The following is a 113,860-nucleotide window of genomic DNA, read 5'->3' as shown; positions in this document are numbered from 1 at the left end:
GCGAGGCGTTGTTCTGGCATCTCCAGCAAACGCTGGAAAAAAGCGACCAGAAGAACCTGCATCTGGGCTTTGACTGCCGCGTGCAGTACCAGCGCGGGCAGTGCGCCATCCACCTGGATACGCCGAACAACAACCTGAACGGCAGCCTGGGCTTTATCGCCCGCGAGCTGGCCAACGTACGTGACAACGGCCTGTCGAAAGAGGAATTCGATGCGCTGCTGGCGCAGAAAAACGATCAGCTGAGCAAGCTGTTCGCCACCTACGCTCGCACCGACACCGACGTGCTGATGAGCCAGCGCCTGCGTTCGCAGCAGAGCGGGGTGGTGGATATCGCGCCGGAGCTGTATCAGAAGCTGCGCCAGGAGTTCTTGTCCAGCCTGACGCTGGATACGCTGAATCAGGCGCTGAAGCTGCAGCTGTCTCAGGAGGCGACGCTGGTGCTGTTGCAGCCGAAGGGCGAGCCGGAAATGAGCATGAAGCAGCTGCAGGAAACCTATGACGGCATCATGATGCCGGCGCCGGCGGTGGTGACGGAAGAAGCCAAACCGGCCGACACCGCGGTGGCTGTGCCGGCGACGGACGCCAGCGCGCAGTAATTCGCAGCAGGGGGCGCAGGCCCCCTAGTTGCGGTACAGCACCTTGATGATGTGGTAACCGAACTGGGTTTTGACCGGGCCGTAGGGTTTGAGCAGCGGAATGCTGAACACCGCTTTGTCGAACGCCGGGACCATCGCGCCCTTGTTGAATTCGCCCAGCGAGCCGCCGTTGCGTTTTGACGGGCAGCTCGAGTATTTGCGCGCCAGCGTGTCGAAGCTGACGCCGCGCTTCAGCTTGGCCAGCAGCTCGTTGGCCAGCTTTTCATTGTCTACCAGAATGTGCAGGGCGCACGCCGTTTTTGCCATGGTAATGCCTTTGTCGATGCGAAAATTGCGCTGATTATACCCGCTAAATCTCATCGGCGCTTTCTGCTACAATTCCCTTCCACGTTTTACAGTCGAGCAAGTCAGCACCATGCGATTAAACCCCAGCCAACAACAAGCCGTCGAATTCGTTACCGGGCCCTGCCTGGTGTTGGCCGGCGCCGGTTCCGGCAAGACGCGCGTTATCACTAACAAGATAGCTCACCTGATCCACCACTGCGGCTATCAGGCGCGGCATATCGCCGCCGTGACCTTCACCAACAAGGCCGCGCGCGAGATGAAAGAGCGCGTGTCGCAAACCCTGGGCCGCAAAGAGGCGCGAGGGCTGATGATTTCCACCTTCCATACCCTGGGGCTGGAGATCATCAAACGGGAATACGTGGCGCTGGGAATGAAGTCCAACTTCTCGCTGTTCGACGACCAGGATCAGCTGGCGCTGTTGAAAGAGCTGACCGAAAAGTGGTTGGAGAGTGACAAAACGCTGGTGGCGCAGCTGATCTCGACCATCTCCAACTGGAAAAACGACTTGATCGATCCCCAGCGTGCGGCGGAGCTGGCGCGCTCGGAGCGCGACAAGCTGTTCGCCCACTGCTACGGGCTGTACCACGCCCATATGCGGGCGTGCAATGTGCTGGACTTCGACGATCTGATCCTGTTGCCGACGCTGTTGCTGCAACGCAACGAAGAGGTGCGCGAACGCTGGCAGCAGCGCATCCGCTATCTGCTGGTGGATGAGTATCAGGATACCAACACCAGCCAGTACGAGCTGGTGAAGCTGCTGGTGGGCAACCGCGCGCGCTTTACCGTGGTGGGCGACGACGATCAGTCGATCTACTCCTGGCGCGGCGCGCGGCCGCAGAACCTGGTGCTGTTGAAGGAAGATTTCCCGGCGCTGCAGGTGATCAAACTGGAGCAAAATTATCGCTCCAGCGAGCGCATTCTGAAGGCTGCCAACATCCTGATCGCCAATAACCCGCACGTGTTTGAAAAACGGCTGTTTTCCGAACTCGGGTATGGCGAAGAGCTGAAGGTGGTGACCGCCAATAACGAGGATCACGAAGCCGAGCGCGTGGTGGGGGAGCTTATCGCCCACCACTTCGTGAAAAAGACCAATTACGGCGACTATGCGATTCTGTACCGCGGCAATCATCAGTCGCGGGTGTTTGAAAAGATGCTGATGCAGAACCGCATCCCGTACAAGATTTCCGGCGGTACGTCGTTCTTCTCTCGCCCCGAGATCAAGGATTTGCTGGCCTACCTGCGCGTGCTGACCAACCCGGAGGACGACAGCGCCTTCCTGCGTATCGTCAATACTCCCAAGCGCGAGATCGGCCCGGCGACGCTGCAGAAGCTCGGCGAGTGGGCCAACCAGCGCAACAAGAGTTTGTTCCATGCCAGCTTCGATCTGGGGCTGAGCCAGCACCTGACCGGGCGCGGGCTGGAATCGCTGCAGCGTTTCACCCACTGGCTGGGCGGCATCGCCCAGCAGGCGGAGCGTGAGCCGGTGGCGGCGGTGCGCGATCTGATCCGCGGCGTGGATTATGAGAGCTGGCTGTTTGAAACCTCGCCCAGCCCGAAGGCCGCCGAAATGCGAATGAAGAACGTCAATACGCTGTTCGGCTGGATGACGGAGATGTTGGAGGGCAACGATCTGGACGAGCCGATGACGCTGACCCAGGTCGTGACCCGCTTCACCCTGCGCGACATGATGGAGCGAGGTGAAAGCGAAGAAGAATTGGATCAGGTGCAGCTGATGACGTTGCACGCCTCCAAGGGGCTGGAGTTCCCTTACGTGTTCCTGGTGGGCATGGAAGAGGGCCTGCTGCCGCACCAGAGCAGTATCGATGAAGACAATGTCGATGAAGAGCGGCGTCTGGCCTATGTGGGGATCACTCGTGCGCAAAAAGAACTGATTTTCACCCTGTGCCGCGAGCGCCGCCAGTACGGCGAGCTGGTGCGGCCGGAGCCGAGCCGCTTCCTGCTGGAATTGCCGCAGGACGATCTGGCATGGGAAACCGAGCGTAAAGTGGTGAGCCCGCAGGAGCGGATGCAGAAGGGACAGAGCCATCTGGCCAACATCCGCGCCCAGCTGGCCAAGGCCAAAGGCGGGAATTAAAAAGAAAGGGCGCTCATCGCGCCCTTGTCATTTCAACGTTGCTCTTCCAGCCGCAGCGTCCAGTGGACGTAACTCTGCCAGTGGCTTTCCTGCTCCAGCGCTTCGGCACGCAGCGGATGCTGTTCCAGCCAGCCTGGCGGCAAGATCACCGTCAGTTCATCATCCTGATTGGCGCGTAAACGCACCGCCGGCAGCGTGTCGTCGCGGCGGCGGCTGGCGAAGATGATCGCCAGGCGCAAAATGCGGCACAGACGCTGCGCGGTGCGCGGCGGCAGGGCGTTTTGCTGGTTCAACAGCGACAGGTCGAGGGTGTTGCTCTGGTTTTGCAGCAGGGTGGCCAGCAGTTTTTTCTGCGCCGGGGTAAAGCCGGGGAGATCCAAGTGGCGAATCAGGTAGGCGGCATGTTGCGGCGCCTGCTTGAAATCGACGCTGAGGCCGAGCTCGTGGATTAGACAGGCGCTGTGCAGCAGCTCGCGACATCGCGCATCCAACTGCCACTCGTTGGCGACCTGCTGCGAGAAGTTGGCGGCGAGCTGGCTGACGCGTTCGGCCTGCTCGGTATCGATCAGGTAACGACGTTGCAGGTTGCGGATAGTGCGAATGCGGATATCCTGTTCCACCGGCAGATGCAGCATGCCGTAAACCAGGCCTTCGCGCAGCGCCCCGCCGGCCAGCATCATGCTCTCGATGCCCAGCTCCTGGAAGATGGCCAGCAGAATGGACAGGCCGCTTGGAAACACCAGCGCGCGCTCCAGCGTTAACCCTTCTATCTCCAGCTCTTCCAGCTTGCCGCACTGAATGGCGCGTTGTTTCAGCTGGCGCAATTTGGCCAGGGTGATGCGCTCATCCATGCCTTGCGCCACCATGATCTCCTGCAGCGCCTGCACGGTGCCGGAAGCGCCGACGCAAACCTGCCAACCCTGCTGGCGCAGCTGTGGCGCGATCGGCCGCACCATTTCGCGCGCGGCCTGTTCGGCGCGCTCGAAGTTTTCTTGCGCGAGGTTGCGATCGCTGAAGTAGCGTTCCAGCCAGGTGACGCAGCCCATCGACAGGCTATACAGCTGCGATGCCTGCGCGCCGGTGCCGGTGACCAGTTCGGTGCTGCCGCCGCCGATATCGACGACCAGCCGCTGATCCGGCCCGCCGGTGGTGTGTGCGACACCGTGATAAATCAGCCGCGCCTCTTCTTCACCGCTGATCACCTGTACCGGGCAGCCGAGGATGTGCTCGGCGGCCTGCAGAAACTCATCGGCGTTGGACGCCAGACGCAGCGTGGCGGTGGCGACAACGCGGATTTGCTCGCGCGGAATGTCCTGCAGGCGTTCGGAGAACAGCCGAAGACACTGCCAGCCGCGCTGCATGGCCTCATGCGACAGGTGATTGTTCTGATCCAGCCCGGCCGCCAGGCGCACTTTGCGCTTGATCCGCGCCAGAGTCTGAATGCTGCCGGCCACCTCGCGCACCACCAGCATATGGAAGCTGTTGGAGCCGAGATCGATGGCAGCATAAAGCGTGCTGGAACTGAGCATGGCGATCAGCTCGAACGTTTACGGTTGTTGCGCGGCGCGCCGCCGCGACGAGGCGCGGAGTTGCGACGTGGGCCGTTGCCGCCGCGCGGACGCGACAGGCGCTTCGGCGCCGGCAGATCGGTCAGCAGCGCATCGCTGTTGTACTTGCTCACCGGAATGCTGTGGTCGATATAGGTCTCGATCGCCGGCAGGTTGAGCGCGTACTCTTCACAAGCCAGACTGATGGAGTGACCGCTGGCGCCTGCGCGGCCGGTACGGCCGATGCGGTGCACGTAGTCTTCGCAGTCGTCAGGCAGATCGTAGTTGAAAACGTGCGTGACGGCAGGGATGTGCAGACCGCGCGCGGCGACGTCGGTGGCGACCAGGATATCGAGGTTGCCCTTGGTGAAGTCGTCGAGGATGCGCAGGCGTTTTTTCTGCGCCACGTCACCGGTCAGCAGGCCGACGCGGTGACCGTCGGCGGCCAGGTGGCCCCAGATGTCTTCGCAGCGGTGCTTGGTGTTGGCGAAGATGATGGCGCGATCCGGCCACTCTTCTTCGATCAGCGTCTGCAGCAGACGCATTTTTTCTTCGTTGGACGGGTAGAACAGCTCTTCTTTAATGCGGTGGCCGGTTTTCTGTTCCGGTTCCACTTCAACATATTCGGCGTTGTTCATCTGCTCGAAGGCCAGCTCGCGTACGCGATAGGACAGGGTGGCGGAGAACAGCATGTTCAGGCGTTGATCGGCCGCAGGCATGCGACGGAACAGCCAACGGATGTCTTTGATAAAGCCCAGATCGTACATGCGATCGGCTTCATCCAGCACGACAACCTGCATCGCGCCGAGATCGACATAGTTCTGTTTGGTGTAATCGATTAAACGGCCGGTGGTGCCAATCAGAATATCCACGCCGCTTTCCAGCACTTTCAGCTGTTTGTCGTAGCCGTCGCCGCCGTAGGCCAGGCCCAGTTTCAGGCCGGTGGTCTGGGAGAGAGCTTCCGCATCGGAGTGGATTTGCACCGCCAGTTCACGCGTAGGCGCCATGATCAAGGCGCGCGGCTGATTGGTCTGGCGATCCTGTTTCGCCGGGTGAGTCAGCAAATAGTGAAAAGTAGACGCCAAAAACGCCAGCGTCTTTCCGGTACCGGTTTGCGCCTGACCTGCAACGTCACGCCCGGAGAGCGTGAGCGGCAATGCTAACGCCTGGATGGGCGTGCAATTGTGAAACCCTTTTTTCTCAAGGGCTTCAAGGACTAACGGGTGCAGGGCGAAGTCGGAAAACTTCTGTTCGGTCAAGTGTGTTTTGCTCATAGTGTGGTAGAATATCAGCTAACTATTGCTTTACGAAAGCACATCCGTTGAAATAAACGCGGTGCAATAAAATCACCTTGAGTTGGTTAATGCTACACCAACAAGGTAGACATAATCCTGTGGAGTAGAACATGAGCGATAAAATTATTCACCTGACTGACAGCAGCTTCGAAGCCGATGTGCTGAAAGCGGAAGGGCCGATCCTGGTCGATTTCTGGGCTGAATGGTGTGGGCCGTGCAAGATGATTGCTCCGATTCTGGATGAGATTGCCGAAGAGTTCGAAGGCAAGCTGACCATCACCAAGCTGAATATCGATCAGAACCCGGCTACCGCGCCTAAGTACGGTATCCGTGGCATCCCTACGCTGTTGCTGTTCAAGAACGGTGAAGTGGCCGCGACCAAGGTGGGCGCGTTGTCCAAAGGTCAGCTCAAAGATTTCCTGAACGCGAATCTGTAATCGGGCGGGAAGCCCCATATCAGGCGGCTGGCGGTGATGTTCAATTCACCGCTAGACGCCTGCCAAGAAGCGTGTTAAGTTTAACCACACTGCATATAGAACTTGCCCGAAGTTTTAAATCTAAAGAGTTTGAATCTAAAGCTATACTCTGTGTTGAACCACTGGCGTTGAAAGTAAACTGAACTCAGCCCGTGTTTTGGCAATCAAACGGTTTTGCAAAATCATTTTTAAGGTACCTTCGATCTTCAACCGTCAATGCGTACGCCCGATGTAAGCCATTTCTTACCGCGACGGCTCTGCGCCCGGTGATCGAACGTCCAGTAGACAGGCACGCATTTCGCTGCCATACCATTCACGATACAAGTTCGAGACATACCCCGAGTTTAAGAACCCACCATTATGAATCTTACCGAATTAAAGAATACGCCGGTTTCTGAGCTGATTACTCTCGGCGAAAATATGGGGCTGGAAAACCTTGCCCGCATGCGCAAGCAGGACATTATCTTCTCCATTCTGAAGCAACATGCGAAAAGCGGAGAAGATATCTTCGGCGACGGCGTGCTCGAGATATTGCAGGATGGATTCGGTTTCCTCCGCTCTGGAGACAGTTCCTACCTCGCCGGTCCCGACGACATCTATGTATCCCCTAGCCAAATCCGCCGTTTCAACCTCCGCACAGGTGACACCATTTCCGGTAAGATTCGTCCGCCAAAAGAAGGCGAGCGCTATTTTGCCCTGTTGAAAGTCAACGAAGTCAACTACGACAAGCCGGAAAACGCCCGCAGCAAGATCCTGTTCGAGAACTTGACGCCGCTGCACGCCAATTCACGTCTGCGGATGGAGCGCGGCAACGGCTCTACCGAAGACCTGACGGCGCGCGTACTGGATCTGGCGGCGCCGATTGGCCGCGGCCAACGTGGCCTGATCGTGGCACCGCCGAAAGCCGGTAAAACCATGCTGCTGCAGAACATCGCGCAGAGCATCGCCTACAACCACCCAGACTGCGTGCTGATGGTGCTGCTGATCGACGAGCGTCCGGAAGAAGTGACCGAGATGCAGCGTCTGGTGAAAGGCGAAGTGATCGCCTCGACCTTCGACGAGCCGGCTTCGCGTCACGTGCAAGTGGCCGAAATGGTGATCGAGAAGGCCAAGCGCCTGGTTGAACACAAGAAAGACGTTATCATTCTGCTCGACTCCATCACCCGTCTGGCGCGCGCCTACAACACCGTGGTACCGGCCTCCGGCAAGGTGCTGACCGGTGGTGTGGACGCCAACGCCCTGCACCGTCCGAAGCGTTTCTTCGGTGCGGCGCGTAACGTGGAAGAGGGCGGCAGCCTGACCATCATCGCGACTGCGCTGGTTGATACCGGTTCGAAGATGGACGAAGTGATCTACGAAGAATTTAAAGGCACCGGCAACATGGAATTGCACCTGGCGCGTAAAATCGCCGAGAAACGCGTATTCCCTGCGATCGATTACAACCGTTCCGGTACCCGTAAAGAAGAGCTGCTCACCACCTCCGAAGAGCTGCAAAAAATGTGGATCCTGCGCAAAATCATTCACCCGATGGGTGAGATTGACGCGATGGAGTTCCTCATTAATAAGTTGGCGATGACCAAAACCAACGATGAATTCTTCGATATGATGAAACGCTCATAATTCGTTAAAAAATTCGCTGAACGCCACGCCTAGTCGTGGCGTTTTTCGCTTTTGGCGGATACGATAAGTAGCAGTAATGGAAAAGTAAGTTGTTTCCTCGACTTATTGAGAATTCATCTTGTTTGTCGGTCGGTTTTGCGCCGATCGGCTTTGCTGCTGTCATTTTGTCAGCCGAAGCGAAGAAAATAGGCATGAATCACCGTTGTCATAGGAAATGACCGAAAGGTGGCGGGGGCCGATGGCACAAGCTATTGCCCGTGGTAAGCTGCCTTATCTTCTACAGAGATCTGTTAACTGTGAACTTACTCACTATGAGTACTGAAATTCTATTTGTTTTCCTGTTTTCTTTGGCTTTTCTCTTTGTTGCCCGCAAGGCGGCAAAACGTATTGGTCTGGTAGATAAACCCAATTATCGCAAACGCCATCAGGGGCTGATTCCGCTGGTCGGCGGTATTTCCGTTTATGCCGGGTTGTGCTTCGCGTTTTGGATTTCCGAACAACCTATCGCGCACACCAAGCTTTATCTTACCTGCGCCGGCATTCTGGTGTTTGTGGGGGCGCTCGACGATCGTTTCGACATCAGCGTTAAAATTCGCGCCCTGGTGCAGGCGTTGGTCGGCATCGCCATGATGGTCTTCGCCGGGCTGTACCTGCGCAGCTTCGGCCATGTGCTGGGCGACTGGGAGATGCTGCTGGGGCCGTTCGGTTATCTGGTGACGCTGTTCGCGGTCTGGGCGGCGATCAACGCCTTCAACATGGTTGACGGCATCGATGGCCTGCTGGGAGGGCTGTCGTGTGTCTCCTTCGGCGCGCTGGGCCTGTTGCTGTACCTGAGCGGCCATCATGAGCTGGCGTTCTGGTGTTTCGCGATGATCGCCACCATCGTTCCCTATATTTTGCTCAACCTCGGTATCCTCGGCCGTCGCTATAAGGTGTTCATGGGGGATGCTGGCAGTACCCTGATCGGCTTTACCGCCATTTGGCTGCTGCTGCAAAGCTCGCAGGGAAAGGCACACTCGATTAACCCGGTGACCGCGCTGTGGATCATCGCTATTCCGCTGATGGACATGATAGCAATCATGTATCGTCGTTTACGCAAGGGGATGAGCCCCTTCTCTCCCGATCGTCAACATATTCACCACCTGATCATGCGCGCCGGCTTTACGCCGCGGCAGGCTTTCGTGTTGATCACCCTGGCGGCCGCATTGCTGGCGGCGGTTGGCGTGATTGGCGAACGCCTGACTTTTATCCCTGAGTGGGTTATGTTGGCATTATTCTTGCTTGCTTTCTTCCTGTATGGTTACTGCATCAAGCGCGCCTGGCGTGTTGCGCGGTACATTAAGCGTATCAAGCGCCGGTTGCGGCGTTCGGGCGATAACAAGCAAGTACCTTAACCAGAGACCAGAGGCTTTTTGGCTGTGATGAATCCAGAAACAACGTCTGACAAGCATACCCCGGCGGTGGATAACGAACTCGATATCCGCGGCCTGTGCTGTACCCTGTGGCGCGGCAAACCGTGGATTATCGGCATTGCGGTGCTGTTCGCGGCGGTCGCGCTGATCGTCTCTTATCTGGTTAAGCAAGAGTGGAGCGCCACCGCAATCACCGACAGACCTACGGTGAATGCGCTGGGCGGTTACTACTCGCAGCAGCAGTTCCTGCGTAATCTGGACGTGCGCACGCTGCCGGCGACGGCCGGCGATCAGCCGAGCATCGCGGACGAAGCATACAATGAGTTCATCATGCAGCTGGCGGCTTATGATACGCGTCGCGATTTCTGGCTGCAGAGCGATTACTACAAGCAGCGTCAGGAAGGGGATGCCCGCGCCGATGCGGCATTGCTCGACGAGCTGATCAACAACATCCTGTTCACGCCGCGCGACGACAAGAAAGTGCCGAACGACGGCGTGAAGCTGACGGCGGAAACCGCTGCGGACGCCAACCGTCTGCTGCGCCAATACGTGGCCTTCGCCAGCCACCGCGCGGCCCTGCACCTGAACGAAGAAATTCAGGGCGCCTGGGCCGCCCGCACCACCTCGATGAAGGCGCAGGTCAAGCGCCAGGAAGCGGTGGCGGAGTCGGTTTACAAGCGTGAGCTGAACACCACGCAGCAGGCGCTGAAAATTGCCGAGAGCCAGGGGATCAGCCGTACACAAACCGACACCCCGGCCGAACAACTGCCGGATTCGGATCTGTTCCTGCTGGGCCGGCCAATGCTGCAGGCGCGTCTGGAAGGCCTGCAGGCTTCCGGCCCGACCTACGATCTGGATTACGATCAGAACCGCGCGATGCTGGCGACGCTGAACGTTGGCCCGACGTTGGATGAGAAGTTCCAGACCTATCGCTATTTGCGTACGCCGGAAGAGCCGGTAAAACGCGACAGCCCACGCCGGGTCTTCTGGCTGATTCTGTGGGGCGCGATGGGCGCTTTGGTTGGCGCGGGTGTTGCCTTGGCGCGTCGGCCGCGTAGTTAAAAAAATAATATAATAATCTGATGCAGGGCGCGTGAGCGCCCCATTCGCAGGCGGGGCCTGCGATTAACCGACCAAAAGAGATTCGCTGTGAAAGTGTTGACTGTTTTCGGCACCAGGCCTGAAGCCATTAAGATGGCACCGCTGGTACATGCACTGGCCCAGGACGAGGCCTTTGACGCAAGAGTCTGCGTAACGGCACAGCATCGAGAGATGTTGGATCAGGTTTTGCGGTTGTTTGAGATCACGCCGGATTACGACCTGAACATCATGAAACCCGGCCAGGGGCTAACGGAGATCACCTGCCGCATTCTGGAAGGGTTGAAAGGGGTGCTGGAAGATTTCAAACCGGACGTGGTGCTGGTGCACGGCGATACCACCACTACGCTGGCGACCAGCCTGGCGGCGTTCTATCAACGCATCCCTGTCGGGCATGTCGAGGCCGGCCTGCGCACCGGCAATCTGTATTCTCCCTGGCCGGAAGAGGCCAACCGCAAACTGACCGGTCATTTGGCGATGTACCATTTCGCGCCAACCGAGAACTCACGCCAAAATCTGTTGCGCGAGCTGCTGCCTGACAACCGCATTTTCGTGACCGGCAATACGGTGATCGACGCGCTGTTCTGGGTGCGCGATCGCGTGATGAGCGATGCCGCATTGCGAGCTAGCCTGGCGCAGCGTTACCCGTTCCTCGACGCCGACAAGAAACTGATTCTGGTCACCGGCCATCGCCGCGAAAGCTTTGGCGGCGGCTTTGAGCGAATTTGCAGCGCGCTGGCGGAGATCGCCCGCAACCACCCGGAAGTGCAGGTGGTGTATCCGGTGCATCTCAACCCGAACGTCAGCGAACCGGTGAATCGCATTTTGAAAGGCATCGACAACGTCATGCTGATCGAACCACAGGACTATCTGCCGTTTGTCTATCTGATGACTCACGCTTACATGATCCTCACCGATTCGGGCGGCATTCAGGAAGAAGCGCCGTCGTTAGGCAAACCGGTGCTGGTAATGCGCGACACCACCGAACGCCCGGAGGCGATAGATGCGGGCACGGTGCGTTTGGTCGGCACTGACGTGGCCAAAATTGTTGAAGCAGTGACCCGGCTGTTGACGGACGAAAGCGAATATCACGCGATGAGCCGGGCGCACAACCCATACGGTGACGGGCATGCCTGTCAGCGTATCCTCGAAGCTTTAAAGAATCATCAGGTGACACTATGAGTTTTAACACTATTTCGGTTATCGGCCTGGGTTATATCGGCTTGCCAACGGCGGCGGCGTTTGCCTCCCGCAAGAAAAAAGTGGTGGGCGTAGATGTTAACCAACATGCGGTAGATACTATTAACCGTGGTGCGATCCACATCGTCGAACCGGATCTGGACAAAGTGGTCAAGGAGGCCGTCGACGGCGGTTTCCTGCAGGCAGTAACCAAACCGCTGGCGGCCGATGCGTTCCTGATCGCGGTGCCTACGCCGTTCAAAGGCGACCATGAGCCGGATCTGGCCTTTGTTGAAGCGGCGGCGAAATCGCTGGCGCCGGTGCTGAAAAAGGGCGATCTGGTGATCCTTGAGTCCACTTCGCCGGTGGGCGCCACCGAACAGATGGCGGCATGGTTGGCGCAGGCGCGCAGCGATCTGAGCTTCCCGCAGCAGGCAGGTGAAGCGGCGGACGTGAATATCGCCTACTGCCCAGAGCGCGTGTTGCCGGGGCAGGTGATGGTGGAACTGATTCAAAACGACCGCGTGATCGGCGGCATGACGCCGAAGTGTTCGGCGCGCGCCAGCGAGCTGTACAAGATTTTCCTCGAGGGGGAATGCGTGGTTACCAACTCGCGCACCGCCGAGATGTGCAAGCTGACGGAAAACAGCTTCCGCGACGTGAACATCGCCTTTGCTAACGAGCTGTCGTTGATTTGCGCCGAACAGGGGATCAATGTCTGGGAACTGATTCGCCTGGCGAATCGCCACCCGCGGGTGAATATTCTGCAGCCGGGGCCAGGCGTCGGCGGCCACTGCATCGCCGTCGATCCGTGGTTTATCGTGGCGCAGAACCCACAGCAGGCGCGCTTGATCCACACCGCGCGTCTGGTGAACGACGGTAAACCGTTGTGGGTAGTCGACCGTGTGAAAGCGGCGGTGGCCGATTGCCTGGCCGCCACCGACAAGCGTGCGTCTGAGGTGACAATCGCCTGCTTCGGCCTGGCCTTCAAGCCGAATATCGACGATCTGCGTGAAAGCCCGGCGGTAGAAGTCGCGCACCTGATCGCCGAATGGCACGTTGGCGAAACGCTGGCGGTGGAACCGAACGTAGAACAGTTGCCGAAGTCGCTGGCGGGCCATGTGACGTTGACGCCAATCGCTGAGGCGTTGCTGCAGGCCGATGTGATCGTGATGTTGGTCGATCACCAGCAGTTCAAGGCCATCCGGCCGGAAGATGTAAAACAAACATGGGTTGTTGATACCAAAGGAGTATGGCGTTGAAACGTATTTTAGTTACCGGTGGTGCCGGTTTCATTGGCTCCGCAGTCGTGCGGCACATCATCGAGGCCACCGGCGATAGCGTGGTGGTGGTGGATAAGCTGACCTATGCCGGTAACCTCGAGTCGTTGGCGGTGGTGGCTGAGAGCGAGCGCTATGCTTTCGAGCAGGTCGACATCTGCGATCGCGCCGGGCTGGATCGGGTATTTGCCCAGTATCAGCCGGACGTAGTGATGCACCTGGCGGCGGAAAGCCACGTCGATCGCTCTATTGACGGCCCAGCGGCCTTTATCGAAACCAACGTGGTCGGCACTTATACCCTGCTGGAAGCGGCGCGCCACTACTGGCAGCCGTTGGCGGCGGAGAAGAAGCTGGCTTTCCGTTTCCATCATATCTCCACCGACGAAGTGTACGGCGACCTGCACGGCACCGACGATCTGTTCACCGAAACCACGCCGTATGCGCCGAGCAGCCCGTATTCCGCCTCCAAGGCGTCAAGCGATCATCTGGTGCGTGCCTGGTTGCGTACCTACGGTTTGCCGACCCTCGTCACCAACTGTTCGAACAACTACGGTCCTTATCACTTCCCGGAGAAGCTGATTCCGTTGGTGATCCTGAATGCGGTAGCCGGCAAACCGCTGCCGGTATACGGCAACGGTGCGCAGGTGCGTGACTGGCTGTATGTCGAAGATCACGCGTGCGCGCTCTATCAGGTCGTGACCGAAGGCGTGGTCGGCGAAACTTACAATATCGGTGGTCATAACGAGCGTAAGAATATCGAAGTGGTGCAGACCATTTGCGATCTGCTGGAAGAACTGGCGCCGAACAAGCCGCAGGGCGTGGCGAATTACCGCGATCTGATCACTTACGTCAAGGATCGCCCGGGCCACGATATGCGTTACGCCATCGATGCCGGCAAAATCGATCGTGAATTGGGCTGGCGGCCGCAGGAAACGTTCGAAAGCGGCATTCGTAAGACGGTGGCCTGGTATTTGGCTAACGAAACCTGGTGGCGACGGGTGCAAGACGGCTCTTATGCCGGCGAGCGTTTGGGGTTGTCAGATTAATTTAACGCCGCGCCGCTTTGCGGCGGCGCGGCGGGTTTTGGAGTAAGTATGAAAGGTATTATTCTGGCTGGCGGTTCCGGTACGCGTCTGCATCCGATTACTCGTGGCGTGTCCAAGCAACTGCTGCCGATCTATGACAAGCCGATGATCTATTACCCGATGTCGGTGCTGATGCTGGCGGGGATCCGTGACATTTTGATCATCTCGACCCCGGAAGATCTGCCGTCCTTCGAACGTTTGTTAGGTAACGGCGAACAGTTCGGTGTCAATCTCAGCTACGCTGCGCAGCCTAAGCCGGAAGGTTTGGCGCAGGCGTTTCTGATCGGCGAGGAATTTATCAACGGTGATTCTTGCTGCCTGGTGTTGGGAGATAACATCTTCTTCGGCCAATCTTTCAGTCCGAAATTAAAAACCGTTGCGGCCCGCACCGAAGGCGCCACCGTGTTCGGTTATCAGGTAATGGATCCCGAGCGCTTTGGCGTCGTGGAGTTTGACGACAATTTCCGTGCGCTGTCGATCGAAGAAAAACCGAAGAAACCAAAATCCGATTGGGCGGTGACCGGTCTGTACTTCTACGATAGCCAGGTGGTGGAGTTTGCTAAGCAGGTGAAGCCCTCCGAGCGCGGCGAGCTTGAAATCACCAGCATCAACCAGATGTACCTGGAGCGCGGTGAACTGACCGTAGAGCTGTTGGGGCGTGGTTTCGCCTGGCTGGATACCGGCACGCACGACAGTCTGTTGGAAGCCAGCAGCTTCGTACAGACGGTCGAGAAACGCCAAGGCTTTAAAATCGCCTGTCTGGAAGAGATCGCCTGGCGTAATGGCTGGCTGGATGACAAGGGGCTGAAACGCGCCGCTACCGCATTGTCCAAAACGGGCTACGGCAAGTATTTGTTGGATCTGCTGCATGTGCGTCCACGCCACTATTGAGCCTTTGGCGTGGGAAAGCGAGTTTTTCGCGCTAGACAGCGCGAAACTCAGCTTCTCTTCCCCGGCCCCGGCGCTTGCCGAGGTCGACTTTGCGGCTTACGCCCTGGTGCAGGCCAAAATCCCCGCGCAGCAATTGGCATTGGTGGATGGCCTGGCTGGATTGGGATTCCGTTTGGTTGAAGGCGAGGTCGATCTGGTCTTGGCCCTCGAGGATGGACGAGCGGATGAATCCGGTGACGGCACTGGGACTTCTCGCCTGGCGACTGAGGCCGATATTCCGGCATTGCGCGCTGCTGCGGCTCAAGCGTTCACCGTCAGCCGCTTTCGCGCGCCTTGGTATCAACCTGATGACAGCGGCCGATTTTATGCTTTGTGGATCGAAAAGGCCGTTTTAGGCACTTTCGATCATCAGTGCCTGTTGGCACTGGACGAACAGGGGCGGCCAGAGGGCTTTGTCAGCCTGCGTAATCTGGGCGACCAGGAAATGCGTATCGGGCTGCTGGCGGCTTTCCCCGGCGCATCTGGCCGGGGCATTGGCACTCGGCTGATGGCGGCGGCGATCGCCGAAAGTCGGCGCCAGGGGATGCAGCGCCTGCGGGTGGCGACCCAGATAAGCAATATCGCCGCATTACGACTCTATCAACGACAGGGTGCCGTGATTGAAAGCACCGCGTACTGGTTATACAGAGGTAGACATGATTCCATTTAACGCTCCACCGGTTGTTGGCACTGAACTGGAATATATGCAGGCTGCCATGGGCAGCGGCAAGTTGTGCGGCGACGGCGGCTTTACCCGTCGCTGCCAGCAGTGGATGGAACAGCGTTTCGGCAGCGCGAAAGTATTGCTGACGCCTTCCTGCACCGCGTCGTTGGAAATGGCCGCCATTCTGCTGGATATTCAGCCGGGTGACGAAGTTATCATGCCGAGCTTTACCTTCGTGTCCACCGCCAACGCCTTTGTGCTGCGCGGCGCCAAAGTGGTGTTCGTCGACCTGCGTCCGGACACCATGAACATCGACGAAACCAAAATCGAAGCGGCGATCACCGATAAAACCCGCGCGATCGTGCCGGTGCACTACGCCGGCGTCGCCTGCGAGATGGATACCATCATGGCGCTGGCGAAGAAATATAACCTGTTCGTGGTGGAAGACGCCGCGCAGGGCGTGATGTCGACCTACAAAGGCAAGGCATTGGGCACCATCGGCCATATCGGCTGCTTCAGCTTCCATGAAACCAAAAACTATACCGCCGGCGGCGAAGGCGGTGCGACGCTGGTGAACGATCCGGCTCTGGTCGATCGGGCGGAAGTCATCCGCGAGAAAGGCACCAACCGCAGCCAGTTCTTCCGTGGTCAGGTCGACAAATATACCTGGCGCGACATCGGCTCCAGCTATCTGATGTCTGACCTGCAGGCCGCCTACCTGTGGGGCCAGCTGGAAGTGGCGGAACGCATCAATCAACGCCGCCTGTCGCTGTGGCAGAAGTACCACGACAGTTTCCTGCCGCTGGCGAGATCAGGGCGCATCGAGCTGCCGAGCATTCCGACGGACTGCGTGCATAACGCGCATATGTTCTATATCAAGCTGCGCGATATCGACGATCGCACCGCATTTATCGACTATTTGAAAGAAGCCGAGATCATGGCGGTGTTCCACTATATCCCGCTGCATGATTGTCCGGCCGGCGAACGTTTTGGTCGTTTTGCCGGCGAAGACCGATACACCTCACTGGAAAGCGCGCGTCTGGTGCGCTTGCCGTTGTTCTACAATATGTCCGATGTTAATCAGCGTACGGTAATCAATACTATCCTGAGCTTCTTCGCCTGATATGTCGCTGGCAAAAGCATCGATATGGACCGCCGGCTCCACGCTGATCAAAATCGGCGTGGGGTTGTTGGTGGTGAAGCTGCTGGCGGTGGCGTTTGGCCCCAGCGGGGTGGGGCAGGCAGGTAACTTCCGCCAGTTGATTACCGTGCTGGGCGTGCTGTCCGGCGCGGGTATTTTTAACGGCATCACCAAATACGTGGCGGAGTACCACCAGGATCCGCAGCGTCTGCGTCTGGCGGTCGGCACCGCGTCGAGCATCGTGCTGGGCTTTTCGACCTTGTTGGCGCTAGTGTTTCTGTTCGCCGCCGAGCCGATCAGCATAGGGTTGTTCGGGCATGCCGATTATGTCGGCGTGGTGCGCGCCGTGGCTTTCATTCAGATGGGTATCGCCTACGCCAACCTGTTTATGGCGGTGCTGAAAGGCTATCGCGATGCGATGGGTAATGCGCTGGCGGTGATCGGCGGCAGCCTGATCGGCGTGGTGGCTTACTATCTGTGTTTCAAGCTGGGCGGCTATGAAGGCGCGCTGGCGGGGCTGGCGCTGGTACCGGCGTTGGTGGTGTTGCCGGCAGGGTTGATGTTGTGGCGGCGCAAAACGCTGCCGCTGCGCTATCTGGCACCGCGCTGGGACAAACCGGTGGCCGGCAACCTCGGCAAATTCACCATCATGGCGTTGATCACCTCGGTGACGCTGCCGGTGGCCTACGTGATGATGCGCAACCTGTTGGCCGCGCATTACGGTTGGGATGAGGTGGGGATCTGGCAGGGCGTCAGCAGCATTTCCGATGCCTATCTGCAGTTTATCACCGCCTCGTTTACCGTCTATCTGCTGCCGACGCTGTCGCGGCTGACGGATAAGGGCGCCATCTCGCGAGAGATCGTGCGCTCGCTGAAATTCGTGCTGCCGGCGGTAGCGGCGGCGAGCTTTACGGTGTGGTTGCTGCGCGATTTCGCCATTTGGCTGCTGTTCTCGGACAAATTCGTCGCCATGCGCGATCTATTTGCCTGGCAGCTGGTGGGCGATGTGTTGAAAGTCGGGGCTTATGTGTTCGGCTATCTGGTGATCGCCAAAGCGTCGCTGCGCTTTTATATCCTGACAGAAGTCAGTCAGTTTCTGCTGCTGACGCTGTTCTCGCACTGGCTGATCCCGCTGCACGGCGCGCTGGGAGCGGCTCAGGCCTATATGGCAACCTACATCGTGTATTTCGCGCTCTGTAGCTGCGTGTTTCTTATTTATCGTAGACGAGTATGACCACACTGATTCATGTTCTGGGATCCGATATCCCGCATCATAACCAGACGGTGCTGCGCTTCTTCAACGACGTGCTGGCGCCGCGTTTGCCGGCTGAGCAGACGCGGCATTTTATGGTGGCGGCCAAGGATGTGGCGGCGTTGGGGGAGTTTCCGGCCCTTAATATTGAGCCTTACGCCGACAAGAAGAGTTTGGCGGCGGCGGTGATCGCTTGTGCCCAGTCCGATCGTGATGCGCGTTTCTTCCTACATGGCCAATTTAATCCGGGGCTGTGGCTGGCGCTGCTGAGCAGCAAGATCAAGGCGCATCAGGTCAGTTGGCATATTTGGGGCGCCGATCTGTATGAAGATGCCACCAGCTGGAAATTCCGCCTGTTCTATCTGCTGCGGCGCATTGCGCAGGGGCGGGTGGGGAACGTGTTCGCCACTCGTGGCGACGTGATTCACTACCAGCAGCGCCATGCGCGGGTACCGGCCTCGCTGCTGTATTTCCCGACCCGCATGGACCCGGCGCTGACCGACGTTCACGTCGAAAAAAATCTGGCCGGGCCGATGACGATTCTGGTGGGCAACTCCGGCGATCGCAGCAATCGGCATATCGAAGCGCTGAAGGCTATTCATCAGCAGTTTGGTGCCGACGTGCGCGTGATCCTGCCGATGGGCTATCCGGCCAACAACGACGCCTACATCGAGCAGGTGCGCGCCGCCGGATTGCCGCTGTTCGGCGAGAAAAACCTGCAGCTGCTCACGCAGCAGGTGGCGTTTGAGGATTACCTCAATATTCTGCGCGCCTGCGATCTCGGCTATTTCATTTTCAATCGCCAGCAGGGGATCGGCACCCTGTGCCTGCTGATTCAGTTCGGCGTGCCTTTCGTGCTCAGCCGGCAGAACCCGTTCTGGCAGGATCTGGCGGAACAGCACCTGCCGGTGTTGTTCTATGGTGATTCGCTGGACGAAGCGGTGGTGCGCGAAGCGCAGCGCCAGCTGGCGGCGGTGGATAAACAGGCGATCGCCTTCTTCAATCCGAACTATGTCGACGGCTGGCAGCAAGCCCTGGCGTTGGCGGCGGGAGAGCACTCATGACGTTGGCGCAATTCGGCGGCCTGTTTGTCGTCTATCTGGTCAGCCTGACGTTTATTCTGACGCTGACCTACCAGGAGTTTCGGCGCGTGCGCTTTAACTTCAACGTCTTCTTCTCGCTGCTGTATTTGCTGACGTTTTATTTCGGCTTCCCGCTGACCTGCCTGCTGGTGTTTCAGTTTGACGTCGAGGTGGTGCCGGTGGAGTTCCTGCTGTACGCCCTGCTGTCGGCGACGGCGTTTTACGCCATCTATTACGTCACTTACAAGACGCGGCTGCGCAAGCGGTGCGTTCAGCCGCGCGCGGCGCTGTTCACCATGAACCGGGTAGAGACTCATATGACCTGGGTATTGCTGGCGCTGTTGGCGATCGGCACCGTAGGGATCTTCTTCATGCAGAACGGCTTCCTGCTGTTCAAGCTCAATTCCTACAGCCAGATCTTCTCCAGCGACGTTTCCGGCGTGGCGCTTAAGCGGTTCTTCTACTTCTTCATTCCAGCCATGCTGGTGGTCTATTTCCTGCGACAGGATCTGCGCGCCTGGTTCTTGTTCCTGGTGGCGACGGTGGCGTTCGGCATTCTGACCTATGTGATCGTCGGCGGCACCCGCGCCAATATCATCATCGCCTTCGCGCTGTTCCTGTTTATCGGCATCGTGCGCGGCTGGATCACGCTGTGGATGCTGGCGGCGGCGGGCATATTCGGCGTGGTCGGCATGTTCTGGCTGGCGTTGAAGCGCTACAGCCTGGATGTCAGTGGCGCGGAAGCGTTTTATACTTTCCTCTATCTGACTCGCGATACCTTCTCACCGTGGGAAAACCTGGCGCTGCTGCTGCAAAATTACGACAAGATCGACTTCCAGGGACTGGCGCCGATCGTGCGCGATTTCTATGTCTTTATCCCAACCTGGCTGTGGCCGGGCCGGCCGGACGTGGTGCTGAACTCGGCCAACTATTTCACCTGGGAAGTGCTGAACAACCACTCCGGGCTGGCGATTTCTCCGACGCTGATCGGTTCGCTGGTCGTGATGGGCGGCGCGCTGTTTATTCCGCTCGGTGCGATTCTGGTGGGCATGATCATCAAGTGGTTCGACTGGCTGTACGAGTTGGGCAAAACCGAACCGAACCGCTACAAGGCGGCTATCCTGCAAGGCTTCTGCTTCGGCGCGGTGTTCAACATGATCGTGCTGGCGCGCGAAGGGGTGGACTCCTTCGTGTCGCGCGTGGTGTTCTTCTGCATTATTTTCGGCGCCTGTCTGGTGCTGGCGAAGTTGCTGTATTGGCTGTTCGATACCGCCGGGTTGATCAAGGCCAGAGTGACGCGCGCTCGCGCGCCGGCGTCTCCGCCTCGGGCGAGCGGTCTTTTGTAAGGGTAATGAGAACGATGGAAGCAAAGATTTCGGTGCCGCAGTACGAGCTGCGCGGTTTCAGCCTGTGGGGCTTTCGCGATATGGCGCACTGCATGGACTTTTTGTTCGACGGCGGCCGGGTAAAGCAGGGCACGCTGGTAGCGATGAACGCGGAAAAGATCCTGAAGGCGGAAGAGGACCAGGCGCTGCATGCGTTGCTGGATGAGGCGGAGTACAAGTACGCCGATGGCATCAGCATGGTGCGTTCGATCCGCCGCAAATACCCGGCGGCGGAGGTTTCGCGCGTCGCGGGCGCCGATCTTTGGGAAGCCTTGATGCAGCGCGCCGGGCAGGAAGGCACGCCGGTCTTTCTGGTCGGCGGCAAGCGGGAAGTCCTGGTGGAAACCGAGCAGAAGCTGCGCAGCCAGTGGAATGTCAACCTGGTGGGCAGCCAGGACGGCTATTTCAAGCCGGAGCAGCGAGAGGCGCTGTTCGAGCGTATTCGCGCCAGCGGCGCCGCCATTGTGACGGTAGCGATGGGATCGCCGAAGCAGGAGATTCTGATGCGCGATTGCCGCAAGGTGCATCCGCAGGCGCTGTACATGGGCGTAGGCGGCACCTATGACGTGTTTACCGGGCACGTGAAGCGTGCGCCCAAGGTCTGGCAGAACCTCGGCCTGGAGTGGCTCTACCGCCTGCTCAGCCAGCCCAGCCGCATCGGCCGGCAGTTGAAGCTGTTGAAGTTTGTCGGCTACTACTACCGCGGCAAGATGTAACCCCTCATTCGGGGCGGAAAGTGTTGTCCCGCCCCGGTCTGCTATACCAATAATCTGTTTTTGCCCATTTCTCCCGCATATCTATAACCCCCGGCCCTAAACGTCGCCGCATTTATTCCATAAAGTTTTAAATTGCGGTTTGCTTATAGCGGCGAAATGCGAAACGATACCGCCCGGAAATTATCCCTGGCCGCTGCGCCTGTTGCGCCAGCGCTGAACGATGTTCTTCTCACGGTAACTTCGCTCCGACTACCCGTTGATGCCAACCCGATCGGCAGGGGATGATTTATTCTTTTAATAATGACAATAACGACCGGCAGCGGCCGGCAGGCAAACACAACCCGAGAAAAATTATTGAGGATTTATGGCACACAAAGAGAAACCGCAAGGGCTACACCGGGGCCTTGAGGCCCGGCATATCGAGCTTATCGCTCTGGGGGGCACCATCGGTGTCGGCCTGTTTATGGGGTCGGCCAGTACGCTGAAGTGGGCGGGGCCATCGGTGCTGCTGGCTTACATCATCGCCGGGCTGTTCGTGTTCTTCATTATGCGTTCGATGGGGGAAATGCTGTTCCTCGAGCCGGTCGCCGGGTCGTTCGCCGTTTACGCGCATAAATACATGAATCCCTATTTCGGCTATCTGACCGCCTGGGGCTATTGGTTTATGTGGATCGCCGTCGGCATTTCGGAGATCACCGCCATTGGGGTGTATGTGCAGTTCTGGTTCCCCGAAATACCGCAGTGGGTGCCGGCGCTGATCGCCGTGGCGATGGTGGCGCTGGCCAACCTGGCGGCGGTGCGCCTGTACGGTGAGCTGGAGTTCTGGTTCGCCATGATCAAGGTCACCACCATCATCGTGATGATTCTGGTGGGGCTGGGGGTGATCTTCTTCGGTTTCGGCAACGGCGGTGAACCCGTTGGTTTCGCTAATCTGACGGCGCACGGCGGCTTCTTCGCCGGCGGCTGGAAAGGCTTCCTGTTTGCGCTGTGCATCGTAGTGGCGTCCTATCAGGGGGTAGAGCTGGTGGGCATCACCGCCGGGGAAGCCAAGAATCCTCAGGTGACGCTGAAACGCGCGATCAACAATATCCTGTGGCGTATCCTGATCTTCTATGTCGGCGCCATCTTCGTCATCGTTACCATCTTCCCGTGGAACGGCATCGGCACCACCGGTAGCCCGTTCGTACTGACCTTCGCCAAGATTGGCATCGTCGCCGCCGCCGGCATCATCAACTTCGTGGTGTTGACCGCCGCGCTCTCCGGCTGCAACAGCGGCATGTACAGCGGCGGCCGCATGCTGTACGCCCTGGCCAAGAACCGCCAGCTGCCAGCGGCGTTGACCAAGCTTTCCGCCAGCGGCGTGCCGGTCAACTGCATCGCCGTCACCATCGGCTGCCTGTTGGTGGGATCCGCGCTGAACTACATCATCCCTAATCCGGAGCAGGTGTTCGTCTACGTCTATAGCGCCAGCGTACTGCCGGGCATGGTGCCGTGGTTCGTGGTGCTAATTAGCCAACTCTATTTCCGCCGCGCCCACAAGGAAGCGATCAAAAACCACAGCTTCAAGTCGATCATGTTCCCGTATGTGAACTATCTGACCATCGCTTTTCTGGTGTGCGTGCTGGTCGGTATGGGAATCAACCCGGATACGCGGATTTCCCTGCTGGTCGGGGCGATTTTCTTAGCCGGCGTCAGCCTGTGCTACTTCGCTTTCGGCATGCACAAGAAACATCATCCGGCTGAAAATCGGGTAGAAACGCGCCAATAAACGGTGAAAAGGGGCTACGGAGTGCGCTTTTGTGCGTGGGAGTGAGCAAAGCGTAATCAAACGCAACATTTCTGCGAAAAAGCACTAGACAGAATTGGCGTAAATCCGTAGTATCCCCTCCCGCAACGGCGCTACGCGCCCGTAGCTCAGCTGGATAGAGCGCTGCCCTCCGGAGGCAGAGGTCTCAGGTTCGAATCCTGTCGGGCGCGCCATTAAGTTTGTGCGCAGGAGCTGCGGTGGTAATATTACCGCGTGAGTAAGAAGTAGTAATGGTGGCTATAGCTCAGTTGGTAGAGCCCTGGATTGTGATTCCAGTTGTCGTGGGTTCGAGTCCCATTAGCCACCCCACTTCCTAACGAAGTGAAGATTTAGCAGTATTTTGTGACAGTGCGAAGGTGGCGGAATTGGTAGACGCGCTAGCTTCAGGTGTTAGTGTCCTTACGGACGTGAGGGTTCAAGTCCCTCTCTTCGCACCACGCAAAATATCTGATAAATATAAGATTTATATGGACAATGGTCTGATAAATCGGGTAGTATGAGCAACACAAATCGGCGAGTAGCGCAGCTTGGTAGCGCAACTGGTTTGGGACCAGTGGGTCGGAGGTTCGAATCCTCTCTCGCCGACCACTTTCAAAGAAACCGACGCAAGTCGGTTTTTTTACGTCTGTAGTTTATGAGGATGAGTACCTCCGCAGGAGGTTCGCGCCTCGCGAAGCGAGACAACGTTGCTTTAGCAACGGCCCACAGGGCGCGCATCCAAGATGCACGTAATCCTCTCTCGCCGAACGCTTTCAAAGAAACCGACGCAAGTCGGTTTTTTTACGTCTGCAGTTTATGAGGATGAGCTTATGCTCAGCATGGCGAGACGAACAATGAGCAGCCTGTGCAACCCTGTGCGGGTTTTTTGCCGGTCTGGAGTTGGCGCCTTGTTTATACCGGCAAGCCTGTTGGTTTTCAGCGACAGTATCGCCTGATGCTGTCGTCAGTTTGAGACAAATAATCAATTGATTTTAAACAACATAATCAGCTTTGGCTTAAGTCGTCGTTGCGAGGCGACATCTTCAGATCGGCCGTCGGTATGGAACGAAGGGTGCGGCACATGACGAGGAAGGCGGAGTTAAATAAAAAATAGATATATTTCAATGTATTGGATTCTATTTTTTATGGGTGGTCGCTTGAATCTAAAAGTTGGCACGGCAAGTGCAATATCTACAGCGTAGATGCTCATTCCATCTCTTATGTTCGCCTTAGGCTTCATAAACCCTGGGAATGACGCAGAGCCGATTTAGGGTGCCTATCGCCCACGAGAACGATGACTAACCCGTCATCACGCTCAGGGCAGAACGTTGAGTGAGGCACCGCCCCTGTTGTCCTAGACCTGATTGCTTCTTTATACACTTGCCCTACGGCAAGTGTTTTTTTTGCGCTTCAGCCAGCTCGCGGGCAAAAAAAAGCGCGGCATCGGGGCCGCGCTTCTCTCAACCGAACGGGGCGTTACTCGCCGCCGTTCTGTTTCAGCGTTAACATCAGCCCTTCACGCCGCATCTGCGCCGCTTCATCCGAACGATGCAGTTTCTCCAGCGTATCGGCCAACCAGGCGTAATCATAGGCGTCCGGGCGCTGCTTCAACGCTTCGCGGAAGGCGTCGGCCGCCTGCTGCCATTCGCCGTGCTTCATCAGCAACTGCCCCAGCGTGCTGTTCAACAGCGGCGTCGCGCCGTGTTGTTTCATCTGCTGGCGCAGCGCTCTCTCCAACTGCTCGGGATTGCCGGACTTCAGCCGCGGCAGCAACAGCACCAGACGCTCGTCGTATTGGCGCTTCAGGCTGTCGAGCACAATTTCCTGCGCCAGTTCATGGTCGTTGCATTCGATCAGGTGCTCCACCATCGCGATTTGCAGCGGCACTTCGTGACGCGTCTTGCGGCTCTGATCTTTCCACCAGCGCTTCAGGCCTTCGCTGCCTTCGTCCGCCATCGCCTGATTCATCAGCCCGATGTAAGCCTGTTGCTGCAGGGCCTGCAGCTGCTCTTCGCTATGCAGTTCGATTTTACGCATCGACGGCAGCACTTCCAGCAGCGACGCATAGGCGCCGGTGCGCAGATAGGCTTGTTCCGCCAGGCGCAGCACTTCCGGATGGCGCGGAGCCTGGTTCAGCAGACGATCGACGCCGTGGCGCGCGGCGTGGTTCTCGCCCTGCGCCAGCTGAATGCGAACCCGGGTGATATCCACCGGCAGCTGATCGGTGTCGGCGGCTTCGGCGGCGCGTTCCAGATACTGGTTGGTGCGGAAGTCATCGCCGCGTTGCTGCGCGGCCTCGGCGGCCAGCAGATAGTTCACCACCGGCTGTTCGGCGTGGTCGGCGTTGCGCGTCATCAGCTTTTCAACCTGCTTGTAGTCGCCTTCCGCCAGTTTGATCAGCGCGGCTTTGGTTTGCTGGCGCGCGCGGGTGCGCTTGCGGCCGATAAACCAACCGCGCGTGCGGGCGCCGGTACGGAAAATTCGGCGCAGGATCCACTCGAGCGCCAACAGCACCACGAACAGCAGCACCAGCATGATCACCAGGCCGGTGACGCTGGTTTCAATATTGTAATTATCGGTCTGGATCAGCACATAGCCTTGATGCCCGGCCAGCATCGGCCCGAGCACCACGCTGGCGATCACCACCAGAAACAGAAATAGCACGCGTAACATGGCTTAACCCTCCTGGTGAACGGCAGGGGACTGGGTCATCAGGTTGCGCACCCGGGTCTGCATCACTTTTTCCAGCAGCGGCTGGCTTTTCAGCTGATCCGGCACGTCCATCGAGATCGACTGTTGGCTCAGGTTATCCAGCTCTTCAAGGAAGGCCTTGGTCGCCGGGTCGGTGGTGTCGAAATAGGCGCGCACCCAGGTAGAGACGGTTTCCAGCGATTGCTTGTAGGTCTCGTTCTGGTGACGCGGAATGGCCTGTGCCGCCACCAGCAGGCGCGAACGGATGTTTTCGCGCAGATAGATGTCCTGGTTCGGCGCCAGCAGCGGCTCGGCGCTGGTGTCACGGCGGCGGATGGTGATGAAGTCGGCCATGAAATTGCGCCAGCTCTTGGCCAGGTTCTGCCGCCATTCGCCGATCGAGCCGGAGAGCTCGTTGCTGTTTTGATCCATCGGCGCTTCGTCGGTGTCGTTGTCCGCCAGGCGCAGGTTATCCACCTGATTGGACAGCTGATTAACCTTGAGGATGATGCCGTCGTAATCGACCTGGGTCAGGGTTGAAAGCGTACCGATGTCTTCGGTAATGGCGCGACGCACGTCGAGCAGGCTCGGATCGTTCATGTCCGCCAGGCTGGCGTCGGCGCTTTTCAGCAGCGCGGCGGCGCTGGTCACGTCCTGATCGCTCCACAGTTTGCGGCCGGCCATTTTCACCAGGAAATCGGCCTGAGCCAGCAGCCAGGTTTTGGCGTCGCTGCCGGAGATGGTCGCCACTTTTTCCTGCAGCTCGCTCAGCTGGCGCGCCAGGTTCGCCTGCTCGCGATCGGCGGCGTCCAGGGTTTTACCCTGCTGTTGCAGCAGGCCTTCCAGCGCGTTTCTTTCCTGCTGCTGGCTCTGCTTCACGCCTTCGAGCTGCTGCTGCAGCGCCTGGTTGGCGGCGATCAGCTGTTGCGCCTGCTTGTGCGTGTGGTAATAGCCGCCCGCGCCGAGGGCGATGACCAGCACGATAGCGATCGCGCCGAGCACCGGGCCGGTATTCTTGCCTTTGCGGCTGGCAGCGGCTGGCTGCTGGGAGCTCTCAACCGCGGTGGTTGGCTCTTCAACCGGGGCGGATGGGGTATTTTGTTCCGTCATAGTGGCACATCCCATAGTCAGATTATTGTAGCGCGCGGATCAGCGCGTCATTATCGGCGTTGTCAGCTACCCGAATCGTACGCCAGCCCAATTCCCGGGCGAGGGTAGCCAGGCGTTCGCTCACTACTACCAGGCGGCAACGCAGCAGCCATGAAGAACGATAGTAATCAGGAACTAAAGTATAGAGCTGTTGTAACATTTCACCGCTGGTCACCACCAGCGTATCCACACCGGCGCGCTGCCAGTGGGCGCTTTGCTCGCTGCCGTCGTAGTGCACCGGGCTGCGTTGATAACATTCATAATAGCTGACGTCGGCGCCGCGCTCGCTCAGCGTCGAGCCCAACAGTTCGCGGCCGCCGTTGCCGCGCAAAATCAGCGCGCGTTTGCCCGCCAGCTTTTGCAACGCCGGCAGCAGCAGCAGCGTTTCGCTGATTTCGCGTTCGCGCGGGTACTCCACCGGCAAACTGCTGATGCGATGCAGTGCCAGCCCGGTGGTGCGGCCGATGGCGTAATAAGCCAGGTGAGCGGGCCAGCTCAACCCGGCGCGGCCAATGACCGAATCGGCATAGTTCACCGAATGTTGCGACAGCACGAACACCAGATCGCCGGCGCTAAGCTGCTGCAACGCCTGCGGCAGCTGCGGCAGATCGCCGCCGGGGGCGAAGTCGATCAGCGGTGCATGATAGGCAACCCGGCCTAGCGCGCGCAGCCGGCTCACCAGCAGCTCTCCCGAAGGCGATGGGCGGGTTACCAGAATGGTCATGCCGGCGGATTTCCCTGATAAACTTCGCGCAGGATCTCGCGTGCGCCGCGCGCCAGCAGCTCTTCCGCCAGCTCAACGCCCATCCGTTCGGCCTCGGCGGCCGGGCCGCGGCGCTCGCCGCGCACCATCTGGCTGCCGTCCGGCGCGCCGACCAGCGCGCGCAGCCACAGGCTGTCGCCATCCAGTTCGGCATAGCTGCCGATCGGTACCTGGCAGCCGCCTTCCAGACGGGTGTTCATCGCCCGTTCGGCGCGCACGCGGGTTTCGGTGGCCGCATGGTTCAGCGGCGCCAGCAGCGCGCGGGTGACGCTGTCGTCGAGACGGCATTCGATGCCGACCGCACCCTGGCCGACCGCCGGCAGGCACTCTTCGGCGCTCAGCGGGCTGCGGATGCGTTGCTCCAGCCCCAGGCGCTTCAGGCCGGCCACCGCCAGAATAATCGCGTCGTAGTCGCCGTTGTCCAGCTTGGCCAGGCGCGTGCCGACGTTGCCGCGCAGGTCGCGCACGACAAGATCCGGGCGGCGTTCACGCAGCTGACACTGGCGGCGCAGGCTGGAAGTGCCGACCACGCTGCCCTGTGGCAGTTGATCGAGCGAGGCGAAACGATTGGAAACAAAAGCGTCACGCGGATCTTCGCGCTCGCAGATGGTGGTCAAACCGAGGCCGGCGGGGAAGTCGACCGGCACGTCTTTCATCGAGTGCACGGCGATGTCGGCACGGCCTTCCAGCAGCGCCAGTTCGAGTTCTTTAACAAACAGGCCCTTACCGCCGACTTTCGCCAACGGCGTATCCAGAATAACGTCGCCGCGCGTCACCATCGGCACCAACTCGACCTGCAGGCCGGGATGGCTGGCCATCAGACGTTGCTGCACATAATGTGCTTGCCAAAGTGCAAGCGGGCTTTGTCGGGTGGCAATTCGAATAATTTTGTCTAACATGCTTGTTACCGTTTTTATATTTCGCCATCCATCCTACCACTGAGAGCCAATACTGTCAGTGCAAGAAGCCGGAGGCGGAAAAAGGACAACGGAATCAAAGGGACGTGTGATGTGCTTTGGGGCAGTTAACACTGCGGGTAAATCGTTTAGGGAAGCGCTACAATAATTGTGAAGCGTTACCTCCTTTACGGTCAATCAGCAAGGTGTTAAATTGATCACGTTTCCAGCAATAAGTCGCCAAATATTCTTCTTACACTAACGGCGCTTATGGAATACGGGTTTTTTTCTAAACACCGGGATAATCAGGCGAGACGTCTTGTACCTCTACATCGAGACATTGAAGCAGAGACTGGATGCGATCAATCAGCTACGCGTCGATCGCGCCCTGGCGGCTATGAAGCCCGCGTTTCAACGGGTATACAGTCTGCTGCCCACCTTACTGCACCACCACCACCCGCTGATGCCGGGTTACCTGAACGGTAACGTTCCCCACGGCATTTGCCTCTACACGCCTGATGAAACTCAACAAGATTACCTGAACGATTTAGAAGACAAATGGGGCAGCCCGTTTGATAAGCCGGCCAGCGGCGAGCTGCCGATCACTGGCGTCTACTCGATGGGCAGCACCTCGTCTATCGGCCAAAGCTGCAGCTCGGATCTCGACATCTGGGTCTGCCACCAGTCCTGGCTGGACAACGAAGAACGCACCCGCCTGCAGCAAAAATGCAGCCTGCTTGAGAAGTGGGCCGCCTCGATGGGGGTGGAAGTCAGCTTCTTCCTGATCGACGAAAATCGTTTCCGCCACAATGAAAGCGGCAGCCTGGGCGGCGAAGACTGCGGCTCGACGCAGCATATTCTGTTGCTCGACGAATTCTACCGCACCGCCGTGCGCCTGGCCGGCAAACGCATCCTGTGGAACATGGTGCCGAGCGAAGAAGAAGCGCACTACGATGAATACGTGCTGTCGCTGTACGCGCAGGGCGCGCTGACGCCCAACGAGTGGCTGGATCTCGGCGGCTTGAGCTCGCTGTCGGCGGAAGAGTACTTCGGCGCCAGCCTGTGGCAGCTGTACAAGAGCATCGATTCGCCTTACAAGGCGGTGCTGAAGACCCTGCTGCTGGAAGCCTATTCCTGGGAATACCCCAATACCCAACTGCTGGCGACGGACATCAAACATCGTCTGCACCAGGGCGAGATCGTCAGCTTCGGGCTCGACGCCTACTGCATGATGCTCGAACGCGTCACCCGCTATCTGACCGACATCAATGACACTACCCGCCTCGATCTGGTCCGCCGCTGTTTCTACCTGAAAGTGTGTGAAAAGCTGTCGCTGGCCAAGGCCTGCGTCGGCTGGCGGCGCGAGATCCTCAGCCAGTTGGTCAGCGAGTGGGGCTGGAGCGAAGAGCGTCTGGCGATGCTGGACAACCGCGCCAACTGGAAAATCGAACGGGTGCGCGAAGCGCATAACGAATTGCTCGACGCGATGATGCAGAGCTACCGCAACCTGATCCGTTTCGCCCGCCGCAACAATCTCAGCGTCAGCGCCAGCCCGCAGGATATCGGCGTGCTGACCCGCAAACTGTACGCGGCGTTTGAAGCGTTGCCCGGCAAGGTGACGCTGGTGAACCCGCAGATCTCGCCGGATCTGTCGGAAAACGATTTAACCTTTATTCACGTGCCGGTTGGCCGAGCCAACCGCACCGGCTGGTACCTGTATAATCAGGCGCCGGCCATGGATTCGATCGTCAGCCATCAGCCGCTGGAATATAACCGCTACCTGAACAAGCTGGTGGCCTGGGCCTATTTCAACGGCCTGCTGACGCCGCAGACCCGCCTGCACATCAAGAGCGGCAACCTGTGCGACACCGCCAAGCTGCAGGAGCTGGTGGCCGACGTTTCTCATCACTTCCCGCTGCGCCTGCCGGCGCCGACGCCGAAAGCGCTGTACAGCCCGTGCGAAATTCGCCATCTGGCGATCATCGTCAATCTGGAAAACGATCCGACCGCCGCGTTCCGCAATCAGGTGGTGCACTTCGATTTCCGCAAGCTGGACGTGTTCAGCTTCGGCCAGCAGCAACAGTGTTTGGTGGGCAGCATCGATCTGCTGTATCGCAACTCCTGGAACGAAGTGCGTACCCTGCATTTCAGCGGCGAGCAGTCGGTGCTGGAAGCGTTGAAGACCATTCTCGGCAAGATGCACCAGGATGCCGCGCCGCCGGAGTCGGTGGAAGTGTTCTGCTACAGTCAGCACCTGCGCGGCCTGATCCGCACTCGCATCCAGCAGTTGGTGTCGGAGTGCATCGAGCTGCGCCTGTCCAGCACCCGGCTGGAACCCGGCCGCTTCAAGGCGGTGCGCGTCGCCGGGCAGACCTGGGGGCTGTTCTTCGAACGTCTGAGCGTATCGGTGCAAAAGCTGGAGAACGCGGTGGAGTTTTACGGCGCCATCTCCAACAACAAGCTGCACGGCCTGTCTATCAAGGTGGAAACCGATCAGGTGCATCTGCCGCCGGTGGTGGACGGTTTCGCCAGTGAGGGGATCATTCAGTTCTTCTTCGAAGACACCTCAGACGACAAGGGCTTCAACATCTATATTCTGGATGAGTCTAATCGGGTGGAGGTGTATCACCACTGCGAGGGCAGTAAAGAGGAGCTGGTGCGCGACGTCAGCCGCTTCTACTCCTCGTCGCACGATCGCTTCACCTACGGTTCCAGCTTCATCAACTTCAACCTGCCGCAGTTCTATCAGATCGTGCAGCTCGACGGGCGCACGCAGGTGATCCCGTTCCGCAGCAACGTGCTGTCCAGCCTGTGCGTGACGGTGGCCGACGGCGCCGCTCAGCCGCTCAAACAGCAGTTCCAACTGCATTGACGCCGCGAGGGCTCGGTGGCCGAGCCCTGCATTGCTTCAGGAAAAACGCAGTGCTTCGCCGGCCTGCGTGCTGGCTGCTTCGCTGAGCAGCTGATAAAACGGCTGCCCGCTGCGATCGCATAGCCAGACGCCGTCGCGGTAGTTGAAGTGATAGCCACCGGCCTTGGTGGCAAGCCACACCTGGTGCAGCGGCTCCTGGCGGTTGATGACGATCTTGGTGCCGTTTTCGAAGCTCAGCGTCATCACGCCGCCATTGGTTTCGTAATCGATGTCCGCATCGCCGTCAAAATCGTCCAGTGTCTCTTCAATATTCAGCATCAGCTGGTCGGCCAACTGGTGAAACTCGCTGTCGTTCATATTCAATTCCTATTGCTTTTCATGATCCACCTGCGATTATAGAGACCTTGGACGCATGAATTACAGGCATTAATGCAAATGAAAAAACAACTACGCTATGCGCTGATGGCAGTTCTGCTTACCGGCCTCGCCGGCTGTGGTCTGAAAGGCCCGCTTTACTTCCCACCTGCCGACTCCACTGGCCAAAAATCGGCCAAGCCGCCGGTGCAAACGGGCGATCAGGTGCAAAAGAACCAGCAGGAGCAGTCTGGCTCTCAGCAAAAACCGTCGATGGTCGATCAGTAACACCCGGTTTGCGGTGGCGAGCGCCGCCGCAAAATCAAGACGGATAGCGCGTCCAGATAGCGGAGTATGATATGCAGTTCTCCAAAATGCACGGTCTGGGCAACGACTTTATGGTGGTCGATGCCGTTACACAGAATGTCTATTTTTCACCTGAGCTGATCCGCCGGCTGGCCGATCGGCACCTGGGCGTCGGCTTTGACCAGATGCTGGTGGTAGAACCGCCTTACGATCCCGAGCTGGATTTTCACTACCGGATTTTCAACGCCGACGGCAGCGAAGTGGCCCAGTGCGGCAACGGCGCGCGCTGCTTCGCGCGCTTTGTACGGCTGAAAGGGCTGACCAACAAGCGCGATATCCGCGTCAGCACCCAAACCGGGCGTATGGTGCTCAGCGTCACCGACGACGATCTGGTGTGCGTCAATATGGGCGAGCCGAATTTCGATCCGCAGGCGGTGCCGTTCCGCGCCGCCAAAGCGGAAAAGACTTACATCATGCGCGCGGCGGAACATACCGTGCTGTGCGGCGTGGTGTCGATGGGCAACCCGCATTGTGTTTTGCAGGTGGATGATGTAAAAACCGCCAAGGTGGAGCTGCTCGGACCGGTGCTGGAAGGGCATGAGCGCTTCCCGGAACGGGCCAACATCGGCTTTATGCAGGTGGTCAGCCGCGATCACATCAAGCTGCGGGTTTATGAGCGCGGCGCCGGCGAAACCCAGGCCTGCGGCAGCGGCGCCTGCGCGGCGGTGGCGGTGGGGATCCAACAGGAATTGCTGTCAGAAGAGGTGCATGTAGAACTGCCGGGCGGCAGCCTGCATATTCGCTGGAAAGGGCCGGGCAACCCGCTGTTTATGACCGGTCCGGCAACCCATGTCTATGACGGATTTATTCATCTATGAAAAGCGTAGAAGAACAGAGCGTCGCCGGCCTGGCGCTGGATGACGACACCGTGATGCAGTATCTGCTGCAGAACCCGGATTTCTTTATTCGCAACGCGCGCCAGGTTGAGCAGATGCGCGTGCCTCACCCGGTACGCGGCACCGTTTCGCTGGTGGAATGGCATCTGGCCCGTCAACGCAATCACATCGAACGGCTGGAAGAAGAGATCACGCTGTTGATGGAGCAGGCCAGCGCCAATGAAGGGCTGTTCGCCAGGTTGCTGCACCTGCAGGCCGATCTGGCCACCGCCGACAGCCTGCAGGATATGCTGAACCGGCTGCAGCGCTGGGCGCGCGGCTTCGGTTTGGCCGGCGCTACGGTGCGTCTGTTTGCCGATCGCTGGAATATCGGCGCGCCTTCCGACTTTACCCATCTGGCGCTGACGCGCTCGGCGTTTGAGCCGTTCCGCATCCAGCGCCTGGGCAGTGAACAACACTACCTCGGCGGTCTGAACGGCCCCGAACTGCTGCTGCTGTTGCCGCAGGCCAAACAGATCGGCCAGATTGGCTCGGTGGCGCTGTCAATGCTGGGCGACGACGGCGAATTGGGCATGGTGATCTTCAGCAGTCGCGATACGCAACACTATCAGCAGGGCATGGGCACGGTGATGCTCAATCAACTGGCGCGCATGCTGCCGGAACTGCTGGAACGCTGGGTCGAACGCGCATGACGCCGATTGCGCCCAGCCTGCAGCAGCCGGTGGACGCTTTTCTGCGTTATCTCAAGGTAGAACGGCAACTCAGCCCGCTGACGCAGCTCAGCTATTCGCGCCAGCTGGCGGCGTTGATGCGCCTGGCGCAGGAGATCGGCGTCACCGACTGGACGGCGCTGGACGCCGCCCGGGTGCGCATGTTGGCGGCGCGCAGCAAACGCGCCGGCCTGCAGTCAGCCAGCCTGGCGCTGCGGCTCTCTTCGTTGCGCAGTTTTCTCGACTGGCTGGTCAGCCAGGGCGTGTTGCACGCCAACCCCGCCAAAGGCATCCGCACGCCGCGCAGCGGCCGCCATCTGCCGAAAAACATCGACGTCGATGAAATGAACCAGCTGCTGGAGATCGATCTCAACGATCCGCTGGCGGTGCGCGATCGCGCCATGCTGGAGGTGATGTACGGCGCCGGCCTGCGCCTCTCCGAGCTGGTGGGGCTGGACTGCCGCCATGTCGATATGGCCGCCGGCGAGGTGTGGGTGATGGGGAAAGGCAGCAAAGAGCGCAAATTGCCGATCGGACGCACCGCCGTCACCTGGCTGGAACACTGGCTGGCGATGCGCGATCTGTTCGGGCCGCAGGACGACGCCATGTTCCTGTCCAACCAGGGGCGACGCATCTCGACGCGCAACGTGCAAAAACGCTTCGCCGAATGGGGCGTGAAGCAGGGCGTCAACAGTCATATTCATCCGCACAAGCTGCGCCACTCGTTCGCCACCCACATGCTGGAGTCCAGCGGCGATCTGCGCGCGGTGCAAGAGCTGCTCGGCCACGCCAACCTGACCACCACGCAGATTTATACCCACCTCGACTTTCAACATCTGGCGAACGTGTACGATGCCGCACATCCGCGCGCCAAACGGGGGAAATCCTGATGCATTTTTATCGCCCGCTGCGCCCGCTGGCGGCGCTGACTTTCGATCTGGACGACACGCTGTATGACAATCGTCCGGTGATTAGGCAGACCGAACAACAGTCGGTGGCCTTCCTGCAGAATTATCACCCCGGCCTGAGCAGTTTCCAGTCGGCGGATTTTCACCGCCTGCGCCAGGAGCTGCGCGAGCAGGATCCGGAGATCTATCATGACGTCACCGAGTGGCGCTGGCGCGCCATTCATCTGGCGCTGAGCCGGCAGGGGCTGCGCGACGCCGAGGCCGCGATCGGAGCCGATGCGGCGATGCAGAACTTCGCGCTATGGCGAAGCCGCATCGAGGTGCCGGAAGCGACCCACGCCACGCTGAAGGCGCTGGCCGCGCGCTATCCGCTGGTGGCGATCACCAACGGCAACGCCGATCCGGCGCAGTGCGGCCTGGACGGTTACTTCCAGTTCGTGTTGCGCTCCGGTCCGGACGGGCGCGCCAAGCCGTATCAGGACATGTATCACCTGGCCGTCGAACGGTTGGGCGTGGCGCCCGAACAGATCCTGCACGTGGGCGACGATCTGACCACCGATGTTGCCGGCGCGCTGCGTGCGGGGCTGCAGGCCTGTTGGATCAACGATCGCCAACGGGATCTGATGCAGGTCGCCGACAGTCGCCTGTTGCCGCATATTGAGATTTCACAGTTGGCATCGCTGACAGCATTGTTATAATCCCTGCCAGAACTCTGTATAAATTTCCAGTGAAAAACCCGTCGCCGGCGGGTTTTCCCTTAACCATTAGTGGTGCCTATGGACGTCTCCGATCTGCTCGATAGCCTGAATGAAAAACAACGTGAAGCCGTGGCGGCGCCGCGCAGCAACCTGTTGGTTCTGGCCGGGGCGGGCAGCGGCAAGACGCGGGTGCTGGTGCATCGCATCGCCTGGCTGCTGTCGGTGGAGAACTGCTCGCCGTATTCGATCATGGCGGTGACCTTCACCAACAAGGCGGCGGCGGAAATGCGCCATCGTATCGAACATCTGATCGGCACCAGCCAGGGCGGCATGTGGATCGGCACCTTCCACGGCCTGGCGCATCGCCTGCTGCGCGCCCACCATCTGGAGGCCAACCTGCCGCAGGATTTCCAGATCCTTGACAGCGATGACCAGCTGCGGCTGCTCAAGCGCATCATCAAGGCGCTGAACGTCGACGAAAAGCAGTGGCCGCCGCGTCAGGCGATGTGGTACATCAACGGCAAGAAAGACGAAGGCCTGCGGCCGCAGCACGTCGAGACCTACAACAACCCGGTGGAGGCCACTTGGCTGCGCATCTACCAGGCCTATCAGGAAGCCTGCGATCGCGCCGGGCTGGTGGATTTCGCCGAGCTGCTGCTGCGCGCGCATGAACTGTGGCTGAATAAGCCGCATATCCTCAATCATTACCGCGAACGTTTCACCAACATACTGGTGGACGAATTCCAGGATACCAACAGCATCCAGTACGCCTGGATCCGCCTGCTGGCGGGCGGCAACAGCAACGTGATGATCGTCGGCGACGACGACCAGTCAATCTACGGCTGGCGCGGCGCGCAGGTGGAAAACATCCAGCGCTTCCTGAAGGATTTCCCCGGCGCGGAAACCATCCGCCTGGAGCAGAACTACCGTTCTACCAGCAACATTCTGAAAGCGGCCAATACCCTGATCGCCAACAACGACGGGCGCATGGGTAAAAACCTGTGGACCGAAGGCGGCGAAGGCGAACCGATCTCCATCTACTGCGCCTTCAACGAGCTCGACGAAGCGCGCTTTGTGGTCAATCGCATCAAGACCTGGCAAGACAACGGCGGCGCGTTGAACGACTGCGCCATCTTGTACCGCAGCAACGCCCAGTCGCGCGTGCTGGAAGAGGCGCTGCTGCAGACGGCGATGCCGTACCGCATCTACGGCGGCCAGCGTTTCTTCGAACGCCAGGAAATCAAGGACGCGCTGGCTTACCTGCGTCTTATCTCCAACCGCAACGATGATGCGGCCTTTGAGCGCGTGGTCAACACCCCGACGCGGGGCATCGGCGATCGCACTCTCGACGTGGTGCGCCAGGCGGCGCGCGATCGCCAGCTGACGCTGTGGCAGGCGACACGCGAGCTGATGCAGGACAAGGTGTTGGCCGGCCGCGCCGCGTCCGCGCTGCAGCGTTTTATCGAACTGGTGGAGTCGCTGGCGCATGAAACCGCCGACATGCCGCTGCATGTGCAGACCGACCGGGTGATCCGCGATTCCGGGCTGTTCATCATGTATGAGCAGGAAAAGGGTGAAAAGGGGCAGGCGCGCATCGAAAACCTTGAGGAACTGGTGACGGCGACGCGCCAGTTCAGCTATCAGGAAGAAGATCAGGATCTGATGCCGCTGCAGGCGTTCCTATCGCATGCGGCGCTGGAGGCGGGCGAAGGCCAGGCCGACGCCTATCAGGACGCGGTGCAGCTGATGACCCTGCACTCCGCCAAGGGCCTCGAGTTCCCGCTGGTGTTTATCGTCGGCATGGAAGAAGGCATGTTCCCGAGCCAGATGTCGCTGGATGAAGGCGGCCGGTTGGAAGAGGAGCGCCGCCTGGCCTATGTGGGCGTAACGCGCGCCATGCAGAAGCTGACGCTGACCTATGCCGAAACGCGCCGTCTGTACGGCAAAGAGGTGTATCACCGGCCGTCGCGCTTTATCGGCGAGCTGCCGGAAGAGTGCGTGGAAGAAGTGCGCCTGCGCGCCAGCGTATCCCGCCCGGTCAATCACCGCCGCATGGGCACGCCGATCAGCGAGAACGACACCGGCTACAAGCTGGGCCAGCGCGTGCGCCATCCCAAGTTTGGCGAAGGCACCATCGTCAATCTGGAGGGCAGCGGCGAGCACAGCCGGCTGCAGATTGCTTTCCCGGGCGAGGGCATCAAGTGGCTGGTGGCGGCCTACGCTCGCCTGGAAACGGTATAAAGAGAGAGGGAAGTTGCAGGGGCAGGCCCCTGCAATCGTTCATGATCAGTGAGGGTAGCGATCGCCGACCTGCGCGGTGGCATACCAGCGCATCACCGCTTCGGTGCCTTCGCCGCCTTCCTGCGGCGCCCATTGCATGCAGTCCTCTTCCGTCAGCGCCTGATAAGGGCCCTGCTTCACTTCGAACACCACGCCGCCGGCATCGACCGACAGCACTGCATGCCAGGTAAATGCCGGCATCTCCAGCACTTTGGTCTCTTCGCCGAGCAGGGTGCGCTGCGTCACGACGCCGTCATCGTTGAACTGCAACACGACAAAACGGCCGCGCAGCGGCGTCAGCAGTTCCCAGGTTTGCGGGTGGCGGTGCGGGCGGATATAGGTGCCGGGTTCCATGGCGATTGCCAGGCGTTGCACCGGGTCGCTCAGCTCTTCGTGTAAGGTGCGGTGCGCGCGCAGGCGGGCCACGCTGGCGGCCTGTTCGCTCATCGCGGTCAGTTCATGGGCGGTAATCTGTTTCATCATTTAAATCCGCATGCTTGTCGTACCATTAGGGTGATGTCATCTTAGCAACATTCTCGGTGGCGGTAAGCGATCGCCGCGACTTTTTCAGCACGGTTTACCCCAGGTTAAGCGCGATTTTTGCTATTGATCATCGTGATGATTTGTTGCGCAATTATCCCTCCTAACGTGTTGACAGGCTTTTTCCTCTCGGCGTAACATGCGCGCACTATTATCATTGAGGACAGACGCCTTGGACACACCCAGTAGATACTGGCTCACTGACCTGCGCCGCAGGTATAACTTCTAAGGCTCTCCGTTTTTGCTGATAGCCTTCGTGGTTGTCGGCGACCCCGCAAAGTGTCGCTATGAGTCAGATCTCTTCATGGTCTGAAACAAATCGGTGATACGTATCCCCTCTGTTTCTGTGCTTCAACGCGTTGTTCGCACCCGTTACCTTCACGGAGTTTTGGCACATGCTGAGCGCTTTTAAATTAGATAACCGCCGCTTGTCCCGCCTGGAACTGGACGACTCAGATGATCTCACTTCATCGCTGTGGGTTGATCTGGTCGAGCCGGAAGAGGGCGAGCGCGAGCGCGTGCAGAATGAGCTGGGACAAAGCCTGGCGACGCGTCCCGAGCTGGACGACATCGAAGCCTCCGCCCGTTTCTTCGAAGACGAAGACGGTCTGCATATCCACTCCTTCTTCTACTTTGAAGATGCGGAAGACCACGCCGGCAACTCCACGGTGGCGTTCACTATCCGCGACGGCCGCCTGTATACCCTGCGCGAGCGCGAACTGCCTGCGTTTCGCTTGTACCGCATGCGCGCCCGCAATCAGACCATGCTCGAAGGCAACGCCTACGAACTGCTGCTGGATCTGTTCGAAACCAAGATTGAACAGCTGGCGGACGAGATTGAGAACATCTACAGCGACCTGGAACAGCTCAGCCGGGTGATCATGGAAGGGCATCAGGGCGATGAATACGACGCCGCGTTGTCGACGCTGGCGGAACTGGAGGATATCGGCTGGAAGGTGCGTTTGTGTCTGATGGATACCCAGCGCGCGCTCAACTTCCTGGTGCGCAAGGCGCGTCTGCCGACCGGCCAGTTGGAGCAGGCGCGTGAAGTGCTGCGCGACATCGAATCCCTGCTGCCGCATAACGAATCGCTGTTCCAGAAGGTGAACTTCCTGATGCAGGCGGCGATGGGCTTCATCAATATCGAACAGAACCGCATCATCAAGATCTTCTCGGTGGTGTCGGTGGTGTTCCTGCCACCTACGCTGGTGGCCTCCAGCTACGGCATGAACTTCGAATTCATGCCGGAGCTGAAATGGTCGTTCGGCTACCCGGGGGCCATCACGCTGATGATCCTGGCCGGCCTGGCCCCTTACCTGTACTTCAAGCGCAAGAACTGGCTGTAACCCGGCGGCGCCGGGCTCAGCGCAGCTTGCGCTGGGTGTAGAGTGCGTCGAGGGTGAACAGGATCAGCGCCGCCCAGATAAAGCCGAAGGTCACCAGTTTGTCCTGGCCGACGGTTTCACCGTAGAACGTGACCGCCAGCAGGAACATCAAGGTCGGGCCGAGGTACTGGAAGAAGCCGAGCGTCGACAGACGCAGCCGGGTGGCCGCCGCGGTGAAGCACAGCAGCGGCACGGTGGTGACGATGCCGGCGGCGACCAGCAGCAGGTTCAGCGACCACGGGTTGGCGCTCAGATGGCTGGTAGGGCTGTCGGCGAACAGGAACAGGTAGGCCGCCGCCACCGGCAACAGCCACAGCGTTTCGATCAGCATGCCGGTCTGGGCGTCGATGGCGATTTTCTTGCGCAGCAGGCCGTAGAAGGCGAAGCTGAACGCCAGCCCCAGGCCGATGATCGGCAACGAGCCGAACTGCCAGAGTTGCACCAGCACTCCGGTGAACGCCAGCGCCACCGCCACCCACTGCATGCGGCGGAAACGCTCGCCGAGAAACAGCATCCCCAACAGCACGTTAACCAGCGGGTTGATGAAGTAGCCCAGGCTGGCTTCCAGCATATGGTGGTTGTTCACCGCCCAGATAAACAGCAGCCAGTTGCCGCCGATCAGCAGCGCGGTGAGCGCCAGCAGCAGCAGCCGTTTGCGGTTTTGGCAGGCGGCGCGCACTTTCGGCCAGTTGCGGCCCAGCGTGATCAGCGCCAGCATGAAGAAAAACGACCAGATGATCCGGTGAGTGAGGATCTCATCGGCGGGCACTTGCTGAATCAGTTTGAAATAGGCCGGGGCGATGCCCCACATAAAATAGGCGGCCAGGGCGAAGAAAATGCCCTGACGCGTTTGCTTTGCGTCCATGACGTCACTCTGGGTGGGAACTTAAGATGCGGTGAGTGTACTGAAGACGCTCACCGCGCACAATCATCAGCCGACCAGATAGGTGGCGGTAGCGGTGGCGATATGCAGGCCGTCGTGGTTATGAAGTTCTACGCGCGCGACGGCGACCTTATTGCCGCTGCGCAGCACGTGCGCAGTGGCGACGAAGTGCTCGCCGCGGCCGGGGCGCAGGTAATCGACGCGCAGATCGATGGTGCCCATGCGCGACAGCTTGGCAGCGATCTCTTCTTCGATCAGCGGCTCCAGGCGCGTCAGCACACCGCCGGCGCAGGCCATCCCGGCGGCGACGTCAAGCACCGCGGCGATCACGCCGCCGTGCAGAATCTCCTGCGCGGCGTTGCCTACCAGCTTGCGTTGGTTGGTAAAGCTCAGTTCGACGTAGTCATCGTCGAAACGGCGCAGTTCCAGGCCGAGCTCGCGGTTGAACGGCATGTGATAAACAAAGATTTCGCCGATCTTCTGGCGGGCGGTTTCCAGGGTGAGAGGTGTGGTCGACATAGCATGTTTCCGTTTTTCTTTTGCGTTTTAAGGGAGGTAACTGGTCAGTCCAGGTTAATGTCATGTTGATTTTATGCTTAACCTTTGTTGCTTTCCAGCCGGTTTCGGCAAAAGAGTCGCACGCGCGTCGGTGTCATGCTGAACGATATTATGTAATCATACCCGGTGGGTGTGTACCGATGAAAAAATGGGGAAGTGTGTGTCAACCGCAGCAGTGATTAACAGAGAGTTGCTGGCCGAGCAGGTATTGCGCGATACCTTCGGTTACCAGCAATTCCGTCCGGGGCAGCAAACGATTATCAATGCCGCGATCGGCGGGCAGGATTGCCTGGTGGTGATGCCGACCGGCGGCGGCAAGTCGTTGTGTTACCAAATCCCGGCGCTGGTGATGGACGGCCTGACGCTGGTCGTTTCTCCGCTGATTTCGCTGATGAAAGACCAGGTCGATCAGCTGTTGGCCTACGGCGTCTCCGCCGCCTGCTACAACTCGACGCAAACCCGCGAAGAGCAGCTGGAGGTCATGGCCGGTTGCCGCAACGGCACCATCAAGATGCTGTACATCGCGCCGGAACGGCTGATGATGGAAAGCTTCCTCAATCTGCTCGATCACTGCCCGCCGGCGATGCTGGCGGTGGATGAGGCGCACTGCATTTCGCAGTGGGGCCATGACTTCCGGCCGGAATACCGTGCGCTGGGTCAGCTGAAACAACGCTTCCCGTCGATGCCGGTGATCGCGTTGACCGCCACCGCTGACGAGGCCACGCGCGGCGACATCGTGCGCCTGCTGTCGCTGCAGGATCCGTTGGTGCAGGTCAGTAGCTTCGACCGGCCGAACATCCGCTACACGCTGGTGGAAAAATTCAAACCGCTCGATCAGTTGTGGCGCTTCGTGCAGGATCAGCGCGGCAAGAGCGGCATTATCTATTGCAACAGCCGCGCCAAGGTGGAAGACACCGCCGCGCGTCTGCAAAGCCGCGGGTTGAGCGTCGGCGCCTATCACGCCGGGCTGGACAACGATCGCCGCGCGCAGGTGCAAGAGGCGTTCCAGCGTGACGATCTGCAGGTGGTGGTGGCCACCGTCGCCTTCGGCATGGGCATCAACAAACCCAACGTGCGCTTCGTGGTGCACTTCGACATCCCGCGCAATATCGAATCCTATTATCAGGAGACCGGCCGCGCCGGGCGCGACGGCCTGCCGGCCGAAGCCATCCTGCTGTACGATCCGGCCGACATGGCCTGGCTGCGCCGCTGTCTGGAGGAGAAACCCGCCGGGCAGCAATTGGACATCGAACGCCACAAGCTGAACGCCATGGGCGCGTTCGCCGAGGCGCAAACCTGTCGTCGTCTGGTGCTGCTCAACTACTTCGGCGAAGGCAAACACGAGAACTGCGGCAACTGCGATATCTGCCTCGATCCGCCCAAGCGCTACGACGGGCTGGAGGACGCGCGTAAGGCGCTGTCCTGCGTGTATCGCGTCGGCCAGCGCTTCGGCCTGGGGTACATCGTGGAAGTGCTGCGCGGCTCCAACAACCAACGCATTCGCGAATACGGTCACGACAAGCTGCCGGTGTACGGCATCGGCCGCGATCAGACCACCGAACACTGGACCAGCGTGCTGCGTCAGCTGATCCACCTGGGCTTTATCACCCAGAACATCGCCATGCACTCGGCGCTGCAATTGACCGAGGCGGCGCGCCCGGTATTGCGTGGCGAGGTGGCGCTGCAGCTGGCGGTGCCGCGCATTCAGAGCCTGAAGTCGCGCAGCAGCGCCAACCAGAAATCCTACGGCGGCAATTACGATCGCAAGCTGTTCGCCAAGTTGCGCAAACTGCGCAAATCGATCGCCGACGAAGAAAACATTCCGCCTTACGTGGTGTTCAACGACGCCACGCTGCTGGAAATGGCCGAACAGATGCCGATCAAGGCCGGCGATCTGCTGAGCGTCAACGGCGTCGGCCAGCGCAAACTGGAGCGTTTCGGCGCGCCCTTTATGGCGATGATCCGCGACCATCTCGACAATGACGAAGACTGAGGGCGATAAATCATGCTGATGCTGTTTCTCACCGTGGCGCTGGTACATCTGATTGCGCTGATGAGCCCGGGGCCGGACTTCTTTTTCGTGTCGCAAACCGCCGCCAGCCGTTCGCGCCGTGAGGCGATGATGGGCGTGGTCGGCATTTCGCTCGGCATCGTGGTGTGGGCCGGCGTGGCCTTGATGGGGCTGCACCTGATCCTGCAGAAAATGGCCTGGCTGCATCAGATCATCATGGTCGGCGGCGGGATGTACCTGTGCTGGATGGGGTGGCAACTGCTGCGTTCCGCGCGGGCGCAGCAAGCGCAGCCGGCAGCGGAGGCCCAGGTGGCGTTGCCGAAGGCCGGACGCAGCTTTATTCGCGGCTTCCTGACCAATCTGTCCAACCCGAAAGCGGTGATCTATTTCGGCAGCGTGTTCTCGCTGTTCGTCGGCGACAGCGTCGGTGCCGGGGCGCGCTGGGGGCTGTTCCTGCTGATCGTCGCCGAGACCTTCGTCTGGTTCAGCCTGGTGGCGGTGGTGTTCGCGCTGCCGGCGATGCGCCGCGGTTATCAGCGGTTGGCCAAGTGGATCGACGGGGTGGCGGGCGTGCTGTTCACCGGCTTCGGGTTACACCTGATCTTTACCCGTTAACCGGCAGTGAAACGTCGAAGGCCGAGCAGCGATGCCCGGCCTTTTTTGTCAGGCTTTGCGTGCGGTCGCCAGCAGGCCGGCCACCAGAATGAACAGCGAACCGAACAGCCGGTTGAGCAGCTGCATCTGGCGCGGAGTCTTCAGCCAGCCGGCGATGCGCGTCGCCAGGGTGGCGTAACCGATCATCACCAGAATATCCACTATCACGGTAGTGACGCCGAGCACCAGATACTGCTCGGCCTGCGGTTGATTGGGCAGAATGAACTGCGGGAACAGCGCGGCGAGAAACACGATGCTTTTCGGGTTGGTCAGGTTGACCAGCACCGCGCGGCGGAACAGACGGCGGCGCGGCATGCTGCCCGCCAGCGCATGCAGATCCAGCGCGCCGGCGGCGCGCCACTGCTGGATGCCGAGCCACACCAGGTAGGCGGCACCCAGCCATTTCAGCAGCTCGAACGCCAGCAGCGATTGAGAAATCAGCGCGCCGAGGCCGATGCCAACCAGCACGATGTGCGCGCTCAGCCCGACCTGCAGCCCGGCGATCGACGCGGCGGCGCCGCGATAGCCGTGGCTGATGCCGGTGCTCATGGTGTTGATGGCGCCTGAGCCGGGGGACAGGCTGAGGATAAGCGTGGTCAGCAGGTAGGTTAACCACCAGTCCAAGGTCATGGTTCTCGGCTCCCTGAAAGTGTCGTTTTGTGCCACAATGCGCCGAGGCGGCGCCGTTTTTTGTAAGAATTGAATCACAATACGCTAGTATGATTTCTTGTGCCAGCGGTCACATTTTCCGCCGGCCCCACAGGGAAAACGCTCTCGATGACCTCGTTCACTCTCAGCTCCGATGACTGGTTAACGCGTGAAACGCAGTTCGCCGCCTTCGCCACCGGGCCGCTGCTGGACTTCTGGCGGCAGCGCGAAGAAGGCGAGTTCAGCGGCGTGGACGGCGTGCCGATCCGCTTTGTGCGCTTCAGCTCCGCGCGGCATCAGCGGGTGGTGGTGGTCAGCCCCGGCCGCATCGAAAGCTACGTGAAATACCCTGAGGTGGCCTACGACCTGTTCCACTGCGGTTACGACGTAGTGATCGTCGATCATCGCGGGCAGGGGCGCTCCGGGCGTTTACTGGCGGATACGCACCGCGGTCATGTGGTAAACTTCGACGACTACGTGGACGATTTCGAGCAGCTTTGGCTGCGCGAGGTCGAATCGCGCGGTTACCGGCAGCGCTTCGCGCTGGCGCATTCGATGGGCGGCGCGATCCTGGCGCGGTTCCTGCAGCGTCGGCCGCAGGCGTTCGACGCGGCGGCGTTTTGCGCGCCGATGTTCGGCATTCAGTTGCCGATGCCGGGCTGGCTCGCCGATCGCATTCTCGACTGGGCGGAGGCGCGCCCGGCGATCCGCGACTATTACGCGGTGGGCACCGGCCAGTGGCGTCCGCTGCCCTATGTGGTCAACGTGTTGACCCACAGCCGCGAGCGCTACCGGCGCAGCCTGCGCTATTACGCCGATTATCCCGAGCTGCAGGTGGGCGGGCCGACCTACCATTGGGTGCGGGAGAGCATTCGTGCCGGCCGGCAGATTATCGCGCAGGCCGGGGAGATAACAACGCCGTTGTTGCTTTTGCAAGCCGGTGAGGAACGAGTGGTCGACAACCGTTCGCACCAGGCTTTTTGTCAGGCTCTGTCAGACGCGGGGCGCCCTTGCGAAGGGGAGCTCCCGTTGGTTATCAACGGCGCACGCCATGAGATCCTGTTCGAGCGGGACGCGATGCGCGCCGAAGCACTGAACGCAATTCTGCGCTTCTTTGCTCAACACTTAGGCGGTGCGCTGCCGCCGACAACTCCATCAGAGGTTAGAACATAACGCTATGTATCACGTCGTCGCTTCCGATTTAGATGGCACGCTGCTGTCTCCCGACCATACCCTGTCGCCGTACGCCAAAGAAACGCTGAAGTTGCTGACCCAGCGCGGCGTGCATTTCGTGTTCGCCACCGGCCGCCACCATATCGACGTGGCGCAGATCCGCGACAGCCTGGAGATCAGCGCCTTTATGATCACCTCCAACGGCGCGCGGGTGCACAATACCGCCGGCGAGCTGATCTTCAGCCATAATCTGGACGGGGATATCGCCCGCGATCTGTACGGCATGCTGCACGACGATCCGGAGATCACCACCAACGTCTACCGTAACGATGACTGGTTCATCAACCGCGAGAGCCCGGAGCAGGAAGAGTTCTTCCAGGAATCTGTGTTCAAATATCAACTGTTCGAGCCGGGCCTGCTGGAAACCGACGGCGTCTGCAAGGTTTACTTCACCTGTGAAGACCATGAGCGGTTGCTGCAGGTGGAAGACGCCATCAACGCGCGCTGGGGCGATCGGGTCAACGTCAGCTTCTCGTTCCCGACCTGCCTGGAAGTGATGGCGGGCGGCGTGTCGAAAGGGCATGCGCTGGAAGAAGTGGCCAAGATCATCGGCTATACGCTGCAAGAGTGCATCGCCTTCGGCGACGGCATGAACGATCTGGAGATGCTGTCGATGGCCGGCAAGGGCTGCATCATGCGCGACGCGCATCAGCGCCTGAAGGATATGCTGCCGGAGCTGGAGGTGATCGGCTCCAACGTCGACAACGCGGTGCCGCACTACCTGCGCAAAATGTTCCTCTGAAATAACAAGGGCGCCTTGCGGCGCCCTTGGCATTATTTGTGCTGGCCCTGCTTCTGCAGGAACTGCACGCCCTTGTCCGGGAAGTCGGTGAACACGCCGTCAACGCCGGCCTGGTTGTAAATCACGTCATACAGCTGATTCACGTCGGTCACGTACTTCGGCAGCGCATCGGCGCGAATGGTGAACGGATGCACCGCCAGCTTGCTGGCGTGCGCTTCTTTCACCATGTCGGTCAGCACGATGTGGCCCGGCTTGGATTTATCCGCTACCACCAGCATATGGTAGTCCGGCCCGATGCCGTCGGCATACTGCGCGATTTTCTTCATCGCGCCCGGCTTGAACATCCAGTCGTAGTCGTATTCCACCCACTTGCCGTCGGCTTTCTGCTCGTAGGTTTCCTGCCAGTCGTTATAGGCGATCAGCTGCACCAGCTTCAGATCCATGCCCAGCTTCGGCTCCAGCTCGTTCTTGATGCGCTTGAGCTCGTTGGCGTCGAAGCACTGCAGGTAGACGTTGTCGTTCTTGCCGGTGTAGCCGTACTGCTTGAGCACCGCCAGTACTTTGCTGGAGATGTCTTTGCCTTCCTGCTTATGGAACCACGGTGCCTTGATTTCAGGGTAGATGCCGATGTTTTTGCCGGTCGAGTGGTTCAGACCCTGCACGAACTCGATCTCTTCCTGGAAGGTGTGTACGCGGAAGTCGGATTTGCCCATCGGGAAGCGGCCAGGGTAGCCCTGCACCTTCTTGCCGTTTTCGATTTCAAAACCTTCGGTGAACTTCAGCGATTTGATCTCCGCCAGCGTAAAGTCGATGGCGTAGTAGCGGCCGTCTTTACGCGCGCGATCCGGGAAGCGTTCGGCGACGTCGGTGACGCGATCGAGGTAGTGGTCGTGCAGCACCACCAGCTCGTTGTCTTTGGTCATCACCAGGTCTTGCTCGAGGTAATCGGCGCCCTGCGCATAGGCCATCGCCTTCGCCGGCAGGGTGTGTTCCGGCAGGTAGCCGCTGGCGCCGCGGTGGGCGATCACCACTTTGTCCGCCGCCTGCGCGGCGCTGACCATTGAGGTGGCGAGAATGATCCCTGTCAGCAGGGCTTTGACTTGAGTCCGCATTCCGTTTTCTCCGTGTTGTTGGGGGCAGGGTAGTAAAAAGGCCGCAGGGCGGCCTTTAAATCATGCAAAAGTCGTGTGACGGTTAGCCGCGCTTGCCGGCAGCGATTTCCGCGTGGTGTTTCTTCTCGTTCAGCATGGTCAGCAGCAGCAGGATAACCGCCAGCACGCCGCCGCCGATCATCACCATAAAGCCGCCGTCCCAACCGAAGAAGTCCACGGTGTAACCGACGATGGCGCTGGCCGCAACCGAGCCGCCCAGGTAGCCGAACAGGCCGGTGAAGCCTGCGGCGGTGCCGGCGGCTTTCTTCGGCGCCAGCTCCAGCGCATGCAGGCCGATCAGCATGACCGGGCCGTAGATCAGGAAGCCGATGACCAGCATACAGATCATGTCCACGGTCGGGTTGCCGGCCGGGTTCATCCAGAACACCACGGTGGCGATGGTCACCAGCGTCATGAAGAACACGCCGGTGGCGCCGCGGTTGCCTTTGAACACCTTGTCCGACATCCAGCCGCACAGCAGAGTGCCCGGAATACCGGCGTACTCATACAGGAAGTAGGCCCAGGAAGACTTGTCCAGCGCGAAGTGCTTCACTTCTTTCAGGTAGGTCGGCGACCAGTCCAGAATGCCGTAACGCAGCAGGTAGACGAACACGTTGGCGACCGCGATGTACCACAGCAGCTTGTTCGGCAGGATGTACTGCATGAAGATCTGCTTGGCGGTCAGCTCTTCTTCGTCTTTTTCGCTGTAGTCGTCCGGATAGTCGTTTTTGTACTCTTCAATCGGCGGCAGGCCGCAGGATTGCGGAGTGTCGCGCATCAGGGCGAAGGCGATCAGGGCTACCAGGATGGCGCCGAAGGCCGGCATGTACAGCGCCGCGTGCCAGTCGTTGAACCAGGCCATACCCAGCAGGAACAGCAGCGGCGGCAGGCCGCCACCTACGTTGTGGGCGCAGTTCCAGATGGAAACGATGCCGCCGCGTTCTTTCTGCGACCACCAGTGCACCATGGTGCGGCCGCACGGCGGCCAACCCATGCCCTGGAACCAGCCGCACAGGAACAGCAGGACGAACATGATGGCGATGCTGGAGGTTGCCCACGGCACGAAGCCCATGAACAGCATTACCGCCGCCGCCAGGATCAGGCCGGCTGGCAAGAATACCCGCGGGTTGGATCGGTCGGAGACCGAGCCCATGATGAATTTGGAGAAGCCGTAGGCGATGGAGATGCCCGACAGCGCGAAGCCGAGGTCACCGCGGCTGAAGCCTTGTTCGATCAGGTAAGGCATGGCCAGGGTGAAGTTCTTACGCACCAGATAGTAAGCGGCGTAACCGAAGAAGATCCCCAGGAAAATTTGCCAGCGCAGCTTACGGTAGAGCGGGTCTACCTTATCGCTCGGCACACGGGCGATGTGTGCGGCCGGCTTAAAAATACTCAACATGAGCGCCTCCGATGGCTTTATCTGTTATCACATCAATATGACCTTTTACGTTCATTTGATGATTGAGCGGATATCGAATGTGGTGTTTTTGTGTTCCATAACGAGCGCCATTGTCATCAAATACGCCTGGTGTCGCTGTGACGAATGGCGCAATTGTTACACTTTCATGAAACCACGGCGGATTTTGAGCGATTCGTTAACGTTATGAAATAGAAAAACGTCCAAAAATCGTGATTATGATCACATTGATGGTTTTTTGTGGACATTTTTATTTCGTTTCATGTTCGTTCTTGTTCCTTATCAAACAAAGACCCTAATAACCGTGGCTCAATAGGCTCATAACTACCGATCCTGAGGGAGCGAAATGAGCAGCTATTTTGACGGCGGCGAAACGGATGTGATCATCATCGGCGGCGGCGCCACCGGCGCAGGCATTGCCCGCGATTGTGCGCGGCGCGGCTTGCGTTGCATTTTGCTGGAGCGTCATGACATCGCCACCGGCGCCACCGGCCGCAACCACGGCTTGCTGCACAGCGGCGCGCGCTATGCGGTGACCGACGGCGAGTCGGCGCGCGAGTGCATCGAAGAGAACCGCATCCTGAAACGCATCGCGCATCACTGTATCGAGCGCACCGATGGGCTGTTCATCACCCTGCCGCAGGACTCGCTGGAGTATCAGCAACAGTTTATCGCCGCCTGTCGCCAGGCCGACATCGACGCCGAAGCGATCGACCCGCAGCTGGCGCTGCGGCTGGAGCCGGCGGCTAACCCCGCGCTGATCGGCGCGGTGCGCGTGCCGGACGGCACCGTCGATCCCTTCCGGCTGACCGCCGCCAACATGTTGGACGCGCGCGAACACGGCGCGCAGATCCTGACCTACCACCAGGTGGTGGGATTGTTGCGCAGCGGCGATCGGGTGACGGGCGTGCGCGTTTACGACCATCAGAGTCAGCGGCGCTATGAGCTGCACGCGCCGGTGGTGGTCAATGCCGCCGGCATCTGGGGCCAGCAGATCGCCGAATACGCCGATTTGCGCATCCGCATGTTCCCGGCCAAGGGGGCGCTGCTGATCCTCGGCCATCGCATCAACAACATGGTGATCAACCGCTGCCGCAAACCGGCGGACGCCGACATCCTGGTGCCGGGCGACACCATCTCGCTGATCGGCACCACCTCGACCCATATCGACTACGACCAAATTGACAACATGCTGGTGACCCCGCAGGAGGTGGACATTCTGATCCGCGAAGGGGCGCTGCTGGCGCCCACTCTGGCGCAGACCCGCATTTTGCGCGCCTACGCCGGGGTGCGGCCGCTGGTGGCCAGCGACGACGATCCCAGCGGGCGCAACGTCAGCCGCGGCATCGTGCTGCTCGATCACGCCGCCCGCGACGGGCTGGAAGGGTTCATCACCATCACCGGCGGCAAGCTGATGACCTACCGCCTGATGGCGGAGTGGGCCACCGACAAGGTGTGCGAAAAGCTCGGGGTAAACAGCCCGTGCATCACTGCGCAGGACGCGTTGCCGGGATCCCGTCAGTCGGCGGAGGAAACGGTGCGCCGCGTAGTTTCTCTGCCCGCCAGCATTCGCGGTTCGGCGATTTACCGGCACGGCGATCGCGCCAGCCAGGTGCCGGCGGCCGATCGGCTCGACACCAGCCTGGTGTGCGAATGCGAGGCGGTGACCGCCGGGGAGGTGCGCTATGCGGTCAATTCGCTGACCGTCAATAACCTGGTGGATCTGCGCCGCCGCACCCGCGTCGGCATGGGCACCTGCCAGGGGGAACTCTGCGCCTGTCGCGCCGCCGGGCTGTTGACGCGCTTTAACGTCAGCACGCCGCAGCAGTCCATCGCGCAGCTGTCGCAGTTCCTCAACGAACGATGGAAAGGTGTTCGGCCGATCGCCTGGGGCGATGCGCTGCGCGAGAGCGAATTTACCAGCTGGGTTTATCAAGGGTTATGCGGGCTTGAGGCCCAGGCCGACAAGGGGCAGGAGGCGGATGATGCGATTTGACGTAGTGGTGATTGGCGGCGGCCTGGCGGGCCTGAGCTGCGCCATTGCCGTGGCCGAGCAGGGCAAGCGCTGCGCGGTGGTCAGTTCTGGCCAGAGCGCGCTCTACTTCTCCTCCGGTTCGCTCGACCTGTTGGCGAGATTGCCGGACGGCACGCCGGTCGAGATGCCGTTGGCGGCGTTGCCGCAGCTGGCGCAGCAGGCGCCGCAGCATCCGTATTCTCTGATTGGCCCCGGCCGGGTGGCGGCGCTGTCCGCCGCCGCGCAACGGCTGCTGGAACGCTGCGGGCTGAACCTGCAGGGTGAGGGGACCAAAAACCATCTGCGCATTACGCCGCTCGGCACGCGCCGCGCCACCTGGCTCAGCCCGCAGGCGATCCCGACGCTGCCGCTGACCGGCCAGTTGCCCTGGCGGCGCATCGCGGTGATCGGCATCGAAGGGTTCCTCGACTTCCAGCCGCAGATGGCTGCCGACTCCTTAAGCCGGGAGCTCGGCGTGCAGACGGACGTAGCCTATCTGCACGTGCCGGCGCTGGACCGATTGCGCAATAACCCCAGCGAGTTCCGCGCGGTGAACATCGCCCGGGTACTGGATTTGATGGAAAGCCTGCCGCCGATGGCCGAAGAGCTGCGGCGGCTGGCGGGTGAGGCCGAGGCGCTCTTCCTGCCGGCCTGTCTGGGCCTGGAGGATGATGCGTCGCTGGCGGTGCTGCAGGATGCGGTCGGCAAGCCGATCCGACTGCTGCCGACGTTGCCACCTTCGGTGCCCGGCATGCGCTTGCATCAGGCGCTGCGGCGGCGTTTCCAGCAGCTGGGTGGCGTTTTCATGCCGGGCGACAGCGTAGTGCGCGCCGAGTGTGAAGCCGGCTGCGTCACCGGCCTGTACACCCGCAACCATGGCGATATTCCGCTGCGGGCGCAGCAGGTGGTGCTGGCCAGTGGCAGCTTCTTCAGCAACGGGTTGGTAGCGGAGTTCGACCGGGTGCGTGAGCCTATCTTCGGGCTGGACGTGCACAGCCGCGCGGATCGCGCCGACTGGAGCCAACGCGAACTGTTCGCGCCGCAGCCTTATCTGCAGTTCGGCGTGCGCACCGACGGCAGGCTGCGGGCGATGAAACAGGGGATGCCGTTCGACAATCTGTATGCCATCGGCGCGGTCGCCGGCGGTTACGATCCGCTGCAGCAGGGCTGCGGCGCCGGCGTGTCATTGATCGGGGCGCTGCACGTCGCGCAGCAGATCGCCGCGGAGGAGAACGCATGAGCCTGCATCAGGACCACAGCTTTGAAAGCTGCATCAAATGCACCGTTTGCACCACCTACTGCCCGGTCGCCAAAGTTAACCCGCTCTACCCGGGGCCGAAACAGGCGGGGCCGGACGGCGAACGGCTGCGGCTGAAAGACCCGGCGCTGTATGACGAAGCGCTGAAATACTGCACCAACTGCAAGCGCTGCGAAGTGGCCTGCCCATCGGACGTCAAAATCGGCGACATCATTCAACGCGCCCGTGCCGACTTCGCCCAGAGCAAACCGACGCTGCGCGACGCCATCCTTAGCCATACCGGCATCATGGGATCGCTGTCGACGCCGTTTGCGCCGATCGTCAACGCCGCCACCGGGCTGAAACCGGTGCGCAAGCTGTTGGACAAGGCGCTGAAGATCGATCATCGTCGCGAACTGCCGAAGTATTCGTTCGGCACCTTCCGCCGCTGGTACCGGCAACAGGCGCAGGCCCAGCAGCGTTACGCCGAGCAGGTGGCGTTCTTCCACGGCTGCTTCGTCAACTACAACCACCCGCAGCTGGGCAAGGATTTGATCCGAGTGTTCAACGCGCTGGATATCGGCGTACAGTTGCTGAAGCGCGAGAAATGCTGCGGCGTGCCGCTGATCGCCAACGGGTTTATCGAGCAGGCGAAAAAGCAGGCCAGAGTCAACGCCGAATCGCTGCAGGAAACGGTGCTGGAGCGCGGTATTCCGGTGGTGGCGACCTCATCGAGCTGCACCTTCACCCTGCGTGACGAATACCCCCATTTGCTGGACGTGGACACCACCCCGGTGCGCGATCGGGTAGAGCTGGCGACGCGCTATCTCTATCGTCTGATCAATCAGGGGCGCAGCCTGCCGCTGCAGCACACGCCGCTGCGGGTGGCTTACCACACGCCTTGCCATATGGAGAAAATGGGCTGGACCGCCTACACCCTGGAGTTGTTGCGCCAGATACCTGGGCTGGAGCTGGTGGTGCTGGATTCGCAGTGCTGCGGCATCGCCGGCACCTACGGGTTCAAGTCGGAGAACTATGCCACGTCGCAAGGCATCGGCGCGCCGCTGTTCCGGCAGATAGAAGAGAGCGGGGTGGATCTGGTGGTGACCGATTGCGAGACCTGCAAGTGGCAGATCGAAATGTCCACCAGCAAGCGCTGCGAGCATCCGATCACCCTGCTGGCGCAGGCGCTGGCGTAAAGACTCAGGGGCCGGCAAACCGGCCCCTGAGGGATCACTGCTTCAGCTTCAGGGTGGAGATGATACCTTCGGCTTCGGTCTGCGCCTGCTGCTGATTGTCCGCTGGCAGCGAAATCTGAATGGTCAGCAAGTTGTTGTTCAGTGCGCCAACCAGAATGGAAGAGTAAGCTTTCTTGCCACTGTTGGTGACGATGCTGTCCAGCTGACGCAGCGGCACGCCGTCTACGTCGATAGCCTTGTTGGTAATCAGCTGCAGATTGGCGTCGTTCGCGCGTTGGTTGTTTTCCAACCGTTGGGCCAGGGTTTCCAGACTGTCGGCGGTCTTGTCGCCGAGGATCACAATCACTGCGCGCTGGCTGGTGCTGTCAGCATATGCGTGCATGTTGTTGGCCGGTTTTTCCAACTTGCTGGTTTGATCCGCCATGCCCGCCGGCAGGGTGAACTCTAGGTTGCCGCCCAGCAGGCTGACCTGCTGTCCGGCCTGGGTGCTGGCCGTCGCGCTGTCTTTGGTGTTGCCGTCGCAGGCCGCGAGGCCAAGCACCAGCAGGCTGATACCTATCAATTTCGCTACTTTATGCATCGGGCTTCCTTCTTCCTTTCCGGTAGGGATTTACTGTCGTATCGCAACCTATTCCAGGTTGAAATGCAAGGCAGATGTTGTCACAAGTTTTTTTCCAGTAATAGCCGATAATCAGCCACTTCGCCTTTCTTTTCCAGCTGAACAATCTGATAGTGGTGAGCGAGCAGCATCGTCAGCATGGCGCGAAATCGATTACGGGTTTTGACCGTCAGTTGGCGATAGCCCTGCGCCCGAGCCCAGCGTTCTTGTTCGGCCAGCAGCGCCTGCGCGACGCCATGGCGACGAAACGCCGGCAGCACGCCGCCCAGCCAGCTGTAAAACACCGTCTCCTGCCGTTGATAACCGAGTTTGAAGCCGGCCGGTTGGCCGTCGATCTCGGCGATCAGCAGGCTGGCGGGGGCGGCGCCGATGCGCTGTTGCAGATCGGCCAGGCTATGCAGGCCGCCGAATTCGGGGATGCGTTGATACAGACGGTGGATTTCTTCGAGCGTGGCGGTGCGGGTGAGCGGAGTCATCGGCGGCCTCCAGAGGATAGGGCCGCCCAGCATAGCACGGTTCAGCCTGGCTGCAGGTCGCCGCTGCGCGCCGCGATGCGTTTGAGCAGCATGTTCAGCAGCACGCCGTACATCGGCAGGAAGAACAGCAGGCAGATCATGACTTTGAAGCTGTAATCCACCAGCGCGATCTCCACCCAGTTGTTGGCCATGAAGGGATCGCTGCTCTTGTAGAAGGCGATGAAGAAGAACGCCAGCGTATCGCTGATGTTGCCGAAGAACATCGCCGCCGCCGGCGCCACCCACCAGGCACTGCGCTGACGCAGGCGGTTGAAGACGTGCACGTCGAGGATCTGGCCGAGCACATAGGCCATAAAGCTGGCCACGGCGATGCGCGCCACGAACAGGTTAAAGCTGCTCAGTGCGGCAAACCCTTGCCACTCTCCCTGATAGGTGACGGTGGAGATCACGTAGGAGATGAACAGTGCCGGCACCATCACCGCCAGGATAATGCGCCGCGCCAATGGCGCGCCGAAGATGCGCACGGTCAGATCGGTCGCCAGGAAGATGAATGGGAAGGTAAAAGCGCCCCAGGTGGTATGAAAGCCGAAAACGGTGATCGGCAGCTGCACCAGGTAGTTGCTGGAGGTAATGATGGCGATATGAAACAGCGAAAGCCAGACCAACGCCGTGAAGCGCTGCTGTGCGGTAAACGAATACATGTTGTAGCCTTTTTAGCAGTGGGGTGAGGGAACCCAGTGTGTCTTGTTAAAACAGCAAAAAACGCTGCGCGGCGGCATGATACGCGTTTGCGCAACCAATGCAATGGTTAAATTTAACGCAAACGTTAACGCATCTTGCGCAGAAAAACTACCGGCGTAAACTAGGCGCTAATGAGATGCGGCGAGCGTTCGCCGATCGTTTTTGAACGAGAAAAATTGCATGACTGACTTATTTGCCCAGGCGGACCAGACGCTCGACGCGCTGGGGCTGCGCTGTCCGGAACCGGTGATGATGGTGCGTAAAACCGTGCGCCATATGGACAACGGCGAAACGCTGCTGATTATTGCCGACGATCCGGCCACCACCCGCGATATCCCGGGGTTCTGCCGCTTTATGGAACACACGCTGGTGGCGCAGGAGACCGAACAGGTGCCATACCGTTATCTGTTACGTAAAGGTGTATAGTTTTTAATCGCCTTGTAAGATAAGCTCCCTGCGATCGGGGAACGTTCGAAGGGGACAAACGATGAGTATTTTACTACTGCCAACGGTTGCCAAGATGGAAAGTGAGGAACGTACACAGGGCTATGAGCGCTGGTTTCTTGAGAGCGTTCAGGAAGCCATGGATGAGCCGCTGCCCGGTATTCCTCATGACGAGGTGATGGCTGAAATGGATGCGGTTATCGCTGCTGCAGAAGCCAGGATGAAAGCTAAGCAGTCATAATGCTCAACATCGAATGGACTCGATCCGCTCGTCGGGATCTGGCGGAGATTGTGGGATTCATCGCCAATGATAATCCCTTGGCGGCCAGAAAAATGAAGCTTCTCATCATGGAGGCGGTCATTCCCGCCGCCAGACATCCTCGACTTTTCCGGCGTGGCAGAGTGGATGGCACGCATGAAATCCCTCTACATCCCAATTATCTCTTGGTTTATCAAGTGCTGGAAACTCACATCCGGGTGTTGAGGGTTTTACATGCGCGCCGACAATATCCGTAGTATCGGCGCTGTAGTTCATCATACCGGGCTCCCATTGAGGAACCCGGTATGGCACCAGGTTATTGGCGCTTTCTCAATAGCCGCAGCGCGTTGGCGGTGACCAGCGCGGTGGCGCCGGAGTCCGCCAGCACTGCCAGCCACAGCCCGGTCAATCCCAACAGGCTGGTGATCAGGAAGACCCCTTTCAACCCCAGCGCGATGGTGATGTTTTGCCGGATGTTGGCGTGGGTGGCGCGCGAGATACGAATCATCTCCGCAACGCCCAGCAGCCGGTTGTGGGTCAGGGCGGCGTCGGCGGTTTCCAGCGCCACGTCGGTGCCGCTGCCCATGGCGATGCCGATGCTGGAGGCTTTCATCGCCGGGGCGTCGTTGATGCCGTCGCCGATCATCGCCGTCGGGCGTAGTTCGCTCAGCTCGGTGACCGCTTTGACCTTATCTTCCGGCAGCAGACCGGCGCGATAGTCGAGGCCCAGTTCGCCGGCGATCGCCGCGGCGGCGCGCGGATTGTCACCGGTCAGCATCACGCCGCGAATACCCAGCGCGTTCAGTTCGGCGATCGCCTGTTTGGCGTCGCCGCGCAGCGTATCGCGCAGCGCCAGCAAACCGATAGGCGCGCCGTCTTCCAGCACCACCACCGCCGTTTTACCGGCGTTTTCCAGCTTGTCCACCTGGCTCTGCCATTGGGCGTCGAGCAGGCCTGGCACCAGCTTGCTCGGCGCGCTGATCAGCACGGTCTTGCCGTCCACGATGCCTTCCACACCGATGCCGGCCAGGGCGCGGCGCGCCTGCGCCAGCGGCAGCTCAGCTCCGCTCTCGGCGGTGCGGTTGATGATCGCCTGCGCCAGCGGGTGATGCGAGCCGGCTTCCACCGCGGCGGCAAGCTGCAACAGCCGTTGTTCGCTGAGGGCGCCGATCGGCAGCACGTCGGTGACCGTCGGCTTGCCCTCGGTCAGGGTACCGGTTTTATCGAAGGCGATAGTTTGCACCTGCCCCAGCTGTTCCAGCGCTGCGCCGCCTTTAATCAGCGCGCCGCGCCGCGTGGCGGCCGCCAGTCCGGAGGTAATGGCCGCCGGGGTCGAGATCACCAGCGCGCATGGACAGCCGATCAACAGCAGCGTCAGGCCGCGATAGATCCAGGTATCCCACGGCTGCGAGAACAGCAGCGGCGGCAACAGGATCACCGCGACCGCCAGCAGCATAATGGCCGGGGTGTAATAACGGCTGAACCGATCGAGGAAGCGTTCGATCGGCGCACGGCGCTCTTCGGCCTCTTCAATCAACTGCAGAATACGGTCGATGGCATTTTTGCCGGGCTCGGAGATCACCTTCATCTGCGCCGCCTGATCGACGGACAGGCTGCCGGCGGCCACTTTCTCACCCTGTTGGCGTTCGACCGGCACCGATTCGCCGGTCAGGGCACTTTCGTCGAAGCTGGCGAACGGATTGAGCAGCTCGGCGTCGGCCGGCAGGCGTGCGCCGGGGGCGATTTCAATCACATCACCAGGCCGCAGGCTGGCGACCGGCACGCGTTTACGTTCGGTGCCTTGCAGCAGCAGCGCATCTTCCGGCACCAGCTCCATTAGCGCCGTCACCCCGCGCCGCGCGCGGTTGGCGGCGTAGGATTCCAGCAGTTCACCAACCATAAACAGCAGCAGCACCATCGCCGCCTCGGCGGTGGCGCCGATGAACAGCGCGCCGATGGCCGCCACGCTCATCAGCGTTTCGATGGCGAACGGCGTGCCGGAACGGATCAGGCGCACTGCCTTGGCGGCAACCGGCGCCAACCCGACCAGCGTGGTGGCGATAAAGGCGATGCGGCCCAGCTCCGGGTTAACCCGATCCAGCACCCAACTGACGACCATAAAGGTGGTCAACAGCAGCAGCGGCGCGAATTCGCCGAAGCGCGAGGTTTTTTCCGCGGCGCCTTTGGCGGTCTGCGCGCCGAGCAGGGTAAAGCCGGCCTGGGCGACCGCGTCCTGGATCCGCAGGCTGATGTCGGACTGCGCGTCTACCACCAATTTCTCGGTGGCGAACAGCACCCGCGCGCTGTCGACGCCAGGGATGGCGGTCACGGCATTCTCAATTTTCTTGGCGCAGCTGGGGCAGTCCATACCGGTGACTTTCCAGCTGAAACGTTGGCTGCCGGAAGGGGGAGCGGCGGCCAGCCTGTCGCTTTCCTCGTCCGGATCGTCGGGCGCGGCGGTGCAGCAGCCGCTATCGCCATGATCGTGATGGTGGTGAGCGTGTTCGGTCTGTGCGGCGGCGTTTTTCGGCTCGCTGCTGCAGCCGTGCTGCGTTTTGCTGTGGCTGTGGTTGCAGCCGCACCCGCCTTCGGCGTGGTGATGTTCCTGATGATTATGATTTTGCTGATTGAGCATAACGTCCCCCTTCGGGCTGTTAACCGGGTTTGCTTGTCCGACTCTACACCCTGGAGTCCACTCCAGAGTCAAGCGATGGATGAGAATTATTGCTAACGGCGCTCAGGCGCATGCAGGAATATTCATTCAATAATGAATAATGCGAATTTCAATCTATTGGCTTTCCTTATTACCTATTTCGATAAAGAGGCTCGCCGCCGTTAGTTTAAATAAGAAAATAATATTCCTATAGAAACTAAAAAGTCGCCCGACCTAATAATAAAGAGTTATTAATCTATGACGCTTTAGCAAAATTTACCTTTTTGTGATGGGGCAGCCAGCATTATTCGCTTGTGTCTGCAGGCCGCATTTCTATTGAAGTTTGGTGCCAACTTATCGGTGTTGAGTTTCATTTGTTTTGTAAAGATAGCGATAAAGTAGCATAACAATCTTTCGTTGAGTCAATAAATGGTTGATTATTTTATGTTCAGTTTTGCGGCCCTGCCTATAATTGGAATCGATTACCATTTTTAGTGGTGATCTTATTTGCTGATATATATGCATTAATTCTACCTAACACACTGCCGGCAACGGCGCATAAGCCCCTTCCAGCAAGCTTAAGGTTCATTAACCGTGGCTTACGGGGAGGTTATGTCTATCTGTCTGATTGATATCAATCAGGTAATGAGTGGAATCGAACCAATGCAATCTACTAAAAAGGCAATTGAAATTACTGAGTCCAACTTCGCGGCCGCCAAAACCGGCTACGATGCTGTAGCCGACCTGCTGCATTATCATGAGCGTGGCAACGGGATTCAGATTAATGGCAAGGATTCATTTTCTAACGAGCAAGCTGGGCTGTTTATTACCCGTGAGAACCAAACCTGGAACGGTTACAAGGTATTTGGCCAACCGGCCAAATTAACCTTCTCCTTCCCGGACTATAAGTTCTCTGCCACCAACGTCGCCGGTGACACCGGGCTGAGCAAGTTCAGCGCGGAACAGCAGCAGCAGGCTAAGCTGTCGCTGCAGTCCTGGGCCGACGTCGCCAATATCACCTTCACCGAAGTGGCGGCCGGGCAAAAGGCCAACATCACCTTCGGCAACTACAGCCAGGATCGCCCTGGCCACTATGATTACGGCACCCAGGCCTACGCCTTCCTGCCGAACACCATTTGGCAGGGCCAGGATCTGGGCGGCCAGACCTGGTACAACGTCAACCAGTCCAACGTGAAGCATCCGGCGACCGAAGACTACGGCCGCCAGACGTTCACCCATGAGATTGGCCATGCGCTGGGTCTGAGCCATCCGGGCGATTACAACGCCGGTGAAGGCAACCCGACCTACCGTGACGCCAGCTATGCGGAAGACACCCGTCAGTTCAGCCTGATGAGCTACTGGAGTGAAACCAACACCGGCGGCGATAACGGCGGTCACTACGCCGCCGCTCCGCTGCTGGACGACATTGCCGCCATTCAACACCTGTATGGCGCTAACCTGTCTACCCGCACCGGTGACACCGTGTATGGCTTCAACTCCAACACCGGTCGTGACTTCCTCAGCACCACCAGCAACTCGCAGAAACTGATCTTTGCGGTCTGGGATGCGGGCGGCAACGATACCTTCGACTTCTCCGGTTACACCGCTAACCAGCGTATTAACCTGAATGAGAAATCGTTCTCCGACGTGGGCGGTTTGAAGGGCAACGTGTCGATCGCCGCCGGTGTAACCATCGAAAACGCCATTGGCGGTTCCGGTAACGACGTGATCGTCGGCAACGCGGCCAACAACGTGCTGAAAGGCGGCGCGGGCAATGACGTGCTGTTCGGCGGCGGCGGGGCGGATGAGCTGTGGGGCGGTTCCGGTCAGGATACCTTCGTCTACACTGCCGCCAGCGAGTCCGCACCGGGCGCTTCCGACTGGATCCGCGACTTCCAGAAAGGGATCGACAAAATTGACCTGTCGTTCTTCAACAAAGAAGCGAATAGCAGTGATTTCATCCACTTCGTCGATCACTTCAGCGGCGCAGCCGGTGAGGCGCTGCTCAGCTACAACGCGTCCAACAACGTGACCGATCTGGCGGTGAACATCGGCGGCCATCAGGCGCCGGACTTCCTGGTGAAAATTGTCGGCCAGGTAGACGTTGCCACCGACTTTATCGTGTAACACAGCAACGAAACGCCCGGCGCTGTCTCGGCCGGGCGTCATGCGGGAGCCCGGTATGAAAGGTAATCTAACGCGCACCGCTCTGGCAGCGGGAGGCATGATGGTGACGAGTGCGGTAATGGCCGGCAGTTTGGCGCTGCCGACCGCGCAGTCGCTGGCGGGGCAATGGCAGGTTGCCGACAGTGAACGGCAATGCCAAATCGAGTTTCTGGCCAGTGAGCAAAGTGAGACCAACGGCTATCAGCTGGTGGATCGGCAACGTTGTCTGCAAAGCGTGTTTGCGACCGAAGTGGCGGGCTGGCGCCCGGCGCCGGACGGCATCGCGTTGCTGAGGGAGGATGGCAGCACGCTGGCGTTCTTCTCGCGCGACAGCGATCTGTATCGCAACCAGCTGGGCGCTGATGATGCCCTGACGTTGAAAGCGCTGGCGTAATATGAAGAAACGGGTTCGGCGCGCCGAACCCGCGGCAGGTATTTACAGGTAGAGCGAGCGCACGATCAGGAAGTGGCCGGAGAAGTAGCAGAAGGCCACGATGGCGTCCGCCGCGCGGAAGGTAAAGCGGTAGCGGTTGATCAGCCAAACTACGTTGGCCAGCAGCAGCAGCGAGGTGCCGGTCAGCAGCGAAAAACCGAAATCGGTGCTGCGCAGGAAGTATTGCTCACCTGCCAGCCAGACCATCAGCAGCGTCATCGCCACGTAGGTGACGATTGGCCAGCGCATCTCTTCCAGCCGGGTCCAGACGGTGGCCAGCAGCAGTGCGCCGATCGCCAGCAGCGCCAGCGGCAGCGGCCAAAACAGGCTGAACGTCATCTGGCTGGCGAAACTCAGGGTATACAGCAGGTGGGACAGGAAAAAGGCGCCGATGGCGTACAGCACCCGTTCGCGCGGCAACAGGAGCAATGCGTCGCCGATCAGCGTCGCCAGCAGGCCGAGTACGATCAGATAGCCCGCAGCGCTGAGCACCGGCGCCTGCCAGGCCAACAGCAACAGCAACAGCAGCGTGACGGGTTTGAACACCCAGCGCTGCCAGCGCGGCCCACGGTAAGAGGCGTCGACGAACAGCCAACCGGAAAAGAATACGGCAAGGAACGGCCAACTCATTAATGTCTTCCTTATGTATGAGGGAGCCGCAACAACCGGCTCCAAACTGTCACCAATGTCACTTCTTCATTTCAGTGTAGGTAGCCTGTCGGCGATCGACAATGCTTTCTTGAGAATGCTATGTTTACGCTGATTTAGCCGCGAAGGAAATGGGAAACCGATGAGTAAGCCACCGTTATTTTTTGTCGCCGTGATTGCGTTGATCGCCGTGCTGGCCACGCAACGCTACTTCAAGCAGCGGCAGCAGGAGGCGGAAAACGATCGCGCGCCGATGCGCAGTCTGCAGGTGACGGTGAGCGACAAACGCGCGGTGCCGGTCACCAAGACCCGCGCGCCGCAGCGCGAGCCGTTGGTCAATGAACCGATGAATTACGAGGTGGTGTTCAGCCCGGTACAGGGAGGTGAAGACATCCAGCTGCGGCTGAAGCAATGGCAGTACAACCCGATAGAAAAGGGCGCGCAGGGCACGTTGAACATGCAGGGCACGCGCTTCGTCTCGTTCACCGCTCAGCCGTAGCGGTCACTTCTTCTTGATGGGCGGCTGTTTCTTTTGCCAGGCCAGCAGCTCGAACACGCCAAAGATAAAGATCTTGGCCTCTTGCCAGTAGCTGATCGGCTGATCCTTCGGCTGGGTGGATTTCAACAGCACCAGTTGCAGGCCGTGCATCACCACCATAAAGAACAGCGCCACGTCGATGAAATACTTCAGCGGCTTGGGAAATGGATGGAACAGGTTAGAGAGCAGGAAGCCCCACACGCACAGCATCAGCAGGCGGCCCAGATTAATCAGCATGGTCGGTTTTCTCTTGCGAACGAATATAAAGGCGATAGGCCACCTGGCCGGCGACCTTCTCCCGGTGCAGCTGCCAGCTGGCAGGCACGTCCGCCGCGGCGCTTTCCGCCTCGGCTTCTACATAGATCCAGGCCTCGTCGGCCAGCCAGCCACGTTGCTCCAGCAACAGGGCGGTTTCCGCCAGCAGGCCTTTGCGAAACGGCGGATCGAGGAACACCACGTCGAACGGTTGGCCATCGCCCGCCAGCCAGCTCAGCGCGTTGGTGTTGATAACCACCCCTTTGCCCTGCAGCAGTGCCAGATTTTTTTCCAGTTGCTGCGCCACCGGCCGTTCGAATTCCAGCAGCGTGGCGCTGCCGGCATAGCGCGATAGCGCCTCCAGCCCCAATGCGCCGCTGCCGGCGAAACAGTCGAGGCAGCGTGCGCCCTGAATCACCGGCGCCAGCCAGTTGAACAGGGTTTCGCGCACCCGATCGGTGGTGGGGCGCAGCCCCGGGCTGTTCGGCACCGGAAGCTTGCGACCGCGCCATTGGCCGCCGATGATGCGGATCTGTCCGGCTGCGGCCTGGGGCGGTTTTTTGGCCGCCGCCCGTGGCGAGAGTCTTGTCATAAGCGTTGTTTGGTTTCTTTTGCGGCGCGGGGCCGCCGAGGTTAACGAAAAGTTGTCCCTATTCTACCGGTGACGGACGTCGGGGGGAACGGTAAAACGTTGTTGTCTGATTTCACGCCGGAAAGCATGCCGGATGCGTGTTGCTGCGCGAGGGAAAGTGATAGACTCGGCGGATTATTGTCAGCATATATCCTTCAGGTATGTAGGGTAAGCGAGCCTTCGGTACGGAGTAGAGTCATAACATGGCAAAAGATAAGAAACGTGGGTTTTTCTCCTGGCTGGGCTTTGGCCAGAAGGAGAAGGAAGAAGAGCAACAGCAACCTGAGCCGTCGGTAGAGCAGGCGGAACCTCAGGCCGCGGAGACGCCGGCTGAACCGGTCGCCGCTAAGCTGGACGACAAGCTCCCCGCCCAGGAATCTGAACCTGCCGCCTCCGTCGACACCCCGGGAGAGTGGGATAACGGTCAGGCCGGCGAGCAAATCGCAGAAAATCTGCCTGCGGCGGCCGAACATCCGGCGGCGCAAGCGCTGGCCGAAGAGATCGTCAGCGTAACTGAACAGGTGGCGGCGCAGCAGCAACCTGTCACCGAACCCGAGCCGGTTGTCGAGCCAGAGCCGGTCGTTGAATCCGAGCCGGTTGTCGAGCCAGAGCCAGTCGTTGAACCCGAGCCGGTCGTTGAACCCGAACCGGTCGTTGAGCCTGAGCCGGTCGTTGAACCTGAGCCGGTCGTTGAGCCTGAGCCGGTCGTTGAGCCTGAGCCGGTCGTTGAGCCTGAGCCGGTCGCTGAGCCTGAGCCGGTCGTTGAGCCAGAACCAGTCATCGAGCCAGAACCGGTCATCGAACCCGAGCCAGTCGTTGAGCCCGAGCCGGAAGCGGAAGAAGAGCCGCTGGAACCCGTCGTGCCGGCCGCTGCGCAAGAGCAAGAGCGCCCGACCAAAGAGGGCTTCTTCGCGCGCCTGAAGCGCAGCCTGCTGAAGACCAAGCAGAACCTCGGCTCCGGCTTTATGGGGCTGTTCCGCGGCAAAAAGATCGACGACGACCTGTTCGACGAGCTGGAAGAACAGTTGCTGATCGCCGACGTTGGCGTGGACACCACGCGCAAGATCATCACCTCCCTGACTCAGCACGCCAGCCGCAAGCAGCTGAAAGACGCCGAAGCGCTGTACGGCAAGCTGAAGGAGGAAATGTCCGAAATTCTGGCCAAGGTCGATCAGCCGCTGGATGTCAGCGGGAAAACCCCGTATGTCATCCTGATGGTCGGCGTGAATGGCGTGGGTAAAACCACCACCATCGGTAAACTGGCGCGTCAGTTCCAGGCGGAAGGCAAGTCGGTGATGCTGGCAGCGGGGGACACCTTCCGCGCCGCGGCGGTGGAGCAGCTGCAGGTGTGGGGCGAGCGCAACCGCATTCCGGTGGTGGCGCAGCATACCGGCGCGGATTCCGCTTCGGTGATCTTCGATGCGGTGCAGGCCGCCAAGGCGCGTGGCATCGATGTCTTGATCGCCGATACCGCCGGCCGTCTGCAGAACAAATCGCATCTGATGGAAGAGCTGAAGAAGATCGTCCGCGTCATGAAAAAACTGGACGACCAGGCCCCCCATGAGGTTATGCTGACGCTCGATGCCAGTACCGGCCAGAATGCGGTCAGTCAGGCGAAATTATTTAATGAAGCCGTGGGCTTAACCGGCATCACGCTGACTAAACTGGACGGTACCGCCAAGGGCGGGGTGATCTTCGCCATCGCCGATCAGTTCGGTATCCCGATTCGCTATATCGGCGTCGGGGAAGGCATCGAAGATTTGCGGCCGTTTAAGGCTGACGATTTTATTGAGGCACTTTTTGCCCGAGAGGATTAATACGGATGATTCGCTTTGAACAGGTCAGTAAAGCTTATCTGGGCGGACGGCAAGCGCTGCAGGGGGTAGATTTCCATCTGCGCCCAGCGGAAATGGCGTTTCTGACCGGCCATTCCGGCGCGGGGAAAAGTACCCTGCTGAAACTGATTTGCGGTATCGAACGGCCCAGCGCCGGCCACATCTGGTTTGGCGGTCACGACATCAGCCGTTTGAAAAACCGCGAGGTGCCGTTCCTGCGCCGGCAGATCGGCATGATCTTCCAGGATCACCACCTGCTGCTGGATCGCACGGTGTATGACAACGTGGCGATGCCGCTGATCATCGCCGGTGCCAGCACCGAAGACATCCGTCGCCGCGTCTCCGCCGCGCTGGATAAGGTCGGTCTGCTGGATAAAGCGAAGAACTTCCCGATTCAGCTGTCTGGCGGTGAGCAGCAGCGTGTGGGCATCGCCCGTGCGGTGGTGAACAAACCGGCGGTGCTGCTGGCGGATGAACCGACCGGTAACCTGGACGATGCGCTGTCGGAAGGCATTCTGCGCCTGTTTGAAGAATTCAACCGCGTCGGCGTGACCGTCCTGATGGCGACGCACGACACCGGGCTTATCGCCCGCCGCAATTACCGCATCCTGACGCTGAGCCAGGGCCGCATGCAAGGGGGCGTTCACCATGGCCAATAACGCAAAAACCGCCAAGAGCAAGGCGCTGCGCGGCGGCTGGCGCGAACAGTGGCGTTATGCCTGGATGAACGCCATCAAAGACATGCTGCGTCAGCCGTTGGCGACGCTGCTGACGGTGATGGTGATCGCCATTTCCCTGACGCTGCCGAGCGTGTGCTACATCGTGTGGAAAAACGTCAGCACCGCAGCCAGCCAGTGGTACCCGACGCCGCAGTTGACGGTCTACCTGGATAAATCGCTCGATGACGACGCGGCGCTGAAAGTGCTCGACGCCATCAAGGCGGAAGCCGGGGTGGAGAAAGTGAACTACCTGTCGCGTGAAGAAGCGCGCGGCGAGTTCCGCAACTGGTCGGGCTTTGGCGGCGCACTGGACATGCTGGAGGAGAACCCGCTGCCGGCGGTGGCGATCGTCACGCCGAAGCTGAGCTTCCAGAGTTCGGACACCCTCAACACCCTGCGCGATCGCGTAGCGGCGGTGCAGGGCGTGGAAGAAGTGCGTATGGATGACAGCTGGTTTGCCCGCCTGGCGGCGCTGACTGGGCTGGCGGGCCAGATCGCGGCGATCATCGGCGTGCTGATGATCGTGGCGGTGTTCCTGGTGATCGGCAACAGCGTGCGTCTGAGCATCTTCAGCCGTCGCGACACCATCAACGTGATGAAGCTGATCGGCGCCACCGACGGCTTTATTCTGCGGCCGTTCCTCAACGGCGGGGCGATGCTGGGCTTTGCCGGCGCGCTGCTGTCGCTGGTGCTGTCCGGCGCGCTGGTGTGGCAGCTTGAGTCGGTGGTCACCGGCGTAGCTAAAGTGTTCGGCACCACCTTCACCCTGCACGGGCTGGGTTGGGATGAGGCGCTGCTGCTGCTGATCATCTCCGCGATGATCGGTTGGATCGCCGCCTGGCTGGCGACGGTGCAACATTTACGCCGATTTACACCACAGTAAGATTTTTTTGGTATACTCTTCTCCTGCTGCTTTTGATCGCGTTGCGGGAGAAGAGTGACCTCAAGCGAAGTCAGCACCATCCTCTCTTCTTAGCGCACAAATTCCCTATCGGCCTGTACCCTCGTCACGTATTGTCAGCAACAATGCTTGCAAAAAAGGGTGAACTTATAGGGCGGAGTACGGTCAAAAATTGCAGCAAATGTTAAGGTGCCCGGCGTGTGGAACCGCTTTTGCTTCAGCAACTGCCGTAGAATCAATCATTTCCCCGCTGTAATAATCACCTGCATGATTTTGTATTCTCATAGAGAGGGTTTGAATGACCAAAGAAATGCAAACTTTAGCCTTAGTACCCCAAGGTAGCTTGGAAGCCTATATCCGGGCAGCCAACGCCTATCCGATGCTGACGGCAGAGGAAGAGCGGGAGCTGGCTGAACGGCTGCATTATCAGGGCGATCTGGATGCCGCTAAGCAGCTCATCCTGTCTCACCTGCGCTTTGTCGCTCATATTGCCCGCAACTATTCAGGCTATGGTCTGCCACAGGCGGATCTGATTCAGGAAGGCAATATCGGCCTGATGAAAGCCGTTCGCCGCTTCAACCCTGAAGTCGGCGTGCGTCTGGTTTCCTTTGCGGTGCATTGGATTAAGGCGGAAATCCACGAGTACGTATTGCGCAACTGGCGCATCGTAAAAGTGGCGACCACCAAAGCGCAGCGCAAGCTGTTCTTTAACCTGCGCAAAACCAAACAGCGTTTGGGCTGGTTCAACCAGGACGAAGTGGAACTGGTGGCCCGCGAGCTGGGCGTAACCAGCAAAGACGTGCGCGAGATGGAATCTCGCATGGCAGCGCAGGACATGACTTTCGATCCGACTCCGGACGACGAGGCCCGCGACGGCCAGTCGATGGCGCCGGTGCTGTACCTGCAGGACAAGAGTTCTGACTTCGCCGAAGGTATCGAGGAAGATAACTGGGAAAGCAACGCCGCAGACAAACTGGCCTATGCGCTGGAAGGTCTGGACGAACGCAGCCAGCATATCATTCGTGCCCGTTGGTTGGACGACGACAACAAGTCGACGTTGCAGGAGCTGGCCGATCAGTATGGCGTTTCCGCCGAGCGTGTGCGCCAGTTGGAAAAGAACGCCATGAAGAAACTGAAAATGGCGATCGAAGCCTGAGTTGACGCGATATTCGAAAAAAAGCCCGGCAAGCCGGGCTTTTTCATGCCTGAAATCCGGCGTTATGGCGCTACGGTGGCGAAGTCCGGCGCCGGGCAGTCGTAGCCGAATTTCGCCGCCCACGGGTAGCGGGTGCCGGTGTTGATGTAGCGCTGATAAAGCGCCCGGCCGGTTTTGGCGTCGCGCTTGATCACCCAGCTGGCGGCGTTACACAGCACGGCGGCGTAGGCCTGGCTCTTCGGCGGCAGCAGATCGGCCGCCTGTTGCGCCAGCTCCACCGCCTGCCAGCGATAGTGCAGGAAACGGTTGTCTTCCGGCGGCAACGCCGCCTTGGCGCGCGCCGCTTCTGCGCTGTCGATCCAGCTTTTATGCTTCAGCTCGCGAGTATCGAACGCATCCCCCAGATAGGAATAGCCGGCGCCATAGATGGCGTAGTCCGGCGTCATCTCATAGCCGGTAAATTCCAGCCCCTGGGCGCGCAGCAGGTTGGCAGCGCGATAGTAAGCCTGCGCACGCGCCAGCGGTGCGGCGGATTTGTCCTTGGTGGCCTTCAGCTCGTCGGCGTACTGCTGCGCCGCCTGCCGGTAGTTGGGTATATCGAAGTAGGCCAGCGCCTCCGGGGCTCTTCCTACGCGCATCAGCCGCCGCGCCAGCAATTCGCGCAGCTGCACCTCCGGCGTGATCTGCTGGCCGCCGTAGTCGTCCGGGTTAACCGGCTTGAGTGGCGTCGTCGGCGCCGGGACGTGCTTATCGACAAAGCCTTTCAACTCATCGACGGTCAGCACCCGCTCCGCCACATCGGCCACGTCGGCCCAATAGAGTGCCTTGCCGCGATACAGCAGGTCCATCGCCTGCAGATAGTCGCCGCGGTTCAGCGCCAGAATGGCCTGTTCGCCGGCCACCCGGCATTCGGGCACGATGGTTTCCGCGACAAAGTCGGCGTTGCGCTGTTCGCCCCAGCTTTCGTCGGCGGGGAACGCGCTTGCCGCCTTGGCGTAGGCTGCGGTGGCGGCTTTCACGTCGCCGTCGCGCAGCGCCATTTTCGCGCGCAGCCACCATGCGAGGCCGCTGTCACCGGCGTTTTTCAGCAGGCTTGCCGCCATCGGGTACTGGCCGGAGCGGTAAGCCAATGCCGCCAGCCGATCGCTGCCGGCGAAGCCGCTTTTCACGGAGCCATCCAGCAGCGCCAGGATCTGGCTGATGATCTGCGCGGAGCGGCTGTTACCGTCGGTATCTGCCATTTGCAGGTTGCCGCTGCGGGCGAATAGCTCAATGGTTACCAACTGCTGGATCAAGGGATCGCCGATCGCCTGTTTCAGCGTGTCCAAATGATCGGGGTTGACCAGGAAGCTGGAGACGTACTGCAACGACTGCCCGCCGCTCGGATCGCCCTGCGCCGCCTGCTGTGCGTACAGGTGGGCGGCGGGGGTGACCTCACCCAGCCACAGATGGATGCGCGCCTGCTGCCCAAGGCTGCTCAGCGCCAGCTGATCGGGATCGGCGGCGCCGCCTTTCACCCGGTCGATCACCTGCTGGAATGCCGCCAGCGCCTGTTCAAGTTCGGCTTTGGGCGGATGCTCGGCGGCGGGAGCCGCTTCACCAGATTCATTCACCGGCGTACCGTGGTCATCCATCAATACCCGCCCCAGCGAATACTGCGCCCGCAGTCCCCAATCGCCCTGCTCGGCGGCCGGCAGCTTCAACACCTGCTGGAAATAGTCTGTGGCGCGCGGATCGTGGCTGGCGAAAGCGACGGCCCCCAATTGATAAAGACGCGCGGCGTTGGATAACCCCTGTGTATTGACGGCGTCGGCTTCTTCCACCGTATTGGCGGCGCGCATTTTGCCGATCGCCACCGTTTCCAGCGACTGCGGCATCGGTTTCGGCGGCATCGGCGGCGGCGGGGCCTGCCAGTGCGGCAACTGACTGTCCGCCGGCACCAGCCGGCCGGCTTCGAAGGCGAAATTGCCCTCCGGCATATACAGCAGGGTGCCATTGCGGTCGATCAGCAGCCGGTTAGGGAAATCCGGGCCGCAGGCATAGCCGTTCAGCGGCAGCGTCAGCGCGGCGCCGATCAGCATGGCCAGCGGAAGAAGGCGGCGGGTGTTCCGTGCCGCGCGCGTATCAAGGTGTGACAAGGGTGCCTCCTGGCGTCAGTTGTTGGCAGCGCAGCCAGCCCAGCGGCCGGGATTGCCCGGCGCGCAGCTGATCGCTGCTGATGCGGATAAAACGCTGCCGTTGCGGTGCGGATTCCAACCGGTAGTTACCGACCGCGTCCGCCGCCAGACAGTCGTCGGCGCGGATGAGCACTTCTTGCGGCAGCGGGGCGTCCACCGGCCCGTTGTTATGAATTATCAGATCATACAGCCCGTTTTGCTGTGGCTGAGGCCTAAATTTTACCTGCCAGTCGACGTTCAGTGGCCGCCGTTCGATCACCGCTCGTAGCGTAGCGAGCGACCAGGCGCGCCGATCGTCCGCCAGCGGCAAGCGGAACCAGATAATGCCGCGCAGCCGGGGCGGCATTTGCTGCGTCAGCGTTTGCAGAAAATCGGCGATCTGCCGCGGCGCGACCGTCAGCTCGCGGCCGTTGCCCGCCACGCGCAGCGAGGATTCGCTCTCCACCTGTGCGCCCTGCGCATCAAAACCCAGCAGCGCCATGCCATAGGCCGGCAGCGCGACGCGAAACGGCTTCGGTGTGACGGCGGCGTACTGCCGTACCCAGCGCAGCGCCAGCGGGCCGTCAAACAGCCCTTGCTGTGGTGAGAGCACCGCGTGTACCTGCAGGACGGAGCTATCGGCCTGTTGCAGTATGCCGGGCAGGTCGGGTGAGCCGATCCAGGCCGGCAGGGCGGTAATGCCGAGTTGCAAAGAGGCGGGCAGCCGTTGGCGCAGCTGCTGCAGAAAACGTTGATAGTCGGGCAGGCGAGCGGTGGCGGCGTCATGATCGATCTCGACGCCGGTGACGTGCAGCCCGGCCGTCTGCCAGCGCTGGGCCAGCGCCAGCAAACGCTGGATAATGGCCGCCTGGTCCAACTGCGGCAGCTGGCCGTCAAGGCGCGCCACCAGCCACAGCGGGCGGCCGTCCTGCCGCAGCAAGCGAAGGTCGGCCGGGATTTCTCGCCAACCTTCGCCTGGATGCACCTGCAATGCCAATACTCGCAGCTCGGTGAACAGATCGCGGCTGTGCGCCAGCGCATCGGCGTGTTGCGGCGTCCAGACCCGCTGCCAGACATAAACCTGCTGATCCCAGACAGGGGGCAGGCGCAGCGCCTGCTGGCGCCCGGCGAACCAGGCCGCCAACCCCAGCGCAATCAGCACCAGCGCCGCCAGCCGGCGTTTCATTTTTGCCAGAGATCGCCCTGCGGTGCGAAGCCGCAGGCGCGCATGAAGTTATCGACTTCGCCGCGTTCGCGCGGCGTCAGACCGGCAGTCGACAGCTGCCAGTGGGCTGCCTGCGGCAGCTGACGCTGCGCATCCTGCACCAGGTAAAGACCGACGCCGCGGCGGCGCGTCACTTCACGGACCAGCAAATCCTGCAGCTCGGCGCGGTCGTCCTGCAGCACGATTTTTACCGCGCCCAGCAGGCGCTCGTTAAAGCGGGCGGCGAACAGCGCTTTGCCGTCGTTCAGCCAGTTCTGCCACTGTTCCGGCTGCTGGTGCGGCCAAATTTTACCGAGGTCGATAAGGTCTTGCGGGGACAGCGCGGTCAGGCGCTCGATGGTCAGTTTCATGCAGAATTTCCGCGCAGCTAAATGATGCCGACAGTGTAATAGATCTTGTGCAGAGCGTTGTGTAAGTTTTTCTGTACGATTACTGTGCAATATGTTTTTTGCACGGGGCATTTTCCGAGTAAATAGTTAGTAAAGGGATTGTTAACCAGCACAACGCGCTACGCCTCAAGGTAAACAGCGCAGATTTAATTCGAATTTTATCCTGTTTACACCGCTTGTTTCTGCCGGATGAAGTTGATTTGCAGCAGAAAATTCCTGTTTAATGGCATGAAAAATAAAGTCTTATTAGAAAACAATGCCGACAAAACGCCTAAATCATTATTACTTATAACAAAAGCGGTCAATAACGATCGGGCGCAGGCAAACACAACAGGTACGTTCACAACGACAGATGGGGATTTGCGGATGAAATTAACAACAGGTAAGGCACTGCTGGCGGGTTGTATTGCGATGGCCATGAGCCAGGCGGCCATGGCGAAAGACATCAAGGTGGCGATCGTCGGGGCGATGTCCGGTCCGGTGGCGCAGTATGGCGACATGGAGTTTACCGGCGCACGCCAGGCGATCGCCGACATCAACGCCAAGGGCGGCATCAAGGGCGACAAGCTGGTCGGTGTCGAATACGACGACGCCTGCGACCCGAAACAGGCGGTTGCGGTCGCCAACAAGGTGATCAACGACGGCATTCGCTACGTAATCGGCCACCTGTGCTCCTCTTCCACCCAGCCGGCGTCCGATATCTATGAAGACGAAGGCGTGATCATGATTACCCCGGCGGCTACCAACGCCGATCTGACCACCCGCGGCTACAAGATGATCCTGCGCACCACCGGCCTGGATTCGGATCAGGGTCCGACCGCCGCCAAGTACATCCTCAGCGACATCAAACCGAAGCGCATCGCCGTGGTGCACGATAAGCAGCAATACGGCGAAGGCCTGGCGCGCTCGGTGCGCGACAGTCTGAAAAAACAGGGCACCGAAGTGGCGATGTTCGAAGGCATCACCGCCGGCGACAAAGACTTCTCCACCCTGGTGGCGCGCCTGAAGAAAGAAAATATCGATTTCGTGTATTTCGGCGGTTACTACCCGGAAATGGGCCAAATCCTGCGTCAGGCCAAACAGGCCGGGTTGACCACCCGCTTCATGGGGCCGGAAGGCGTGGGTAACTCCTCGCTGTCCAACATCGCCGGCGCCGCCTCGGAAGGCATGCTGGTGACGCTGCCGAAACGCTACGATCAGGTGCCCGCCAACCAGCCGATCGTCGATGCGTTGAAAGCCAAGAAGCTGGATCCGACCGGCCCGTTCGTCTGGACCACCTATGCCGCGCTGCAGTCGCTGACCACCGGCATGGAGCGCAGCGGCAGCCAGGAACCGGCGGACATCGTCAAGGATCTGAAAACCGGCAAGCCGGTGGACACCGTGATGGGGCCGTTGAGCTGGGATGACAAGGGCGACCTGAAAGGCTTCGAGTTCGGCGTGTTCGAGTGGCATGCCAACGGCACATCCACACCGATCAAATAAGCCATAATGATTAGGGTGGGGCGCAGCGCGCTGCGCCCGGTGGGTCGGCTTGCCGGCCCCGCTTCCCTTTACCTGCCGGTTCTCCGCCGGCGGGTTTCGCAGCCAAGGGTTCAGAGTATGTCAGAGCAACTCCTCTATTTTCTGCAGCAGATGTTCAACGGCTTAACGTTGGGCAGCACCTATGCATTGATCGCCATCGGTTACACCATGGTTTACGGCATCATCGGCATGATCAACTTCGCCCATGGCGAGGTGTACATGATCGGCAGCTATGTCTCCTTTATCGTCATCGCCGCCCTGATGATGCTCGGCATCGACGTCGGCTGGCTGCTGATCGGCGCCGCGTTCCTGGTCTCGATCGTCATTGCCAGCGCCTACGGCTGGAGCATCGAGCGGGTGGCCTACAAGCCGGTACGCAACTCCAAGCGCCTGATTGCGCTGATCTCGGCCATCGGCATGTCGATATTCCTGCAAAACTACGTCAGCCTGACGCAGGGTTCGCGCGATCTGGCGCTGCCCAGCCTGGTGACCGGCCAATGGGTGCTGGGGGAAAGCAACGGCTTCGCCGCCACCATCAGCACCATGCAGCTGACCATTTGGATCGTGACCTTCCTGGCGATGTTGGCGCTGACGCTGTTTATTCGCTATTCGCGCATGGGGCGCGCCTGCCGCGCCTGCGCGGAGGACCTGAAGATGGCCAGCCTGCTGGGCATCAACACCGACCGGGTGATCTCGCTGACCTTCGTTATCGGGGCGGTAATGGCGGCGGTGGCCGGGGTGTTGCTCGGCCAGTTCTACGGCGTCATCAACCCTTACATCGGCTTTATGGCCGGTATGAAAGCCTTTACCGCCGCGGTCCTGGGCGGCATCGGCAGCATTCCCGGCGCGATGATCGGCGGCCTGGTGCTGGGCGTGGCGGAGGCATTGACCTCCGCCTACCTGAGCACCGAGTACAAAGACGTGGTGTCGTTCGCGTTGCTGATCGTGGTGCTGCTGATCATGCCGACCGGCATCCTCGGGCGTCCGGAGGTTGAGAAAGTATGAAACTCAATCTGCTTAATGCGCTGATCGCCACGGCGGTGCTGTTTGTGATGGCGTCGTTCCTGATGGGCATGCAGCTCAGTCTGGACGGCACCAAACTGGTGGTACACGGCGCGGCGGAAGTGCGCTGGATGTGGATCGGCATCGGCTGCGCCATCGTCTTTCTCTTCCAGCTGTTGCGCCCGCTGATGCAGCAGGGGCTGAAAAAGGTCTCCGGCCCGGCGTTCGTGCTGCCGAGCTTCGACGGCACCACGCCGCGGCAAAAGCTGTTGGCGGCTCTGCTGCTCGTCGCGGCGGTCGCCTGGCCGTTCCTGGTGTCGCGCGGCACGGTGGATATCGCCACGCTGACGCTGATCTACGTGATGCTGGGCCTCGGCCTCAACGTGGTGGTGGGTTTGTCCGGTCTGCTGGTGTTGGGCTACGGCGGTTTCTACGCCATCGGCGCCTACACCTATGCGCTGCTGAATCACTATTACGGCCTCGGCTTTTGGGAGAGCCTGCCGCTGGCGGGCATCGTCACCGCCGCTTTCGGCTTCCTGCTCGGTTTCCCGGTGCTGCGGCTGCGCGGCGACTATCTGGCGATCGTGACGCTCGGCTTCGGCGAGATCGTGCGCATCCTGCTGCTGAACAATACCGAGATCACCGGCGGGCCGAACGGTATCAGCCAGATCCCGAAACCGACCTTTTTCGGCCTGGAGTTTAACCGTAGCCTGCGTGACGGCGGTTGGGATACCTTCCATAACTTCTTCGGCCTGAAATACGATCCGAGCGATCGCATCGTGTTCCTGTACCTGGTGGCGCTGCTGCTGGTGGTGCTGACGCTGTTCGTCATCAACCGCCTGCTGCGCATGCCGCTGGGGCGCGCGTGGGAAGCGCTGCGTGAAGACGAGATCGCCTGCCGCTCGCTGGGCCTCAGCCCGACGCGCATCAAGCTAACCGCCTTTACCATCAGCGCCGCCTTCGCCGGGTTCGCCGGCACGCTGTTTGCCGCGCGCCAGGGGTTCGTCAGCCCGGAATCCTTCACCTTCGTCGAATCGGCCTTCGTGTTGGCGATCGTGGTGTTGGGGGGCATGGGGTCGCAGTTCGCGGTCATTCTGGCGGCGATCCTGCTGGTGGTGTCGCGCGAGCTGATGCGCGATCTGAATGAATACAGCATGCTGCTGCTGGGTGCACTGATGGTGCTGATGATGATTTGGCGGCCGCAGGGGCTGTTGCCGATGAAACGGCCGCAGCTGAAGCTGCAGGCGGCGGATATTCGCGCGGGCAAGGGGGAGCAGGCATGAGCGTTCAACCTTTACTGCAGGTGGAAGGCCTGTCGATGCGTTTCGGCGGGCTGCTGGCGGTCAACAATGTGGCGTTGACGCTGAACGAAGGCGAAATCGTATCGCTGATCGGCCCCAACGGCGCCGGCAAGACGACGGTGTTCAACTGCCTGACCGGTTTTTACCGCCCGACCGGCGGCACCATCAAATTGCGCGATCGCCATCTGGAAGGGCTGGCGGGGCAGGCCATCGCCCGTATGGGCGTGGTGCGCACCTTCCAGCACGTGCGGTTGTTCCGTGAAATGACGGTGATCGAGAACCTGCTGGTGGCGCAGCATCAGCATCTGAAAAGCGGCGTGTTCGCCGGACTGCTGAAAACCCCGGCCTTCCGCCGCGCCGAAGCCGAGGCGCTGACGCGCGCGGCGGAGTGGCTCGAGCGCGTCGGCCTGCTGGATATGGCCAACCGTTCGGCGGGCAACCTGGCCTACGGGCAGCAGCGGCGGCTGGAGATCGCCCGTTGCATGGTGACCCGGCCGGAGTTGCTGATGCTGGACGAACCGGCCGCCGGCCTTAACCCGAAAGAGACCGATGAGCTGGATCATCTGATCGTCGAGCTGCGTGACCGGCATAAGGTATCGGTACTGCTGATCGAGCACGACATGAAGCTGGTGATGGGCATTTCCGACCGCATTTATGTGGTGAATCAGGGCACGCCGCTGGCGCAGGGCACACCGGCGGAGATCCGCAACAACCCGGACGTGATCCGGGCTTATTTGGGCGAAGAATAATATGTTGTCATTCAATCAGGTATCCGCCCATTACGGCAAAATTCAGGCGCTGCATCAGGTCAGCCTGACGATCAGGCAGGGCGAAATCGTGACGTTAATCGGGGCCAACGGCGCCGGTAAAACCACGCTGCTCGGCACCCTGTGCGGCGAACCGCGCGCCAGCGAAGGCAGCATCATCTTCCTGGATCAGGACATCACCCAGTGGCAAACCTCGCGCATCATGCGCGAGGCGGTGGCGATCGTGCCGGAAGGGCGGCGCGTCTTCTCGCGCATGACGGTGGAAGAAAACCTGGCGATGGGCGGCTTTTTCGCCGATCGCCAGCAGTATCAACAGCGCATCGAACGGGTGTTCACTCTGTTCCCGCGCCTGCTGGAGCGGCGTAACCAGCGCTCCGGCACTATGTCCGGCGGCGAGCAGCAAATGTTGGCCATCGGCCGCGCGCTGATGAGCCAGCCGAAGCTGCTGCTGCTCGACGAGCCCTCGCTCGGGCTGGCGCCGATCATCATCCAGCAGATCTTCGACATCATTCAGCAGCTGCGGGAAGAGGGCATGACCATCTTCCTGGTGGAGCAAAACGCCAATCAGGCGCTGAAATTGGCGGACCGCGGTTATGTGCTGGAAAACGGCCGCGTGGTGTTGGAAGATACGGGGGCTGCATTGTTAGCCAACGAAGCAGTGAGGTCGGCGTATCTGGGCGGTTAATCCGCCCCCCTACGAATTAAAATAATCAGGTACGAGAAGAAGAAATGAAGACAGAAGGGTTACTCGCGCAGCGCATCGTTAACGTAAAAAGTTCGGCCATCCGTGAATTGCTTAAGCACAGCAAGATGGAACACGTCATTTCGCTGGCGGGCGGCATCCCCTCTGATGCGCTGTTCGATTTCGAAGGATTGAGCATCGCCACGCAGCAGGCGATCACCGAACAGCCGAAAAGCGCGTTCCAGTATGGCTTGACCGAGGGCAGCCCGCTGCTGCGTGAGCGCATCTGCGCGCTGTGCGCCGAGCGCGGCGTCACCGCTCGCGCGGAAGAGGTGATGGTCACCGCCGGCTCTCAGCAGGCATTGGATTTGGTGATGCGCGCCATCGTCAATCCGGGCGACGTGTTCGTGGTGGAGCGCCCGACCTACCTGGCGGCGCTGCAAACGCTGGAACTGGCGGAGGCCAACATCATGTCGGTTTCGTCCGACAGCGACGGCATGGTGGTGGAAGAGTTGGCCGAGCTGCTGAAAACCCAGCGCATCAAGGGCGTGTACGTGGTGCCGAACTTCGGCAACCCCAGCGGCATCACCCTGAGCGCCGCGCGCCGCGAACTGCTGGTGAAGCTGGCCGCCGAACATAACTTCCTGATCATCGAAGACGATCCGTACGGCGAGCTGCGCTTCACCGAAGAGCGCCACCCGACGCTGCATCAGGTGTCGCAGCGGGTGCAGGGCAACACCGACCACATCATCTATACCTCGACCTTCTCCAAGATCCTGGCGCCGGGCCTGCGGTTGGGCTGGGCGATCCTGCCGCCGTTCCTGCTGCATAAAGTGGCGATCATCAAACAGGCGGCGGATTTGCACGCCAGCGCGCTGTCGCAGAGCATCGTCGAGTGCTACCTCGGTTTGGGCCGCCTGCCGGCGCAGATCGACAAGATCCGCGCCGCCTACAAACAGAAAGGCGAGATCCTGGCCGGTTTGGTGGAACAGGAGCTGGGCGACTACATCACCTTCGATAAGCCGAAGGGCGGCATGTTCCTGTGGGCGCGTTTCCGCCAGCCGTTCAACGCCACCGAATGGCTGAACGCCACCCTGCAGCAGGGCGTGGTGTTCGTGCCGGGGGAATACTTCTTCTCCGACAACCCGGATCGTTCGACCTTCCGCCTGTCGTTCGCCACCGCCACCGAGCAGCAGATGCAGGAAGCGGTGGCGCGTCTGCGCCGTTCGCTGTAATCCTCGCGGCGGCGGAGCACATGCCCGCCGCCGACATCAAATCGCCATCTTCACTTCACCTTGCCGTCATGTGGCTGTCATGTAACGGTTATTTTTCTGTCATCCGAGCATGGCATGTTATCCCCCGTCATCTTTCGAGCCGCAGCGTTGTTGGCTGCCCGGCTGCCCCCTGTCACTTAGTTAGCTAAGCTCCAGGGTGCCAGCAGGTTGCCGCCTGGCTGCAACTCGAAAGCTATAGGGGGCACTCCCTCATCAAGAATTGATTCTTTTCGCTCACGCGCTTTTACACCAGCTTTTTTCAGGAGTTAGGCATGCTCACCTACGCTATTCGCAAAACCACGCTGTGCGTCGCGTTGACCCTGGCGGTCAGCACTCAGGCACTGGCGGCGACCGAGATCCCGTTCTGGCATTCGATGGAAGGTGAACTGGGTAAAGAAGTGGATTCCCTGGCGGATCGCTTCAACCAGTCGCACAGCGACGTCAAGATTGTGCCGGTTTATAAAGGCAACTACGAACAGAGCCTGGCGGCGGGCATCGCCGCTTACCGCTCCGGCAAGGCGCCGGCGATCCTGCAGGTTTACGAGGTGGGCACCGCCACCATGATGGCCAGCAAGGCCATCAAGCCAGTCTACGAAGTGTTCAAAGAGGCCGGCATCAACTTCGACGAGTCGGTGTTCGTGCCGACGGTGGCCGGCTATTACACCGACAACAAGAGCGGCCATCTGCTGTCGCAGCCGTTCAACAGCTCCACGCCGGTGCTGTACTACAACAAAGACGCCTTCAAGAAGGCCGGCCTGAACCCGGATCAGCCGCCGAAAACCTGGCAGGAACTGGCGGCGGATACCGCCAAGCTGCGCGCGGCCGGCATGAAATGCGGCTACGCCAGCGGCTGGCAGGGCTGGATCCAACTGGAGAACTTCAGCGCCTGGCACGGCGTGCCGTTCGCCAGTGAAAACAACGGTTTCGGCGGTACCAACGCCAAGCTGGAGTTCAACAAGCCGCTGCAGGTCAAGCATATCGAGCTGCTCGAAGCGATGAACAAGAAGGGTGATTTCACCTACTTCGGCCGCAAAGACGAATCCACCGAGAAGTTCTACAACGGCGATTGCGCCATCACCACCGCCTCTTCCGGTTCGCTGGCGGACATCAAGCACTACGCTAAATTCAACTACGGCGTCGGCATGATGCCTTACGATGCCGACGCGAAAAACGCGCCGCAGAACGCCATCATCGGCGGGGCCAGTCTGTGGGTGATGAACGGCAAAGACGCCGCCACCTACAAGGGCGTGGCCGAGTTCCTGCAGTACCTGGCGCAGCCGGAAATCGCCGCCGAATGGCACCAGAAGACCGGCTATCTGCCGATCACCACCGCGGCTTACGATCTAACCAAGCAGCAGGGCTTCTACGACAAGAACCCGGGCGCCGACGTCGCCACTCGCCAGATGCTGAACAAGCCGCCATTGCCGTTCACCAAGGGGCTGCGCCTGGGCAACATGCCGCAGATCCGCAGCGTGGTGGATGAGGAGCTGGAAGGCGTGTGGACCGGCAAGAAAACGCCTCAGCAGGCGCTGGACGCCGCCGTGCAGCGCGGTGACGTGCTGCTGCGCCGTTTCGAAGCGTCGACCAAGTAATCCTGTGTCGCGGGCCCGGTAGACCGGGCTCGCATCTTCACGCCGATCCTCCCGCACCCGATTAATGGTTTAACGTCTATGTCATCTTCCCGTCCCGGTTTCGGCTGCAGCTGGTTGCCCTATGCATTGGTGCTGCCGCAGCTGCTGATTACCGCCGTGTTCTTTTTATGGCCCGCCGGCGAGGCGCTGTGGTATTCGGTGCAGAGTCTCGATCCGTTCGGCCTGTCCAGTCAGTTTGTCGGGCTGGATAACTTTAAGCAGCTGTTCCAGGATCCTTACTACCTCGACTCGTTCTACACCACGCTGATCTTCAGCTTCCTGGTGGCGGGCATCGGGCTGGCGGTCTCGCTGTTTTTCGCCGCGCTGGTGGACTACGTGCTGCGCGGCAGCCGCCTCTACCGCACGCTGATGATCCTGCCCTACGCGGTGGCACCGGCAGTGGCGGCGGTGCTGTGGATCTTTCTGTTCAACCCCGGCCTCGGGTTGATCACCCACTTCCTCAATGGGCTGGGCTATAACTGGAACCATGCGCAAAACAGCGGCCAGGCGATGTTCCTGGTGGTGCTGGCCTCGGTATGGCAGCAGATAAGCTATAACTTCCTGTTTTTCCTCGCCGCGCTGCAGTCGATCCCGCGTTCGCTGGTGGAGGCGGCCGCCATCGACGGCGCCGGCCCGGTACGCCGCTTCTTCCATCTGGTGCTGCCGCTGATCGCGCCGGTGAGCTTCTTCCTGCTGGTGGTCAATCTGGTGTACGCCTTCTTCGATACCTTCCCGGTGATCGACGCCGCCACCGGCGGCGGGCCGGTGCAGTCCACCACCACGTTGATCTACAAGATCTACCGCGAAGGCTTCGCCGGATTGGATCTCTCCAGCTCCGCCGCGCAGTCGGTGATCCTGATGCTGCTGGTGATCGGCCTGACGGTGATCCAGTTCCGCTTCGTTGAACGTAAGGTGCGCTACCAATGATTGAGAATCGACGCGGGCTGGACATCTTCAGCCATGTGATGCTGATTATCGGCGTGCTGGTGGTACTGTTCCCGCTATACGTGGCCTTTGTCGCCGCCACGCTGGACGACAAACAGGTGTTTCAGGTGCCGATGACGCTGGTGCCCGGCGGCCACCTGTGGGAGAACATCCGCAATATCTGGCAGGGCGGCGTGGGCAACCTCAAAGTGCCGTTCTCGTTGCTGCTGCTGAACAGCGTGATCATGGCGCTGGCGATCACCTTCGGCAAGATCGCGGTGTCGGTGCTGTCGGCTTACGCCATCGTGTACTTCCGCTTTCCGCTGCGTAGCCTGTTCTTCTGGCTGATTTTCCTCACCCTGATGCTGCCGGTGGAAGTGCGTATTTTCCCGACGGTGGAGGTGATCTCCAACCTCAACCTGCTGGACAGTTACACCGGTCTGACGCTGCCGCTGATGGCCTCGGCTACCGCCACTTTCCTGCTGCGCCAGTTCTTCATGACGCTGCCGGATGAGCTGCTGGAGGCGGCGCGCATCGACGGCGCCGGGCCGATGCGTTTCTTCTGGGACATCGTGTTGCCGCTGTCGAAAACCAATCTGGCGGCGCTGTTCGTCATCACCTTTATCTACGGCTGGAACCAATACCTGTGGCCGATCCTGATCACCAGCGACGCCTCGATGGGCACCGCGGTAGCGGGCATCAAGAGCATGATCTCCACTTCCGGCGCGCCGACCCAGTGGAACCAGGTGATGGCGGCGATGATTCTGACTTTATTGCCACCGCTGGCGGTGGTGCTTCTGATGCAGCGCTGGTTTGTGCGCGGTCTGGTTGATAGCGAGAAATAACGACGATGGCAGGATTAAAACTACAGGCGGTCACCAAGTCTTACGACGGTAAAACGCCGGTGATCAAACAGATCGATCTCGATGTGGCGGACGGTGAGTTCATCGTGATGGTTGGCCCGTCCGGCTGCGGCAAGTCCACGCTGCTGCGCATGGTAGCCGGGCTGGAACGCACCACCAGCGGCGATATCTATATCGATACCCGGCGCGTGACCGATCTGGAGCCCAAGGATCGCGGCATCGCGATGGTGTTCCAGAACTACGCGCTCTATCCGCACATGAGCGTATACGACAACATGGCCTACGGCCTCAAGATCCGCGGTTTTGGCAAGGATCATATCCGCCAGCGGGTGGAGGAGGCGGCGCGCATTCTGGAGCTGGAGCCGCTGCTCAAGCGTAAACCGCGCGAGCTATCCGGCGGCCAGCGTCAGCGCGTGGCGATGGGGCGCGCCATCGTGCGCGAACCGGCGGTGTTCCTGTTCGATGAACCCTTGTCCAACCTGGACGCCAAACTGCGGGTGCAGATGCGCCTGGAGCTGCAACAGCTGCACCGGCGCCTGAAAACCACCAGCCTGTACGTGACCCACGATCAGGTGGAGGCGATGACGCTGGCGCAGCGGGTGATCGTGATGAATAAGGGCGTGGCGGAGCAGATCGGCACGCCGAGCGAAGTGTACCAACGGCCGGCTTCGCTGTTCGTCGCCGGCTTTATCGGCTCGCCGGCGATGAATTTGCTGCCCGGCACCCTCAGTGCCGACGGTAGCCAGCTGCTGCTGGCGGACGGCATGGCGCTGCCGTTGCCGGTGGCCAAACCGCAGTGGGCGGGGCGGCAGTTGACGCTGGGCGTCAGGCCGGAGCATATTCAGCTGGTGGCGCAAGGCCAGGGCGTGCCGTTGCAGTTGCAGACGCTGGAACTGCTGGGAGCCGACAATCTGGCGCACGGCCAGTGGGGCGGCCACGGAGTGATCGCGCGGTTGTCGCATGAAACCTTGCCGACGGCGGGCAGTACGCTATATTTGCAGCTGCCTGCTCAGGCGCTGCACTTCTTTGACACCCACAGCGGATTACGGATGGATTGATGACTAGACCCTGGCCTTATCCTCATATTGTCGCCCATCGCGGCGGCGGTTCTCTGGCGCCGGAAAATACCCTGGCGGCGATCGACGTCGGCGCGCGCCATGGCCACAAGATGATCGAGTTCGACGCCAAGCTGGCGCAGGACGGACAAATTTTCCTGCTGCATGACGATACGCTGGATCGCACCAGCAACGGCTGGGGCGTGGCGGGCGAACTGCCGTGGGATAAACTGGTGCAGCTGGACGCCGGCAACTGGTACAGCTCGGCCTTCAAGGGCGAGCGGCTGCCGCTGCTGTCGGAAGTGGCGGAACGCTGCCAGGAACATGGTCTGATGGCCAATATCGAAATCAAACCGACCACCGGCAGCGACGATGAAACCGGCCGGGTGGTGGCGCTGGCGGCGCGGCTGCTGTGGCAAGGGCAGACCGACCCGTTGCTCTCCTCCTTCTCGGTGGAAGCGCTGGCGGCGGCGCAGCGCACCGTGCCGGATTTGCCGCGCGGCTTGCTGCTGGAGGACTGGGACGATAACTGGCGCGAGCTGACGGAACGCCTGGACTGCGTCTCGCTGCATATCGACCATAAAGCGCTGACCGCCGAGCGGGTGAAAGCGTTGAAAGACGCCGGTCTGCGCATTCTGGTGTACACCGTTAACCAGCCGGATCGCGCGCGCCTGCTGCTCGACTGGGGCGTTGACTGCATTTGCACCGACCGGATAGATTTGATTGGCCCGGAGTTCTAATCCGGCGCCGATGAATCCCGCGACGACAAGCCTTGCCGCCGCACCACCGGAAGGAATGCGATGCCTGGCTTTATCCTGTCACTGTGGCACCAGATGGTGCTGTCTTTACCGCTGTTCGTCCTGATCGCGTTGGGTTATGGGCTGATTCGCTGGGGGAAATGGCCCACCAGCATCACCGATGGTCTGACGCGCTTTGTGTTTTCCCTCGCCTTGCCCGCCATGCTGTTTCGCATGATGTGCGACTTCTCGCAGCGTCCGGCGGTCGACGCCCGGCTGCTGATCGCGTTCTTCGGCAGTTGCCTGATCGTGTTCGTGCTCGGCCGTCTCGTCGCCCGGCACCTTTTCCGGCTGGATGGCGTCGCCGGGTCGGTGTTTGCACTGGGCGGTATTTTCTCCAATAACGTGATGCTCGGTTTACCGATCGCCAGCGTGATGCTGGGGGAGGCGGCGATCCCGTCGGTGGCGCTGGTGCTGGTGTTCAACGGCCTGATCCTGTGGACGCTGGTCACGGTGTCGATCGAATGGGCGCGCAACGGCTCGCCGACGCTGGGGGGCTTTGCTAAAACCGCGCGCAGCGTACTGACCAATCCGCTGATCGTCGGCATTTTGTCCGGCACACTGTTCAGCCTGACCGGCTTGCCGTTGCCGGACTTCGTCGACCGGCCGGTCAGCATGCTCGGCCAGGTGGCGGCGCCGCTGTCGCTGGTGGTGCTCGGCATGGGGCTCGCTGAGTACCGCATCAGCGAAGGCTGGCAGTTGAGCGGCGCCATCTGCGTGTTGAAATTGCTGGTGCAGCCGTTAGTGATTTGGCTGCTGGCCTGGATGATGGCGCTGCCGCCGATGGAGACCCGCGTCGTGGTGCTGCTGGGTTCAATGGCGGTGGGCGTGAACGTCTACCTGATGTCGCGTCAGTTCAATACGCTCACCGGCCCGGCCGCCACCAGCCTGGTGATGTCCACCGTGCTGGCGGCGATCACCACGCCGCTGATCCTCACTGTTATGGGCGTGCGGGCGTAGCCGGCAGCGGCGCCTGCGGCACTGCCGGTGCGGTGCGGTTGAACGGATCGCGCGGTTGGTTGCCGTTAGGCAGCAGTTGGCCGCCGTTCGGCGTGGTTTGCAGCAGCTGTTGCCGCTGATTGTCGAACTGCCGCTGCTGCTGCTGGCGGCGTTGATCCATCTGCCGGTTGTTCAACAGGCGCTGTTGCTGGGCCTGTTGGCTGTTTTGGTTGAGGAACTGCTGCTGTGAACGCAGGTCGGTCACGCCGTTGGCCGCCGCAGCCAGACCGGGCAGCAGCAACAGAGCGAACAGGATGTGAGACGTTTTCATGATGGTTACCTCGCTTTTTTATTAAGCCTAACGCAGCGGCGAAATTTTGCCGGTGGTTTATTTTTTGCCCAGATGTAAACCGCCTTTCATCCCCTTATGCATCCATCTTCCGTTACAATCGCCCTTTCGGTATTTTTAGGATGAACCCATCGTGCTGCTCTTGGTTATCACCACCATTTTGTGGGCGTTCTCTTTCAGCCTGATCGGCGAATATTTGGCGGGCCATGTCGACAGCTGGTTCTCGGTGCTGATGCGCATCGGGCTGGCGGCGCTGGTATTCCTGCCGTTTCTGCGCTGGCGCAATATCAAACCCAGGGTGATCCTGCTGTATATGCTGGTGGGCGCCTGCCAACTGGGCATCATGTACCTGTTCAGCTTCCGCGCCTATCTCTACCTGACGGTGCCGGAGTTCCTGCTGTTTACCGTGCTGACGCCGCTGTACATCACGCTGATCTATGATTTGCTGAGCGGCCGGCGCTTGCGCTGGGGCTACGTATTCAGCGCGTTGTTGGCGGTGCTGGGTGCGGCGATCATCCGCTATCACCAGTTGAGCGAGCACTTCTGGTGGGGGCTGCTGTTGGTGCAGGCGGCGAACATCAGCTTCGCCATCGGCATGGTTGGCTATAAGCGTCTGATGGAAGTGCATCCCTTGCCGCAGCACACCGCATTTTCCTGGTTCTACCTGGGGGCGGCGGTGGTGGCGGTGGTGGCCTGGTGCCTGTGGGGCAATCCGCAACAGCTGCCGACCACTCACCTGCAGTGGGGCGTGCTGATCTGGCTGGGCGTGGTGGCGTCGGGGCTGGGTTATTTCATGTGGAACTACGGCGCGACGCAGGTGGATGCCGGCACGCTCGGCATCATGAACAATATGCATGTGCCGGCCGGGCTGTTGGTCAACCTGGCTATCTGGCAACAGCAGCCGCACTGGCCGAGCTTTATCATCGGCGGAGCGGTGATCGTCGCTTCGCTGTGGGTGCACCGCCGCTGGGTGGCGCCGAAACAGAACGGCTAAGAGGATGGGCCCCGGCAGGAGGGGCCCGCAAGTTTATACGCCGGCCGCCAACGCTTTGACGCCGGTTGCGCCGGGGCGTGCGGCGTCGCGCACAAACGGCAGATGATCGCAGGCGTGCTGACGGGCCGAGCGGATAAAGGCTTCAGTCACCGTCTGGCGCTGCTCGCCGTCGCGCACGGCGGCGTACAGCCGGCTCCACAGGCCGTCGCCCAGGGTTTTGGTCACCACCAGGCCTTGCTGTTCGAAGCTCTCCACCACCCAGTGCGGCAGCGCCGCAATCCCCATCCGCGCCGATACCATCTGGATCAGCAGCAGCGTGTTATCGACGTTCTTCAATGCCGGGCTGACGCCCGCCGGCTGCAGGAAATGCCGCCAGATATCCAGCCGCTGGCGCTGCACCGGGTAAATCAACAGCGTTTCATCGCTCAAGTCTTCCGGTTCGATGTGCGGCTTGCCGGCCAGCGGATGATCCGGCGCCAGCACCAGACGCACCTCGAAATCGAACATCGGCGAATAGTGCAGGCCGCTGCGCGGCAAAATATCCGACGTCATCACCAGATCCAGCTCGCCCTGCTGTAAAGCCGGCTGCGGATCGAAAGTGACGCCGGAGGTGAAGTCCATCACCACCTGTGGGAAACGCCGGCGGAAATTGTCCAGCGCCGGCGTCAGCCACTGAATGCAGCTGTGGCATTCGATGGCGATGCGCAGCGTGGTCTGATGGGGCTCGTGGCAGGCCTGCAGCGCCTGTGAGATTTGCGGCAGCACCTGTTCCGCCAGCTGCAGCAGGATCTCGCCCTGGGCGGTGAAGCGCAGCGGCTGGCTCTTGCGCACGAACAGCTTGAAGCCCAGACGTTGCTCAAGATCGCTGAACTGGTGCGACAGGGCAGACTGCGTCTGATGAAGTTGGGCCGCCGCCCCCGCCAGCGAACCGCTGCTGCGCAGGGCCTGCAGCGTCCGTAAATGTTTCAGTTCGATCATGAGAGTCCTTCACATTGACAGTGAATAAATTGCGCTTGTGGTTAATACAGTACCTGCTGATTATGGATGTGTAAACATCTGGACGGCTAAATGGGGAATATGACGATGGCAATTTTGAATCACACACTGGGTTTTCCTCGCGTTGGGCTGCGACGTGAGCTGAAAAAAGCTCAGGAAAGCTACTGGGCTGGCAACTCAACGCAGGAAGAGCTGTTGGCGGTTGGCCGCGAGCTGCGCGCTCGCCATTGGCAACAGCAACAGCAGGCCGGGGTGGATTTGGTGCCGGTCGGCGATTTCGCCTGGTACGATCATGTGTTGACCACCAGCCTGCTGTTGGGCAACGTGCCGGCGCGCCATCAGAATGCGGATGGCTCGATCGATCTGGACACGCTGTTCCGCATCGGCCGAGGCCGCGCACCGACCGGCGAGCCGGCGGCCGCGGCGGAAATGACCAAATGGTTCAACACCAACTACCACTACATGGTGCCCGAGTTCCAGCAAGGTCAGCAGTTCAAGCTGGGCTGGACCCAGCTGCTGGACGAAGTGGACGAAGCGCTGGCGCTTGGTCACCGCATCAAACCGGTGCTGCTTGGCCCGGTGACCTATCTGTGGCTGGGTAAAGTGAAGGGCGAGCCGTTCGATCGCCTGTCGTTGCTGAAAGACATTCTGCCGGTTTACCAGCAGGTGCTGGCCGAGCTGGCGAAACGCGGCGTCGAGTGGGTGCAGATTGACGAGCCTGCGCTGGTGCTGGAGCTGCCGCAGGCCTGGCTGGGCGCCTTTAAACCGGCTTACGACGCGCTGCAGGGGCAGGTGAAACTGCTGCTGACCACTTACTTCGACAGCGTCGGCCACAACCTCGACACTATTCGCACGCTGCCGGTGCAGGGGCTGCACGTCGATCTGGTCGCCGGCCATGACGATATCGCCGCGTTGAGCGCCGCATTGCCGCAAGAGTGGCTGCTGTCGCTGGGCGTGATCAACGGCCGCAACGTTTGGCGCGCCGATCTGAGCCGCTGGTTCGAACGTCTGCAACCGCTGGTGGGCTGCCGCCCGCTGTGGATCGGCACCTCCTGTTCACTGCTGCACAGCCCGATCGATCTGAGCGTGGAAAGCCGTCTGGACGAAGAAGTGAAGAGCTGGTTCGCCTTCGCGTTGCAAAAATGTGCCGAGCTGGCGCTGCTGACTGCGGCGCTGAACGCGCCCGACGCGGCGAAACAGGCCGAACTGGACGCCTACAGCGCGCCGATCCGCGCCCGCCGTCAGTCGAGCCGTGTACACAATGCGCAGGTTGAGCGCCGTCTGTCCGCTATCACCGCGCAGGACAGCGAGCGCCACAGCGCTTACGCCGAGCGCGCCAGGGCGCAGCGCGAACGTTTCAACCTGCCGGCCTGGCCGACCACCACCATCGGTTCGTTCCCGCAGACCACCGAGATCCGCGGCCTGCGCCTGGACTTCAAGCAGGGCCGTCTGGACGGCAGCAACTACCGCACCAGCATCGGTGAGCACATCAAACAGGCGATCGTTGAGCAGGAGCGCCTCGGGCTGGACGTGCTGGTGCACGGTGAAGCCGAGCGCAACGACATGGTGGAATATTTCGGCGAGAACCTGGACGGCTTTGTGTTTACCCAGAACGGCTGGGTGCAGAGCTACGGTTCCCGCTGCGTGAAGCCGCCGGTGATCATCGGCGATGTCAGCCGCCCGGAAGCCATCACCGTCGAATGGGCCAAATTCGCCCAGTCTCTGACCGACAAGCCGGTAAAAGGCATGTTGACCGGGCCGGTGACCATCCTGTGTTGGTCGTTCCCGCGTGAAGACGTGACCCGCGAAGTGATCGCCAAGCAGATTGCGCTGGCACTGCGTGACGAGGTGGAAGATCTGGAAAAAGCCGGCATCGGCATCATTCAGATCGACGAACCTGCGCTGCGCGAGGGGCTGCCGCTGCGTCAATCCGATTGGGCCGCCTATCTGAACTGGGCGGTGGACGCCTTCAAGCTGAACGCCGCCGTGGCGCGGGATGATACCCAGATCCACACCCACATGTGTTATTGCGAGTTCAACGACATCATGGACTCCATCGCTGCGCTGGACGCCGACGTGATCACTATCGAGACCTCGCGTTCCGATATGGATCTGCTGGAAGCCTTCAAAGAGTTCGAATACCCGAACGAAATCGGGCCGGGCGTCTACGACATCCACTCGCCGAACGTGCCGAGCGTGGAATGGATTGAAGCGTTGCTGCGTAAAGCCGCGCAGAATATCCCGGCTGAACGTCTGTGGGTTAACCCGGATTGCGGCCTGAAAACCCGCGGCTGGCCGGAAACCCGCCAGTCGCTGGCCAACATGGTATTGGCGGCGCAGCGCCTGCGCGAGCAGGCGTGATGAGTGCGGCGGATTGACCGCCGCTTATAGATTTACTGGTGTGATGATTGGGCGCTTCGGCGCCCTTTTTTATGCGGGGGAGGTTACTTGACGCCGTGCTGGGCGAACCACGCCAGCATGCGCTGCCAACCGTCCTGCGCCGCTTCGGCGTTGTAGCTGGGGCGATAGTCGGCGTTGAACGCGTGCCCGACGCCGGGGTACACCACGATTTCAGCATCAGCGTTGGCGGCGCGGATCGCCTGACGCATGGTTTCCACCGTCTCCAGCGGAATACTGCTGTCCTGCCCGCCATACAGCCCCAGCACCGGCGTCGACAGGTGCGTTGCGACATCGACTGGATGCTTCGGTGAATTCAGCGTTTTTTCACCCACCAGCTTGCCGTACCAGGCGACCGCCGCCTTCAACTGCGGGTTGTGCGCCGCATACAGCCAGGTAATGCGGCCGCCCCAGCAGAAGCCGGTGATCGCCAGCTTGCCGGCGTCGCCGCCGTGGCGGATGGCCCAGTGCGCGGCGTGGTCCAGATCCGACAGCACCTGGCGATCCGGCACCTTGGTCACCAGTTGCTGGAACAACTCGCCGATATCGGTGTAGTTATTGGCGTCGCCCTGGCGGAAATAGAGCTCGGGCGCGATCGCCAGATAGCCCTGTTTCGCCAGGCGGCGGCACAGATCCTGAATATGTTCATGTACGCCGAAGATTTCCTGCACCACCAGCACGATGGGGAAGGGGCCGTTATGGTCGGCGGGTTTGGCGACGTAGGCCGGCAGCGCGTCTCCCTGAGAAGGGATGGTCGTTTGCCCGGCGTGAATGCCCTGTTCATCGGTGATAATCGCGGAGGCGGCCAACGGCGCGGCGGCCGGGGCGAATCCCCCCTGAGCCTGTTCTAATGTCATCACATGTTCGGTTTTCATTGCGGTCTCCGTGCAATAGAAAAAAGCGCTGAGATTAACTATAGGAAAGATTACCCATTATTGGCGCTGCGTGGAGCACTTTCGGACAAGTCGATAAAAAACGGCTAATTATCTGGCTTTACGGCATTTTTAGGCGCTTTTTATCATGTTATTGCGGGTTTTGGCCCACGTAATTGCCATAAGGTGCGTTAGATGGCTTTTTTGTCCCTAAGCAGCCGATAAGATAGGGTTATTTCTGGTTGTTGAGCTAAATAGTTTCAACCGGCAACCAACGGGGAGAGGCGGTAAGCTTTGTCGGCTAGACTGAGGTTCAGCAAGAGAGTGCTGGCGGCGCTGCTTCGTTATTTTGTGATAAAAATCACAAAAAATATGTAGCATGTAATTTGTTTCTCTTTTCATAGTGACTGTCGTCACGAAAATGGGCGACGATTTTCAGTAGAGTGCTTTTTTGTTCCTCCCAATAAACATGATCCATGAGGAGTCTCGTATGTCTCAGTCTGACGTTTTTCATCTCGGCCTCACCAAGAACGATTTACAAGGGGCCCAGCTTGCCATCGTGCCGGGCGATCCGCAGCGCGTAGAGAAGATTGCCAAGCTGATGGAAAATCCGGTGCATCTGGCCTCCCATCGTGAATTCACCACCTGGCGCGCGGAGCTGGACGGCAAGGCGGTGATCGTCTGCTCCACCGGCATCGGCGGCCCGTCTACCTCTATCGCGGTGGAGGAGCTGGCGCAGTTGGGCATCCGCACCTTCCTGCGCATCGGCACCACCGGCGCCATTCAGGCGAACATCAACGTCGGTGACGTGCTGGTCACCACGGCGGCGGTACGCCTCGACGGCGCCAGCCTGCACTTTGCGCCGATGGAGTTCCCGGCGGTCGCGGACTTCGCCTGCACCACCGCGCTGGTGGAAGCGGCCAAAGCCAGCGGCGCGACCACCCACATTGGCGTAACCGCCTCTTCCGATACTTTCTACCCGGGCCAGGAACGTTACGATACCTACTCCGGCCGCGTGGTCAGCCGTTTCAAAGGCTCGATGGAAGAGTGGCAGGCGATGGGCGTGATGAACTATGAAATGGAATCCGCCACGCTGCTGACCATGTGCGCCAGCCAGGGCCTGCGCGCCGGCATGGTGGCCGGGGTGATCGTCAACCGCACCCAGCAAGAGATCCCGAACGCCGAGACCATGAAAAACACCGAAAGCAAAGCGGTGCAGATCGTGGTGGACGCCGCTCGTCGCCTGCTGTAATCGCCTTCCCTGAACGGGCCGCCGACGCGGCCCGTTTTTCCATTCGCGACGAATCTGTTACGGTGATACTCCTCAGCGCTGCGCCGATGGCCGCCGCGCGTTGTCAGAACAACAACAACGAGGACGTTTATGACCGCCCAGATCCTGCTTCATCCTTCGCTTGCGCCGCTCGACGGTGGCATCAATTTCCGTGACTTCGGCGGCAACGGCGTGGCCGATGGGCGCCGCATAAAGCGCGGCCTGCTGTTTCGCTCCGGTTCCCTCGAGCGGCTGACGGAAAACGACTGCGCCTTTCTCGCCGGTGTGCCGGTGCGTTCGGTGCTGGACTATCGCGATGCCGACGAAGTGCAGGCCAAGCCGGATATTCTGTGGAATGGTGCCGACTATCATCACGTGCCGGCCAACCCGCTGAGCAGCGAAGTCAACGCCAACCTGGAGAAGCTCACCAACGAAACGCTGGCCGCTTTCGACGCCCGCGCGTTCATGCTGGAACTGTATCGCCGCCTGCCGTTCGGCAATGTGGCCTATCAGCGGCTGGCGCAGCTGCTGAGCAATCCTGGCGGTGGCGCCATCGTGCAGCATTGCGCGGTCGGCAAGGATCGCACCGGTGTCGGCTCGGCGCTGGTGCTGTTCGCGCTGGGTGCCGACGAAGCGACCGTGCTGGAAGACTATCTGCTGACCGAAACCACGCTGGCCGCTTTCCGCGAGCAGATGCTGGATCAGCTGTCTATCAAGCTGAATGCGGCGGCGCTGGAGCAATTCGCCTACGTGCTCAGCGCGCGTGAGGAGTTCCTGATGACCGCGCTGGGTTGCATCCGTCAGCAATACGGCTCCACCGACCGCTGGCTGGAGGCGGAATACGGTCTGGGCGCGGCACAGCGCGAAGCGCTGCAGGCGTTCTACCTCGAGTAAATCGCTGCGTGTTTAACCGGGGTTTAACTCGCCCCGGCCTATCCTAAGCGGTGAATTATCGCGTATCAGGAGCCCCGCATTGAGCCTCAATGACGTTATCAACTGGGTCAGCGACGTCGTGCGTCAGCACGAAGGCTGGGCCATTCCCATCATCTTTTTCCTGGCGTTCGGCGAGTCGTTGGCGTTTTTGTCGCTGCTGTTGCCGGCCACGGTGATCCTGCTGGCGCTGGGTGCGCTGATCGGCGAAAGCGGCATCGCCTTTTGGCCGATTTGGGCCGCCGCCGCCGTCGGGGCGTTTTTCGGTGACTGGCTCTCTTACTGGATCGGCTACCACTATCAGGATCGCGTGGCCCATATGTGGCCGCTGTCGCGCAATCCGCAGTTGCTGGCGCGCGGCCACGCGTTCTTTGAACGCTGGGGCGTGCTGGGCATTTTCATCGGCCGCTTCTTCGGCCCGCTGCGCGCCGTGGTGCCGCTGGTGGGCGGCATTTGCGGCATGCCGCAGCGCTACTTCCAACTGGCCAACGTCACGTCGGCGATGATCTGGGCGTTCGGTATTCTGGCGCCGGGGGCATTCGGCATCAAGTGGCTCAGCCAGTGGCTGAGTTGATTTCTCGCTAAATTGCGCAGCACCGCGCAATATTGTGCGTGGCTGGCAAAATCAGGCTGGACATCCATACAGCCTCCCCTTAACGTGACGGGCAATGGGCGTGCAAAACGCCGCAACGGCAAGGTGCAACAGGAGGCAGGGTGGATACCAGTCTGATTTATGGGATTGGCGGCGTAGTGATCGGCATGCTGTTGGGGTGGCTGATCGCCAGTCTGCGGGTGCAGCAGACGCATGCGCAACATGAAACCGAGTTGCGGTTGCTGGAGCAAGCGTTGCAGCAGGCGCAGCAGGAAACGGCGGCGCGGCAGGAAACGCTGCAGCGCCACGAGCAACAGCTGCGCCAGAGCGAGCTGGAGCTGCGCAATCTGCACAGCCAACTGGCGGCCGGGCATGAGAAGCTGCAACAGCTCAACCATTGGCGCAACGAATGCGAACTGCTCAATCAGGAGCTGCGTGCCCAGCGCGAGGTCAATAGCGCGCAGGAAGCCGAACTGCGCGAAGTCACCATCCGTCTGGAAGAGACGCGCATGGCGGCGGAAGAGAAGCAACGCATGCTTATCAACAGCGAACAGCGGCTCACCACCCAGTTTGAAAATCTCGCCAACCGCATTTTTGAACACAGCGGCCGCAAGGTTGACGAGCAAAATAAGCAAAGTCTGGATCGTTTACTGTTGCCGCTGCGCGAGCAGCTGGACGGTTTCCGCCGTCAGGTGCAAGACAGCTTTGGCCAGGAGGCGCGGGAGCGCCACACGCTGACGCACGAGATACGCAATCTGCAGCAGCTGAACGCGCAGATGGCGCGTGAGGCTATCAACCTCACCAAGGCGCTCAAAGGCGACAACAAGACGCAGGGCAACTGGGGCGAGGTGGTACTGAGCCGGGTGCTGGAGGCCTCAGGCCTGCGCGAAGGGCACGAATATGAAACGCAGGTCAACGTGCGGGTGGATCACCAGAGCCGCATGCAGCCCGATGTCATCGTGCGTCTGCCGCAGGGCAAGGATGTAGTGATCGACGCCAAGATGTCGCTGATCGCCTACGAACGTTATTTCAACGGTGAAGACGAAGTGGAGCGCGAAGCGGCGCTGAGCGAACATATCGCTTCGCTGCGTGGCCACATCCGCATGCTGGGCCGCAAGGACTACCAGCAATTGCCGGGGCTGCGCTCGCTGGATTATGTGTTGATGTTCATTCCGGTCGAACCCGCCTTCCTGCTGGCTATCGATCGCGAGCCGGAGCTGATCAGCGAAGCGCTCAAGCACAACATCATGCTGGTCAGCCCGACCACGTTGCTGGTGGCGCTGCGCACCATCACCAATCTGTGGCGCTATGAACATCAGAGCCATAACGCCCAACGCATCGCCGATCGCGCGGCGAAACTGTATGACAAGATGCGGCTGTTCGTGGACGATATGTCCGCGCTGGGGCAGAGTCTGGACAAGGCTCAAGGCAGTTATCGTCAGGCGATGAACAAACTGAGCGAAGGCCGTGGTAATCTTATTGGCCAAATTGAAGGTTTTCGCGCGTTGGGGGTTGAGGTCAAACGGCCGATCAACCCGCTGCTGGCGCAGCAAGCCGGCGCGCAACACGATGAAGCGGAAGAGGCGAACGACGACGATGTCGCCGCGCTGCCGCAGACGAACGACGATGATGATACCGCCGGGGAACCGGGCTTCGTTTCGCACGGCTGAGGCCGTGGCGAGGTGGGGTATTCCCCGGGCTTCTGGTACACTCATCCACACAAAATTGACTGAATAGCAGGCAGGACAATGGCAGATCAATCGCAGGAAACCACCGATTTCGGTTTTCGCACCGTCGCTAGAGACGAAAAACAGGCCATGGTGGCGGACGTTTTTCATTCGGTAGCGGCAAAGTATGACGTGATGAACGACCTGATGTCGTTCGGCATTCACCGTATCTGGAAGCGTTTCACCATTGACTGCAGCGGCGTGCGCCGTGGGCAGCGCGTACTGGATCTGGCCGGCGGCACCGGCGACCTGGCCGCCAAGTTCTCCCGCATGGTGGGCGAGCAGGGGCAGGTGGTGCTGGCGGACATCAACGATTCGATGTTGAAAATGGGGCGCGAGAAGCTGCGCGATCGCGGCATTGTCGGCAACATCAACTACGTCCAGGCCAATGCGGAAGCGTTGCCGTTCCCGGACAACTACTTCGATTGCATCACTATCTCCTTTGGCCTGCGCAACGTCACCGACAAAGACAAAGCGCTGCGTTCGATGTTCCGCGTGCTGAAGCCGGGCGGCCGCCTGCTGGTGCTGGAGTTCTCCAAGCCGCTGCTGGCGCCGCTGAGCAAAGCCTACGACGCTTACTCCTTCCACGTGCTGCCGAAGATCGGCGAGCTGGTGGTGAAAGATCCGGACAGTTACCGCTACCTGGCGGAATCGATCCGCATGCACCCCGATCAGGAAACCCTGAAGGGCATGATGGGCAACGCCGGTTTTGAAAACGTCACCTATTTCAACCTGACCGGTGGGATTGTCGCCCTGCATCGCGGCTTCAAGTTCTGAGAGGGAGATGCCGATGCTGTTTACCCCTCTGCTGACCGGTGCGCTGGAAACCTCGCTGAATAATCTGCTGTTTCGCGATCGCAGCATGAAAGCCGCCCGCCAACGTTTGGCGGGCAAGGTGCTGCGTATTGAACTGGAAGAGTTGGCTTCGCCGCTGGTGCTGGTGTTCAGCGAACTGCGCGTGGATGTGCTGGGGCAGTCTGAAGACAGCGCTGATTGCACGGTGCGCAGCCGCATTCCCTCCTTGCTGAAGCTGCGCGATCGCCAGCAGTTGCCGGTGCTGATGCGCAGCGGTGAATTGACGGTGGAAGGTGATATTCAGGTGGTGCAACAGCTGGTTGGCCTGCTCGATCTGGCGGAGTGGGATCCGGCGGAGTGGCTGGCGCCCTACATCGGCGATATCGCCGCTCAGGGCATCACGCAGGCGCTGGGAAAAGGCGCCTCGTTACTCAAGACCGGATTGATGCGTCGGCAACAAGACATGGCGGAGGCGCTGACCGAAGAGTGGCGTCTGGCGCCGGGGCCGCTGGAAGTGGTGTGGTTCCATGAAGAAGTCGACGCGCTCGCCCGCAGCGCGGAAGCGCTGATTGCCCGTATGGACAAGTTGGAGGGCAAGCGATGACCCCAGGCGAACTGCGTCGTTTGTATTTTATCGTCCGCGTTTTTCTCAGCTATGGGCTGGATGAGCTGATCCCTAAAATGCGTTTGACGCTGCCGCTGCGCTTCGGCCGCCGGCTGCTGTTCTGGATGCCGAATCGGCACAAGGACAAACCGCTGGGTGAACGCCTGCGGCTGGCGCTGCAGGAGTTGGGGCCGGTCTGGATCAAGTTTGGCCAGATGATGTCGACCCGCCGCGATCTGTTTCCACCGCAGATTGCCGATCAGCTGACGCTGCTGCAGGATCGGGTGGCGCCTTTCGACGGTGCGTTGGCGCGCAAGCATATCGAGTTGGCGATGGGCGGCCCGCTGGAAACCTGGTTCGACGACTTCGAGCAGCAGCCGCTGGCTTCCGCTTCGATAGCGCAGGTGCACACCGCGCGGCTGAAAACCACCGGTCAGGAAGTGGTGCTGAAGGTGATCCGGCCGGATATCGGGCCGGTTATCAAGGCCGACGTGCGGCTGATGTACCGGCTGGCCGGCTGGGTGCCGAAGCTGCTGCCGGACGGCCGCCGCCTGCGTCCGCGCGAAGTGGTGCGCGAGTACGAGAAAACGCTGCTGGACGAATTGAACCTGCTGCGCGAAGCGGCCAACGCCATTCAGCTGCGCCGCAATTTCGACGGCAGCCCGATGCTGTATGTGCCGGAGGTCTATTCCGACTACTGCCGTGAAAGCGTATTGGTGATGGAACGCATCTATGGCATTCCGGTTTCGGACATCGCCACGCTGGAGCAACAGGGCACCAACATGAAACTGTTGGCGGAACGCGGCGTCCAGGTGTTCTTTACCCAGGTATTCCGCGACAGCTTCTTCCATGCGGACATGCATCCCGGTAATATTTTCGTCAGCTATGAACATCCGGAGGATCCCTGCTACATCGGCATCGACTGCGGCATCGTCGGTTCGCTGAACAAGGATGACAAACGTTACCTGGCAGAAAACTTCATCGCCTTCTTCAACCGCGATTACCGCAAGGTGGCGGAACTGCACGTCGATTCCGGGTGGGTGCCGCGCGACACCAATGTGGAAGACTTCGAATTCGCCATCCGCACGGTGTGCGAACCGATTTTCGAGAAGCCGCTGGCGGAGATTTCCTTCGGCAACGTGCTGCTGAACCTGTTCAACACCGCGCGCCGCTTCAATATGGAAGTGCAGCCGCAGTTGGTGTTATTGCAGAAGACCTTGCTGTATGTTGAAGGTCTGGGGCGCCAGCTCTATCCGCAGCTGGATCTGTGGACCACCGCCAAGCCGTTCCTCGAGAGCTGGCTGCGCGATCAGGTCGGCATTCCGGCGGTGGTGCGCGCGCTGAAAGAGAAAGCGCCGTTCTGGGCGGAGAAGCTGCCTGAACTGCCCGAGCTGTTTTACGACAGCCTGCAGCAACATAAACTGTTGCAACAAAGCGTTGATAAGCTGACTAATCAGATGCAGGCTCAGCGGGTTCGTCAGGGGCAGTCACGTTATTTGTTCGGCGTTGGCGCTACACTGTTGGTAAGCGGCACGCTGTTGCTGCTGGGGCAAATCGAGGTGTTTCCCGCCTGGATGATGGCCGCCGGCATCGTATGCTGGGTGATTGGCTGGAAGCGAACCACCTGATTTAATTCGTTACTCTGGTAAAGTCGGCCCTATAATGCGGGCTGGCTTTAAAAGACCCTTTAAATTAGAGGTAATTAAAATGGGCGGTATTAGTATTACGCAATTGTTGATCATCGCAGTGATCGTGGTGCTGCTGTTCGGTACCAAAAAACTGCGCACGCTGGGCTCCGATCTCGGCGCCTCGATCAAGGGCTTCAAGAAGGCGATCGGCGACGATACGCCGTCGACTACCAACACGGCTGAAAAAAGCAGCCTGGATGACGCTGACTTCTCGGCCAAGCCTATTACCGAAAAGCAGCCGGAAGTGAAACCGGAAGAGTCGAAGAACAAAGAGCAGGTATAAACCGTGTTTGACATTGGGTTTAGTGAGCTGCTGTTGGTGCTGGTGATCGGCCTGGTTGTTCTGGGGCCGGAACGGTTGCCGGTCGCGGTCAGAACGGTGTCGGGCTGGATCCGCGCGCTGCGCTCGCTGGCGGCCTCGGTGCAGCACGAACTGTCTCAAGAGCTGAAGCTGCAGGAGCTGCAGGACAGCCTGAAAAAAGCGGAACAGGCCGGCCTGCAGAACCTGACGCCGGAGCTGAAGGCGTCGATGGATGAGCTGAAAGACGCGGCGGAATCTTTGAAACGCACCTACCGGGGCGAGAAAGAAGAGCTGGCGAATACCATTCATAATCCGCAGGTCACCGATCCGGAAGCCTTGCATGACGGCGTGACGCCGGCTGAAGCGGCAACCCGCGCCAGCGCGCCCGCCGCTGCGCCAAAACCGCCAGCGGAACCTGAAGCCGTCGCGCCCGTGTCACCGGCACCGCCAGTGGCGGCGCAACCCGCTAAAGCGCCGGTGGAAACGGCGCCTGCCTCTGTCGAACCTGTTGCGGATAAAACCCCAGCGTCTCACCAACCTAGTGGCGATCGTTAATACATGGCTGTTGAAGATACCCAACCCCTTATCAGTCATCTGATAGAGCTGCGCAAGCGGCTGTTGAACTCGATTATTTGCGTGCTGGCGGTGTTCGTGGTGCTGGTGTTTTTCGCCAACGACATCTACCAGCTGGTTTCCGCGCCGCTGCTCAAGCAGCTGCCGGCCGGGGCGAGCATGATCGCCACCGACGTGGCGTCACCGTTCTTTACTCCGATCAAGCTGACCATGATCGTCTCGGTGTTCGTCTCTGCGCCGATGATCCTGTATCAGGTATGGGCATTCATCGCGCCGGCGCTGTACAAGCACGAACGCCGCCTGATGATGCCGCTGCTGGTGTCCAGCAGCCTGCTGTTTTACCTCGGTATGGCCTTCGCCTACTTCATCGTGTTCCCGCTGGCCTTCGGCTTCTTCGCCAAGACCGCGCCGATGGGGGTGACCATTGCTACCGACATCAAAAACTACCTCGACTTCGTCATGGCGCTGTTTATGGCGTTTGGCGTCGCCTTCGAAGTGCCGGTCGCTATTATTCTGCTGTGCTGGAGTGGCGTCACTTCGCCGGACGACCTGAAGAAGAAACGGCCGTATGTGCTGGTCGGCGCGTTTGTGGTCGGCATGTTGTTGACGCCGCCGGACGTGTTCTCGCAAACCCTGTTGGCGATACCGATGTATCTGCTGTTTGAAGTCGGGGTGTTCTTCGCCCGCTTCTATACCGGCAAACGTCGTCCGCAGGCGGAAGAAGAAGACGAGGGCGACGAACCCCCAGCCCCCTGAACCACATTGATTGCTAAGCCGCCCATTGGGCGGCTTTTGCTTTGGAAAAAACCATGTTTGATATCGGCGTTAATCTTACCAGTAGCCAATTCGCCAAAGACCGTCATGTGGTGGTGGAGCGCGCCCGCGCCGCAGGGGTGACCGGGATGTTGATTACCGGCACCGATCTGCCGGAGAGCCGCGAAGCCGCCGAACTGGCGCAGCAACATCCGGGCTATTGTTGGTCTACCGCCGGCGTGCATCCGCACTACGCCAGCAGTTGGGATGAACAAACCGCCGAGCAGATTTATGCCCTGGCCGCCCGCCCCGAAGTGGTGGCGGTCGGCGAATGCGGTCTGGATTTCAACCGCAATTTCTCGACGCCTGAGCAGCAGGAAGCGGCGTTCACTGCGCAGCTGGCGCTGGCGGCGGAGTTGGCGCTGCCGGTGTTTCTTCATTGCCGCGACGCACACGCACGTTTTGCCGAGCTACTGACGCCGTGGTTGGATAAACTGCCCGCGGCCGTGGTGCACTGCTTCACCGGCACCGCCGAAGAATTAGCAAGCTGCCTGTCGTTGGGCCTGTCGATCGGGATTACCGGTTGGGTCTGCGACGAGCGGCGCGGCCTGGAATTGCGCGCCCTGTTGCCGCAGATCCCGGCCGAGCGTCTGCTGCTGGAAACGGACGCCCCTTATCTGTTGCCCCGGGATTTACTGCCTAAACCCGCATCTCGCCGCAACGAACCCTGTTTCCTGCCCCACATCGTGCATCAGGTCGCCATCTGGCGGCAGGAAGAGCCGCAATGGCTGGGGCAAAAAACCGATGAGAACGCCCGCCGGCTATTCCGGCTGGTTTGAGCTAGGAGAAAACTATGAGCTATGCATTTCCGGGCACCTTCCCTGGTCGCCGTATGCGCCGCGTGCGCCGTCATGACTTCAGCCGCCGCCTGGTCGCTGAGAACCAACTGACGGTCAACGACCTGATCTATCCGGTGTTTGTCATGGAAGGCAGCAACCGCCAGGAAGAAGTGGCCTCGATGCCGGGCGTATCGCGCATGACGATCGATCTGCTGGTCAAGGAAGCGGAAACCATCGCCAAACTCGGCGTGCCGGTGATCTCCCTGTTCCCGGTGATCGAACCGGGCCTGAAATCGCTGCATGCGGAAGAAGCCTATAACCCGGAAGGGCTGGTGCAGCGCACGGTGCGCGCGCTGAAAGACGCGGTGCCTGAGCTGGGCATTCTGACCGACGTAGCGCTCGATCCCTACACGACGCACGGGCAGGACGGGGTGATCGATGAACAGGGCTACGTAATTAACGACGTGACCAAAGACATTCTGGTGCGTCAGGCGCTGTCCCATGCCGAAGCGGGCGCGGAAATCGTGGCGCCGAGCGACATGATGGACGGCCGCATCGGGGCGATCCGCGATCGTCTGGAGCTGCAGGGCCTGGTGAACACTCAGATCATGGCCTACTCCGCCAAGTACGCTTCCTGTTACTACGGCCCGTTCCGCGATGCGCTGGGCTCCAGCGGCAATCTGAAGGGCGGCAACAAGAAGACCTATCAGATGGATCCGGCCAACAGCGACGAAGCGCTGCAGGAGATTGCACAGGATCTGCAGGAAGGTGCGGACATGGTGATGGTGAAGCCGGGCATGCCGTACCTGGACGTGGTGCGTCGCGTGAAGGATACCTTCGGCGTGCCGACCTTCGCTTATCAGGTGTCCGGTGAGTACGCCATGCACATGGCGGCGATTCAGAACGGCTGGCTGCAGGAGCAGCCGGCGGTGATGGAGTCGTTGATGTGCTTCAAACGCGCCGGTGCCGACGGTGTGCTGACTTACTTCGCCAAGCGTGTCGCCCAGTGGCTGCATGAAGAAGCGCTGCGCCGCTAAGCGCGAAACCGTAAAAAAGGCGCCTGAGGGCGCCTTTTTACATTACATTTTCTGGAATTGCCGATTGTCGATGCTTTGACTGACCTGTTTGTTGATCAGGTTCAGCAGCAGCATGGAGCGCGCCTCGCCGTCCGGCTCGGTGTAGATCGCCTGCAATCCTTCGAACACGCCGTCGACGATCAGGACGGTATCCCCAGGCTGCGGGGTTTCCGGATCGACATAGGCTTCGCTGGCGTGGGTGCGCAGCTCCTCGATCACCTTGCTCGGGATGACGCTCGGCAGCGCGCCGAAACGCACGAAGTGGCTGACGCCGCGGGTGGCACTGATGGTGGTGGTGTGAATGCGCTCCGGGTCGAACTCCACAAACAGATAGTTGGGAAACAGGGGTTCGCTGACCGCAATGCGTTTGCCACGCACGATTTTTTCCAGCGTGATGATCGGGCTGAGGCAGTTTACCTGCTGCCGTTCCAGATGTTCCTGCGCCCGCAACAGCTGACCGCGTTTGCAATAAAGTAGATACCAGGATTCCATAATTTCACATGCCTTTCTGCCAGCCGGTAAGCATATCAAAAGCTATTCCGGATACATAGTGATGCAAGTTTCAGCATGTAACATCGCCTATCTCTATGAATCTACGGCTATTAGCGAAGGGTCACACACTTGTCGATACGGTGCTGGTATAACAGAGGGCTGAAAAATTTGTTACCGTCACAGTATGGCAAGGCGTTGCGCCACCGGCTGTGACGCTATTCATCGTTTTTGACCGAGGGGGAGAGAAATGGAGCTGTTTCTGTTGAGCAACGGCAAGCTGTCTGGCGAAGCCGAACTGCTGGGGTACGCCAAAAGCCAACTGCTGGCGATGATTGCGCGCCGCGGCATTAAATCCGCCGTCTTTATCCCTTACGCGCTGATCCGTTACGACTACGATCGGCGTGCGCAGGAGCTGGCGCAAACGTTGGGCATTGAAGTCACCAGCATCCACCACGCCGCTTCGCCCGCGGAGGCCATCGCGCAGGCGGAATGCATTTTGGTCAGCGGCGGCAATACCTGGTTGCTGAACCAGATGCTGCACGAGCAAGGCCTGATTGTGCCTATCCAGCGCGCGGTGCGCGAACGCGAAGTGCCTTACGTCGGCTGGAGTGCCGGTTGCAACGTGGCCACGCCGAGCATTCGCACCACCAACGATATGCCGGTGCGCTGCAGCGTGGTGCTGCCGGCGCTAGGGCTGTTCCCGGTGCAGATCAACCCGCATTACATCGATGCGCATATCAGCGGCCACATGGGCGAAACCCGTGATGAGCGCCTGGCGGAGTTCTGCGCGATCAACCCGAGCGAATCGGTAGTGGCGCTGCGTGAAGGCAGCCTGTTGCACGTTGAAGGCAACGAGCTGCGTTACTTCAGCGCCAACGGGCAAGGCTTCAAAGTGTTCCGCCACGGCGAAGAGACGCGCGAATATCAGGATACGCGCGCATTGGCCTCACTGGTGCCGTTCCACTGCCGCTGAACGCCGCCCGGCAGCGGGCGGCGTTAACAAAATTGCAGCAACAACCGTGAAGAGGGCTTATAATGCCCTCCCCACTGGCCGCTATAATGATCAGCATGAAATACCGTGACTTACGCGATTTCCTCTCGTTGCTGGAGAAGAGAGGGGAACTAAAACGCATCAGCCAGCCGATCGATCCTTACCTGGAAATGACGGAGATTGCCGATCGCACCCTGCGGGCGGGCGGCCCGGCATTGCTGTTTGAAAACCCGAAAGGGTACGACATGCCGGTGCTGTGCAACCTGTTCGGTACCGCCAATCGCGTGGCGATGGGCATGGGGCAGGAAGACATCAGCGCGCTGCGCGAAGTCGGCAAACTGCTGGCGTTCCTCAAAGAACCGGAACCGCCGAAAGGTTTCCGCGATCTGTTCGACAAAATGCCGAAGTTCAAGCAGGTGCTGAACATGCCGACCAAGGTGCTGGGTTCAGCGCCTTGTCAGGAGCAGGTATGGCAAGGCGATGATGTCGATCTCAGCCGTATTCCGGTGATGCACTGCTGGCCGGAAGACGCCGCGCCGCTGATCACCTGGGGGCTGACGGTGACCCGCGGCCCGCACAAGGAACGGCAAAACCTCGGCATCTACCGCCAGCAGGTGCTGGGCAAGAATAAAGTGATCATGCGCTGGCTGTCGCACCGCGGCGGCGCGCTGGATTACCAGGAGTGGTGCCAGGCGCATCCCGGCGAGCGTTTCCCGGTCGCCGTGGCGTTGGGCGCCGATCCCGCCACTATCCTCGGCGCGGTCACGCCGGTGCCGGATACCCTGTCTGAATACGCCTTTGCCGGGCTGCTGCGCGGCAATAAAACCGAAGTGGTCAAGTGCCTTTCCAACGATCTGGAAGTGCCCGCCAGTGCTGAAATCGTGCTGGAAGGCTATATCGAACCGGGTGAAATGGCGCCGGAAGGCCCGTACGGCGATCACACCGGCTACTACAATGAAATCGACCAGTTCCCGGTATTCACCGTCACCCACATCACCCAGCGCCGCAACGCGATCTACCACTCGACCTACACCGGCCGGCCGCCGGATGAGCCGGCGATCCTGGGCGTGGCGCTGAACGAAGTGTTCGTGCCGATCCTGCAAAAGCAGTTCCCGGAAATCGTTGATTTCTATCTGCCGCCGGAGGGATGCTCGTATCGCCTGGCGGTAGTGACCATGAAAAAACAGTACGCCGGCCACGCTAAACGCGTGATGATGGGCGTCTGGTCGTTCCTGCGGCAGTTTATGTACACCAAATTTGTTATCGTCTGTGATGATGACGTCAATGCGCGCGACTGGAACGACGTGATTTGGGCGATCACGACACGAATGGATCCGGCAAGGGATACCGTTCTGGTGGAGAATACGCCGATCGACTATCTGGACTTCGCCTCGCCGGTTTCCGGGCTGGGTTCGAAGATGGGGCTGGACGCCACCAATAAATGGCCGGGTGAAACCGATCGCGAATGGGGCCGTCCGATTCAGATGGATGAAAAGGTACGTGCGCGCGTCGACGAAATCTGGGATGAGCTCGCAATCTTCAGTGACAGGGAGCCGACGTTATAACGTCAGGCTCTGTTCTCAGCTTTGCATTGATGACCCGACAGAGGGAACGCATGACAATATTGAGCTGTAAAGTGACCTCGGTAGAGGCCATTACCGATACGGTTTATCGGGTACGTCTGGTGCCTGAACAGCCGTTTTCTTTCAAGGCAGGGCAATATCTGATGGTGGTGATGGACGAGCGCGACAAGCGTCCGTTCTCGCTGGCATCTACCCCGACGCAGCAAGATTATATCGAGCTGCATATCGGCGCTTCGGAACTGAATTTGTACGCTATGGCGGTGATGGATCGCATCCTGAAAGAGCAGGCGATCACCGTCGACATGCCGCACGGCGATGCCTGGCTGCGGGAAGAGGGCAGCCGTCCGCTGGTGCTGATCGCCGGTGGCACCGGTTTCTCTTATGCGCGTTCAATTCTGCTGGCCGCGTTGGAGCAGCAGCCCGATCGCGACATTTCTATCTACTGGGGCGGGCGTGAGCTGAAGCACCTGTACGATCTGAGCGAGCTGGAAGCGCTGTCGTTGCAGCACCCGAACCTGAAGGTGATCCCGGTGGTCGAGCAGCCGGATGCCGAATGGCGCGGCCGCAGCGGCACCGTGCTCAGCGCGGTGCTGCAGGATTTCGGGACGCTGGCGGAGCATGACATCTATATCGCCGGGCGTTTCGAGATGGCGAAAATCGCCCGCGAGCGTTTCTGCGCCGAGCGCGGCGCGCAGGAAGCGCATATGTTCGGCGACGCGTTTTCGTTTATCTGACAGAAGCGATGCACAGTGAACGGGGTGGCCGAGGGTCGCCCCGTTTTTATTTGGGCGTCGGCAAATTTCAGGCATAAAAAACCCGCCCCTGACAGGCGGGAAGAACGGCAACTAAACTTGGCGGGATGCCGCGATTTGAAGTGGTGACGCGGTCATCCCAAGATAGACACAGCTAAACGCGTTCAAAGACGGTGGCGATACCCTGGCCCAGACCGATGCACATGGTCGCCAGGCCAAACTGCGCGTCGCGACGTTCCATGTTGTTCAACAAGGTGGTCGAGATGCGAGAGCCTGAACAACCCAGCGGGTGGCCGAGCGCGATGGCGCCGCCGTTCAGGTTGATCTTGTCGTCGAGGCTGTCCATCAGCCCCAGATCCTTGATGCACGGCAGCGACTGGGCGGCGAACGCTTCGTTCAGCTCGAACAGATCGATGTCCTGCACGCTCAGACCGGCACGTTTCAGCGCCAGCTTGCTGGCCGGCACCGGGCCGTAGCCCATGATGGAAGGATCGCAGCCGACGACCGCCATCGAGCGGATACGGGCGCGGGCCTTCAAACCGAGCGCTTTGGCGCGCGATTCGCTCATCAGCAGCATGGCGGAAGCGCCGTCCGACAGGGCGGAAGAACTGCCGGCGGTGACGGTGCCGTTGACCGGATCGAACGCCGGGCGCAGGGCCGACAGGCTTTCGACGGTGGTTTCCGGGCGAATGACTTCATCGAAGTCGAAACGGGTCAGCACGCCGTCGGCGTCGTGGCCGTTGGTCGGTACGATCTCGTTTTTAAAGTAACCCGCCAGCGTCGCTGCATGCGCGCGCTGGTGGGAGCGGGCGGCGAATTCATCCTGCATCTGGCGGCTGATGTTGTGCATCTTGGCCAGCATTTCGGCGGTCAGCCCCATCATCCCGGCGGCTTTGGCCACGCTGCGGCTCAGGCCCGGATGGAAATCCATGCCGTGGTTCATCGGCACATGGCCCATGTGTTCCACACCGCCGATCAGGCTGACGTGCGCGTCGCCCACCATGATGGCGCGCGCCGCGTCATGCAGCGCCTGCATCGAAGAGCCGCACAGGCGGTTGACGGTCACCGCCGGCACGCGGTGCGGGATCTCGGCCAGCAGCGCGGCGTTGCGGGCGATGTTGAAGCCTTGCTCCAGCGTCTGCTGCACGCAGCCCCAGTAAATGTCATCGATCTCGGCGGCGTCCAGCGCCGGGTTGCGGCTCAGCACTTCGCGCATCAGGTGAGCGGAGAGATCTTCGGCGCGTACCTGGCGGAAGGCGCCACCCTTGGAGCGGCCCATCGGCGTGCGTACGGCATCAACAATAACTACGTTTTCCATCTTTATGACCTCATGCCGGTTGGCGGGTAGCGACGTCGGACAGCGGTGTCGCCACCGGGTAGTAGCTTTCATTGCGCTCGGCCTTGGCGCGCAGACCGGCCGGCACCTGATACAGAGCGCCGAGGTGTGCGTAACGCTGGGCCAGCTCAACGTAGTTGGCGGTGCCAAGCGTATCCAGGTAGCGGAACGCGCCGCCGTGGAACGGAGGGAAGCCGATGCCGTAGACCAGCGCCATATCGGCTTCCGCCGGGCTGGCGACGATCTTCTCTTCCAGGCAGCGAACCACCTCGTTGATCATCGGGATCATCATGCGCGCGATGATTTCTTCGTCGCTGATGGTCTGGCGCGGTTGGCTCACTTCGGCCAGCAGCGCATCGGTCTGTTCGTCGTTGTCCTTGCGCGGCTTGCCTTTGTTGTCCTGGCTGTAACGGTAGAAGCCCAGTTGGTTTTTCTGACCGAAGCGCTGGCTGTCGAACATCACGTCAATGGCGTCGCGGTAGTCTTTGCTCATGCGATCCGGGAAGCCGGCGGCCATCACCGCCTGCGCGTGGTGCGCGGTATCGATGCCCACGACGTCGAGCAGGTAGGCCGGGCCCATCGGCCAGCCGAACTGTTTCTCCATCACTTTATCGATCTGACGGAAGTCGGCGCCGTCGCGCAGCAGCAGGCTGAAACCGGCGAAATACGGGAACAGCACGCGGTTGACGAAGAAGCCCGGGCAGTCGTTCACCACGATCGGCGTTTTGCCCATGCGGCTGGCGTAGGCCACCACTTTGGCGATGGTGTCGTCGCTGGTCTGTTCGCCGCGGATGATCTCGACCAGCGGCATGCGGTGCACCGGGTTAAAGAAGTGCATGCCGCAGAAGTTTTGCGGGCGCTTCAGCGATTTTGCCAGGTGATTAATCGGAATGGTCGAGGTGTTCGACGCCAGAACGGTGTCTTCACCGATCAGGCCTTCCACTTCCGACAGCACGGCGGCTTTCACCTTCGGATTCTCCACCACCGCTTCGACGATCACCTGCGCGCGCTCGATGCCGGCGTAGTCCAGCGTCGGCTGAATGGTCGACAGCACCTGCGCCATTTTCAGGCCATCCAGCTTGCCGCGCTCCAGCTGCTTGTTGAGCAGCTTGGCCGCTTCGCTCATGCCCAGCGCCAGCGACTTGTCGCTGATGTCTTTCATGATCACCGGCACGCCTTTCAGCGCCGATTGGTAGGCGATGCCGCCGCCCATGATACCGGCGCCCAGCACCGCCGCCTGTTTCGGCGCATCCACATTCTTGGCCAGCTTTTTCGCCTGGCCCTTCACGAACTGGTCGTTGAGGAAGATGCCGACCAGCGCGCGCGCTTCGTTGGAACGCGCCAACGGCACGAAGCTGGCGGTTTCCAGTTTCAGTGCTTCATCGCGGCCCAGCTTGGCGGCGGCTTCAATGGTTTTCACTGCGGTCATCGGCGCCGGGTAATGTTTGCCGGCGGTCTGCAGCACCATGCCTTTGGCGGTGGTGAAGCTCATCGCCGCTTCGATCGGGCTGAGCTTCAGCGGCTCCAGCTTCGGTTGACGCGCGGCGCGCCAGTCCAGTTTGCCGTCGATCGCCTGTTGCAGCATTTTGAGCGCCGCTTCGGCCAGTTTTTCCGGCGCCACTACCGCATCGACCAGGCCGACTTTCAACGCGTCTTTGGCGCTGACGTCTTTGCCGGCGGCGATGATTTCCAGCGCGCTGTCGTTACCCAGCAGGCGCGGCAGGCGGACGGAACCGCCGAAGCCCGGCATGATGCCCAATTTGGTTTCCGGCAGGCCGATACGCGCGTCCGGTGAGGCGACGCGGAAATCGGTCGCCAGAATGCATTCGCAACCGCCGCCAAGCGCATAGCCGTTAATGGCCGAAATGGTCGGCACCGGCAAATCTTCCAGCCGGTTAAAGACGTTGTTGGCGAACACCAGCCACTCTTGCAGCTTTTCGGCCGGCGCGGCGAACAGAGAAAGGAATTCGGTGATATCGGCGCCGACGATAAACGCGGCTTTGGTGGAGCGCAGCAGCAGCCCCTTCAGCGCAGGCTGGTTTTCCAGCACGGTGAGCGCTTCGCCCAGGCTGGCGACGGTGCGGGTATCCAGCTTGTTGACCGAGCCTGGTGCATTGAACACCAGCTCGGCGATGCCGTTATCGAGCCAGTGCAGTTGTAATGTTTCGCCTTGGTAGAGCATGTCTATCTCCTGAATCAGCGTATGATCTGGTATGACCAGATGAAGAGGAGTGTGGTTTTTATGTTAATAATATGCAAATAAGAGATTGCATATTTGCTGGTCTGATCACATCTCACCAAGTTAGTGTTTTGATTTAGAACGAAGTTATATTTTATGTGCTATCGGCATTTGCTGGAGTTGGTCGGCCCTCATACACTTGCTCGCAGCGAGTGATCATTCAGACGAGGTTACGCATGAATAAGGCGGCTTGTGTCAAACGCAGCGGCTTATGGAGCATTCCCGCCAGAACCATGACGCTGGCGTGTCTGTTGGTGTTCATGGCACAAATGGCGACGACCGTGTACCTGCCTTCGCTGCCGACGGTGATGCGGGAGTTGACGATGAGCCGGCGAGCCACCGAGTTGTCCATTTCAATTTTCGTCATCGGCGCTGCGTTGCCGGTGCTGTTCTGGGGCGCGGCGGCCGATCGCTTTGGCCGTCGAGCGCCGCTGACGCTTTCCCTGTTTCTCTTCATTGGCTGCAGCGGGCTGTTGGCGCTGTGCAGCAACGGCGCCGAGCTGCTGACCCTGCGCGCTCTGCAGGGCGTCGGCGCCGGCGGTGCGGCGATCATTGCGCGTATCATCGTGCGGGATAACTGGAGCGGTGATGAGCTGGCGCGCCGTCTGTCGGTGCTCTCCATCGCTTTCATCACCGCGCTGGGCGGGGGGCAGTTTATCGGCGGCCTGCTCAGCCAATATTCGCACTGGCAGATGGGCTTCGTCTTGATGGCCGCCACCGGATTGACCGTTCTGGCGCTGATGGCGACGCTGCCGCTGGAAGCGGGGCGGGCACGTGGGCCACGTCCGGCGATGGCGGCCACCTACTTCGCCATCCTGCGGCGGCCGGGGTTCTTTTGGCCGGCTTGCGTTGGCGGGCTGGGCTTCGCCACCACGGTGACGTTGCAGGAGGTGAGCCCGTTCGTCATGCAGCAAGGTTTTGGTCTCAACGTCACGGCGTTCGGCGCGCTGGGATTGGTGATCGGCATCGCCTACTTTAGCGGCGCGTTGACGGTGAACCGCACGGTGGCGCGTGTCGGCGGGAAAAAGCTGATGCAAACCGGCAGCGGCATCGTGGCTCTGGCGACGGCAGCGATCCTGCTGTTGTGGTGGAGCGGCGTCCTGGCCGGCCTTTCCGGCATGGTGGTGTTCATCGCGCTGTATTGCCTGACTATTTTTGGCCAGGCGGTGCTGTTTCCCAACAGCATGGCGATGGCGGTCAGCGACGCCAAAGAGTACGGCGCCTATGCGATGGCGCTGTGCGGTTTTCTGCAGCAGTGTCTGGCGGGCGTCGCCGCAGCCGGCGCGGTGTTGTTGGAGCACCATGGCCTGTGGGCGCTGGCGATAGCGCTGCTCGGTCTGGCCGGCTGGCTGATGGTTAAGCTGCGGATGTAACGGCATTTGCAGGGAATTGCGAGCTGCTCCGCATGCCCAACGCGATGAGGTTGGTGCGCCGGAGCGCTGTGTTAAGATGGCTTCTTTCGTGCTAAGGCATAAGGGTATTGTGATGGAAACGCTGGCTTCTTTGTATAACGACCACCTGGCAGAGCTGCAAAAACGCGCGCGCGAAGTGCTTGAGCGCAACAAGTTGGATGCGCTGCTGATTCACTCCGGGGAACTGCAAAAGGTATTTTTGGACGACCATAGCTATCCGTTCAAAGTGAATGCGCATTTCAAAGCCTGGGTGCCGGTGACGTCGGTGCCGAACTGCTGGTTGTGGATCGACGGCGTCAATAAGCCGAAGCTGTGGTTCTACTCTCCGGTTGACTACTGGCATAGCGTAGAGCCGCTGCCGAACAGTTTCTGGACCAAATCCCTTGAATTGATGCCGCTGGCCAACGCTGACGCTATTGCGCAGCAGCTTCCGCCTCAGCGTGAGCGCGTCGGCTATATCGGTTATGCGCAACAGCGCGCCCGCGATCTCGGCATCCCTTCTGAGAACATCAATCCGAAAGCGGTGTTGAACTACCTGGATTTCCACCGTTCGATCAAAACCGGTTACGAGCTGGCCTGCATGCGCGAAGCGCAGAAGACGGCGGTAACCGGCCATCGCGCGGCACATGAGGCCTTTCTCTCCGGCATGAGCGAGTTCGACATCAACCTGGCCTACCTGACGGCGACCGGCCACCGCGATACCGACGTGCCTTACGACAACATCGTGGCGCTAAACGAACACGCTTCGGTGCTGCACTACACCAAACTGGATCACCAGCCGCCGGCCGAGTCCCTGAGTTTCCTGATCGACGCCGGTGCGGAATATAACGGCTATGCCGCCGATCTGACCCGCACCTATGCAGCGCAAAGCGGCAGCGAGTTCGCCCACCTGGTGAAAGATCTCAATAGTGAACAACTGGCGTTGATCGACACCATCAAGACCGGCGTGCGCTATACCGACTATCATGTGCAGATGCACCAGCGCATCGCCAAGCTGCTCAAGAATCACAAGCTGGTGAACGGCCTTAGCGAAGAGGCGATGGTTGAAACGGGCATCACCACGCCGTTCCTGCCGCATGGGTTGGGTCACCCGCTGGGCCTGCAGGTGCACGACGCCGCCGGCTTTATGCAGGATGAGCAAGGCACCCATCTGGCGGCGCCGTCCAAATATCCGTTCCTGCGGTGTACCCGCGTGTTGCAGCCGGGCATGGTGTTGACCATCGAACCGGGTCTGTACTTTATCGACTCTCTGTTGGCGCCGTGGCGCAGCGGTGAGTTCAAGCAGCACTTCGCCTGGGATCGCATCGATGCGCTGAAGCCGTATGGCGGCATCCGTATCGAAGACAACATCGTGATCCACGAAAAGCGCATCGAGAACATGACGCGCGATCTGAACCTGGCCTGATGCGGCCGTACCCGATACCGGCGGAAGCAACCTGCTTTACCGAAGAGATAAAGAAGAGCCGTTTTATCACCCTGCTGGCGCCGACCAGCGGGGTAGAAGCGGCAAAGGCGTTTATTCAGCAGGTACGGGATGAGCACCCGGCGGCGCGGCACCACTGCTGGGCCTTCGTCGCCGGTAGCCCCGATGACTCGCAGCAGTTGGGGTTCTCCGACGACGGCGAACCGTCGGGCACCGCCGGCAAACCGATCCTCGCGCAGCTGATGGGCAGCGGTATCGGCGAAGTGACCGCCGTGGTTGTCCGTTACTACGGCGGCGTCAAATTAGGCACCGGCGGGCTGGTGAAAGCCTATGGCAACGGCGTTCAACAGGCATTGAAGCAGTTGGCATTGGTACAAAAGGTGCCGGAAGCCGAATATATCTTGCAGTGCGACTATGCGCAGTTGGCGTTGGTGGAGAACTTGCTGCAGCAAACCGCAGGTCGGATCCTGCAGGGCGAATACGGCGCTGCCGTCGTGCTGCATCTGGCGTTGCCGGCCACCGAGGTCGATCTGTTTGGGAATAAATTGCGTGATCTCAGTCGCGGTAATTTGCAATTAACCCCCATTTCGCAATAATTCCTCCCAATTGAATTGCTAAGGATCGTGCTGAAATGCATTTTCGCGCCATAACCCGTATCGTTGGTCTGCTGGTCATCCTGTTCTCCGGGACGATGTTTATTCCCGGCCTGGTGGCATTGATTTACCGCGATGGGGCGGGGCGCGCGTTCAGCCAAACCTTCTTCGTGGCGCTGACCATCGGCCTGATGCTGTGGTGGCCGAACCGCAAACAGAAACACGAGCTGAAGCCGCGCGAAGGCTTCCTGATCGTCGTATTGTTCTGGACCGTACTGGGCAGCGTAGGGGCATTGCCGTTCCTGTTTTCGGAACGGCCCAACTTGTCGCTGACCGACGCCTTCTTTGAATCCTTCTCGGGATTGACGACTACCGGCGCGACGACGCTGGTGGGGCTGGACTCGCTGCCGAAGGCCATTCTGTTTTATCGCCAAATGCTGCAATGGATGGGCGGTATGGGGATCATCGTGTTGGCGGTAGCGATACTGCCGATACTCGGCGTCGGCGGCATGCAGCTGTATCGGGCGGAAATGCCCGGGCCGCTGAAAGATAACAAGATGCGTCCGCGCATTGCCGAAACCGCCAAAACTCTGTGGCTAATCTATGTATTGCTGACCGTGGCCTGCGCGCTGGCGCTATGGGGTGCCGGGATGTCGGTGTTCGATGCCATCGGCCACAGTTTCTCGACTATCGCCATCGGCGGTTTTTCTACCCACGACGCCAGTATCGGTTATTACGCCAGTCCGACCATCAACACCATCATCGCCGTGTTCCTGCTGATTTCCGGCTGTAACTATGGCCTGCACTTCGCTTTGCTGAGCGGCCGCAGTCTGAAGGTGTATGGGCGCGATCCTGAATTCCGCATGTTTATCTTCGTTCAGCTGACGCTGGTGGTGGTGTGTACGTTGGTGCTCTGGGGGCATGGCGTGTACAAGAGCGGTATGGAAACGCTCAATCAGGCGTTTTTCCAGGTGGTCTCGATGGCGACCACGGCCGGTTTTACGACCGACAGCATCGCCAAATGGCCGCTGTTCTTACCGATGTTGTTGCTATGTTCGGCGTTTATCGGCGGCTGCGCCGGCTCGACCGGCGGTGGCCTGAAAGTGATCCGTATTCTGCTGCTATACCTGCAGGGCTCGCGCGAGTTGAAGAGGTTGGTGCACCCCAACGCGGTCTATACCATCAAACTGGGCAACCGCGCGCTGCCGGAACGCATTCTGGAAGCGGTATGGGGATTCTTCTCCGCCTATGCACTGGTGTTTATCGTCAGCATGTTGGCGATCATTGCCACCGGTGTCGACGACTTTTCCGCGTTCGCCGCAGTGACGGCAACGCTCAATAACCTTGGCCCCGGCCTGGGGGTGGTGGCGGATAACTTCACCACGATGCCGGCGGCAGCCAAGTGGATCCTGGTGGTGACGATGCTGTTCGGGCGCCTGGAAGTGTTTACATTGCTGGTGCTGTTCACGCCAACCTTCTGGCGTGAGTGAGCCTGATATAAGGAGTACGCCATGAAGGCATTGATACTTTATTCGAGCCGTGACGGGCAAACACGTGCTATCGCTTCTTATATAGCAAGCAAGTTGCAGGACACGCTGCGCTGTGAGGTGATCGATCTGCTGCAGGCGGAACAGGTCGACCTTAGCCAGTATCAGCAGGTGATGATCGGCGCCTCCATCCGCTACGGGCACTTTAACCCGGTACTGGATAAATTCGTTAAGCGCCATGCCGAACAGCTGAATAGGATGCCGAGCGCGTTCTTCGCGGTGAACCTGACCGCGCGTAAACCGGAAAAGCGTTCGCCGCAAACCAACGCCTATACCCGCAAGTTCCTGTTGGCCTCGCCGTGGCAGCCAAAACAGTGCGCGGTGTTTGCCGGCGCATTGCGTTATCCGCGCTATCGTTGGTTCGACCGCATCATGATTCAATTTATTATGCGTATGACGGGCGGTGAAACGGATACCAGTAAGGAAGTGGAGTACACAGATTGGCAGCAGGTCGATCGTTTCGCCCAGGAATTTAGCCAGATCCAGTACGAAAAGTGACAAAAACGCGGGTTTGGCCAGCGTTTTGCCGAAAAAATCCGCGCTTGAAAAGTTTTTTG

General features: G+C 60.2%; 106 protein-coding genes, 4 tRNA genes and 1 other RNA gene (1 of these 111 cut by a window edge). 81 read left to right on the top strand and 30 right to left on the bottom strand.

Features of this window, described 5'->3' with window-relative positions; genetic code table 11:
* On the top strand, positions 1-596 hold the 3' portion of the coding sequence (locus GKN89_RS16455; RefSeq protein WP_154747378.1) for a pitrilysin family protein. Its footprint begins 907 nt before the window's first position; 596 of the gene's 1,503 nt are visible here — the last part of the coding sequence; the start codon falls outside the window, past its left edge; its stop codon occupies positions 594-596.
* A gap of 24 nt (positions 597-620) precedes the next feature.
* Here GKN89_RS16455 and ppiC read toward each other — a convergent pair whose 3' ends face one another.
* The gene (gene ppiC, locus GKN89_RS16450; RefSeq protein ID WP_004934175.1) at positions 621-902 is read right to left on the bottom strand and encodes a peptidylprolyl isomerase PpiC; all 282 of its coding nucleotides are present in this window, start codon (positions 900-902) and stop codon (positions 621-623) included.
* Between the two features lie 109 nt (positions 903-1,011).
* Between ppiC and rep the strand changes: the two genes are divergently transcribed.
* Entirely contained in the window at positions 1,012-3,036 is a 2,025-nt protein-coding gene (rep, locus tag GKN89_RS16445) for a DNA helicase Rep (protein ID WP_154747377.1), read from the top strand.
* A gap of 32 nt (positions 3,037-3,068) precedes the next feature.
* Here the strand turns inward: rep and ppx are convergent, their stop codons facing one another.
* Both ppx and rhlB read right to left on the bottom strand, forming a co-directional pair.
* On the bottom strand, positions 3,069-4,565 hold the full coding sequence (gene ppx, locus GKN89_RS16440; protein ID WP_019452565.1) for an exopolyphosphatase: 1,497 nt from the start codon (positions 4,563-4,565) through the stop codon (positions 3,069-3,071).
* 5 nt (positions 4,566-4,570) lie between these two features.
* Complete coding sequence (rhlB, locus tag GKN89_RS16435; protein ID WP_025160400.1) at positions 4,571-5,857, bottom strand: ATP-dependent RNA helicase RhlB; 1,287 nt, start codon at positions 5,855-5,857, stop codon at positions 4,571-4,573.
* 131 nt (positions 5,858-5,988) lie between these two features.
* Between rhlB and trxA the strand changes: the two genes are divergently transcribed.
* The 20 genes from trxA (at position 5,989) to GKN89_RS16335 (ending at position 23,754) form a co-directional block, all read left to right on the top strand.
* Positions 5,989-6,315: a thioredoxin TrxA gene (gene trxA / locus GKN89_RS16430; protein ID WP_004934187.1), complete on the top strand. Its 327-nt coding sequence runs from the start codon at positions 5,989-5,991 to the stop codon at positions 6,313-6,315.
* A 399-nt stretch (positions 6,316-6,714) separates the two neighbouring features.
* Positions 6,715-7,974, top strand: a complete 1,260-nt coding sequence (gene rho, locus GKN89_RS16425; RefSeq protein WP_004934188.1) for a transcription termination factor Rho — start codon at positions 6,715-6,717, stop codon at positions 7,972-7,974.
* 296 nt (positions 7,975-8,270) lie between these two features.
* Positions 8,271-9,368, top strand: coding sequence for a UDP-N-acetylglucosamine--undecaprenyl-phosphate N-acetylglucosaminephosphotransferase (gene wecA, locus GKN89_RS16420; RefSeq protein WP_370520219.1), 1,098 nt, complete (start codon positions 8,271-8,273; stop codon positions 9,366-9,368).
* Between the two features lie 27 nt (positions 9,369-9,395).
* Positions 9,396-10,448 carry an ECA polysaccharide chain length modulation protein gene (gene wzzE, locus GKN89_RS16415; RefSeq protein WP_029988858.1) on the top strand — a complete coding sequence of 351 codons (1,053 nt, stop codon included), beginning with the start codon at positions 9,396-9,398 and terminating at the stop codon, positions 10,446-10,448.
* 87 nt (positions 10,449-10,535) lie between these two features.
* Positions 10,536-11,666, top strand: a complete 1,131-nt coding sequence (wecB, locus tag GKN89_RS16410) for a non-hydrolyzing UDP-N-acetylglucosamine 2-epimerase (protein ID WP_370520218.1) — start codon at positions 10,536-10,538, stop codon at positions 11,664-11,666.
* Positions 11,663-12,925, top strand: a complete 1,263-nt coding sequence (wecC, locus tag GKN89_RS16405) for a UDP-N-acetyl-D-mannosamine dehydrogenase (protein ID WP_074055649.1) — start codon at positions 11,663-11,665, stop codon at positions 12,923-12,925. Before wecB ends, wecC begins: the two co-directional genes overlap by 4 nt.
* The gene (rffG, locus tag GKN89_RS16400) at positions 12,916-13,989 is read left to right on the top strand and encodes a dTDP-glucose 4,6-dehydratase (protein WP_195934019.1); all 1,074 of its coding nucleotides are present in this window, start codon (positions 12,916-12,918) and stop codon (positions 13,987-13,989) included. Before wecC ends, rffG begins: the two co-directional genes overlap by 10 nt.
* A 48-nt stretch (positions 13,990-14,037) precedes the next feature.
* Entirely contained in the window at positions 14,038-14,919 is an 882-nt protein-coding gene (gene rfbA / locus GKN89_RS16395; protein ID WP_074055648.1) for a glucose-1-phosphate thymidylyltransferase RfbA, read from the top strand.
* A complete protein-coding gene (gene rffC / locus GKN89_RS16390; protein ID WP_154747373.1) occupies positions 14,897-15,628 on the top strand; it encodes a dTDP-4-amino-4,6-dideoxy-D-galactose acyltransferase in 732 nt (243 codons plus the stop codon). Before rfbA ends, rffC begins: the two co-directional genes overlap by 23 nt.
* Positions 15,615-16,745, top strand: a complete 1,131-nt coding sequence (gene rffA / locus GKN89_RS16385; protein WP_154747372.1) for a dTDP-4-amino-4,6-dideoxygalactose transaminase — start codon at positions 15,615-15,617, stop codon at positions 16,743-16,745. The genes rffC and rffA overlap by 14 nt, the downstream gene beginning before the upstream one ends.
* 1 nt (position 16,746) lies before the next feature.
* Positions 16,747-17,997, top strand: a complete 1,251-nt coding sequence (gene wzxE, locus GKN89_RS16380) for a lipid III flippase WzxE (protein WP_063918212.1) — start codon at positions 16,747-16,749, stop codon at positions 17,995-17,997.
* Positions 17,994-19,079, top strand: coding sequence for a TDP-N-acetylfucosamine:lipid II N-acetylfucosaminyltransferase (locus tag GKN89_RS16375; RefSeq protein WP_154747371.1), 1,086 nt, complete (start codon positions 17,994-17,996; stop codon positions 19,077-19,079). The genes wzxE and GKN89_RS16375 overlap by 4 nt, the downstream gene beginning before the upstream one ends.
* Positions 19,076-20,443: an ECA oligosaccharide polymerase gene (gene wzyE / locus GKN89_RS16370; protein ID WP_154747370.1), complete on the top strand. Its 1,368-nt coding sequence runs from the start codon at positions 19,076-19,078 to the stop codon at positions 20,441-20,443. Before GKN89_RS16375 ends, wzyE begins: the two co-directional genes overlap by 4 nt.
* A gap of 14 nt (positions 20,444-20,457) precedes the next feature.
* On the top strand, positions 20,458-21,198 hold the full coding sequence (gene wecG / locus GKN89_RS16365; RefSeq protein WP_154747369.1) for a lipopolysaccharide N-acetylmannosaminouronosyltransferase: 741 nt from the start codon (positions 20,458-20,460) through the stop codon (positions 21,196-21,198).
* 364 nt (positions 21,199-21,562) lie between these two features.
* The gene (locus GKN89_RS16360) at positions 21,563-22,966 is read left to right on the top strand and encodes an amino acid permease (RefSeq protein WP_019452551.1); all 1,404 of its coding nucleotides are present in this window, start codon (positions 21,563-21,565) and stop codon (positions 22,964-22,966) included.
* Between the two features lie 135 nt (positions 22,967-23,101).
* Positions 23,102-23,178: transfer RNA gene (locus GKN89_RS16355), tRNA-Arg, on the top strand.
* A gap of 60 nt (positions 23,179-23,238) precedes the next feature.
* Positions 23,239-23,314: transfer RNA gene (locus GKN89_RS16350), tRNA-His, on the top strand.
* 41 nt (positions 23,315-23,355) lie between these two features.
* A tRNA-Leu gene (locus GKN89_RS16345) sits at positions 23,356-23,442 on the top strand.
* Positions 23,443-23,516: 74 nt separating this feature from the next.
* A tRNA-Pro gene (locus tag GKN89_RS16340) sits at positions 23,517-23,593 on the top strand.
* A gap of 32 nt (positions 23,594-23,625) precedes the next feature.
* Positions 23,626-23,754: non-coding RNA, RtT sRNA (locus GKN89_RS16335), on the top strand.
* A gap of 706 nt (positions 23,755-24,460) precedes the next feature.
* On the opposite strand, the gene hemY is transcribed toward GKN89_RS16335, so the two are convergent.
* Genes hemY through hemC form a run of 4 tightly spaced genes read right to left on the bottom strand, consistent with a single transcriptional unit; the run spans position 24,461 to position 28,486 of the window.
* Entirely contained in the window at positions 24,461-25,657 is a 1,197-nt protein-coding gene (gene hemY, locus GKN89_RS16330) for a protoheme IX biogenesis protein HemY (protein ID WP_154747368.1), read from the bottom strand.
* Positions 25,658-25,660: 3 nt separating this feature from the next.
* Positions 25,661-26,785, bottom strand: coding sequence for a uroporphyrinogen-III C-methyltransferase (hemX, locus tag GKN89_RS16325; protein WP_063918208.1), 1,125 nt, complete (start codon positions 26,783-26,785; stop codon positions 25,661-25,663).
* 22 nt (positions 26,786-26,807) lie between these two features.
* Positions 26,808-27,548: a uroporphyrinogen-III synthase gene (hemD, locus tag GKN89_RS16320; protein ID WP_154747367.1), complete on the bottom strand. Its 741-nt coding sequence runs from the start codon at positions 27,546-27,548 to the stop codon at positions 26,808-26,810.
* Positions 27,545-28,486, bottom strand: a complete 942-nt coding sequence (hemC, locus tag GKN89_RS16315) for a hydroxymethylbilane synthase (RefSeq protein ID WP_063918206.1) — start codon at positions 28,484-28,486, stop codon at positions 27,545-27,547. Before hemC ends, hemD begins: the two co-directional genes overlap by 4 nt.
* A 316-nt stretch (positions 28,487-28,802) precedes the next feature.
* On the opposite strand from hemC, the gene GKN89_RS16310 reads away from it, so the two are divergent.
* Entirely contained in the window at positions 28,803-31,355 is a 2,553-nt protein-coding gene (locus GKN89_RS16310; protein WP_154747366.1) for a class I adenylate cyclase, read from the top strand.
* Positions 31,356-31,391: 36 nt separating this feature from the next.
* Here the strand turns inward: GKN89_RS16310 and cyaY are convergent, their stop codons facing one another.
* Entirely contained in the window at positions 31,392-31,712 is a 321-nt protein-coding gene (gene cyaY / locus GKN89_RS16305; protein ID WP_019452545.1) for an iron donor protein CyaY, read from the bottom strand.
* A gap of 78 nt (positions 31,713-31,790) precedes the next feature.
* On the opposite strand from cyaY, the gene GKN89_RS16300 reads away from it, so the two are divergent.
* The 6 genes from GKN89_RS16300 to uvrD all read left to right on the top strand — a co-directional run bounded on the left by GKN89_RS16300 (position 31,791) and on the right by uvrD (position 37,468).
* The gene (locus tag GKN89_RS16300) at positions 31,791-31,997 is read left to right on the top strand and encodes a lipoprotein (protein ID WP_019452544.1); all 207 of its coding nucleotides are present in this window, start codon (positions 31,791-31,793) and stop codon (positions 31,995-31,997) included.
* A gap of 71 nt (positions 31,998-32,068) precedes the next feature.
* Complete coding sequence (gene dapF / locus GKN89_RS16295; RefSeq protein WP_004934244.1) at positions 32,069-32,893, top strand: diaminopimelate epimerase; 825 nt, start codon at positions 32,069-32,071, stop codon at positions 32,891-32,893.
* Positions 32,890-33,603 carry a DUF484 domain-containing protein gene (locus GKN89_RS16290; RefSeq protein ID WP_019452542.1) on the top strand — a complete coding sequence of 238 codons (714 nt, stop codon included), beginning with the start codon at positions 32,890-32,892 and terminating at the stop codon, positions 33,601-33,603. Before dapF ends, GKN89_RS16290 begins: the two co-directional genes overlap by 4 nt.
* A complete protein-coding gene (xerC, locus tag GKN89_RS16285) occupies positions 33,600-34,511 on the top strand; it encodes a tyrosine recombinase XerC (protein WP_019452541.1) in 912 nt (303 codons plus the stop codon). The genes GKN89_RS16290 and xerC overlap by 4 nt, the downstream gene beginning before the upstream one ends.
* Entirely contained in the window at positions 34,511-35,227 is a 717-nt protein-coding gene (gene yigB, locus GKN89_RS16280) for a 5-amino-6-(5-phospho-D-ribitylamino)uracil phosphatase YigB (protein WP_154747365.1), read from the top strand. The genes xerC and yigB overlap by 1 nt, the downstream gene beginning before the upstream one ends.
* 78 nt (positions 35,228-35,305) lie before the next feature.
* Positions 35,306-37,468, top strand: a complete 2,163-nt coding sequence (gene uvrD, locus GKN89_RS16275; RefSeq protein WP_019452539.1) for a DNA helicase II — start codon at positions 35,306-35,308, stop codon at positions 37,466-37,468.
* A 45-nt stretch (positions 37,469-37,513) separates the two neighbouring features.
* Here the strand turns inward: uvrD and GKN89_RS16270 are convergent, their stop codons facing one another.
* Entirely contained in the window at positions 37,514-37,987 is a 474-nt protein-coding gene (locus tag GKN89_RS16270) for a WbuC family cupin fold metalloprotein (protein WP_025160392.1), read from the bottom strand.
* Between the two features lie 455 nt (positions 37,988-38,442).
* Here GKN89_RS16270 and corA point away from each other — a divergent pair, with 455 nt between their 5' ends.
* A complete protein-coding gene (gene corA / locus GKN89_RS16265; RefSeq protein ID WP_004934262.1) occupies positions 38,443-39,393 on the top strand; it encodes a magnesium/cobalt transporter CorA in 951 nt (316 codons plus the stop codon).
* Positions 39,394-39,409: 16 nt separating this feature from the next.
* Here corA and rarD read toward each other — a convergent pair whose 3' ends face one another.
* Both rarD and GKN89_RS16255 read right to left on the bottom strand, forming a co-directional pair.
* Positions 39,410-40,297 (bottom strand): EamA family transporter RarD, encoded by an 888-nt coding sequence (gene rarD / locus GKN89_RS16260; protein WP_019452537.1) that lies wholly within the window; start codon positions 40,295-40,297, stop codon positions 39,410-39,412.
* 66 nt (positions 40,298-40,363) lie between these two features.
* On the bottom strand, positions 40,364-40,834 hold the full coding sequence (locus tag GKN89_RS16255; RefSeq protein WP_019452536.1) for a thioesterase family protein: 471 nt from the start codon (positions 40,832-40,834) through the stop codon (positions 40,364-40,366).
* Positions 40,835-41,033: 199 nt separating this feature from the next.
* Between GKN89_RS16255 and recQ the strand changes: the two genes are divergently transcribed.
* Complete coding sequence (gene recQ / locus GKN89_RS16250) at positions 41,034-42,866, top strand: ATP-dependent DNA helicase RecQ (RefSeq protein ID WP_025160391.1); 1,833 nt, start codon at positions 41,034-41,036, stop codon at positions 42,864-42,866.
* A 12-nt stretch (positions 42,867-42,878) separates the two neighbouring features.
* Positions 42,879-43,499, top strand: coding sequence for a threonine export protein RhtC (gene rhtC, locus GKN89_RS16245; RefSeq protein ID WP_004934276.1), 621 nt, complete (start codon positions 42,879-42,881; stop codon positions 43,497-43,499).
* Between the two features lie 48 nt (positions 43,500-43,547).
* On the opposite strand, the gene rhtB is transcribed toward rhtC, so the two are convergent.
* Positions 43,548-44,168 carry a homoserine/homoserine lactone efflux protein gene (gene rhtB / locus GKN89_RS16240; protein WP_019452534.1) on the bottom strand — a complete coding sequence of 207 codons (621 nt, stop codon included), beginning with the start codon at positions 44,166-44,168 and terminating at the stop codon, positions 43,548-43,550.
* Positions 44,169-44,315: 147 nt separating this feature from the next.
* Here rhtB and pldB point away from each other — a divergent pair, with 147 nt between their 5' ends.
* Both pldB and yigL read left to right on the top strand, forming a co-directional pair.
* The gene (gene pldB / locus GKN89_RS16235; protein WP_019452533.1) at positions 44,316-45,359 is read left to right on the top strand and encodes a lysophospholipase L2; all 1,044 of its coding nucleotides are present in this window, start codon (positions 44,316-44,318) and stop codon (positions 45,357-45,359) included.
* Between the two features lie 4 nt (positions 45,360-45,363).
* On the top strand, positions 45,364-46,161 hold the full coding sequence (gene yigL / locus GKN89_RS16230; protein ID WP_019452532.1) for a sugar/pyridoxal phosphate phosphatase YigL: 798 nt from the start codon (positions 45,364-45,366) through the stop codon (positions 46,159-46,161).
* 32 nt (positions 46,162-46,193) lie between these two features.
* On the opposite strand, the gene glpQ is transcribed toward yigL, so the two are convergent.
* Both glpQ and glpT read right to left on the bottom strand, forming a co-directional pair.
* On the bottom strand, positions 46,194-47,273 hold the full coding sequence (glpQ, locus tag GKN89_RS16225; RefSeq protein ID WP_019452531.1) for a glycerophosphodiester phosphodiesterase: 1,080 nt from the start codon (positions 47,271-47,273) through the stop codon (positions 46,194-46,196).
* Positions 47,274-47,355: 82 nt separating this feature from the next.
* Positions 47,356-48,711: a glycerol-3-phosphate transporter gene (gene glpT / locus GKN89_RS16220; protein ID WP_004934295.1), complete on the bottom strand. Its 1,356-nt coding sequence runs from the start codon at positions 48,709-48,711 to the stop codon at positions 47,356-47,358.
* A 364-nt stretch (positions 48,712-49,075) separates the two neighbouring features.
* On the opposite strand from glpT, the gene glpA reads away from it, so the two are divergent.
* The 3 genes from glpA to glpC are packed head-to-tail and all read left to right on the top strand — an operon-like array spanning position 49,076 to position 53,179.
* The gene (glpA, locus tag GKN89_RS16215) at positions 49,076-50,725 is read left to right on the top strand and encodes an anaerobic glycerol-3-phosphate dehydrogenase subunit A (protein ID WP_154747363.1); all 1,650 of its coding nucleotides are present in this window, start codon (positions 49,076-49,078) and stop codon (positions 50,723-50,725) included.
* A complete protein-coding gene (gene glpB, locus GKN89_RS16210) occupies positions 50,715-51,983 on the top strand; it encodes a glycerol-3-phosphate dehydrogenase subunit GlpB (RefSeq protein ID WP_154747362.1) in 1,269 nt (422 codons plus the stop codon). The genes glpA and glpB overlap by 11 nt, the downstream gene beginning before the upstream one ends.
* Positions 51,980-53,179, top strand: a complete 1,200-nt coding sequence (glpC, locus tag GKN89_RS16205) for an anaerobic glycerol-3-phosphate dehydrogenase subunit GlpC (RefSeq protein ID WP_154747361.1) — start codon at positions 51,980-51,982, stop codon at positions 53,177-53,179. Before glpB ends, glpC begins: the two co-directional genes overlap by 4 nt.
* A 34-nt stretch (positions 53,180-53,213) precedes the next feature.
* On the opposite strand, the gene GKN89_RS16200 is transcribed toward glpC, so the two are convergent.
* The 3 genes from GKN89_RS16200 to GKN89_RS16190 all read right to left on the bottom strand — a co-directional run bounded on the left by GKN89_RS16200 (position 53,214) and on the right by GKN89_RS16190 (position 54,975).
* Positions 53,214-53,759 (bottom strand): DcrB family lipoprotein, encoded by a 546-nt coding sequence (locus tag GKN89_RS16200; RefSeq protein ID WP_063918198.1) that lies wholly within the window; start codon positions 53,757-53,759, stop codon positions 53,214-53,216.
* An 80-nt stretch (positions 53,760-53,839) separates the two neighbouring features.
* Positions 53,840-54,274 (bottom strand): GNAT family N-acetyltransferase, encoded by a 435-nt coding sequence (locus tag GKN89_RS16195; protein WP_019452526.1) that lies wholly within the window; start codon positions 54,272-54,274, stop codon positions 53,840-53,842.
* Between the two features lie 41 nt (positions 54,275-54,315).
* Positions 54,316-54,975, bottom strand: coding sequence for a 7-cyano-7-deazaguanine/7-aminomethyl-7-deazaguanine transporter (locus GKN89_RS16190; RefSeq protein ID WP_063918197.1), 660 nt, complete (start codon positions 54,973-54,975; stop codon positions 54,316-54,318).
* A 220-nt stretch (positions 54,976-55,195) separates the two neighbouring features.
* Here GKN89_RS16190 and tusA point away from each other — a divergent pair, with 220 nt between their 5' ends.
* The 3 genes from tusA (at position 55,196) to GKN89_RS16175 (ending at position 55,975) form a co-directional block, all read left to right on the top strand.
* Positions 55,196-55,441, top strand: a complete 246-nt coding sequence (gene tusA, locus GKN89_RS16185) for a sulfurtransferase TusA (RefSeq protein WP_004934314.1) — start codon at positions 55,196-55,198, stop codon at positions 55,439-55,441.
* 61 nt (positions 55,442-55,502) lie between these two features.
* The gene (locus tag GKN89_RS16180) at positions 55,503-55,700 is read left to right on the top strand and encodes a hypothetical protein (RefSeq protein ID WP_019452523.1); all 198 of its coding nucleotides are present in this window, start codon (positions 55,503-55,505) and stop codon (positions 55,698-55,700) included.
* Entirely contained in the window at positions 55,700-55,975 is a 276-nt protein-coding gene (locus GKN89_RS16175) for a type II toxin-antitoxin system mRNA interferase toxin, RelE/StbE family (RefSeq protein ID WP_019452522.1), read from the top strand. Before GKN89_RS16180 ends, GKN89_RS16175 begins: the two co-directional genes overlap by 1 nt.
* 59 nt (positions 55,976-56,034) lie before the next feature.
* Here the strand turns inward: GKN89_RS16175 and GKN89_RS16170 are convergent, their stop codons facing one another.
* A complete protein-coding gene (locus GKN89_RS16170) occupies positions 56,035-58,353 on the bottom strand; it encodes a zinc/cadmium/mercury/lead-transporting ATPase (protein WP_154747360.1) in 2,319 nt (772 codons plus the stop codon).
* Positions 58,354-59,034: 681 nt separating this feature from the next.
* Here GKN89_RS16170 and GKN89_RS16165 point away from each other — a divergent pair.
* Together GKN89_RS16165 and GKN89_RS16160 are read left to right on the top strand one after the other, a co-directional pair.
* On the top strand, positions 59,035-60,498 hold the full coding sequence (locus GKN89_RS16165; RefSeq protein ID WP_019452520.1) for a serralysin family metalloprotease: 1,464 nt from the start codon (positions 59,035-59,037) through the stop codon (positions 60,496-60,498).
* Between the two features lie 55 nt (positions 60,499-60,553).
* On the top strand, positions 60,554-60,931 hold the full coding sequence (locus GKN89_RS16160; RefSeq protein ID WP_154747359.1) for an AprI/Inh family metalloprotease inhibitor: 378 nt from the start codon (positions 60,554-60,556) through the stop codon (positions 60,929-60,931).
* A 42-nt stretch (positions 60,932-60,973) separates the two neighbouring features.
* Here GKN89_RS16160 and GKN89_RS16155 read toward each other — a convergent pair whose 3' ends face one another.
* Positions 60,974-61,600, bottom strand: coding sequence for a lysoplasmalogenase (locus GKN89_RS16155; RefSeq protein WP_019452518.1), 627 nt, complete (start codon positions 61,598-61,600; stop codon positions 60,974-60,976).
* A 160-nt stretch (positions 61,601-61,760) separates the two neighbouring features.
* Here GKN89_RS16155 and GKN89_RS16150 point away from each other — a divergent pair, with 160 nt between their 5' ends.
* Complete coding sequence (locus GKN89_RS16150) at positions 61,761-62,117, top strand: DUF2500 domain-containing protein (RefSeq protein WP_015376283.1); 357 nt, start codon at positions 61,761-61,763, stop codon at positions 62,115-62,117.
* A gap of 3 nt (positions 62,118-62,120) precedes the next feature.
* On the opposite strand, the gene GKN89_RS16145 is transcribed toward GKN89_RS16150, so the two are convergent.
* Complete coding sequence (locus GKN89_RS16145) at positions 62,121-62,393, bottom strand: DUF1145 family protein (protein ID WP_004934327.1); 273 nt, start codon at positions 62,391-62,393, stop codon at positions 62,121-62,123.
* Positions 62,383-63,003 carry a 16S rRNA (guanine(966)-N(2))-methyltransferase gene (gene rsmD / locus GKN89_RS16140; protein WP_049186124.1) on the bottom strand — a complete coding sequence of 207 codons (621 nt, stop codon included), beginning with the start codon at positions 63,001-63,003 and terminating at the stop codon, positions 62,383-62,385. The genes GKN89_RS16145 and rsmD overlap by 11 nt, the downstream gene beginning before the upstream one ends.
* A 242-nt stretch (positions 63,004-63,245) precedes the next feature.
* On the opposite strand from rsmD, the gene ftsY reads away from it, so the two are divergent.
* From ftsY to rpoH, 4 genes are all read left to right on the top strand, one after another.
* On the top strand, positions 63,246-64,859 hold the full coding sequence (gene ftsY / locus GKN89_RS16135) for a signal recognition particle-docking protein FtsY (protein ID WP_154747358.1): 1,614 nt from the start codon (positions 63,246-63,248) through the stop codon (positions 64,857-64,859).
* 5 nt (positions 64,860-64,864) lie between these two features.
* The gene (gene ftsE / locus GKN89_RS16130; protein WP_154747357.1) at positions 64,865-65,536 is read left to right on the top strand and encodes a cell division ATP-binding protein FtsE; all 672 of its coding nucleotides are present in this window, start codon (positions 64,865-64,867) and stop codon (positions 65,534-65,536) included.
* Positions 65,526-66,479 (top strand): permease-like cell division protein FtsX, encoded by a 954-nt coding sequence (gene ftsX / locus GKN89_RS16125; protein WP_019455313.1) that lies wholly within the window; start codon positions 65,526-65,528, stop codon positions 66,477-66,479. Before ftsE ends, ftsX begins: the two co-directional genes overlap by 11 nt.
* A 316-nt stretch (positions 66,480-66,795) precedes the next feature.
* Positions 66,796-67,653 carry an RNA polymerase sigma factor RpoH gene (gene rpoH, locus GKN89_RS16120; protein ID WP_004934345.1) on the top strand — a complete coding sequence of 286 codons (858 nt, stop codon included), beginning with the start codon at positions 66,796-66,798 and terminating at the stop codon, positions 67,651-67,653.
* Positions 67,654-67,715: 62 nt separating this feature from the next.
* On the opposite strand, the gene GKN89_RS16115 is transcribed toward rpoH, so the two are convergent.
* The 3 genes from GKN89_RS16115 to panM are packed head-to-tail and all read right to left on the bottom strand — an operon-like array spanning position 67,716 to position 71,384.
* Positions 67,716-69,734: a hypothetical protein gene (locus GKN89_RS16115; protein WP_154747421.1), complete on the bottom strand. Its 2,019-nt coding sequence runs from the start codon at positions 69,732-69,734 to the stop codon at positions 67,716-67,718.
* A gap of 43 nt (positions 69,735-69,777) precedes the next feature.
* Positions 69,778-70,995 carry a DUF3142 domain-containing protein gene (locus GKN89_RS16110; RefSeq protein WP_154747356.1) on the bottom strand — a complete coding sequence of 406 codons (1,218 nt, stop codon included), beginning with the start codon at positions 70,993-70,995 and terminating at the stop codon, positions 69,778-69,780.
* Positions 70,992-71,384 (bottom strand): aspartate 1-decarboxylase autocleavage activator PanM, encoded by a 393-nt coding sequence (gene panM, locus GKN89_RS16105; protein WP_019455310.1) that lies wholly within the window; start codon positions 71,382-71,384, stop codon positions 70,992-70,994. Before panM ends, GKN89_RS16110 begins: the two co-directional genes overlap by 4 nt.
* A 405-nt stretch (positions 71,385-71,789) precedes the next feature.
* Here panM and GKN89_RS16100 point away from each other — a divergent pair, with 405 nt between their 5' ends.
* From GKN89_RS16100 to GKN89_RS16045, 12 genes are all read left to right on the top strand, one after another.
* Positions 71,790-72,905, top strand: coding sequence for a branched-chain amino acid ABC transporter substrate-binding protein (locus GKN89_RS16100; protein ID WP_015376289.1), 1,116 nt, complete (start codon positions 71,790-71,792; stop codon positions 72,903-72,905).
* A 117-nt stretch (positions 72,906-73,022) separates the two neighbouring features.
* Complete coding sequence (gene livH, locus GKN89_RS16095; protein WP_019455308.1) at positions 73,023-73,949, top strand: high-affinity branched-chain amino acid ABC transporter permease LivH; 927 nt, start codon at positions 73,023-73,025, stop codon at positions 73,947-73,949.
* Positions 73,946-75,229 carry a high-affinity branched-chain amino acid ABC transporter permease LivM gene (locus tag GKN89_RS16090; RefSeq protein WP_019455307.1) on the top strand — a complete coding sequence of 428 codons (1,284 nt, stop codon included), beginning with the start codon at positions 73,946-73,948 and terminating at the stop codon, positions 75,227-75,229. The genes livH and GKN89_RS16090 overlap by 4 nt, the downstream gene beginning before the upstream one ends.
* Positions 75,226-75,996 carry a high-affinity branched-chain amino acid ABC transporter ATP-binding protein LivG gene (gene livG / locus GKN89_RS16085; protein ID WP_154747355.1) on the top strand — a complete coding sequence of 257 codons (771 nt, stop codon included), beginning with the start codon at positions 75,226-75,228 and terminating at the stop codon, positions 75,994-75,996. The genes GKN89_RS16090 and livG overlap by 4 nt, the downstream gene beginning before the upstream one ends.
* 1 nt (position 75,997) lies before the next feature.
* On the top strand, positions 75,998-76,699 hold the full coding sequence (gene livF, locus GKN89_RS16080) for a high-affinity branched-chain amino acid ABC transporter ATP-binding protein LivF (protein WP_019455305.1): 702 nt from the start codon (positions 75,998-76,000) through the stop codon (positions 76,697-76,699).
* Positions 76,700-76,743: 44 nt separating this feature from the next.
* A complete protein-coding gene (locus tag GKN89_RS16075) occupies positions 76,744-77,931 on the top strand; it encodes a PLP-dependent aminotransferase family protein (RefSeq protein ID WP_154747354.1) in 1,188 nt (395 codons plus the stop codon).
* A 311-nt stretch (positions 77,932-78,242) separates the two neighbouring features.
* Positions 78,243-79,562 carry a sn-glycerol-3-phosphate ABC transporter substrate-binding protein UgpB gene (gene ugpB, locus GKN89_RS16070; protein ID WP_019455303.1) on the top strand — a complete coding sequence of 440 codons (1,320 nt, stop codon included), beginning with the start codon at positions 78,243-78,245 and terminating at the stop codon, positions 79,560-79,562.
* A gap of 78 nt (positions 79,563-79,640) precedes the next feature.
* Positions 79,641-80,528, top strand: a complete 888-nt coding sequence (gene ugpA, locus GKN89_RS16065; protein ID WP_015376293.1) for a sn-glycerol-3-phosphate ABC transporter permease UgpA — start codon at positions 79,641-79,643, stop codon at positions 80,526-80,528.
* A complete protein-coding gene (ugpE, locus tag GKN89_RS16060) occupies positions 80,525-81,370 on the top strand; it encodes a sn-glycerol-3-phosphate ABC transporter permease UgpE (protein WP_019455301.1) in 846 nt (281 codons plus the stop codon). Before ugpA ends, ugpE begins: the two co-directional genes overlap by 4 nt.
* Before the next feature lie 5 nt (positions 81,371-81,375).
* Entirely contained in the window at positions 81,376-82,446 is a 1,071-nt protein-coding gene (locus tag GKN89_RS16055; protein WP_019455300.1) for a sn-glycerol-3-phosphate import ATP-binding protein UgpC, read from the top strand.
* Positions 82,446-83,183 (top strand): glycerophosphodiester phosphodiesterase, encoded by a 738-nt coding sequence (gene ugpQ, locus GKN89_RS16050; protein WP_019455299.1) that lies wholly within the window; start codon positions 82,446-82,448, stop codon positions 83,181-83,183. Before GKN89_RS16055 ends, ugpQ begins: the two co-directional genes overlap by 1 nt.
* Positions 83,184-83,243: 60 nt before the next feature.
* Entirely contained in the window at positions 83,244-84,200 is a 957-nt protein-coding gene (locus GKN89_RS16045) for an AEC family transporter (protein ID WP_019455298.1), read from the top strand.
* On the opposite strand, the gene GKN89_RS16040 is transcribed toward GKN89_RS16045, so the two are convergent.
* Positions 84,181-84,510 (bottom strand): hypothetical protein, encoded by a 330-nt coding sequence (locus tag GKN89_RS16040; protein WP_074055616.1) that lies wholly within the window; start codon positions 84,508-84,510, stop codon positions 84,181-84,183. The two genes, GKN89_RS16045 and GKN89_RS16040, sit on opposite strands and share 20 nt — an antisense overlap.
* A gap of 151 nt (positions 84,511-84,661) precedes the next feature.
* Between GKN89_RS16040 and GKN89_RS16035 the strand changes: the two genes are divergently transcribed.
* Positions 84,662-85,522: a carboxylate/amino acid/amine transporter gene (locus GKN89_RS16035; protein ID WP_019455296.1), complete on the top strand. Its 861-nt coding sequence runs from the start codon at positions 84,662-84,664 to the stop codon at positions 85,520-85,522.
* A gap of 33 nt (positions 85,523-85,555) precedes the next feature.
* On the opposite strand, the gene metR is transcribed toward GKN89_RS16035, so the two are convergent.
* The gene (gene metR / locus GKN89_RS16030; protein WP_154747353.1) at positions 85,556-86,500 is read right to left on the bottom strand and encodes an HTH-type transcriptional regulator MetR; all 945 of its coding nucleotides are present in this window, start codon (positions 86,498-86,500) and stop codon (positions 85,556-85,558) included.
* Positions 86,501-86,590: 90 nt separating this feature from the next.
* Here metR and metE point away from each other — a divergent pair, with 90 nt between their 5' ends.
* Positions 86,591-88,879, top strand: a complete 2,289-nt coding sequence (gene metE, locus GKN89_RS16025; protein WP_195934018.1) for a 5-methyltetrahydropteroyltriglutamate--homocysteine S-methyltransferase — start codon at positions 86,591-86,593, stop codon at positions 88,877-88,879.
* A gap of 83 nt (positions 88,880-88,962) precedes the next feature.
* Here metE and GKN89_RS16020 read toward each other — a convergent pair whose 3' ends face one another.
* On the bottom strand, positions 88,963-89,790 hold the full coding sequence (locus GKN89_RS16020) for a dienelactone hydrolase family protein (protein ID WP_074055613.1): 828 nt from the start codon (positions 89,788-89,790) through the stop codon (positions 88,963-88,965).
* Between the two features lie 487 nt (positions 89,791-90,277).
* On the opposite strand from GKN89_RS16020, the gene udp reads away from it, so the two are divergent.
* The 12 genes from udp to hemB all read left to right on the top strand — a co-directional run bounded on the left by udp (position 90,278) and on the right by hemB (position 100,896).
* A complete protein-coding gene (gene udp / locus GKN89_RS16015) occupies positions 90,278-91,039 on the top strand; it encodes a uridine phosphorylase (RefSeq protein ID WP_004934432.1) in 762 nt (253 codons plus the stop codon).
* Positions 91,040-91,168: 129 nt separating this feature from the next.
* Complete coding sequence (locus tag GKN89_RS16010) at positions 91,169-91,951, top strand: tyrosine-protein phosphatase (protein ID WP_154747351.1); 783 nt, start codon at positions 91,169-91,171, stop codon at positions 91,949-91,951.
* A gap of 79 nt (positions 91,952-92,030) precedes the next feature.
* Positions 92,031-92,561: a DedA family protein gene (locus tag GKN89_RS16005; RefSeq protein WP_154747350.1), complete on the top strand. Its 531-nt coding sequence runs from the start codon at positions 92,031-92,033 to the stop codon at positions 92,559-92,561.
* A 140-nt stretch (positions 92,562-92,701) separates the two neighbouring features.
* Positions 92,702-94,249, top strand: coding sequence for a DNA recombination protein RmuC (rmuC, locus tag GKN89_RS16000; protein WP_370520217.1), 1,548 nt, complete (start codon positions 92,702-92,704; stop codon positions 94,247-94,249).
* Between the two features lie 78 nt (positions 94,250-94,327).
* Positions 94,328-95,083, top strand: coding sequence for a bifunctional demethylmenaquinone methyltransferase/2-methoxy-6-polyprenyl-1,4-benzoquinol methylase UbiE (gene ubiE, locus GKN89_RS15995; protein ID WP_004934443.1), 756 nt, complete (start codon positions 94,328-94,330; stop codon positions 95,081-95,083).
* A gap of 13 nt (positions 95,084-95,096) precedes the next feature.
* The gene (locus GKN89_RS15990) at positions 95,097-95,705 is read left to right on the top strand and encodes an SCP2 domain-containing protein (protein ID WP_019455289.1); all 609 of its coding nucleotides are present in this window, start codon (positions 95,097-95,099) and stop codon (positions 95,703-95,705) included.
* Complete coding sequence (gene ubiB / locus GKN89_RS15985; RefSeq protein ID WP_019455288.1) at positions 95,702-97,333, top strand: ubiquinone biosynthesis regulatory protein kinase UbiB; 1,632 nt, start codon at positions 95,702-95,704, stop codon at positions 97,331-97,333. The genes GKN89_RS15990 and ubiB overlap by 4 nt, the downstream gene beginning before the upstream one ends.
* Before the next feature lie 79 nt (positions 97,334-97,412).
* On the top strand, positions 97,413-97,676 hold the full coding sequence (gene tatA / locus GKN89_RS15980; protein ID WP_019455287.1) for a Sec-independent protein translocase subunit TatA: 264 nt from the start codon (positions 97,413-97,415) through the stop codon (positions 97,674-97,676).
* Positions 97,677-97,679: 3 nt separating this feature from the next.
* Positions 97,680-98,249: a Sec-independent protein translocase protein TatB gene (tatB, locus tag GKN89_RS15975; RefSeq protein WP_019455286.1), complete on the top strand. Its 570-nt coding sequence runs from the start codon at positions 97,680-97,682 to the stop codon at positions 98,247-98,249.
* A 3-nt stretch (positions 98,250-98,252) separates the two neighbouring features.
* Positions 98,253-99,023 (top strand): Sec-independent protein translocase subunit TatC, encoded by a 771-nt coding sequence (gene tatC, locus GKN89_RS15970; RefSeq protein ID WP_019455285.1) that lies wholly within the window; start codon positions 98,253-98,255, stop codon positions 99,021-99,023.
* Between the two features lie 53 nt (positions 99,024-99,076).
* Positions 99,077-99,859, top strand: a complete 783-nt coding sequence (gene tatD / locus GKN89_RS15965; protein WP_154747349.1) for a 3'-5' ssDNA/RNA exonuclease TatD — start codon at positions 99,077-99,079, stop codon at positions 99,857-99,859.
* 14 nt (positions 99,860-99,873) lie between these two features.
* Positions 99,874-100,896, top strand: coding sequence for a porphobilinogen synthase (gene hemB / locus GKN89_RS15960; protein WP_042783470.1), 1,023 nt, complete (start codon positions 99,874-99,876; stop codon positions 100,894-100,896).
* 42 nt (positions 100,897-100,938) lie between these two features.
* On the opposite strand, the gene rfaH is transcribed toward hemB, so the two are convergent.
* Complete coding sequence (gene rfaH, locus GKN89_RS15955; RefSeq protein WP_154747348.1) at positions 100,939-101,427, bottom strand: transcription/translation regulatory transformer protein RfaH; 489 nt, start codon at positions 101,425-101,427, stop codon at positions 100,939-100,941.
* A gap of 247 nt (positions 101,428-101,674) precedes the next feature.
* Between rfaH and pepE the strand changes: the two genes are divergently transcribed.
* From pepE to fre, 3 genes are all read left to right on the top strand, one after another.
* Entirely contained in the window at positions 101,675-102,400 is a 726-nt protein-coding gene (pepE, locus tag GKN89_RS15950; protein WP_019455281.1) for a dipeptidase PepE, read from the top strand.
* 62 nt (positions 102,401-102,462) lie between these two features.
* The gene (ubiD, locus tag GKN89_RS15945; protein WP_043129093.1) at positions 102,463-103,983 is read left to right on the top strand and encodes a 4-hydroxy-3-polyprenylbenzoate decarboxylase; all 1,521 of its coding nucleotides are present in this window, start codon (positions 102,463-102,465) and stop codon (positions 103,981-103,983) included.
* 50 nt (positions 103,984-104,033) lie between these two features.
* Complete coding sequence (fre, locus tag GKN89_RS15940) at positions 104,034-104,735, top strand: NAD(P)H-flavin reductase (protein WP_154747347.1); 702 nt, start codon at positions 104,034-104,036, stop codon at positions 104,733-104,735.
* Positions 104,736-104,907: 172 nt separating this feature from the next.
* Here the strand turns inward: fre and fadA are convergent, their stop codons facing one another.
* Complete coding sequence (gene fadA, locus GKN89_RS15935; protein ID WP_154747346.1) at positions 104,908-106,071, bottom strand: acetyl-CoA C-acyltransferase FadA; 1,164 nt, start codon at positions 106,069-106,071, stop codon at positions 104,908-104,910.
* Positions 106,072-106,081: 10 nt separating this feature from the next.
* Positions 106,082-108,271 (bottom strand): fatty acid oxidation complex subunit alpha FadB, encoded by a 2,190-nt coding sequence (gene fadB / locus GKN89_RS15930; RefSeq protein ID WP_154747345.1) that lies wholly within the window; start codon positions 108,269-108,271, stop codon positions 106,082-106,084.
* Between the two features lie 233 nt (positions 108,272-108,504).
* On the opposite strand from fadB, the gene GKN89_RS15925 reads away from it, so the two are divergent.
* The 5 genes from GKN89_RS15925 (at position 108,505) to hemG (ending at position 113,801) form a co-directional block, all read left to right on the top strand.
* Complete coding sequence (locus GKN89_RS15925) at positions 108,505-109,701, top strand: MFS transporter (RefSeq protein ID WP_195934017.1); 1,197 nt, start codon at positions 108,505-108,507, stop codon at positions 109,699-109,701.
* Between the two features lie 112 nt (positions 109,702-109,813).
* Complete coding sequence (gene pepQ / locus GKN89_RS15920; protein WP_019455276.1) at positions 109,814-111,145, top strand: Xaa-Pro dipeptidase; 1,332 nt, start codon at positions 109,814-109,816, stop codon at positions 111,143-111,145.
* On the top strand, positions 111,145-111,759 hold the full coding sequence (locus GKN89_RS15915; RefSeq protein WP_063918300.1) for an IMPACT family protein: 615 nt from the start codon (positions 111,145-111,147) through the stop codon (positions 111,757-111,759). Before pepQ ends, GKN89_RS15915 begins: the two co-directional genes overlap by 1 nt.
* A 35-nt stretch (positions 111,760-111,794) precedes the next feature.
* Positions 111,795-113,246 (top strand): Trk system potassium transporter TrkH, encoded by a 1,452-nt coding sequence (gene trkH, locus GKN89_RS15910; RefSeq protein WP_004934492.1) that lies wholly within the window; start codon positions 111,795-111,797, stop codon positions 113,244-113,246.
* 21 nt (positions 113,247-113,267) lie between these two features.
* A complete protein-coding gene (hemG, locus tag GKN89_RS15905; protein ID WP_004934493.1) occupies positions 113,268-113,801 on the top strand; it encodes a menaquinone-dependent protoporphyrinogen IX dehydrogenase in 534 nt (177 codons plus the stop codon).
* Positions 113,802-113,860 lie beyond the last annotated feature (59 nt).

It is taken from the genome of Serratia sp. YC16 (assembly GCF_009707615.1).
In the GTDB taxonomy this organism is placed as follows: domain Bacteria; phylum Pseudomonadota; class Gammaproteobacteria; order Enterobacterales; family Enterobacteriaceae; genus Serratia; species Serratia surfactantfaciens.
This window is presented reverse-complemented; position numbering and strand designations above follow the sequence as displayed.

Coding starts and splice junctions, on each gene's coding strand:
- ppiC (WP_004934175.1), bottom strand. CDS start 902: ATGGCAAAAACGGCGTGCGCCCTGCACATTCTGGTAGACAATGAAAAG.
- rep (WP_154747377.1), top strand. CDS start 1,012: ATGCGATTAAACCCCAGCCAACAACAAGCCGTCGAATTCGTTACCGGG.
- ppx (WP_019452565.1), bottom strand. CDS start 4,565: ATGCTCAGTTCCAGCACGCTTTATGCTGCCATCGATCTCGGCTCCAAC.
- rhlB (WP_025160400.1), bottom strand. CDS start 5,857: ATGAGCAAAACACACTTGACCGAACAGAAGTTTTCCGACTTCGCCCTG.
- trxA (WP_004934187.1), top strand. CDS start 5,989: ATGAGCGATAAAATTATTCACCTGACTGACAGCAGCTTCGAAGCCGAT.
- rho (WP_004934188.1), top strand. CDS start 6,715: ATGAATCTTACCGAATTAAAGAATACGCCGGTTTCTGAGCTGATTACT.
- wzzE (WP_029988858.1), top strand. CDS start 9,396: ATGAATCCAGAAACAACGTCTGACAAGCATACCCCGGCGGTGGATAAC.
- wecC (WP_074055649.1), top strand. CDS start 11,663: ATGAGTTTTAACACTATTTCGGTTATCGGCCTGGGTTATATCGGCTTG.
- rffG (WP_195934019.1), top strand. CDS start 12,916: ATGGCGTTGAAACGTATTTTAGTTACCGGTGGTGCCGGTTTCATTGGC.
- rfbA (WP_074055648.1), top strand. CDS start 14,038: ATGAAAGGTATTATTCTGGCTGGCGGTTCCGGTACGCGTCTGCATCCG.
- rffC (WP_154747373.1), top strand. CDS start 14,897: ATGTGCGTCCACGCCACTATTGAGCCTTTGGCGTGGGAAAGCGAGTTT.
- rffA (WP_154747372.1), top strand. CDS start 15,615: ATGATTCCATTTAACGCTCCACCGGTTGTTGGCACTGAACTGGAATAT.
- wzxE (WP_063918212.1), top strand. CDS start 16,747: ATGTCGCTGGCAAAAGCATCGATATGGACCGCCGGCTCCACGCTGATC.
- GKN89_RS16375 (WP_154747371.1), top strand. CDS start 17,994: ATGACCACACTGATTCATGTTCTGGGATCCGATATCCCGCATCATAAC.
- wzyE (WP_154747370.1), top strand. CDS start 19,076: ATGACGTTGGCGCAATTCGGCGGCCTGTTTGTCGTCTATCTGGTCAGC.
- wecG (WP_154747369.1), top strand. CDS start 20,458: ATGGAAGCAAAGATTTCGGTGCCGCAGTACGAGCTGCGCGGTTTCAGC.
- GKN89_RS16360 (WP_019452551.1), top strand. CDS start 21,563: ATGGCACACAAAGAGAAACCGCAAGGGCTACACCGGGGCCTTGAGGCC.
- hemY (WP_154747368.1), bottom strand. CDS start 25,657: ATGTTACGCGTGCTATTTCTGTTTCTGGTGGTGATCGCCAGCGTGGTG.
- hemX (WP_063918208.1), bottom strand. CDS start 26,785: ATGACGGAACAAAATACCCCATCCGCCCCGGTTGAAGAGCCAACCACC.
- hemD (WP_154747367.1), bottom strand. CDS start 27,548: ATGACCATTCTGGTAACCCGCCCATCGCCTTCGGGAGAGCTGCTGGTG.
- hemC (WP_063918206.1), bottom strand. CDS start 28,486: ATGTTAGACAAAATTATTCGAATTGCCACCCGACAAAGCCCGCTTGCA.
- cyaY (WP_019452545.1), bottom strand. CDS start 31,712: ATGAACGACAGCGAGTTTCACCAGTTGGCCGACCAGCTGATGCTGAAT.
- GKN89_RS16300 (WP_019452544.1), top strand. CDS start 31,791: ATGAAAAAACAACTACGCTATGCGCTGATGGCAGTTCTGCTTACCGGC.
- dapF (WP_004934244.1), top strand. CDS start 32,069: ATGCAGTTCTCCAAAATGCACGGTCTGGGCAACGACTTTATGGTGGTC.
- GKN89_RS16290 (WP_019452542.1), top strand. CDS start 32,890: ATGAAAAGCGTAGAAGAACAGAGCGTCGCCGGCCTGGCGCTGGATGAC.
- xerC (WP_019452541.1), top strand. CDS start 33,600: ATGACGCCGATTGCGCCCAGCCTGCAGCAGCCGGTGGACGCTTTTCTG.
- yigB (WP_154747365.1), top strand. CDS start 34,511: ATGCATTTTTATCGCCCGCTGCGCCCGCTGGCGGCGCTGACTTTCGAT.
- uvrD (WP_019452539.1), top strand. CDS start 35,306: ATGGACGTCTCCGATCTGCTCGATAGCCTGAATGAAAAACAACGTGAA.
- GKN89_RS16270 (WP_025160392.1), bottom strand. CDS start 37,987: ATGAAACAGATTACCGCCCATGAACTGACCGCGATGAGCGAACAGGCC.
- corA (WP_004934262.1), top strand. CDS start 38,443: ATGCTGAGCGCTTTTAAATTAGATAACCGCCGCTTGTCCCGCCTGGAA.
- rarD (WP_019452537.1), bottom strand. CDS start 40,297: ATGGACGCAAAGCAAACGCGTCAGGGCATTTTCTTCGCCCTGGCCGCC.
- GKN89_RS16255 (WP_019452536.1), bottom strand. CDS start 40,834: ATGTCGACCACACCTCTCACCCTGGAAACCGCCCGCCAGAAGATCGGC.
- rhtC (WP_004934276.1), top strand. CDS start 42,879: ATGCTGATGCTGTTTCTCACCGTGGCGCTGGTACATCTGATTGCGCTG.
- rhtB (WP_019452534.1), bottom strand. CDS start 44,168: ATGACCTTGGACTGGTGGTTAACCTACCTGCTGACCACGCTTATCCTC.
- pldB (WP_019452533.1), top strand. CDS start 44,316: ATGACCTCGTTCACTCTCAGCTCCGATGACTGGTTAACGCGTGAAACG.
- yigL (WP_019452532.1), top strand. CDS start 45,364: ATGTATCACGTCGTCGCTTCCGATTTAGATGGCACGCTGCTGTCTCCC.
- glpQ (WP_019452531.1), bottom strand. CDS start 47,273: ATGCGGACTCAAGTCAAAGCCCTGCTGACAGGGATCATTCTCGCCACC.
- glpT (WP_004934295.1), bottom strand. CDS start 48,711: ATGTTGAGTATTTTTAAGCCGGCCGCACACATCGCCCGTGTGCCGAGC.
- glpA (WP_154747363.1), top strand. CDS start 49,076: ATGAGCAGCTATTTTGACGGCGGCGAAACGGATGTGATCATCATCGGC.
- glpB (WP_154747362.1), top strand. CDS start 50,715: ATGCGATTTGACGTAGTGGTGATTGGCGGCGGCCTGGCGGGCCTGAGC.
- glpC (WP_154747361.1), top strand. CDS start 51,980: ATGAGCCTGCATCAGGACCACAGCTTTGAAAGCTGCATCAAATGCACC.
- GKN89_RS16200 (WP_063918198.1), bottom strand. CDS start 53,759: ATGCATAAAGTAGCGAAATTGATAGGTATCAGCCTGCTGGTGCTTGGC.
- GKN89_RS16195 (WP_019452526.1), bottom strand. CDS start 54,274: ATGACTCCGCTCACCCGCACCGCCACGCTCGAAGAAATCCACCGTCTG.
- GKN89_RS16190 (WP_063918197.1), bottom strand. CDS start 54,975: ATGTATTCGTTTACCGCACAGCAGCGCTTCACGGCGTTGGTCTGGCTT.
- tusA (WP_004934314.1), top strand. CDS start 55,196: ATGACTGACTTATTTGCCCAGGCGGACCAGACGCTCGACGCGCTGGGG.
- GKN89_RS16180 (WP_019452523.1), top strand. CDS start 55,503: ATGAGTATTTTACTACTGCCAACGGTTGCCAAGATGGAAAGTGAGGAA.
- GKN89_RS16175 (WP_019452522.1), top strand. CDS start 55,700: ATGCTCAACATCGAATGGACTCGATCCGCTCGTCGGGATCTGGCGGAG.
- GKN89_RS16170 (WP_154747360.1), bottom strand. CDS start 58,353: ATGCTCAATCAGCAAAATCATAATCATCAGGAACATCACCACGCCGAA.
- GKN89_RS16165 (WP_019452520.1), top strand. CDS start 59,035: ATGCAATCTACTAAAAAGGCAATTGAAATTACTGAGTCCAACTTCGCG.
- GKN89_RS16160 (WP_154747359.1), top strand. CDS start 60,554: ATGAAAGGTAATCTAACGCGCACCGCTCTGGCAGCGGGAGGCATGATG.
- GKN89_RS16155 (WP_019452518.1), bottom strand. CDS start 61,600: ATGAGTTGGCCGTTCCTTGCCGTATTCTTTTCCGGTTGGCTGTTCGTC.
- GKN89_RS16150 (WP_015376283.1), top strand. CDS start 61,761: ATGAGTAAGCCACCGTTATTTTTTGTCGCCGTGATTGCGTTGATCGCC.
- GKN89_RS16145 (WP_004934327.1), bottom strand. CDS start 62,393: ATGCTGATTAATCTGGGCCGCCTGCTGATGCTGTGCGTGTGGGGCTTC.
- rsmD (WP_049186124.1), bottom strand. CDS start 63,003: ATGACAAGACTCTCGCCACGGGCGGCGGCCAAAAAACCGCCCCAGGCC.
- ftsY (WP_154747358.1), top strand. CDS start 63,246: ATGGCAAAAGATAAGAAACGTGGGTTTTTCTCCTGGCTGGGCTTTGGC.
- ftsE (WP_154747357.1), top strand. CDS start 64,865: ATGATTCGCTTTGAACAGGTCAGTAAAGCTTATCTGGGCGGACGGCAA.
- ftsX (WP_019455313.1), top strand. CDS start 65,526: ATGGCCAATAACGCAAAAACCGCCAAGAGCAAGGCGCTGCGCGGCGGC.
- rpoH (WP_004934345.1), top strand. CDS start 66,796: ATGACCAAAGAAATGCAAACTTTAGCCTTAGTACCCCAAGGTAGCTTG.
- GKN89_RS16115 (WP_154747421.1), bottom strand. CDS start 69,734: ATGCTGATCGGCGCCGCGCTGACGCTGCCGCTGAACGGCTATGCCTGC.
- GKN89_RS16110 (WP_154747356.1), bottom strand. CDS start 70,995: ATGAAACGCCGGCTGGCGGCGCTGGTGCTGATTGCGCTGGGGTTGGCG.
- panM (WP_019455310.1), bottom strand. CDS start 71,384: ATGAAACTGACCATCGAGCGCCTGACCGCGCTGTCCCCGCAAGACCTT.
- GKN89_RS16100 (WP_015376289.1), top strand. CDS start 71,790: ATGAAATTAACAACAGGTAAGGCACTGCTGGCGGGTTGTATTGCGATG.
- livH (WP_019455308.1), top strand. CDS start 73,023: ATGTCAGAGCAACTCCTCTATTTTCTGCAGCAGATGTTCAACGGCTTA.
- GKN89_RS16090 (WP_019455307.1), top strand. CDS start 73,946: ATGAAACTCAATCTGCTTAATGCGCTGATCGCCACGGCGGTGCTGTTT.
- livG (WP_154747355.1), top strand. CDS start 75,226: ATGAGCGTTCAACCTTTACTGCAGGTGGAAGGCCTGTCGATGCGTTTC.
- livF (WP_019455305.1), top strand. CDS start 75,998: ATGTTGTCATTCAATCAGGTATCCGCCCATTACGGCAAAATTCAGGCG.
- GKN89_RS16075 (WP_154747354.1), top strand. CDS start 76,744: ATGAAGACAGAAGGGTTACTCGCGCAGCGCATCGTTAACGTAAAAAGT.
- ugpB (WP_019455303.1), top strand. CDS start 78,243: ATGCTCACCTACGCTATTCGCAAAACCACGCTGTGCGTCGCGTTGACC.
- ugpA (WP_015376293.1), top strand. CDS start 79,641: ATGTCATCTTCCCGTCCCGGTTTCGGCTGCAGCTGGTTGCCCTATGCA.
- ugpE (WP_019455301.1), top strand. CDS start 80,525: ATGATTGAGAATCGACGCGGGCTGGACATCTTCAGCCATGTGATGCTG.
- GKN89_RS16055 (WP_019455300.1), top strand. CDS start 81,376: ATGGCAGGATTAAAACTACAGGCGGTCACCAAGTCTTACGACGGTAAA.
- ugpQ (WP_019455299.1), top strand. CDS start 82,446: ATGACTAGACCCTGGCCTTATCCTCATATTGTCGCCCATCGCGGCGGC.
- GKN89_RS16045 (WP_019455298.1), top strand. CDS start 83,244: ATGCCTGGCTTTATCCTGTCACTGTGGCACCAGATGGTGCTGTCTTTA.
- GKN89_RS16040 (WP_074055616.1), bottom strand. CDS start 84,510: ATGAAAACGTCTCACATCCTGTTCGCTCTGTTGCTGCTGCCCGGTCTG.
- metR (WP_154747353.1), bottom strand. CDS start 86,500: ATGATCGAACTGAAACATTTACGGACGCTGCAGGCCCTGCGCAGCAGC.
- metE (WP_195934018.1), top strand. CDS start 86,591: ATGGGGAATATGACGATGGCAATTTTGAATCACACACTGGGTTTTCCT.
- GKN89_RS16020 (WP_074055613.1), bottom strand. CDS start 89,790: ATGAAAACCGAACATGTGATGACATTAGAACAGGCTCAGGGGGGATTC.
- udp (WP_004934432.1), top strand. CDS start 90,278: ATGTCTCAGTCTGACGTTTTTCATCTCGGCCTCACCAAGAACGATTTA.
- GKN89_RS16010 (WP_154747351.1), top strand. CDS start 91,169: ATGACCGCCCAGATCCTGCTTCATCCTTCGCTTGCGCCGCTCGACGGT.
- ubiE (WP_004934443.1), top strand. CDS start 94,328: ATGGCAGATCAATCGCAGGAAACCACCGATTTCGGTTTTCGCACCGTC.
- GKN89_RS15990 (WP_019455289.1), top strand. CDS start 95,097: ATGCTGTTTACCCCTCTGCTGACCGGTGCGCTGGAAACCTCGCTGAAT.
- ubiB (WP_019455288.1), top strand. CDS start 95,702: ATGACCCCAGGCGAACTGCGTCGTTTGTATTTTATCGTCCGCGTTTTT.
- tatA (WP_019455287.1), top strand. CDS start 97,413: ATGGGCGGTATTAGTATTACGCAATTGTTGATCATCGCAGTGATCGTG.
- tatC (WP_019455285.1), top strand. CDS start 98,253: ATGGCTGTTGAAGATACCCAACCCCTTATCAGTCATCTGATAGAGCTG.
- tatD (WP_154747349.1), top strand. CDS start 99,077: ATGTTTGATATCGGCGTTAATCTTACCAGTAGCCAATTCGCCAAAGAC.
- hemB (WP_042783470.1), top strand. CDS start 99,874: ATGAGCTATGCATTTCCGGGCACCTTCCCTGGTCGCCGTATGCGCCGC.
- rfaH (WP_154747348.1), bottom strand. CDS start 101,427: ATGGAATCCTGGTATCTACTTTATTGCAAACGCGGTCAGCTGTTGCGG.
- pepE (WP_019455281.1), top strand. CDS start 101,675: ATGGAGCTGTTTCTGTTGAGCAACGGCAAGCTGTCTGGCGAAGCCGAA.
- ubiD (WP_043129093.1), top strand. CDS start 102,463: ATGCCCTCCCCACTGGCCGCTATAATGATCAGCATGAAATACCGTGAC.
- fre (WP_154747347.1), top strand. CDS start 104,034: ATGACAATATTGAGCTGTAAAGTGACCTCGGTAGAGGCCATTACCGAT.
- fadA (WP_154747346.1), bottom strand. CDS start 106,071: ATGGAAAACGTAGTTATTGTTGATGCCGTACGCACGCCGATGGGCCGC.
- fadB (WP_154747345.1), bottom strand. CDS start 108,271: ATGCTCTACCAAGGCGAAACATTACAACTGCACTGGCTCGATAACGGC.
- GKN89_RS15925 (WP_195934017.1), top strand. CDS start 108,505: ATGAATAAGGCGGCTTGTGTCAAACGCAGCGGCTTATGGAGCATTCCC.
- pepQ (WP_019455276.1), top strand. CDS start 109,814: ATGGAAACGCTGGCTTCTTTGTATAACGACCACCTGGCAGAGCTGCAA.
- GKN89_RS15915 (WP_063918300.1), top strand. CDS start 111,145: ATGCGGCCGTACCCGATACCGGCGGAAGCAACCTGCTTTACCGAAGAG.
- trkH (WP_004934492.1), top strand. CDS start 111,795: ATGCATTTTCGCGCCATAACCCGTATCGTTGGTCTGCTGGTCATCCTG.
- hemG (WP_004934493.1), top strand. CDS start 113,268: ATGAAGGCATTGATACTTTATTCGAGCCGTGACGGGCAAACACGTGCT.